117 protein-coding genes and 1 tRNA gene (2 of these 118 cut by a window edge) are annotated in these 111218 nt (G+C 59.2%); 44 read left to right on the top strand and 74 right to left on the bottom strand.

Features of this window, described 5'->3' with window-relative positions; all coding sequences use genetic code 11:
* The 9 genes from phnD to phnG form a co-directional block, all read right to left on the bottom strand.
* Positions 1-698: the 5' portion of a phosphonate ABC transporter substrate-binding protein gene (gene phnD, locus WDZ78_RS13850; protein ID WP_003524413.1), read on the bottom strand. Its footprint begins 208 nt before the window's first position; the window shows 698 of its 906 coding nt (coding positions 1-698); it begins with the start codon at positions 696-698; the stop codon falls past the left edge of the window.
* Positions 699-783: 85 nt separating this feature from the next.
* Complete coding sequence (phnC, locus tag WDZ78_RS13855; protein WP_425673342.1) at positions 784-1644, bottom strand: phosphonate ABC transporter ATP-binding protein; 861 nt, start codon at positions 1642-1644, stop codon at positions 784-786.
* Between the two features lie 237 nt (positions 1645-1881).
* Positions 1882-2499: a DapH/DapD/GlmU-related protein gene (locus WDZ78_RS13860; protein ID WP_060727109.1), complete on the bottom strand. Its 618-nt coding sequence runs from the start codon at positions 2497-2499 to the stop codon at positions 1882-1884.
* Positions 2496-3203 carry a phosphonate C-P lyase system protein PhnL gene (phnL, locus tag WDZ78_RS13865; RefSeq protein ID WP_425673343.1) on the bottom strand — a complete coding sequence of 236 codons (708 nt, stop codon included), beginning with the start codon at positions 3201-3203 and terminating at the stop codon, positions 2496-2498. The genes WDZ78_RS13860 and phnL overlap by 4 nt, the downstream gene beginning before the upstream one ends.
* Positions 3204-3207: 4 nt before the next feature.
* A complete protein-coding gene (gene phnK / locus WDZ78_RS13870) occupies positions 3208-3984 on the bottom strand; it encodes a phosphonate C-P lyase system protein PhnK (RefSeq protein ID WP_003524419.1) in 777 nt (258 codons plus the stop codon).
* Positions 3981-4883 carry an alpha-D-ribose 1-methylphosphonate 5-phosphate C-P-lyase PhnJ gene (locus WDZ78_RS13875; RefSeq protein WP_425673344.1) on the bottom strand — a complete coding sequence of 301 codons (903 nt, stop codon included), beginning with the start codon at positions 4881-4883 and terminating at the stop codon, positions 3981-3983. Before WDZ78_RS13875 ends, phnK begins: the two co-directional genes overlap by 4 nt.
* 133 nt (positions 4884-5016) lie before the next feature.
* A complete protein-coding gene (locus tag WDZ78_RS13880) occupies positions 5017-6126 on the bottom strand; it encodes a carbon-phosphorus lyase complex subunit PhnI (protein WP_425673345.1) in 1110 nt (369 codons plus the stop codon).
* A gap of 1 nt (position 6127) precedes the next feature.
* On the bottom strand, positions 6128-6736 hold the full coding sequence (phnH, locus tag WDZ78_RS13885) for a phosphonate C-P lyase system protein PhnH (protein WP_425673346.1): 609 nt from the start codon (positions 6734-6736) through the stop codon (positions 6128-6130).
* Positions 6736-7197: a phosphonate C-P lyase system protein PhnG gene (phnG, locus tag WDZ78_RS13890; protein WP_425673347.1), complete on the bottom strand. Its 462-nt coding sequence runs from the start codon at positions 7195-7197 to the stop codon at positions 6736-6738. The genes phnH and phnG overlap by 1 nt, the downstream gene beginning before the upstream one ends.
* An 82-nt stretch (positions 7198-7279) precedes the next feature.
* Here phnG and phnF point away from each other — a divergent pair, with 82 nt between their 5' ends.
* Positions 7280-8017, top strand: a complete 738-nt coding sequence (gene phnF / locus WDZ78_RS13895) for a phosphonate metabolism transcriptional regulator PhnF (protein ID WP_026363830.1) — start codon at positions 7280-7282, stop codon at positions 8015-8017.
* 21 nt (positions 8018-8038) lie between these two features.
* Here phnF and dapB read toward each other — a convergent pair whose 3' ends face one another.
* The 4 genes from dapB to mepA form a co-directional block, all read right to left on the bottom strand.
* The gene (gene dapB / locus WDZ78_RS13900) at positions 8039-8866 is read right to left on the bottom strand and encodes a 4-hydroxy-tetrahydrodipicolinate reductase (protein WP_425673478.1); all 828 of its coding nucleotides are present in this window, start codon (positions 8864-8866) and stop codon (positions 8039-8041) included.
* A gap of 107 nt (positions 8867-8973) precedes the next feature.
* A complete protein-coding gene (locus WDZ78_RS13905) occupies positions 8974-9996 on the bottom strand; it encodes a glucokinase (protein WP_425673348.1) in 1023 nt (340 codons plus the stop codon).
* A gap of 22 nt (positions 9997-10018) precedes the next feature.
* Entirely contained in the window at positions 10019-10402 is a 384-nt protein-coding gene (locus tag WDZ78_RS13910) for a methylglyoxal synthase (protein ID WP_020011197.1), read from the bottom strand.
* A gap of 99 nt (positions 10403-10501) precedes the next feature.
* A complete protein-coding gene (mepA, locus tag WDZ78_RS13915) occupies positions 10502-11551 on the bottom strand; it encodes a penicillin-insensitive murein endopeptidase (RefSeq protein ID WP_026363828.1) in 1050 nt (349 codons plus the stop codon).
* A gap of 205 nt (positions 11552-11756) precedes the next feature.
* Here mepA and WDZ78_RS13920 point away from each other — a divergent pair, with 205 nt between their 5' ends.
* The 7 genes from WDZ78_RS13920 (at position 11757) to WDZ78_RS13950 (ending at position 21813) form a co-directional block, all read left to right on the top strand.
* Positions 11757-13601: an extracellular solute-binding protein gene (locus WDZ78_RS13920; protein ID WP_425673349.1), complete on the top strand. Its 1845-nt coding sequence runs from the start codon at positions 11757-11759 to the stop codon at positions 13599-13601.
* A gap of 141 nt (positions 13602-13742) precedes the next feature.
* On the top strand, positions 13743-14837 hold the full coding sequence (locus WDZ78_RS13925; protein ID WP_020011194.1) for a microcin C ABC transporter permease YejB: 1095 nt from the start codon (positions 13743-13745) through the stop codon (positions 14835-14837).
* On the top strand, positions 14837-15982 hold the full coding sequence (locus WDZ78_RS13930; RefSeq protein WP_425673350.1) for an ABC transporter permease: 1146 nt from the start codon (positions 14837-14839) through the stop codon (positions 15980-15982). The genes WDZ78_RS13925 and WDZ78_RS13930 overlap by 1 nt, the downstream gene beginning before the upstream one ends.
* Before the next feature lie 5 nt (positions 15983-15987).
* Entirely contained in the window at positions 15988-17628 is a 1641-nt protein-coding gene (locus WDZ78_RS13935) for an ABC transporter ATP-binding protein (protein WP_026363827.1), read from the top strand.
* 101 nt (positions 17629-17729) lie between these two features.
* The gene (locus WDZ78_RS13940) at positions 17730-18977 is read left to right on the top strand and encodes an NAD(P)/FAD-dependent oxidoreductase (RefSeq protein WP_425673351.1); all 1248 of its coding nucleotides are present in this window, start codon (positions 17730-17732) and stop codon (positions 18975-18977) included.
* Between the two features lie 171 nt (positions 18978-19148).
* Positions 19149-20510: a glutamine synthetase family protein gene (locus WDZ78_RS13945; protein WP_026363826.1), complete on the top strand. Its 1362-nt coding sequence runs from the start codon at positions 19149-19151 to the stop codon at positions 20508-20510.
* 1 nt (position 20511) lies between these two features.
* A complete protein-coding gene (locus WDZ78_RS13950) occupies positions 20512-21813 on the top strand; it encodes an NAD(P)/FAD-dependent oxidoreductase (protein ID WP_425673352.1) in 1302 nt (433 codons plus the stop codon).
* On the opposite strand, the gene WDZ78_RS13955 is transcribed toward WDZ78_RS13950, so the two are convergent.
* The 7 genes from WDZ78_RS13955 to rirA form a co-directional block, all read right to left on the bottom strand.
* On the bottom strand, positions 21810-22298 hold the full coding sequence (locus WDZ78_RS13955; RefSeq protein ID WP_003507357.1) for a gluconokinase: 489 nt from the start codon (positions 22296-22298) through the stop codon (positions 21810-21812). The genes WDZ78_RS13950 and WDZ78_RS13955 overlap by 4 nt on opposite strands.
* Before the next feature lie 108 nt (positions 22299-22406).
* Positions 22407-23147 (bottom strand): ABC transporter permease, encoded by a 741-nt coding sequence (locus tag WDZ78_RS13960; RefSeq protein ID WP_087743196.1) that lies wholly within the window; start codon positions 23145-23147, stop codon positions 22407-22409.
* A complete protein-coding gene (locus WDZ78_RS13965; protein ID WP_060727101.1) occupies positions 23144-24082 on the bottom strand; it encodes an ABC transporter ATP-binding protein in 939 nt (312 codons plus the stop codon). The genes WDZ78_RS13960 and WDZ78_RS13965 overlap by 4 nt, the downstream gene beginning before the upstream one ends.
* Entirely contained in the window at positions 24079-25245 is a 1167-nt protein-coding gene (locus WDZ78_RS13970) for an ABC transporter permease (protein WP_425673353.1), read from the bottom strand. Before WDZ78_RS13970 ends, WDZ78_RS13965 begins: the two co-directional genes overlap by 4 nt.
* Positions 25246-25323: 78 nt before the next feature.
* Positions 25324-26235, bottom strand: coding sequence for a glycine betaine ABC transporter substrate-binding protein OsmF (osmF, locus tag WDZ78_RS13975; protein WP_425673354.1), 912 nt, complete (start codon positions 26233-26235; stop codon positions 25324-25326).
* Between the two features lie 149 nt (positions 26236-26384).
* On the bottom strand, positions 26385-27431 hold the full coding sequence (locus WDZ78_RS13980) for an AbrB family transcriptional regulator (RefSeq protein WP_425673355.1): 1047 nt from the start codon (positions 27429-27431) through the stop codon (positions 26385-26387).
* Positions 27432-27601: 170 nt separating this feature from the next.
* Positions 27602-28072 (bottom strand): iron-responsive transcriptional regulator RirA, encoded by a 471-nt coding sequence (gene rirA / locus WDZ78_RS13985; RefSeq protein ID WP_003507367.1) that lies wholly within the window; start codon positions 28070-28072, stop codon positions 27602-27604.
* A gap of 173 nt (positions 28073-28245) precedes the next feature.
* Here rirA and WDZ78_RS13990 point away from each other — a divergent pair, with 173 nt between their 5' ends.
* Positions 28246-29295: a Fe(3+) ABC transporter substrate-binding protein gene (locus WDZ78_RS13990; protein WP_425673356.1), complete on the top strand. Its 1050-nt coding sequence runs from the start codon at positions 28246-28248 to the stop codon at positions 29293-29295.
* 24 nt (positions 29296-29319) lie between these two features.
* Here WDZ78_RS13990 and WDZ78_RS13995 read toward each other — a convergent pair whose 3' ends face one another.
* The 3 genes from WDZ78_RS13995 to WDZ78_RS14005 all read right to left on the bottom strand — a co-directional run bounded on the left by WDZ78_RS13995 (position 29320) and on the right by WDZ78_RS14005 (position 33170).
* Positions 29320-30390 carry a M48 family metallopeptidase gene (locus WDZ78_RS13995; RefSeq protein ID WP_020011181.1) on the bottom strand — a complete coding sequence of 357 codons (1071 nt, stop codon included), beginning with the start codon at positions 30388-30390 and terminating at the stop codon, positions 29320-29322.
* Entirely contained in the window at positions 30380-31450 is a 1071-nt protein-coding gene (locus WDZ78_RS14000) for a YjgN family protein (protein ID WP_425673357.1), read from the bottom strand. Before WDZ78_RS14000 ends, WDZ78_RS13995 begins: the two co-directional genes overlap by 11 nt.
* A 223-nt stretch (positions 31451-31673) precedes the next feature.
* The gene (locus tag WDZ78_RS14005) at positions 31674-33170 is read right to left on the bottom strand and encodes a CoA-acylating methylmalonate-semialdehyde dehydrogenase (RefSeq protein ID WP_425673358.1); all 1497 of its coding nucleotides are present in this window, start codon (positions 33168-33170) and stop codon (positions 31674-31676) included.
* A 106-nt stretch (positions 33171-33276) separates the two neighbouring features.
* Between WDZ78_RS14005 and WDZ78_RS14010 the strand changes: the two genes are divergently transcribed.
* From WDZ78_RS14010 to pncB, 7 genes are all read left to right on the top strand, one after another.
* A complete protein-coding gene (locus WDZ78_RS14010; protein WP_026363820.1) occupies positions 33277-34158 on the top strand; it encodes a LysR family transcriptional regulator in 882 nt (293 codons plus the stop codon).
* 113 nt (positions 34159-34271) lie between these two features.
* Positions 34272-35198 carry a DMT family transporter gene (locus WDZ78_RS14015; RefSeq protein WP_425673359.1) on the top strand — a complete coding sequence of 309 codons (927 nt, stop codon included), beginning with the start codon at positions 34272-34274 and terminating at the stop codon, positions 35196-35198.
* 280 nt (positions 35199-35478) lie between these two features.
* Positions 35479-36585, top strand: coding sequence for a DUF475 domain-containing protein (locus WDZ78_RS14020; RefSeq protein ID WP_020011176.1), 1107 nt, complete (start codon positions 35479-35481; stop codon positions 36583-36585).
* 363 nt (positions 36586-36948) lie between these two features.
* Entirely contained in the window at positions 36949-37293 is a 345-nt protein-coding gene (locus tag WDZ78_RS14025) for a MarR family transcriptional regulator (protein WP_425673360.1), read from the top strand.
* Between the two features lie 17 nt (positions 37294-37310).
* Positions 37311-38162, top strand: coding sequence for a C40 family peptidase (locus tag WDZ78_RS14030; RefSeq protein ID WP_425673361.1), 852 nt, complete (start codon positions 37311-37313; stop codon positions 38160-38162).
* 95 nt (positions 38163-38257) lie between these two features.
* Positions 38258-38614, top strand: coding sequence for a hypothetical protein (locus WDZ78_RS14035; RefSeq protein ID WP_425673362.1), 357 nt, complete (start codon positions 38258-38260; stop codon positions 38612-38614).
* A gap of 201 nt (positions 38615-38815) precedes the next feature.
* Positions 38816-40120 (top strand): nicotinate phosphoribosyltransferase, encoded by a 1305-nt coding sequence (pncB, locus tag WDZ78_RS14040; RefSeq protein WP_003507389.1) that lies wholly within the window; start codon positions 38816-38818, stop codon positions 40118-40120.
* 96 nt (positions 40121-40216) lie between these two features.
* Here pncB and WDZ78_RS14045 read toward each other — a convergent pair whose 3' ends face one another.
* A complete protein-coding gene (locus WDZ78_RS14045) occupies positions 40217-41611 on the bottom strand; it encodes a leucyl aminopeptidase family protein (protein ID WP_425673363.1) in 1395 nt (464 codons plus the stop codon).
* A gap of 142 nt (positions 41612-41753) precedes the next feature.
* Between WDZ78_RS14045 and WDZ78_RS14050 the strand changes: the two genes are divergently transcribed.
* Positions 41754-42578: a tetratricopeptide repeat protein gene (locus WDZ78_RS14050; RefSeq protein ID WP_425673364.1), complete on the top strand. Its 825-nt coding sequence runs from the start codon at positions 41754-41756 to the stop codon at positions 42576-42578.
* 81 nt (positions 42579-42659) lie between these two features.
* Here WDZ78_RS14050 and WDZ78_RS14055 read toward each other — a convergent pair whose 3' ends face one another.
* From WDZ78_RS14055 to WDZ78_RS14095, 9 genes are all read right to left on the bottom strand, one after another.
* Positions 42660-43646, bottom strand: a complete 987-nt coding sequence (locus tag WDZ78_RS14055) for a type II secretion system F family protein (RefSeq protein ID WP_020011170.1) — start codon at positions 43644-43646, stop codon at positions 42660-42662.
* Positions 43647-43655: 9 nt separating this feature from the next.
* On the bottom strand, positions 43656-44660 hold the full coding sequence (locus tag WDZ78_RS14060; protein WP_020011169.1) for a type II secretion system F family protein: 1005 nt from the start codon (positions 44658-44660) through the stop codon (positions 43656-43658).
* 15 nt (positions 44661-44675) lie between these two features.
* Positions 44676-46148, bottom strand: coding sequence for a CpaF family protein (locus WDZ78_RS14065; RefSeq protein ID WP_020011168.1), 1473 nt, complete (start codon positions 46146-46148; stop codon positions 44676-44678).
* Between the two features lie 33 nt (positions 46149-46181).
* Positions 46182-47465, bottom strand: coding sequence for an AAA family ATPase (locus WDZ78_RS14070; RefSeq protein WP_020011167.1), 1284 nt, complete (start codon positions 47463-47465; stop codon positions 46182-46184).
* A gap of 34 nt (positions 47466-47499) precedes the next feature.
* Positions 47500-48192: a CpaD family pilus assembly protein gene (locus tag WDZ78_RS14075; protein WP_020011166.1), complete on the bottom strand. Its 693-nt coding sequence runs from the start codon at positions 48190-48192 to the stop codon at positions 47500-47502.
* A 56-nt stretch (positions 48193-48248) separates the two neighbouring features.
* A complete protein-coding gene (locus tag WDZ78_RS14080; RefSeq protein ID WP_425673365.1) occupies positions 48249-49835 on the bottom strand; it encodes a type II and III secretion system protein family protein in 1587 nt (528 codons plus the stop codon).
* A complete protein-coding gene (cpaB, locus tag WDZ78_RS14085; protein WP_425673366.1) occupies positions 49832-50638 on the bottom strand; it encodes a Flp pilus assembly protein CpaB in 807 nt (268 codons plus the stop codon). The genes WDZ78_RS14080 and cpaB overlap by 4 nt, the downstream gene beginning before the upstream one ends.
* A 117-nt stretch (positions 50639-50755) precedes the next feature.
* On the bottom strand, positions 50756-51268 hold the full coding sequence (locus WDZ78_RS14090) for an A24 family peptidase (protein WP_425673367.1): 513 nt from the start codon (positions 51266-51268) through the stop codon (positions 50756-50758).
* 74 nt (positions 51269-51342) lie between these two features.
* Positions 51343-51525, bottom strand: a complete 183-nt coding sequence (locus tag WDZ78_RS14095; RefSeq protein WP_425673368.1) for a Flp family type IVb pilin — start codon at positions 51523-51525, stop codon at positions 51343-51345.
* 413 nt (positions 51526-51938) lie between these two features.
* Between WDZ78_RS14095 and WDZ78_RS14100 the strand changes: the two genes are divergently transcribed.
* The gene (locus tag WDZ78_RS14100; RefSeq protein WP_020812471.1) at positions 51939-52349 is read left to right on the top strand and encodes a pilus assembly protein N-terminal domain-containing protein; all 411 of its coding nucleotides are present in this window, start codon (positions 51939-51941) and stop codon (positions 52347-52349) included.
* Positions 52350-52538: 189 nt separating this feature from the next.
* Here the strand turns inward: WDZ78_RS14100 and WDZ78_RS14105 are convergent.
* Positions 52539-52625: transfer RNA gene (locus tag WDZ78_RS14105), tRNA-Leu, on the bottom strand.
* Between the two features lie 119 nt (positions 52626-52744).
* Positions 52745-53050 carry a SelT/SelW/SelH family protein gene (locus tag WDZ78_RS14110; protein WP_425673369.1) on the bottom strand — a complete coding sequence of 102 codons (306 nt, stop codon included), beginning with the start codon at positions 53048-53050 and terminating at the stop codon, positions 52745-52747.
* A 145-nt stretch (positions 53051-53195) separates the two neighbouring features.
* Here WDZ78_RS14110 and WDZ78_RS14115 point away from each other — a divergent pair, with 145 nt between their 5' ends.
* From WDZ78_RS14115 to WDZ78_RS14130, 4 genes are all read left to right on the top strand, one after another.
* Positions 53196-53645, top strand: a complete 450-nt coding sequence (locus tag WDZ78_RS14115; RefSeq protein ID WP_003524478.1) for a DoxX family protein — start codon at positions 53196-53198, stop codon at positions 53643-53645.
* 137 nt (positions 53646-53782) lie between these two features.
* On the top strand, positions 53783-54508 hold the full coding sequence (locus WDZ78_RS14120) for a type 1 glutamine amidotransferase (protein WP_020011159.1): 726 nt from the start codon (positions 53783-53785) through the stop codon (positions 54506-54508).
* A 58-nt stretch (positions 54509-54566) separates the two neighbouring features.
* A complete protein-coding gene (locus tag WDZ78_RS14125; RefSeq protein ID WP_003507411.1) occupies positions 54567-54755 on the top strand; it encodes a YegP family protein in 189 nt (62 codons plus the stop codon).
* 178 nt (positions 54756-54933) lie between these two features.
* Positions 54934-56046 carry a glycoside hydrolase family 25 protein gene (locus tag WDZ78_RS14130; protein ID WP_113076053.1) on the top strand — a complete coding sequence of 371 codons (1113 nt, stop codon included), beginning with the start codon at positions 54934-54936 and terminating at the stop codon, positions 56044-56046.
* A 3-nt stretch (positions 56047-56049) separates the two neighbouring features.
* Here the strand turns inward: WDZ78_RS14130 and WDZ78_RS14135 are convergent, their stop codons facing one another.
* On the bottom strand, positions 56050-56925 hold the full coding sequence (locus tag WDZ78_RS14135; RefSeq protein ID WP_020011157.1) for a DMT family transporter: 876 nt from the start codon (positions 56923-56925) through the stop codon (positions 56050-56052).
* Positions 56926-57041: 116 nt separating this feature from the next.
* Between WDZ78_RS14135 and WDZ78_RS14140 the strand changes: the two genes are divergently transcribed.
* Positions 57042-58454 carry a PLP-dependent aminotransferase family protein gene (locus WDZ78_RS14140; protein ID WP_425673370.1) on the top strand — a complete coding sequence of 471 codons (1413 nt, stop codon included), beginning with the start codon at positions 57042-57044 and terminating at the stop codon, positions 58452-58454.
* Between the two features lie 72 nt (positions 58455-58526).
* The gene (locus WDZ78_RS14145) at positions 58527-58844 is read left to right on the top strand and encodes a hypothetical protein (RefSeq protein ID WP_003507415.1); all 318 of its coding nucleotides are present in this window, start codon (positions 58527-58529) and stop codon (positions 58842-58844) included.
* A 75-nt stretch (positions 58845-58919) separates the two neighbouring features.
* Here the strand turns inward: WDZ78_RS14145 and WDZ78_RS14150 are convergent, their stop codons facing one another.
* Entirely contained in the window at positions 58920-59378 is a 459-nt protein-coding gene (locus tag WDZ78_RS14150) for an Rrf2 family transcriptional regulator (protein WP_425673371.1), read from the bottom strand.
* A 154-nt stretch (positions 59379-59532) separates the two neighbouring features.
* On the opposite strand from WDZ78_RS14150, the gene WDZ78_RS14155 reads away from it, so the two are divergent.
* On the top strand, positions 59533-60426 hold the full coding sequence (locus WDZ78_RS14155; protein WP_425673372.1) for an NAD(P)/FAD-dependent oxidoreductase: 894 nt from the start codon (positions 59533-59535) through the stop codon (positions 60424-60426).
* Here WDZ78_RS14155 and WDZ78_RS14160 read toward each other — a convergent pair.
* Complete coding sequence (locus tag WDZ78_RS14160) at positions 60423-61199, bottom strand: AraC family transcriptional regulator (protein ID WP_425673373.1); 777 nt, start codon at positions 61197-61199, stop codon at positions 60423-60425. The two genes, WDZ78_RS14155 and WDZ78_RS14160, sit on opposite strands and share 4 nt — an antisense overlap.
* A 94-nt stretch (positions 61200-61293) precedes the next feature.
* Here WDZ78_RS14160 and WDZ78_RS14165 point away from each other — a divergent pair, with 94 nt between their 5' ends.
* Positions 61294-61701 carry a DUF2000 family protein gene (locus WDZ78_RS14165; protein WP_425673374.1) on the top strand — a complete coding sequence of 136 codons (408 nt, stop codon included), beginning with the start codon at positions 61294-61296 and terminating at the stop codon, positions 61699-61701.
* A 68-nt stretch (positions 61702-61769) separates the two neighbouring features.
* On the opposite strand, the gene lepA is transcribed toward WDZ78_RS14165, so the two are convergent.
* The 3 genes from lepA to WDZ78_RS14180 all read right to left on the bottom strand — a co-directional run bounded on the left by lepA (position 61770) and on the right by WDZ78_RS14180 (position 65144).
* Positions 61770-63608 (bottom strand): translation elongation factor 4, encoded by a 1839-nt coding sequence (lepA, locus tag WDZ78_RS14170; protein WP_026363815.1) that lies wholly within the window; start codon positions 63606-63608, stop codon positions 61770-61772.
* A 61-nt stretch (positions 63609-63669) separates the two neighbouring features.
* Positions 63670-64539, bottom strand: a complete 870-nt coding sequence (locus WDZ78_RS14175; protein ID WP_425673375.1) for a carbon-nitrogen hydrolase family protein — start codon at positions 64537-64539, stop codon at positions 63670-63672.
* Positions 64536-65144, bottom strand: coding sequence for a GNAT family N-acetyltransferase (locus WDZ78_RS14180; RefSeq protein ID WP_425673376.1), 609 nt, complete (start codon positions 65142-65144; stop codon positions 64536-64538). The genes WDZ78_RS14175 and WDZ78_RS14180 overlap by 4 nt, the downstream gene beginning before the upstream one ends.
* Before the next feature lie 72 nt (positions 65145-65216).
* Between WDZ78_RS14180 and WDZ78_RS14185 the strand changes: the two genes are divergently transcribed.
* The 3 genes from WDZ78_RS14185 (at position 65217) to WDZ78_RS14195 (ending at position 66814) form a co-directional block, all read left to right on the top strand.
* A complete protein-coding gene (locus WDZ78_RS14185) occupies positions 65217-65618 on the top strand; it encodes a ketosteroid isomerase-related protein (protein WP_425673377.1) in 402 nt (133 codons plus the stop codon).
* Between the two features lie 76 nt (positions 65619-65694).
* A complete protein-coding gene (locus WDZ78_RS14190; protein ID WP_425673378.1) occupies positions 65695-66276 on the top strand; it encodes a helix-turn-helix domain-containing protein in 582 nt (193 codons plus the stop codon).
* A gap of 19 nt (positions 66277-66295) precedes the next feature.
* A complete protein-coding gene (locus tag WDZ78_RS14195) occupies positions 66296-66814 on the top strand; it encodes a GNAT family N-acetyltransferase (RefSeq protein WP_020011146.1) in 519 nt (172 codons plus the stop codon).
* An 18-nt stretch (positions 66815-66832) separates the two neighbouring features.
* Here WDZ78_RS14195 and WDZ78_RS14200 read toward each other — a convergent pair whose 3' ends face one another.
* On the bottom strand, positions 66833-67906 hold the full coding sequence (locus tag WDZ78_RS14200) for an alpha/beta hydrolase family protein (RefSeq protein ID WP_425673379.1): 1074 nt from the start codon (positions 67904-67906) through the stop codon (positions 66833-66835).
* A 149-nt stretch (positions 67907-68055) separates the two neighbouring features.
* Between WDZ78_RS14200 and WDZ78_RS14205 the strand changes: the two genes are divergently transcribed.
* Positions 68056-69150: a helix-turn-helix domain-containing protein gene (locus tag WDZ78_RS14205; protein WP_425673380.1), complete on the top strand. Its 1095-nt coding sequence runs from the start codon at positions 68056-68058 to the stop codon at positions 69148-69150.
* A gap of 6 nt (positions 69151-69156) precedes the next feature.
* Here WDZ78_RS14205 and WDZ78_RS14210 read toward each other — a convergent pair whose 3' ends face one another.
* A complete protein-coding gene (locus WDZ78_RS14210; RefSeq protein WP_400816105.1) occupies positions 69157-70260 on the bottom strand; it encodes a TRAP transporter substrate-binding protein in 1104 nt (367 codons plus the stop codon).
* Positions 70261-70438: 178 nt separating this feature from the next.
* Positions 70439-70912 carry a group III truncated hemoglobin gene (locus WDZ78_RS14215; protein WP_020011142.1) on the bottom strand — a complete coding sequence of 158 codons (474 nt, stop codon included), beginning with the start codon at positions 70910-70912 and terminating at the stop codon, positions 70439-70441.
* A gap of 139 nt (positions 70913-71051) precedes the next feature.
* On the opposite strand from WDZ78_RS14215, the gene mbfA reads away from it, so the two are divergent.
* On the top strand, positions 71052-72035 hold the full coding sequence (gene mbfA, locus WDZ78_RS14220) for an iron exporter MbfA (RefSeq protein ID WP_020011141.1): 984 nt from the start codon (positions 71052-71054) through the stop codon (positions 72033-72035).
* A 56-nt stretch (positions 72036-72091) separates the two neighbouring features.
* Here the strand turns inward: mbfA and WDZ78_RS14225 are convergent, their stop codons facing one another.
* The gene (locus tag WDZ78_RS14225) at positions 72092-72706 is read right to left on the bottom strand and encodes a transglutaminase-like cysteine peptidase (RefSeq protein ID WP_020011140.1); all 615 of its coding nucleotides are present in this window, start codon (positions 72704-72706) and stop codon (positions 72092-72094) included.
* A gap of 118 nt (positions 72707-72824) precedes the next feature.
* Positions 72825-73613, bottom strand: a complete 789-nt coding sequence (locus WDZ78_RS14230; RefSeq protein ID WP_425673381.1) for an alpha/beta hydrolase — start codon at positions 73611-73613, stop codon at positions 72825-72827.
* Between the two features lie 187 nt (positions 73614-73800).
* On the opposite strand from WDZ78_RS14230, the gene infC reads away from it, so the two are divergent.
* The 6 genes from infC (at position 73801) to pheT (ending at position 79755) form a co-directional block, all read left to right on the top strand.
* The gene (gene infC / locus WDZ78_RS14235; protein WP_078051391.1) at positions 73801-74337 is read left to right on the top strand and encodes a translation initiation factor IF-3; all 537 of its coding nucleotides are present in this window, start codon (positions 73801-73803) and stop codon (positions 74335-74337) included.
* Positions 74338-74527: 190 nt separating this feature from the next.
* Positions 74528-74731 carry a 50S ribosomal protein L35 gene (gene rpmI / locus WDZ78_RS14240; protein ID WP_003493355.1) on the top strand — a complete coding sequence of 68 codons (204 nt, stop codon included), beginning with the start codon at positions 74528-74530 and terminating at the stop codon, positions 74729-74731.
* 40 nt (positions 74732-74771) lie between these two features.
* Positions 74772-75176, top strand: a complete 405-nt coding sequence (gene rplT, locus WDZ78_RS14245; protein WP_003493358.1) for a 50S ribosomal protein L20 — start codon at positions 74772-74774, stop codon at positions 75174-75176.
* 177 nt (positions 75177-75353) lie between these two features.
* Positions 75354-76232 carry a lipopolysaccharide kinase InaA family protein gene (locus WDZ78_RS14250; protein ID WP_425673382.1) on the top strand — a complete coding sequence of 293 codons (879 nt, stop codon included), beginning with the start codon at positions 75354-75356 and terminating at the stop codon, positions 76230-76232.
* A complete protein-coding gene (pheS, locus tag WDZ78_RS14255) occupies positions 76225-77307 on the top strand; it encodes a phenylalanine--tRNA ligase subunit alpha (RefSeq protein ID WP_026363813.1) in 1083 nt (360 codons plus the stop codon). The genes WDZ78_RS14250 and pheS overlap by 8 nt, the downstream gene beginning before the upstream one ends.
* 24 nt (positions 77308-77331) lie before the next feature.
* The gene (gene pheT, locus WDZ78_RS14260; protein ID WP_425673383.1) at positions 77332-79755 is read left to right on the top strand and encodes a phenylalanine--tRNA ligase subunit beta; all 2424 of its coding nucleotides are present in this window, start codon (positions 77332-77334) and stop codon (positions 79753-79755) included.
* A gap of 52 nt (positions 79756-79807) precedes the next feature.
* Here the strand turns inward: pheT and WDZ78_RS14265 are convergent, their stop codons facing one another.
* Entirely contained in the window at positions 79808-80809 is a 1002-nt protein-coding gene (locus WDZ78_RS14265; protein WP_425673384.1) for an aldo/keto reductase, read from the bottom strand.
* A gap of 172 nt (positions 80810-80981) precedes the next feature.
* Between WDZ78_RS14265 and WDZ78_RS14270 the strand changes: the two genes are divergently transcribed.
* Complete coding sequence (locus WDZ78_RS14270) at positions 80982-81890, top strand: LysR family transcriptional regulator (protein ID WP_425673385.1); 909 nt, start codon at positions 80982-80984, stop codon at positions 81888-81890.
* Here WDZ78_RS14270 and WDZ78_RS14275 read toward each other — a convergent pair.
* The 4 genes from WDZ78_RS14275 to WDZ78_RS14290 form a co-directional block, all read right to left on the bottom strand.
* Complete coding sequence (locus WDZ78_RS14275) at positions 81872-82315, bottom strand: GNAT family N-acetyltransferase (RefSeq protein ID WP_425673386.1); 444 nt, start codon at positions 82313-82315, stop codon at positions 81872-81874. The two genes, WDZ78_RS14270 and WDZ78_RS14275, sit on opposite strands and share 19 nt — an antisense overlap.
* Before the next feature lies 1 nt (position 82316).
* Positions 82317-83267: an aldo/keto reductase gene (locus tag WDZ78_RS14280; protein WP_425673387.1), complete on the bottom strand. Its 951-nt coding sequence runs from the start codon at positions 83265-83267 to the stop codon at positions 82317-82319.
* 109 nt (positions 83268-83376) lie between these two features.
* Complete coding sequence (locus WDZ78_RS14285; protein ID WP_425673479.1) at positions 83377-84360, bottom strand: GlxA family transcriptional regulator; 984 nt, start codon at positions 84358-84360, stop codon at positions 83377-83379.
* Positions 84360-84920 carry a cysteine hydrolase family protein gene (locus tag WDZ78_RS14290; RefSeq protein WP_425673388.1) on the bottom strand — a complete coding sequence of 187 codons (561 nt, stop codon included), beginning with the start codon at positions 84918-84920 and terminating at the stop codon, positions 84360-84362. Before WDZ78_RS14290 ends, WDZ78_RS14285 begins: the two co-directional genes overlap by 1 nt.
* Positions 84921-85099: 179 nt before the next feature.
* Between WDZ78_RS14290 and WDZ78_RS14295 the strand changes: the two genes are divergently transcribed.
* Positions 85100-86083: a Gfo/Idh/MocA family protein gene (locus WDZ78_RS14295; protein WP_425673389.1), complete on the top strand. Its 984-nt coding sequence runs from the start codon at positions 85100-85102 to the stop codon at positions 86081-86083.
* On the opposite strand, the gene WDZ78_RS14300 is transcribed toward WDZ78_RS14295, so the two are convergent.
* Complete coding sequence (locus WDZ78_RS14300) at positions 86080-86451, bottom strand: hypothetical protein (RefSeq protein WP_425673390.1); 372 nt, start codon at positions 86449-86451, stop codon at positions 86080-86082. The genes WDZ78_RS14295 and WDZ78_RS14300 overlap by 4 nt on opposite strands.
* Positions 86452-86463: 12 nt before the next feature.
* Entirely contained in the window at positions 86464-86706 is a 243-nt protein-coding gene (locus WDZ78_RS14305; protein WP_003507480.1) for a hypothetical protein, read from the bottom strand.
* A gap of 188 nt (positions 86707-86894) precedes the next feature.
* Between WDZ78_RS14305 and xseA the strand changes: the two genes are divergently transcribed.
* Entirely contained in the window at positions 86895-88493 is a 1599-nt protein-coding gene (gene xseA, locus WDZ78_RS14310; RefSeq protein WP_020011126.1) for an exodeoxyribonuclease VII large subunit, read from the top strand.
* On the opposite strand, the gene WDZ78_RS14315 is transcribed toward xseA, so the two are convergent.
* The 3 genes from WDZ78_RS14315 to WDZ78_RS14325 form a co-directional block, all read right to left on the bottom strand.
* Positions 88494-89696, bottom strand: a complete 1203-nt coding sequence (locus tag WDZ78_RS14315) for a mandelate racemase/muconate lactonizing enzyme family protein (protein ID WP_020011125.1) — start codon at positions 89694-89696, stop codon at positions 88494-88496.
* 54 nt (positions 89697-89750) lie between these two features.
* Complete coding sequence (locus tag WDZ78_RS14320; protein WP_020011124.1) at positions 89751-90458, bottom strand: FadR/GntR family transcriptional regulator; 708 nt, start codon at positions 90456-90458, stop codon at positions 89751-89753.
* Positions 90459-90565: 107 nt separating this feature from the next.
* The gene (locus WDZ78_RS14325) at positions 90566-91066 is read right to left on the bottom strand and encodes a MarR family winged helix-turn-helix transcriptional regulator (protein ID WP_020011123.1); all 501 of its coding nucleotides are present in this window, start codon (positions 91064-91066) and stop codon (positions 90566-90568) included.
* An 81-nt stretch (positions 91067-91147) separates the two neighbouring features.
* Here WDZ78_RS14325 and WDZ78_RS14330 point away from each other — a divergent pair, with 81 nt between their 5' ends.
* Positions 91148-92011, top strand: coding sequence for an EamA family transporter (locus WDZ78_RS14330; RefSeq protein WP_020011122.1), 864 nt, complete (start codon positions 91148-91150; stop codon positions 92009-92011).
* Between the two features lie 6 nt (positions 92012-92017).
* Here the strand turns inward: WDZ78_RS14330 and WDZ78_RS14335 are convergent, their stop codons facing one another.
* The 3 genes from WDZ78_RS14335 to WDZ78_RS14345 all read right to left on the bottom strand — a co-directional run bounded on the left by WDZ78_RS14335 (position 92018) and on the right by WDZ78_RS14345 (position 94182).
* Positions 92018-93256: an aminopeptidase gene (locus WDZ78_RS14335; RefSeq protein WP_020011121.1), complete on the bottom strand. Its 1239-nt coding sequence runs from the start codon at positions 93254-93256 to the stop codon at positions 92018-92020.
* An 89-nt stretch (positions 93257-93345) separates the two neighbouring features.
* Entirely contained in the window at positions 93346-93822 is a 477-nt protein-coding gene (ybaK, locus tag WDZ78_RS14340) for a Cys-tRNA(Pro) deacylase (RefSeq protein WP_020011120.1), read from the bottom strand.
* 12 nt (positions 93823-93834) lie between these two features.
* A complete protein-coding gene (locus WDZ78_RS14345) occupies positions 93835-94182 on the bottom strand; it encodes an ArsC family reductase (RefSeq protein ID WP_425673391.1) in 348 nt (115 codons plus the stop codon).
* A gap of 233 nt (positions 94183-94415) precedes the next feature.
* Here WDZ78_RS14345 and WDZ78_RS14350 point away from each other — a divergent pair, with 233 nt between their 5' ends.
* Entirely contained in the window at positions 94416-94583 is a 168-nt protein-coding gene (locus tag WDZ78_RS14350; protein ID WP_003503889.1) for a hypothetical protein, read from the top strand.
* A gap of 202 nt (positions 94584-94785) precedes the next feature.
* Here WDZ78_RS14350 and WDZ78_RS14355 read toward each other — a convergent pair whose 3' ends face one another.
* Positions 94786-95502, bottom strand: a complete 717-nt coding sequence (locus tag WDZ78_RS14355; RefSeq protein WP_425673392.1) for a 2'-5' RNA ligase family protein — start codon at positions 95500-95502, stop codon at positions 94786-94788.
* A 91-nt stretch (positions 95503-95593) separates the two neighbouring features.
* Complete coding sequence (locus tag WDZ78_RS14360) at positions 95594-96295, bottom strand: methyltransferase family protein (protein WP_425673393.1); 702 nt, start codon at positions 96293-96295, stop codon at positions 95594-95596.
* 359 nt (positions 96296-96654) lie between these two features.
* Here WDZ78_RS14360 and WDZ78_RS14365 point away from each other — a divergent pair, with 359 nt between their 5' ends.
* Together WDZ78_RS14365 and WDZ78_RS14370 are read left to right on the top strand one after the other, a co-directional pair.
* Entirely contained in the window at positions 96655-97233 is a 579-nt protein-coding gene (locus WDZ78_RS14365) for a TetR/AcrR family transcriptional regulator (RefSeq protein WP_425673394.1), read from the top strand.
* Between the two features lie 143 nt (positions 97234-97376).
* Positions 97377-97865: a hypothetical protein gene (locus WDZ78_RS14370; protein ID WP_425673395.1), complete on the top strand. Its 489-nt coding sequence runs from the start codon at positions 97377-97379 to the stop codon at positions 97863-97865.
* Between the two features lie 71 nt (positions 97866-97936).
* Here the strand turns inward: WDZ78_RS14370 and guaA are convergent, their stop codons facing one another.
* The 13 genes from guaA to WDZ78_RS14435 form a co-directional block, all read right to left on the bottom strand.
* On the bottom strand, positions 97937-99514 hold the full coding sequence (gene guaA / locus WDZ78_RS14375) for a glutamine-hydrolyzing GMP synthase (RefSeq protein ID WP_020011113.1): 1578 nt from the start codon (positions 99512-99514) through the stop codon (positions 97937-97939).
* A gap of 83 nt (positions 99515-99597) precedes the next feature.
* A complete protein-coding gene (locus tag WDZ78_RS14380) occupies positions 99598-100236 on the bottom strand; it encodes a 5'-methylthioadenosine/S-adenosylhomocysteine nucleosidase (protein WP_425673396.1) in 639 nt (212 codons plus the stop codon).
* A complete protein-coding gene (locus WDZ78_RS14385; protein WP_003493408.1) occupies positions 100233-100682 on the bottom strand; it encodes a PaaI family thioesterase in 450 nt (149 codons plus the stop codon). Before WDZ78_RS14385 ends, WDZ78_RS14380 begins: the two co-directional genes overlap by 4 nt.
* Positions 100683-100765: 83 nt before the next feature.
* The gene (locus WDZ78_RS14390) at positions 100766-101218 is read right to left on the bottom strand and encodes a TspO/MBR family protein (RefSeq protein WP_425673397.1); all 453 of its coding nucleotides are present in this window, start codon (positions 101216-101218) and stop codon (positions 100766-100768) included.
* A 51-nt stretch (positions 101219-101269) separates the two neighbouring features.
* Positions 101270-102364 carry a DUF1513 domain-containing protein gene (locus WDZ78_RS14395; RefSeq protein ID WP_425673398.1) on the bottom strand — a complete coding sequence of 365 codons (1095 nt, stop codon included), beginning with the start codon at positions 102362-102364 and terminating at the stop codon, positions 101270-101272.
* Positions 102365-102367: 3 nt separating this feature from the next.
* Positions 102368-103489: an imelysin family protein gene (locus tag WDZ78_RS14400; protein WP_020011108.1), complete on the bottom strand. Its 1122-nt coding sequence runs from the start codon at positions 103487-103489 to the stop codon at positions 102368-102370.
* Entirely contained in the window at positions 103489-105012 is a 1524-nt protein-coding gene (locus tag WDZ78_RS14405; protein WP_425673399.1) for a di-heme oxidoredictase family protein, read from the bottom strand. Before WDZ78_RS14405 ends, WDZ78_RS14400 begins: the two co-directional genes overlap by 1 nt.
* A gap of 41 nt (positions 105013-105053) precedes the next feature.
* Positions 105054-106331: an imelysin family protein gene (locus tag WDZ78_RS14410; RefSeq protein WP_425673400.1), complete on the bottom strand. Its 1278-nt coding sequence runs from the start codon at positions 106329-106331 to the stop codon at positions 105054-105056.
* Between the two features lie 155 nt (positions 106332-106486).
* Positions 106487-107776, bottom strand: coding sequence for an RsmB/NOP family class I SAM-dependent RNA methyltransferase (locus WDZ78_RS14415; protein ID WP_425673401.1), 1290 nt, complete (start codon positions 107774-107776; stop codon positions 106487-106489).
* A 60-nt stretch (positions 107777-107836) separates the two neighbouring features.
* Entirely contained in the window at positions 107837-108205 is a 369-nt protein-coding gene (locus WDZ78_RS14420) for a septal ring lytic transglycosylase RlpA family protein (RefSeq protein WP_003503862.1), read from the bottom strand.
* 427 nt (positions 108206-108632) lie between these two features.
* Entirely contained in the window at positions 108633-109505 is an 873-nt protein-coding gene (locus WDZ78_RS14425; protein WP_425673402.1) for an SDR family oxidoreductase, read from the bottom strand.
* Between the two features lie 3 nt (positions 109506-109508).
* Positions 109509-110660, bottom strand: a complete 1152-nt coding sequence (gene queG / locus WDZ78_RS14430) for a tRNA epoxyqueuosine(34) reductase QueG (RefSeq protein WP_425673480.1) — start codon at positions 110658-110660, stop codon at positions 109509-109511.
* Between the two features lie 131 nt (positions 110661-110791).
* Positions 110792-111218: the 3' portion of a glutathione S-transferase family protein gene (locus tag WDZ78_RS14435; RefSeq protein ID WP_010970800.1), read on the bottom strand. The gene runs 266 nt beyond the window's last position; only the last 427 of its 693 coding nucleotides appear in the window; its start codon lies beyond the right edge, outside the window; the stop codon is at positions 110792-110794.

Here is a 111218-nt window from a genome sequence, read left to right on the forward strand (position 1 = left end):
GGCGACTTCCAGACTTCGACGATATCGTCCATGTCGAGGTTGCCCTTCTTCACCATCTGGTGAAGGTTGCCGCCGGAATAGCCCTCTTCCCACTTGCCAACGCCCGAACCGAAGGTGGTGCCAACGTCGAACTTCTTGTCGAGAACGGCGAGAACGAGGTTCTCATGGCCGCCGCCGAAGCCGGTTTCAGCGAAAAATTCCTTGATCGGCGTGCCGGTTTCCTTCGGGATGGCGACGTTCGGAACGAGGAAGCCGGAAGTGGAGTCAGGGTCGGCAAAGCCGATCTTCTTGCCCTTGGCGTCTGCCAGCTTCTTGATGCCGCTGTCCTTGCGGGCAACCATGATGGTGTAATAACCGCTGGAACCGTCAGAACCCGTATAGGTCAGGATCGGATCGACGGCCTTGGGGTCTGCGAGCGCGATCTTGGCGTAGGAGGACGCGCCCATGGAGGCGATGTCGATGGTGCCGCCGAGCAGGCCCTGGATGACGCCGTTATAGTCCGGCGACGGGAAAACCTGAACTTCGGAAACGCCGGTCGCGGCCTTCAGGCCATCGGCAACGCATTTCGTGCTGCGGATCATGTCGGCTTCGTTTTCGGAACCGTCGAGACCGATGCGCAGAACCTTGACGTCCTGAGCCATGGCGGAACCGGCCAGAACGCCAAGGGCGACTGCCGAAAGAAGGACTTTCTTCAACATGGACTTTCTCCTGTTTCCCGGCGAGCCGGAGTTTGTTGTGAAGTATCGGCCCTTGACGCGGGCGCAAACGATGCTGAGCGGTTCCTCAGAGCCCGGCGAGAGCGAGCGGTTCGGGGCCGGCAGATTGCTGCACCGGACGCGCGGCAAGCTGCGCGCCGGGAATGTTGATGCTGGTTGAGGTCATGGTCTCGTCGATGCCGGAGCCTTGAGAATCGGTTCCGTAAATCTCCGTGACGGCCGCAGCCGTCAGTTCGGCGGGCGTTCCGTCGAAGACGACGCGGCCCTGAGACATGCCGATGATGCGTTCGCAATAATTGCGCGCCGTATCCAGCGTATGCAGATTGGTGATGACGGTGATGCCATCGCGCTCATTGATGTCGCGCAGCGCGTCCATGACGATCTTGGCGTTCAGAGGGTCAAGTGAGGCAATCGGCTCATCGGCCAGAACCATCTTCGGAGACTGCATCAGTGCACGCGCAATGGCGACGCGCTGCTGCTGGCCGCCGGAAAGCGTGCCCGCCGCCTGCATGGCCACATGCTCGATACCGAGCCGCTCCAGCGCGGCGATAGCCATCAGCCGCTCTTCATGGGTGAAGATGTTGAACAGGCTGAGCGCCGTCGAACGGTGATTGAGGCGGCCCAACATGACATTGGTCAGCACGTCAAGACGCGGCACCAGATTGAACTGCTGGAAGATCATGGCGCAGTCGCGCTGCCAGTTGCGGAGCGCCGCGCCCCTCAACGCCGAAACTTCCGTGTCGTTGAAATGAATGGAACCCGAGGAGGGATCAACGAGGCGGTTGATCATGCGCAGCAGCGTCGATTTTCCCGCACCCGAGCGTCCGATCACGCCGACCATCTGACCTTGCGGTATCTCGACATCAACGGAATCGACCGCAGTGTGCTTGCCGAAACGGCGCGTGACTTGCTTCAGGTGAAAGCTCATTTCCCCGTCCAATCTTCTTTTGACGGGGTTCGACGTAGCAGCGGTGCGTGAAGTGGGGATGTCAGTTTGATGAATAAAATATTACAGATTTCCCCGGGCTTGGCGTCCACCTGTTCGCCGACGAAGCTCTCGGGAGGCATGTCAGGGCGTTGCAATTCGCCGGCATTTTAGAGTGTATCGACAAAAATCCCGGGGTTTCGTCCCGGGATTTGCACTTGCCTTGCCAGAGGTGAGATTTCACCCGCCATATTTTGCAACGAAATCCTCGGCATCCAGGTTGCGAAAATCGTCGAGAGCGACGCGCAATGTTGCGTGATCCCAATCCCACCACTTCAGATCATCCATTTGCCGGCCCAGCTCCGTCGGGAAGCGTTCCCGGATCAGCCGTGCGGGCACTCCGCCGACAATGGTATAGGGCGCAACGTCTTTCGAGACGACCGCACCCGCCCCGATCACCGCGCCGTTCCCAACTGTGACGCCGGGCAGGATCGTTGCACCATGGCCGATCCAGACATCGTGGCCGATCACCACGCGCTTGGCGCGGCGGGCGGCAAAGAAGTCCGTTTCATCCTCGGCGTCGTCCCAATAGCTGTGAGCGCGATAGGTGAAATGATGCAGCGTCGCTCGCTGCATCGGGTGATTGGTGGCGTTGATGCGGACGGAGGCGGCTATATTGACGAATTTGCCGATGGTTGCGCACCAGATCGCACCATCCTGCATGACATAGGAGTAATCGCCCATCTCGACTTCCTCGATGCGGCAGCGTTCCGAGATTTCGGTGTAGCGGCCGATAGAGGAATTGGTGACACGTGCGCTTTCGTGGATGACGGGTTCGAGACCGACTTTCACGCTCATGCGGCTGCCTTCCGGGGAGAGAACTGCGAGACGTCGAGAATTCGGTCCGCCACGGCTTCGCGCACTTCCTCATCATGGAAGATGCCGAGCAGCGCCGTGCCTTTTTCTTTTTTCTCCCGGATCATGTCCACCACAACGCGCCGGTTGGTGGCGTCGAGCGAAGCCGTCGGCTCATCGAGAAGCAGGATCGCATGATCGGTGATGAAACCGCGTGCGATGTTGACGCGCTGCTGCTCACCACCCGAAAATGTCGCCGGCGGCAGCGACCATAGTTCCCGCGGCAGGTTGAGCTTCGAAAGCAATGCCGCCGCCTGCTCACGCGCCTCCTCATTGGCGACCTTGCGCGCCAGAAGCGGCTCGGCAACCACGTCGATGGCGGCGACACGCGGCACGGTGCGCAGGAACTGGCTGACATAACCGATGGTGCGGTGGCGGATATCGAGGATCTTGCGCGGCGAGGCATTGCCGATATCGATGACCTCACCCTCATGGCGGATGAGAATCTGCCCGCTATCTATAGCGTAATTGCCATAGAGCATTTTCAGGATCGAGCTTTTGCCGATGCCCGAGGGGCCGCCGAGCACGACACATTCGCCGCTACAGACTGAGAAATTGACGTCGCGGACGACAGGCAGTTCTATGCCGTCGCGAAGATGCATGGTGAAGCTTTTGAAGACTTCCGAAACGATGAGAGGCGTCGTCATGGCGTCAAACCTGCAGAATAGAGGAAACAAGCAATTGCGTGTAGGGTTCGCGCGGGTCGTCCAGCACCCGGTCGGTCAGGCCGTGTTCGATGACATCGCCGCCCTTCATCACCATCATGCGGTGAGACAGCAGCCGCGCGACCGCCAGATCATGGGTGACGACGACAACGGCGAGACCGAGATCATTGACGAGGCCGCGGACCAGGTCGAGCAGACGCGCCTGCACGGAGACATCGAGGCCACCGGTCGGCTCATCCATGAAGACGAGGCGCGGCGAGGTGACGAGGTTGCGGGCGATCTGCAGGCGCTGGCGCATGCCGCCTGAGAAGGCGCGGGGCTGGTCGTCGATACGGTCGGTGCCGATTTCCACCCGCTCCAGCCACTCGCTGGCCGATTGCCTTATATTGCCATAATGCCTGTTGCCGACAGCCATCAGCCGCTCGCCGACATTGGCGCCGGCGGAAACGGCCATGCGCAGCCCATCTGCGGGGTTCTGGTGCACGAAACCCCAGTCCGTCCGCATCAGGAAACGCCGTTCGGCCTCACCCATATGATAGAGGTCACGCACCGAGCCGTCGCGCATGCGATATTCCACACTGCCCGCCGTTGGCATGAGACGGGTGGAAATGCAGTTGAGAAGCGTGGTTTTGCCGGAACCGGATTCGCCGACGATTGCCAGAACTTCGCCGGGATAAAGCTCAAAGGAGACGTTGCGGCAACCGGCGCGGTCGCCATAATATTTGGAAACGTCCCTGACTTTCAAAAGCGGTGCGTCGCTCATTCTGCAGCCTCCTTCACATCCGCCAGCAGATGGCCCTTGTGGCCATGGGCGCGGCGGTCCTCGCAATGGTCGGTATCGGAGCAGACGAACATTCGCCCGCCCTTGTCGTCCAGCACCACCTCGTCCAGATAGACATTCTCGCCGCCGCACAGCGCGCAGGGCTTGTCAAAGCGCTGGATCTCGAACGGATGGTCCTCGAAATCGAGGCTGACGACGTCGGTATAGGGCGGCACGGCATAGATGCGTTTTTCGCGTCCGGCGCCGAACAGCTGCAATGCGTCCGAGAGATGCATTTTCGGATTATCGAATTTCGGGGTCGGGGATGGATCCATCACATAACGCCCGGCAACCTTCACCGGGTAGGCATAGGTGGTGGAGATGCGGCCATTGCGGGCGATGTCCTCGTAAAGCTTGACGTGCATCAGGCCATATTCTTCCAGCGCGTGCATGACACGGGTTTCGGTTTCGCGCGGTTCGAGGAAGCGTAAGGGCTCAGGGATCGGAACCTGATAGACCAGGACCTGGCCCGAATGCAGCTCCTCTTCCGGAATACGGTGCCGCGTCTGGATGATGGTCGCGTCCCTGGTGCGGGTGGTGACGGCAACATTCGCCACCTTCTGGAAAAAGGCGCGGATGGAAACCGCGTTGGTGGTGTCGTCGGCGCCCTGGTCGATGACCTTCAGCACATCGTCGGGACCGAGGATGGATGCCGTCACCTGCACGCCTCCTGTGCCCCAGCCATAGGGCATGGGCATTTCGCGGGAAGCGAAGGGAACCTGATAACCGGGAATGGCGATGGCTTTCAGGATCGCCCGGCGAATCATCCGCTTGGTCTGTTCGTCCAGATAGGCGAAGTTGTAGGCAGCCAGCCCGTCGTCAAATGAAACTTCTTTAAGCATTGCGCGTTAGCCTTGTGAAAAAAGGAGTACAAGCTCATGGAGATTGGAATTCTTGCGGCCGTGTTCTTTGCTGTTTTTGCAGCATCGACCGTCTTTTGCGCCTTTTGGTTTGGTGAGCAGGGCAGCCGCTGAGCTATTCGGCCGCATCGCCCATCCATTCCGCGCCGTCGGCGTTGATCGCCTCGAAATCGGCGCGCATTTTCCTAACCAGACCGAGTTCGGCCTGAAAATCAACGTAATGCGGCAGTTTCAGATGTTCGACGAAACCGGTAGCCTGCACGTTGTCGGCGTGTGAGATGACGAATTCTTCATCCTGCGCGGGGGCAACGACATCTTCGCCGAATTCGCCCGCACGTAGCGCCCGGTCGACCAGCGACATCGCCATCGCCTTGCGTTCGCTCTGACCGAACACCAGACCGTAACCGCGGGTGAATTGCGGCGGCGCCTTGGCCGACCCCTTGAACTGATTGACCATCTGGCATTCGGTGACCTGTATATCGCCGAGCGAGACAGCAAAGCCGAGTTCCGGCACGTCGAGTTCGATCTCCACCTCACCGATGCGTATTTCGCCGACGAAGGGATGCGTGCGGCCATAACCGCGCTGCGTCGAATAGGCGAGTGCGAGAAGGAAGCCCTCATCACCGCGCGCCAGCGATTGCAGACGCAGGTCACGCGCCATCGGAAATTCCATCGGCTCCCGCGTCAGGTCGCCGGCAATATGATCATCAGGCATATCGCCGTCGCTTTCGATCAACCCTTCCTGGGCCAGAATATCGGAAACGCGCATGACATAATCAGGCTCGCCTTCGCGCTGGGTGGCGGTCTCGACTGTCTCGTCTTCCAAAAGAGCGGGGTCAAGCAGGCGATGGGTATAGTCGAAGGTCGGCCCCAGCAATTGTCCGCCTGGCAAATCCTTGTAGGTCGCGGAAACGCGCCGCTGCACGGTCATGCCGGCAGTGTCCACCGGAACCGAATAACCGAAACGCGGCAGCGTGGTGCGGTAGGCGCGCAACAGGAAGATGGCTTCGATCATGTCGCCGCGGGCCTGCTTGACGGCAAGCGCTGCAAGCGACTGATCATAAAGGGACGCTTCCGCCATCACGCGGTCGACGGCGAGCGAAAGCTGCGAAACGATCTGCGCAACGGTCATTGCGGGCAGGTCGCGGTCTCCGCGCCGCTTGTCGGCCAGAAGCCGGTGGGCGTTGGCGATGGCGGTCTCTCCGCCTTTGACAGCAACATACATTTTATGCCTCCACGGGTTTGATGCGCGTCGTGCGCGGCAGGCAGACAAATCGGTCGGCGGATGTCAGGATGATGTCGACGCCGCGCGGGAAAGCGGCATTGTTTTCCGCCCACAGCCTCGGGAATATGTCCGGCAGGCCGGTGGGGCTGATGATGTTGACGTGACGAATGCCGGGACCGGAGAGCAGCAGTTCCCGTCCACCGTCCAGATCAGGCAACTCGATGACAAGCGTTGTGGAGCGGTCGGGATATTCCTGGCTGCCCTGAGCGAAGAGACCGAAGGAGGCAATGGCGCTTCCCGCCTCGATGACGGCGAAATGTGCCGCGCTTTTTTCTTCCGTCGCCACAGCCCCGGTGTGAAATCCGATCCAGCCCGGCACTGCGGTCTTGCGCAGCGGGCCGCTCAGCCAGACCGGCGTATCATGGTCGCAAAGCGCCAGCAGAACCGCGCCTGTTGCAACGCCAAGCGGTAGCGGCGGGGCGACCGCCGTTTCGATGGTCTGCGGTGTGCCCGGACGGGCCATGCCGTCCATCAGCTTTTTGAAAATCCGTTGGGAATCGAAGACGGCGTCAGAAAAACCGCCGGTCAGTGCTTCGGCCTTGACGCTCATCAATCCTCTCCTCGAACCATGGTGAAGAAATCGACCCGGGTGGCGGCAGTTTCTTTGGTCTTGCGCTGTTTTTCGGCGGTCAGCCTTTTTTCGACCGGGGAAAGAAGCTCGGTCTCGATGAAGTTCCGCGTCGGGCTTTCCTGCCAGAGGGCGTCGAAAACGGCGGCATACCAGGCCTTTTTGCGGCCGGTGCCAAGAACATGGGCGTGGCCGACGGTGCCGGATGCGAGCTTGATCGTTGCCCGGGTAACGGTGGTTTCACCCAGATTGAAAGGTGCGCCGCCGCCGCCGATACGACCCTTGACCATGACGAGGCCGGTTTCCGGCCCGCGCACATTTTCCGCCTGCGGGCTGGCATCCTGCCGGTTCCAGACGGTTTCGAGTTCCTGAACGGTGGCGCGGGCAAGAAGGGCCGCCACTCGCTTCCTCTCCGCATGTATATTCGCAGCTTCGTTATTCATCGCTTGACCTCTAATGTCTATTGATATAGACAACTATACAATATAAGCTACAATTAACGTCGATGAATGACAAGCGTGTGACATGAGCCCTGCGGCAGCAATGAAAAGAAAGAACGGCGTGGCGCTCTGGCGGCAGATCGCCGACCGGATCAGAGGCGAGATCGCGGCTGGCGATCACGACGAAACCGGCATGTTGCCGCCGGAAATGATCCTGGCCGAAAAATTCGGCGTCAACCGCCATACGGTGCGAAGCGCCATTGCCGCCCTTGCCAGCGAAGGCATTCTCGAGCCGATGCAGGGGCGCGGCACGATGATCGCCCGCAAGGAGCGCCTTAGTTTTCCGATTTCACGGCGCACGCGATTTACGGAGGGCATCGGCGATCAGGTGAAGGAAATGGAGGCGCTGCTTCTGTCCCACACCACCGAGCCGGCCAATGCCGATCTGGCGGCGCGGTTGCAAGTGCCACCAGGCGCGCCGCTCGTGCGCCTCGAAACGCTGCGCAAGGCGGATAACCGCCCCGTTTCCCGCTCGACCACATGGTTCCCGGCCGACCGTTTTGCCGGAATAGGCGAGGCCTATCAGAAAAGCGGCTCGATCACGGCGGCTTTCCAGATGCTCGGCGTGGCGGATTACGTGCGCATTTCCACCGTCATCTCCGCCAGCCATGCGGATACGCAGGATCTGGCCGATCTCGAATTGTCGCCGGGCGCGATCCTGCTCGTCACCCAGGCGCTGAATGCCGATATGGATGGCGTGCCGGTGCAATATGCCATCAGCCGTTTTTCGGCTGATACGGTGGAATTCACGGTGGAAAATTGAGGTGAAAGCCGCAGCGGAAGCTTATTCCGTCTGCGATAGGCCCAGCACATCCAACATCGAATAGAAGCCCGGCTTTTTATCCAAGGCCCAGAGTGCCGCCACAATTGCCCCGCGTGCGAAGATGGAGCGGTCGCCGGCATAATGGGAAAGCTCCACGCGCTCTCCCTCTCCGGCGAAGATCACCGAATGTTCGCCGATTACGGAACCGCCGCGCAACGTAGCGAAACCGATGGTGCCGGTCTCACGCGCACCCGTATGGCCGTCGCGCACGCGAACGGAAGAGGCCGCGAGATCGACCTTGCGACCGGCCGCCGCTGCTTCGCCGAGCAGCAATGCAGTACCCGAAGGCGCATCCACCTTGTGCTTGTGGTGCATTTCAAGGATTTCGATATCCCAGTTCTGCGCATCCAGCGCCTGCGCCGCCTGCTGCGTCAAAACGCTGAGAAGGTTGACACCGAGGCTCATATTGCCCGACTTGACGATGCGGGCATGGCGTGACGCCGCCTTGAATTTTTCCTCGTCTTCCGGTGAGCAGCCCGTGGTGCCGATGACGTGCACGATGCGCGCCTGCGCGGCGAGCCCGGCAAAGGTGACGCTGGTCGCCGGCGCGGTGAAGTCGATCACCCCTTCCGCATGAAGAAACGCCTGTAACGGATCGCTGGTGATTTCGACGCCGATCGGGCCGAGACCGGCAATCTCACCGGCATCGCGGCCGACAAAAGCGGAGCCTTCGCGCGCGACGGCGGCATGGAGCTGAACGCCAGGGGTCTGGTGAATGAGGCGGATGAGCGCCTGTCCCATGCGGCCCGCCGCGCCGACCACCACCAGTTTCATGCCGCTGCTGCCCATGCTGTCACTCACTTTTCATGTCGGGCGGATCAGAACCCGCCGGTATCGGATGTTTGATGTTGCTGTAGCGACGTTAAAGACCGTCCGCCCGCTTCGCAAGCATCACATCAGGCTCTCCAGCGTCGCCCGTCCAGTGACAGGCCGAAATCGGATGGCGTTCTCGAATAGGTGGCGAGACCGGAAAGGGCCGCCTGCGGATGGGTGACGACGAAAGTGGGAATAGTGCGCATCAGGGCGCTGTGCGGCGCCTTGTCCTCGAAGGCGGCCCGGAACTCCGGGCTCTTCAGCGCCGGAATGATCTTCTGCGAAATGCCGCCGGCCAGGTAGACACCGCCCTTGGCCATGAAGATCAGCGCGAGATCGCCGGCCACGCGGCCGAGATAGGTGCTGAAAAGCGAAAGTGTTTCTTTAGCCTGTGGATTTTCACCCGAAAGCCCGTGTGCGGTAATGTCGGCCGGATCGGAAAAAACGGGTTCGATGCCATCGGCGATGCAGACGGCGCGGTAAAGATTGACCAGTCCGCGCCCGCACAGAATCTGCTCACCGGCGACGCGGCCTTCGATGGTTTCGATATGCGGGAAAACCGCATAGTCGCGTGCGCTTCTCGGGCCGATATCGATATGCCCGCCTTCGCCAGGCACCGGAAACCACATATGGCGGGCATAAACCAGCCCGGCAACACCAAGCCCTGTACCCGGTCCAAGAACGACGCGCGACGCCAGCACATCTTTTTTGCCGGAGCCGATGGCGTCGCGGTTGTCGTCGTCAAGGGCGGCAATCGCCAGAGCCTGCGCCTCGAAGTCGTTGATGACGATGACGTCCTTCAGGCCGAGATTGGCCAGCATGTCCTTCGGCTTGACGACCCAGTGACAGTTGGTGAGGGGAATCTCGTCACCTTCGATCGGGCCGGCAATCGCAAGAATGGTCGAGGCCGGCTGAAGCGAGGTCTTGTCCAGAACCGCCTGCTGGATGGCGTCGTCGATCGTCGGATATTCCGCCGTCTTCACGGTGGTGAGGTGCGCCGGTTCCGCAAAGGAATCGATCAGAATGGAAAAGCGGGCATTGGTGCCGCCGATGTCGCCAAGAAGGATCGGAAAGGACAGATATTCGGTATCGGACGTCTTCGGCATTGCCTGTTCCATGGTCGGAGTGTCAATTGGCGACGTGGAAGTCGATGAGGTTTTCTGCGGTGGCGCGGTTAAGCGCCATGGGAATGTCATAGACCGTGGCAAGCCGGGTCAACGCCTTCACGTCAACATCATGCGGCATGGCTGTCAGCGGATCGGTGAAGAAGATCAGAATATCGACCTCGCCTGTCGCGATCATTGCGCCGATCTGCTGGTCGCCGCCGAGGGGGCCGCTTTTGAGGCGAGTGACTTCAAGCCCGGGACAGGCTTCCTGCACCCGCCCGCCGGTAGTGCCGGTGGCGACGATCCTGAAACCGGCAAGCGCCTTCTGGTGGTGACGGGCGAAATCCGCCATATCGTCTTTTTTCTCGTCGTGAGCGATGAGCGCGATACAGCGTTGTCCTTCCATGGTCACAGCCTGTCCTCAAAGAATTAAATCGATTTGAAGCCTTCTATAACAGCTTGCCGCCATTTGAAAAGGGAAGCTGTTGAATGCCTCATTTCTGTTTCAGTTCAATGTCGGACGCTGGGTCGGAAGCGGAATATCCGAAGGCGGCTGCAGGGCGGGCGCGGCCTGAATGACCTGTTCCACACTTTGCTGGCGCGCAGCCGGAGCCGGGGAGTAGGCCTGTGCCGCAATGCCTTCGGGGTTGGCGGAAGGAGCGGCAGCCACGGCAGCACAGGCGGAAGGCAGGTCGGAGACCATGACCGGACGCGGTTTCACCGGCTTGGCATTCGGGTCCTTTTTCGGCGGCGCCCATGGTTCCTTGGTGAACCACCAGGCGAGCGACTTGTCGCAGCCGTCACCTTTGCCCACGGCCGCCTGCGGTTTGCAATTGGGCGCGCCGGGCGGGCATTCGAGGCGGATGTGGAAATGCTCGTCATGGCCATAGATGGGTCTGATCTTACCCATGAAAGTGCGGTCACCGGTCCATGTCTGGCAGAGTTTCTGCTTGATGGCCGGGTTGACGAAGACACGCTCCACCTGCGGGTAACTTGCCGCCATCATCACCAGCCGGGCATTGAGCGGCGACCATTTGCGGTCATCGACCGTCAGGAACTTGCTCTTGTCCAGCATGGAAATGAAAGGCACCGTTTCGCGCTGTTCCACGGTCAGCCGGGGGGTGGGCATGGGCCGCCACCACACGTCGACATCAAGGCCGATCTGGTGCGAGGCATGGCCGGTCAGCATCGGGCCGCCACGCGGCTGGGAAATATCGCCGAGCAGCAATCCCGGCCAGCCGATCTTCTGGGCGTCCTGCGAAAATTGCTCGAGGAAAGAAATAAGCTGCGGCTGGCCCCAGCGCCGGTTGCGGGAAAGGCGCATGGCCTGCCAGCCGGGACCATCGGTCGGCATGGCGATGGCGCCGGACTGGCAGCCCTTGGCATAGGAGCCGATCGGCTGCGAGCCCGTGGCGGAAGGCAGCGCCATATGGCCGAACACTTCTTTCGCGGGCCTGTCTTCGGCCGATGCGGTTTCCATCTGCAACTGCAGTGCGGAGACGACCGAAATCGCCAGCATGGCCGTCTTGAAAACTCTCGATGATCCCGCCGTCATATAGTCGTGCCCGTTCGATCAGATGATTCTCTTCCCCTCAGGATAAACTGGAACGGGATTTTGTTGAAACCATGTTTCACCCCGCATCTCGCAAACCGGGAAGATAAAGGCGCCGATAAAGAGCTTGTGAGTCGGCGCATCTGTTTTTTGACAATCTTTCTTTTATGCTCTCTCCAGCAAGTACAAAAACAGGGACGTACCCCCAATGATATTGGCACCACTGAAATCCCGTCTTCTCATCGCTCTTGCGGCATCCGCCTTGCTGACACCGGCGGCGGCCTCCGCACAATCGGCTGATGTATGGCGAAAGGGGATTTCGACGGTCGGGGAACTGAAACATCCAGATGGCTTCGATCATTTCGACTATGTGAACACCAAGGCACCAAAAGGCGGCACGCTTCGCCTGTCGACGACGGGCACCTTCGACACGCTCAATCCGCTGCTCGCCAAGGGCGAGGCGGCAACGGGCCTTTCGCTGGTTTTCGATACATTGATGAAGTCGACGGAAGAGGAGCTGTCTGCCTCCTACGGCTTGCTGGCCGAGGGGGTGAGCTATCCCGACGATATTTCGAAGGCCACCTTCCGGCTGCGCGCGGAGGCCAAATGGGCTGATGGCAAGCCGGTGACGCCAGAGGATGTCGTCTTCAGCTTCGAAAAAGCGAAGGACCTCAGCCCGCAGCTTGCGACCTATTACATCCATGTCACCAAGGCAGAGGTGAGCGGCGAAAGGGACATCACCTTCACTTTCGATGAAAAGAACAATCGCGAATTGCCGCAGATCGTCGGCCAATTGCTGATCGTTCCCAAGCACTGGTGGGAAGCCGCCGGCCCGGACGGTAAGCCGCGCGACATCTCGCGCGGCACGCTGGAGCCGGTCATGGGCTCGGGCCCCTACAAGATTGCGTCAGTTTCTCCCGGCTCCACAATCACCTATGAACGCCGCGACGACTATTGGGGCAAGGACGTCAATGTGAATGTTGGGATGAACAATTTCAAAACCATCGCCTACACCTTCTTTGCCGATCAGGATGTGGACTTCCAGGCTTTCAAGTCCGGCACCGTCGATTTCCGGCAGGAAGCCTCCTCCAGCCGCTGGGTCACCGGTTATGATTTTCCGGCCGTCAAGGAGGGCCGCGTCAAGAAGGAAGAGCTGCCGAACATCTATCGTTCCGTCGGCATCATGCAGGCCTTCGTGCCGAACATGCGCAGGGAGAAGTTCCAGAACCCGAAACTGCGCAAGGCGCTCAATTACGCTTTCGATTTCGAGGAGCTGAACCGGACGCTGGCCTATGGTCAATTCCAGCGCATCAACAGCTTCTTCATGGGCAGTGAACTGGCCTCTTCCGGACTGCCGACCGGTCGCGAGCTCGAAATTCTGCAGGAGTTGAAGGATCAGGTTCCGCCGGAAGTCTTCACGACAGAATATCGCAACCCGGTCGCCGGTGATCCGGCCAAGCAGCGCGACAATCTGCGCGAGGCGGTCAAGCTGATGAAGGAGGCCGGTTACGAGCTGCGCGGCAACCGCATGGTCAATGCGGCGAGCGGACAGCCGCTCGATATGGAATTCCTGATCGATTCCGCCGGCATGGAAAGAACCATCCTTCCCTATGTCCAGAACCTGAAGAAGATCGGCATCAACGCGACGATCCGCACGGTCGACGCCTCGCAATATACCAACCGCACCCGCAGCTTCGATTATGACGTGATCGTCAAGCTCTGGGCGACTTCGGCGAACCCGGGTAACGAGCAGGCGGATTTCTGGGGCTCTGCCGCCGCCGATCGTCAGGGATCCAACAATATTGCCGGAATCAAGAACCCGGCCGTTGATGCGTTGGTCAGGAAGGTCATATTCGCGCCCAACCGCGATGAGCAGGTGGCCGCAGCACGCGCGCTCGACCGGGTGCTGCTGGCCAACAGCTATGTCATACCGCAATTTTACCGTGGCGAGATGTTCATCGCCTACTGGAATACGCTCATTCGTCCGGAAAACCTGCCCGAATATGGTGTCGGTTTTCCCGATGCATGGTGGTCCAGCCAGGCCGGAAACTGACGCCGGCCTTGCTTTCGCAGCCAAGGCTTGATTCACATAGGGCGAGACGAATCGCTCAAAGCGCGCGGGCAGCGCTTTCAGGAAAGGACCGGGTTTGACAGACACGAAAACCGCTGACGTATCGGCCGGGAGCAAGGGCTGATGGGCGCCTATATCCTCAGACGTCTGGCGCTGATGATCCCGACCATTATCGGCATTATGGGCATTTCGTTTCTCGTCATCCAGTTCGCGCCCGGCGGGCCGGTGGAACAGGTCGTCGCGCAGCTGACGGGGCAGGGTGACAGCGCTTCCGACCGTCTCTCCGGCGGCGGCGATCTTCTCGGCCAATCCGGCGGCTTCGATGAAAGCGGCTCGAAATATCGCGGTGCGCAGGGGCTTGATCCCGAGCTGATCGCCAAGCTTGAGAAACAGTTCGGTTTCGACAAGCCGCCGCTTACCCGCTTTCTTGAGATGATGTGGAATTATATCCGCTTCGATTTCGGCGACAGCTTCTTCCGCAACTCCTCTGTCATCGATCTCATCATCGACAAGCTGCCGGTGTCGATGTCGCTCGGCTTCTGGATCCTGATCATTTCCTACATCATCTCCATTCCGCTCGGCATCAAGAAGGCCGTTTCCGACGGCTCGACTTTCGATGTCTGGACATCAGGCATCATCATCATCGGTTATGCGGTGCCGAGCTTCCTCTTCGGCATTCTTCTCATCGTCCTCTTCGCCGGCGGCTCGTTCTTCGACTGGTTCCCGCTGCGTGGTCTGGTGTCGGATAATTTTGCGCAGCTGAACTGGTGGCAGAAGATCATCGACTATTTCTGGCACCTCACCCTGCCGCTGATCGCGCTGTCGCTCTCGGCCTTTGCGACGACGACGCTTCTGACCAAGAATTCCTTCATCGACGAGATCAAGAAGCAATATGTCATAACCGCCCGCGCCAAGGGTCTCACCGAACGCAGGGTTCTTTATGGTCACGTCTTCCGTAACGCGATGCTGATCGTGATCGCCGGTTTTCCGGGCGCCTTCATCTCGGCCTTCTTCACCGGTTCGCTGCTGATCGAGAACATCTTCTCGCTGGATGGCCTCGGTCGCCTCGGTTATCTCTCGGTGGTCAACCGCGATTACCCGATCGTGTTCGGCACGCTCTTCATCTTCTCGCTGATGGGCCTCGTGGTCGGGCTGATTTCCGACCTGATCTATACATGGATCGATCCGCGCATCGATTTCGAGCGGAGGGACGTGTGATGACACTTGCCCATACTGCCGAAACGGAAACGCTGGTGAAACCGAAGCGCCCATTGTTTTCGCCGACCACCAAGCGCCGCTGGCAGAACTTCAAGGCGAACCGGCGCGGCTACTGGTCCTTCTGGCTGTTCCTGATCCTGTTTTTCCTGAGCCTGATCGCGGAATTCATCGCCAATGACAAACCCATTTTCGCTTCCTACAAGGGCGAATTTCTGGTGCCGGTAATGGTCGATTATCCGGAGGAAAAGTTCGGCGGCTTCCTTGCCCAGACGGACTACAAATCCTCCTTCATTCAGGACGAGATCAACGCCAATGGCTGGATGATCTGGCCGCCAATCCGTTATTCCTACCAGACGGTCAATTCCAATATTCCGCATTCCGCTCCCACTGCGCCCTTCTGGCTGATGGATGAAAAGGAACGCTGCTCGGCTTACCCGCAGGGCAATGCCGATCCCGGCTGCACCCTCGGCAATCTGAATTGGCTTGGTACCGACAATCAGGCCCGCGACGTCACGGCGCGGATGATCTACGGTTTCCGCATCTCGGTGCTGTTCGGCCTGACATTGACCATCGCTTCGGCCCTTGTCGGCGTTACGGCCGGCGCCATTCAGGGTTACTTCGGCGGGTGGACGGACCTGCTGTTGCAGCGCTTCATCGAAATCTGGTCGTCCATGCCGGTGCTTTATATCCTGCTCATCATTGCGGCCATCCTGCCGCCGGGCTTCTTCGTGCTGCTCGGCATCATGCTGCTTTTTTCATGGGTCGGCTTCGTCGGCATCGTCCGCGCGGAATTCCTGCGCGCCAGAAACTTTGAATATGTTCGCGCCGCCCGCGCCCTTGGCGTCGGCAACTGGACGATCATGTTCCGGCATCTTCTGCCCAACGCCATGGTGGCAACGCTGACCTTCCTGCCCTTCATCCTCTCCGGTTCGATTACCACATTGACCTCGCTCGACTTTCTCGGCTTCGGCATGCCGCCGGGATCGCCGTCGCTGGGCGAGATGATTGCGCAGGGCAAGAACAATCTTCAGGCGCCCTGGCTCGGGCTCACTGCCTTCTTCACCATGTCCATCATGCTCTCCCTCCTGATCTTCGTCGGCGAGGCGGTTAGAGACGCCTTCGATCCACGCAAGACGTTCCGGTGATCGCCATGACGGAAACAAATATTCAGCCGCTTCTCTCCGTCCGTGATCTCTCCGTCGCCTTTCATCAGGGTGGCTCAATGAGCGTCGCTGTCGATCACGTTTCCTTCGACCTGATGCCGGGCGAAGTCGTCGCCCTCGTCGGCGAATCCGGTTCCGGCAAGTCGGTCACGGCGAATTCCATTCTCAAATTGCTGCCCTATCCGGCGGCGAGCCATCCTTCCGGGAAAATCCTGTTCGACGGCAAGGATATGCTGGCCCTGCCGGAACGCGCGCTTCGCGCCGTGCGCGGCAACGACATCACCATGATCTTTCAGGAGCCGATGACCTCGCTCAATCCGCTCCACACCATCGAGCGGCAGATCGGTGAGATTCTGGAACTGCATCAGGCAATCACCGGGGCAGAGGCGCGGGCGCGCACTTTGGAACTGTTGCTGCAGGTTGGCATTCGCGAACCGGAAAAGCGCCTGAAGGCCTATCCGCATGAATTGTCCGGCGGCCAGCGGCAGCGTGTGATGATCGCCATGGCGCTTGCCAACCGGCCGAAACTGCTGATCGCCGATGAACCCACGACGGCGCTCGACGTAACAGTTCAGGCTCAGATTCTCGAGCTGCTCGGCGATCTGAAAACGCAGCACGGCATGTCCATGCTGTTCATCACCCACGATCTCGGTATCGTCCGCAAATTCGCTGATCGGGTCTGCGTCATGACCAAGGGCAAGATCGTCGAGACCGGCACGGTGGAGCAGGTGTTTACCGATCCGCAGCACGCCTATACGCGCCATCTTCTGGCGGCGGAGCCGAAGGGCGAGCCACCGCATTCCGACGCGACCAAACCGGTGGTCATGCAGGGTGACGATATCAAGGTCTGGTTCCCCATCAAGGCAGGGCTGATGCGCCGGGTGGTCGACCATGTGAAAGCGGTCGACGGCATCGATATCACCCTGCGCGCCGGCCAGACGGTGGGCGTGGTGGGCGAGTCCGGCTCCGGCAAGACCACGCTCGGTCTCGCGCTCTCGCGGCTGATCGCGTCTGAGGGACGTATCAGCTTCATCGGCCAGTCGATCGACCATTATTCCTATGAAATGATGAAGCCGCTCAGAAACCGGCTGCAGGTGGTGTTTCAAGATCCTTACGGTTCGCTCAGCCCGCGCATGTCCGTAGGCGAGATCGTCGCCGAGGGCTTGAAGGTGCATGAGCGATCTCTGTCGGCCGACGAACGCGATACCCGTGTGGCCACTGCGCTGGAAGAGGTCGGGCTCGATCCGGCCACCCGCTGGCGGTATCCGCATGAATTCTCCGGCGGCCAGCGCCAGCGCATAGCCATTGCCCGCGCCATGGTGCTGAAGCCCCGTTTCGTCATGCTGGATGAGCCGACATCCGCGCTCGACATGAGTGTGCAGGCGCAGGTGGTCGATCTCTTGCGCGATCTCCAGGCAAAGCATGAACTCGCTTATCTCTTCATCAGCCACGATCTGAAGGTGGTGAAGGCGCTTGCCAACGACCTGATCGTCATGCGTCACGGCAAGGTGGTGGAGAGTGGACCGGCGGCGGAGATTTTCGCCAACCCGCAGCAGGATTATACCAAGGCGCTGCTGGCGGCGGCCTTCAATATCGAGGCGGTGGAAACGAAAGCGATCAGCCAGTAAGGCGCATCGAATTTTCCATTAAGGCAATGATTTTTCTGTTGCTTCGCGGAAAATGCCGACCCATGTTGCGATGAACGTGACACGGAAACGGATTGATTGCGATGGCAGCGGATGTGATCGTTTTGGGGGCAGGGATCATCGGGGTTTCGGTGGCCCTGCAACTGGCCCGCCGGGGAAAATCGGTGGTGCTGGTGGACCGGCGCGGACCGGGCGAAGAAACCTCTTTCGGCAATGCCGGCCTGATCCAGAGAGAGGGCGTGGTGCCTTACGGTTTCCCGCAGGACCTTACGCTGCTGCTGCGCTATTCTCTGAACAACAGGATCGATGTCCATTATCGTCTCTCCGCCCTGCCAAGGATTGCGCCTTTCCTCGGCCGCTATTGGCATAATTCCGCAGCCGCGCGGCACGCCACGATCGCCCGCGCCTATACGCCGCTGATCGAACATTCGGTTTCCGAGCACAGCATCCTGATCGACGAGGCCAAGGCCGGCGATCTGATCGTGAAAAATGGCTGGATGCAGGCCTATAGGACCGCCGCAAGGCGGGACGCTGATTATGCCTTTGCCGAGCGTCTTTCGCGCGATCACGGCATATCCCACACCAAACTCGATGCCGAAAGGCTTGCCGCGGCCGAACCGCATCTCAGCCGGGATTTCGTCGGCGGGCTGAAATGGGATGACCCCTGGTCGGTGCTTGATCCGCACGCGCTGACGCTTGCCTATGTCAAACTGTTTGAAAGCCTCGGCGGAACTTTTGTCCGGGGCGATGCCTTCACCCTCAGCCAAACGACAAGCGGCTGGACGGTGCGCACCGAGACCGGCGCGGTCGAGGCCGAACATGCGGTCGTGGCGCTTGGCCCCTGGGCCGATACCGTCACGGAACGGCTGGGTTACCGCTTCCCACTCGGCGTGAAGCGCGGTTATCACATGCATTATGCGCCGCAGGAGGGAACGAAGCTCAATAACTGGCTGATCGATGCCGAGCGCGGTTATTTCCTGGCGCCGATGCGTAAGGGTATCCGCCTGACGACGGGTGCGGAATTTGCCGAGCGCGATGCACCGAAATCTCCCGTTCAGATCGAGCGGGCGGAACGGGTGGCGCGCACCGTCTTTCCTCTCGGCGGCAGGCTGGATGCGGAACCGTGGATGGGCGCGCGGCCCTGCACGCCGGACATGATGCCGATCATCGGCAAGGCACCGCGTCATAAAACATTGTGGTTTGCTTTCGGGCATGCCCATCACGGCCTCACACTTGGGCCGATCACCGGCCGTGTGCTGGCGGAAACCATGCTGGGCGAAACGCCTGTTATCGCCATCGACGCCTATCGCCCGGAAAGGTTCAATCCCTGATAGCTAAATCCGCTGGCCTTCCGAGGACAGGCCACGTAACATGGTCAAGTGCAAAGGGAAAAGGGGCAAACGTCATCATGGTGGCGAGGTTTCTCATCTATCAGCAGCAGGACGATTTTCGTTAGCGACGTTCGCTGCGCATGAAACGAGATGGAAACGGCTTGCTGGTGCATGATGGATGATATTGAAAACGCAAAGAAATTTTTCGCCGATAACCCCGATATCGAAATACTTGAAGCCTTCGTCATAGACGCGAACGGTGTGCCGCGCGGCAAGTGGATTCCGCGAGAAAGAGCGATCGACGTTCTTGAAAAGGGAATGGCTATCCCCCGCTCTGTCTATGCGCTGGATATATGGGGGCGGGATGTGCATGCCGCAGGTCTTGCGGAGGGCACGGGCGATCCCGATGGTTTTTGCTTCCCCGTTCCCGGCACGCTGTCGCGGGTTACATGGCTTGGCAGGCCGACAGCACAGGTTCTGCTGGCCATGAAAAATCCGGATGGGACCGGTTTTTATGGCGATCCGCGTCATGTTCTGGCGCAGGTTCTGGGCGCCTATAATAAGGTCGGTCTCACGCCCGTCGTGGCGACCGAACTCGAATTTTACCTGATCGATCCCGTCCGCTCTGCACTTGACCCGGTTCGTCCGCCGCATAGCCGCGAGGGCCGGTGGCATACGGGCCAGACACAGGTTCTGTCGATTTCCGAATTGCAGGATTTCGAGGATGTCTTCCATGACATTGCCACAGCCTGCCGGGCGCAGGGCGTTCTTGCCGATACGACGCTGCGTGAAAACGGCCCCGGGCAATATGAGATCAATCTCAACCATGTACCGGACGCCCTGCAGGCCGCTGATTTTGCCGTCTTCCTGAAGCGCATCGTCAAGGGCGTGGCGCGTCGGCACGAGCTCGACGCGACCTTCATGGCCAAGCCTTACGGTTTACAGGCCGGCAACGGCATGCATGTCCATTTTTCCGTTCTCGATAGGGACGGCAGGAACATCTATGCCGGGGAAAACGGCCCGTCGGATGCGCTGATGCATTCCGTTGGCGGCCTCTTGGAAAACATGGGGGAAAGCATGGCGATCTTCGCGCCCCATGCCAATTCCTATCGCCGCCTGACCCCCAGCGAACATGCGCCAACCTATGCCTCCTGGGGCATCGACAACCGCTCGGCGGCGGTGCGTGTTATCGTTGCCAGCAAGGCGGCGACGCGTATCGAACATCGCGTCGCCGGTGCCGATACCAATCCCTATCTCGTTGTCGCGATGATCCTGAGCGCCGCGCTTGCCGGCATGAAGGAGAAGCGTCAGCCCGGCGGTGCGATTGCCGGCGACAGCCACGCGATCAACCACGAGCCGCTGCCCACAAACTGGGACTATGCCCTGCAGCGCTTCACAAGATCGAGCTTTGCCTATGCGACACTCGGCCAGAAGTACCGGACGCTGTTTTCCGCCTGCAAACAGCAGGAGCTTTCCGAATTTTCCCTGCGTGTAACCGACGTCGAATATGACGCCTATATCAGGACGGTGTGAGATGGCTGAGGTAACGAATATTCCCAATCCTGGCCACACATCCTCCTGGTACGCGGCCTCCGCCAATGTCAAATCCGTGCGGCCCACACTTGAAGGGGCGCTGGAAGCGGATGTCTGCGTCATCGGCGGCGGCTTCACCGGCATTTCCGCAGCGCTGGAACTCAGTGAGCGCGGCTATTCGGTCATCGTTCTTGAAGGGGTGAGGATCGGCTTCGGCGCTTCGGGGCGCAACGGCGGTCAGATCGTCAACGGCTATAGCCGTGATCTCGAGACCATTGCGGGCCGTTATGGGCACGAAAAGGCGGTGAAGCTTGGAGAAATGTCGCTTGAGGGCGGCGCGATCATCCGCAGCCGTATAGCCAAATACGCCATCGACTGCGATCTGGTCGACGGCGGTTTCTTTGCCGCCTTTACGCCGAAACAGATCCGCGAAATGGAAGCTCACAAGGCCCATTGGGAAAAACACGGCCATGGCGGGCTCGAAATGGTCTCCAAGGCGGATGTCGGCCAGTATGTGAAGACGGACCGTTATGCCGGCGGTATGATCGACCGCCTCGGTGGCCACATCCACCCGCTCAATCTGGTGCAGGGGGAAGCGGCGGCGGCTGAAAGCCTCGGTGCTCGGATATTCGAAAATTCGCGGGTCATTGCGGTAGAGCAGGGGGAGAACCCCGTCGTGCGGACCGCGACGGGCAGTGTGAGGACGAAATATGTTCTCGTCTGCGGCAATGCCTATCTCGGCACATTGCTACCGGAAATCGGCGAGCGGATGATGCCCGTCTCAAGCCAGGTCATGGCGACGGAGCCGCTCGATGCCGACCTGATTGAGGAGCTTCTGCCCGCCGATTATTGCGTCGAGGATGCCAATTACATTCTCGATTATTACCGCCGCACCTCGGATAATCGCCTGCTCTATGGCGGCGGCATCGGTTATGGCGGCAGCGACCCTGCCGATCTGACGGGCGTGATCCGGCCGAACATGCTGAAGACCTTCCCGCAACTGGAAAAGACGAAGATCGACTTCGCCTGGAGCGGCAATTTCGCGCTGACCCTGACGCGCATCCCGCATATGGGCAGGCTCTCGGACAATATCTATTTTTCGCATGGCGACAGCGGCCATGGCGTCACGACCACGCATCTGCTTGGCAAGATATTGGGCGAGGCCGTTGCCGGTCACGCTGAACGTTTCGATATCTGGAGTTCGCTGCCGAACTATCCGTTCCCGGGCGGCAAGACGTTCCGCGTGCCGCTGACCGTGCTTGGTGCATGGTGGTACGGCATGCGCGACAGGCTCGGATTTTAGAACGTTACCGCCTTCAAACCGGAAAGTGCGTTTTTCGCAATATCCTCGGGTGTGGTGTCGATGCTGACGGTTACGACGCCCGGTTCGCCGGTCGGCACTTCCAGCGTGGCAAGCTGGGTCTGCAGCAGCGAAAGTGGCATGAAATGGCCTTTGCGTTCACCCATGCGCCGGCTGAGAAGTTCCAGGCTGCCATCCAGATAAACGAAGGCAAGCGGGCCGCCGGTAGCCTTGCGAAGCCGGTCGCGATAGATTTTCTTGAGCGCCGAGCAGGAAACGACGACACCGTTATTTTCGCTGCCCTTGCGCAGTTCCGCGCCGATCAGATCGAGCCAGGGCCAGCGATCTTCGTCAGTCAGGGGAATACCCTCGGACATTTTATCGACATTGGATTTAGGGTGAAGCTTGTCGCCCTCGATGAAGGCAATACCCAGTTTTTCCGCCAGTTCCTCTGCGACCGTGGACTTGCCAGAGCCGCTCACTCCCATCACGACAATTGCCTGTGTCACCCGAACCTCTGATATTTCTGTTTCGACGGTCAGCCCCTAACATGTGCGGCAGATATCGGGAATACAAAAATGCGGGGCTTGCCCATGTCAGTGCCCGGTTTTGCGGGCTGCGGCTTTTTCCAGCGCGGAAAAGCCGGTGTGAATCAGGATCGCCAGCGCCGCAACGATAAGCCCGCCCTGCAGAATGAAGGCGAGGTTGTTGGATTGCAGACCGGCAATGATCACTTCACCGAGCGTATGCGCCGCGACTGTCGAGCCGATGGTAGCGGTGGAAAGGCTGATGACCGCCGAAAGCCTGATGCCCGCCAGAATGGCCGGAAGGGCGAGCGGCAATTCCACTTTGACAAGCCGTTGCCAGCCGGTCATGCCGCTGCCTCTCGCGGCATCCATCACGGTGGCGGGCAGGGTGGTCAGCCCTGTCAGCGTATTTTCGAAAACTGGTAGCAACGCATAGAGAAACAGCGCAATGAGCGTGGGTTTTTCGCCAAAACCGATTATCGGTACGGCAAGCGCCAGCACCGCCACGGGGGGAAAAGTCTGGCCGATATTGACGATGCTGCGCGAGAGCGGCAGGAAATCCGTCCCGAATGGCCGGGTGACGAGAACCGCAAGCGCGCCCGCCGTCAATGTGGCGAGCCCGGTCGCAATCGCGACTGTGGTTAGATGTGACAGCGTCAGGGAAAACAGATTTGCCTGCGTGTAGATCGCCGGCGCATTGGCCTGCACGAGAGGGCGGAACAGTGGTGCGAAGACCTGCGGCACGGCAAGGAAGATTATCAGCGCCAGCGTCAGGAAACCGAGGGTAAACAAGGATAAGGCGTTTTTCATGGGGCTCCGGCGGCACGCTGGAGGAGAACGTCACGCCGCACCCGGCCAGCGGGTTGCCCGTTAGCCCTGATTACCGGCAAGGCATCGCAGCCCGCCCATAACATTGCCGACAGGGCGTCGCGCTGGCTCGTATGTTCGGTGAGCGGTTCGCCCTCGGCGCTGCCCGGCTCCACGATGTCTGCAACGGAGAGAACCGAAAGCAGTTTCAGCGCCCGTTCGTTTTCGCCGATCATGGTGCGGACAAAATCCGTCGCCGGTTTCAGCACGAGCTCGGCTGGCGGGCAGTCCTGCACGATGCGGCCCTTGTCCATCACGGCGATACGATCCGCCAGATGAAAAGCCTCGTCCATATCATGCGTGACGAGAACGACCGTCACACCGAGCTTCTTCTGGATATCGAGAAGATCGTTCTGGGCCTTGGCGCGGATCACCGGGTCCAAGGCGCCGAAGGGCTCGTCCATCAGAAGAATGTTGGGTTCTGCGGCCAGTGCACGCGCCACGCCGACGCGCTGCTGCTGGCCGCCTGAGAGTTCATGTGGGAAACGGTCGGCATAGAGCGCGGGGTCAAGCTGGAAGAGGTGCATCAGCGCATCGATCTTGGCCGCGATGCGCTTGCGGTCCCAGCCGATCAGCTGCGGCACGGTCGCGATATTTTCGGCGACCGTCCGGTGCGGAAACAGGCCATGGCCCTGAATGGCATAGCCTATCTGGCGGCGCAGTTTGAAGCCGGGTATCGCGCTGACATCCTCTCCGTCGATCCGGATCATGCCGGAAGTCGGTTCCACCAGCCGGTTTATCATGCGCAGCAGGGTAGTTTTTCCCGAACCCGAGGTGCCGACAATGACGGTGACGGTGCGCGGGGCTACTGTTAGCGATACCTGATCCACGACGGTCGTATCGCCATAACGTTTTGTGATGGTGTCGATCTCGATCATGCCTTTTGCCTTCCGCCTGCGCTGAAGAGATTGCTGTCGATGAGGGCGTCAAGTGTTATCGCGGCGGCAAAGCCGAGAACAACGGTGGGCACGGTACCAAGCAGCACAAGGTCCATCGCCGTCTGCCCGATGCCCTGAAACACGAAAACGCCAAAACCACCGCCGCCGATCAGGGCCGCGATCGTCGCCAGGCCGATATTCTGCACCAGCACGATGCGGATACCGGTGAGGATGACCGGCATGGCCAGCGGAAACTCCACCCGCAGCAGCCGTTGCACCGGTGTCATGCCAAGGCCGCGCGCCGCTTCCCGCACCGCCTGCGAAACGCCGGAAAGGCCGACCACCGTGTTGGAAACCACTGGCAGCAGCGAATAGAGAAACAGCGCCACGAAGGCGGGCGCCATGCCGATGCCGGCGATGCCGATCCTCGCTGCACCCGGGACCGTGGCCGCGATCCATCCGAGCGGTGCGATCAGCAAACCAAAAAGGGCGATGGAGGGGATGGTCTGGACGATATTGAGGGTGTTCAGCACCCCCGCGCGCAGCCGTTCGACCTTATAACAGAGGATGCCGAGCGGAATACCCGCGATGGTCGCCGCGATCAGCGAGCCGATGGCAAGCTCCACGTGCCGCAGGGCCTCGGTCCAGAATATATCGGCCCGGCCGGTATATTCCTTGATGATGGAGAGATCGTTCCAGAGGCCGCTTGCCAGCACCGCCGCAAGCGCGGCCACGGCCACCAGCAACAGTAAAATCCGAACGGCGGGCTTCGGCTGGAGACGCGCAATACAATCCGTGGCGAGCAGAGCCAGTCCGGCAAATATCAGCCAGAAACCGCTGGCGGGCGAAACGCGGGCAAAGCCATTGCCCTCCGGCGTGAGGAAAGACGCCGCCTGGCCGACAAAAACCGCCAGTGCCGCAAGGCCGGCCAGCGCGACCGCGAGCTTCAGTCGCGTGGGAAAGCGGAAAAATGCGATGAAAGCCACAATGAGAATGATGGCGGTAAGAGCGGCGAAAGCCGCAGCCGGAAGGGCTTCAAAAACCGCTCGTGTCTCACCCTGAACAATCCTGTTCGCACGGAATGTCATGAAGGGTGATGCAAAAAGCGCATAAAGCAGCAGGCACGAAATCAGTATGCCCACCTTGTCAGGCCATTTCGTCAAATCCAGCTCCCCTCCCTTGGGTTAGGGCGGGACCAGAAGACGCTTCCGTTCCCGCAGCCCGCTGCAGCGCTGCGAGTGTTACTTGACGAAACCGTTCCTGGTCAGAAAGTCGAGCGCCACGGTCTTGGCCTGTTCGCCGCCCACCTGCACGCGGGCGTTCAAATCCTGCAGCGTTGCCAGATCGAGCTTTTCGAACACCGGTTTCAGCAGTTCCTCAATATTCGGGTGCTTTTTGAGAACCTCTTCGCGAATGATCGGTGCAGGCTGATAGACCGGCTGCACATGCTTGTCGTCCTCCAGCACCACAAGCCCGGAGGGGGCGATGCCGCCATCCGTGCCATAGACCATGGCTGCATTGGCGTTGTTCGTCTGGTTGGCGGCGGCGGCGATCGTGGCCGCGGTGTCGCCGCCGGAAAGCGTGATCAGCTGGTCAGGCTTCATGGTGAAGCCATAGGTGGTCTGAAATGCAGGCAGCGCAGCGGCGGAATTGACGAATTCGGAAGAAGCGGCAAGGACGACCTCGCCGCCGCCGGCAACATATTTGCCGAAGTCGGAAAGCGTCTTCAGATTGTTTTTGTCGGCGACATCCTTGCGCAGCGCAATTGCCCAGGTGTTGTTGGCCGGAGATGGTGTCAACCAGACGATCTTGTTGGCATCGTAATCGAGCGTTTTGGCCTCTTCATAACCCTTGACGGCATCTTTCCAGAGCGGATCGTCTGCCTTGGAAAAAAAGAAGGCGGCGTTGCCGGTATATTCCGGATAGATGTCGATTTCGCCCGCGGTGATCGCTTTTCGTACAACCGGTGTGGCGCCAAGCTGGATGCGATCTGTCGTTTCGATCTTGTTCTCGTTCAGGACAGCGAGAATGATATTGCCGAGAACGCCGCCCTCCGTGTCGATCTTAGACGACACCACCACCTGCGCCTGAGCAATGGAAACAGAAAGGGCAAGCGCAAGTCCGGCGCCCGTCAACGTCATCAAGCGGTTCATGAATGTTCCTCCGGTGGGTCAGACTGCCTAACAGGCGAAAGATCGCCGCCGCAATTGCGGCGGAGTATCAACGACCGGAAAGAAAAAAGGTTGCACGCCATTCGCATTTTCGCGTCGATGGCTTCTGTCGGCGCCGATGGTCGTTTTCGTCAGGCTTCGTCGTCCCGCTTGCGCGCATCCTTGCCCATGACGAGCGGCATGAGAACGGAGAGGAAGAGAAGCCTGATGACGTGGTGGGAGCCGACATAGGCGGTATCCGCGTGCATCATCACTGCCATCGCCGCCATGGTTTCCAGGCCACCCGGTGAATAGGCGATCATGACGGCATTGAGCGGGACGCCGGTCACGCCAGAAATCATCCAGGCAATGCTGCCGGCGATCAGCATCACGGCGATGGTGACGACGAAACCCGCCAGAAAACCTTTCCGCACGTCCATCAGCGAGACATTCGAAAAGCGTGTGCCGATAAGGCAGCCGATAAGCACGTAAACCGGCAGGCTGAGCCAGGTGGGAACGCCACCCTCGGTAAGGCCGGTAATGTGGGTGCTGATGGAAATGGCGACGCCGCCGAGCAGCAGAGCGGCCGGAAACTTCCAGCGCAGGAAAAGCCAGCCGGTCAGAAGCGAGGCGCCGATGGTCAGCGCCAGCGTGAACAGGCCCATTGGCGCGTTGGCGACAAGCGGTTCCGTGCTGACGAGATCGAAATATTCGACGATCAGCGGCACGGAAAGCGTCAGCGCCAGAACCCGCACACTTTGCACGATGCTGACGGTTGCAAGGTCGCTTTTCGTCTCGGCGCCAAGGCTGATGATATAGCTGAGATGACCGGGAGAGGCGCCCAGCATCGCCGTTGTCCGGTCGTAACCGAAACCGTAATGCAGGATCCAGTAAGCGACATAGAGCATGATGACGACAGCGACGAGCACGACGATGAAGCTCACGGGCCAGGTTTTTGCGGCGTCAATCACGGAGGGCGTCACGCTCGTTCCCATCGAAATGCCGACGACGACGAAACAGGCATTGCGGATGAAAGCGGGAACACCAAGCCTTATGCCGGCCAGCCCCGTGATCGTCACCGCAAGCGCCGGGCCGGACAGAAAAGGGGCCGGAATATCGATGAGGCTGGCGAGCAGCGCACCTATGCTGCCGATGAGCGCGGTAAGCGCAAATGTATGGAATTCAGGCTTGATGATCATTGCGACGCTGATTGTTTGCTTGAAAAAGCTCGCGACCAAATGCGCCGCTTCCGTTCGCGACGTCAACACGCGGGATCAAAAATATTATATTTCACGCGTCTTCTTCAAAAGAAAAGCTCGTGACCTGAAGGACACGGGCTGTGACAATTGCCGAGGAGGAAATGGGATGATCAGGCAGCCGGAAGGGCAGCGACCTTCGGCATTTCAGTGTCCAGGCCAAGCAGGAAGTTGATCTGCGGCCGCGCCTTGACGAGATCGTCGATCGAGTATTCCGCCAGAACGTCAAAAAACGCATTGAGCGCCTTGCGAAGCGCCGAGTTGAGGCCGCAGCTGTCCACAAGCGGACATTCCACAGCGCCATCCTCGAAGCATTCGGCCATGGCGAAGCTGTCTTCAGTCACTCTCACCACGTCGAACAGGCTGATTTTTTCAGCGGGTTTGCCAAGACGCACGCCGCCGTTACGGCCACGCACGGTTTCCACCAGGCCCGCCTTGTTGAGCGGCTGCAGGATTTTGAACAGGAACAGCTCCGAAACGCCATAGGCCCTGGCTATCTCAGGAATGCGGCTCAGATGGCCTTCATTGGCGGCGCAATACATCAACATGCGAACGGCATAGTTGGTCTGTTTGGTCAAGCGCATGCTGGTCTCCTAACTCTCAATGTGGAGTTATATAGTCTCTTTTTCAGTTTAGAACAATTCCAGAAACTGAAAAAACTGGCACCCATCAGATATTTCTTAAACAGCCGTGTTGACCGTTCTGATGATTCATGAACAAACAAGTCAAGAATCGGAATGTAATGGAGGCATTCATAATGGCAAGCTTGAAATCATACTTTTCCGCTGCCGTTTTTTCAGGGCTGACGATCCTTTCCTTCGCGCCCGCCGTCCTGGCAGAGGGGGAGGTTAACGTCTATTCCTATCGCCAGCCTGAATTGATCCAGCCGCTGCTCGATGCCTTCACCAAGGAGACCGGCATAGAGGCGAATGTACTTTTCCTCGACAAGGGACTGGTCGAACGCATCCAGGCCGAGGGTGTCAATTCACCTGCGGATGTGCTGCTGACGGTGGATATTGCCCGCCTCGTCGAGGCGAAGGAAGGCAAGGTTACCCAGCCGGTTCTGGGCGATACCGTCATCGAAAAGGATATCCCCGCCAACCTGCGTGATCCCGAGGGCGAATGGTTTGGTCTCACGACGCGCGGTCGGGTTGTCTACGCTTCGAAGGAGCGGGTGACACAGAAGGACATTACCTATGAGGAGCTTGCTGATTCCAAGTGGAAGGGCAAGATCTGCATTCGCGATGGCCAGCATTCCTACAATATCGCGTTGATCGCCTCGATGATCGCCCATCACGGCGTCGATTATACCCGCACGTGGCTGACGGGTCTGAAAAACAATCTCGCCCGCAAGCCTGACGGAACAGACCGCAGCCAGGCGAAATCGATCTTTTCCGGCGAGTGCGATATCGCGCTTGGCAATACCTATTATGTCGGCCTGATGTTGACCAATGATCGCGAGCCGGAAGAAAAGGAATGGGCGGGATCGGTGCGGGTGATCTTCCCCAATGCGGGCGACCGTGGCACACATGTGAATATCTCCGGCATGGCGCTTACGAAATATGCACCGAACAAGGACAATGCACTGAAGCTCATGGAGTTCCTGGCATCGCGCGAGGCGCAGGAAATCTACGCCAAGCAGGTCTTCGAATATCCGGTGCTGCCCGGTGCCGAGCCTTCCGACGTGGTGAAGGGTTTCGGTCCCATCCATCCGGACAAGCTGCCGCTGACGGACATCGCCGCCCATCGCAAGCAGGCATCCGAACTGGTGGATGAAGTGGGTTTCAACGACGGCCCGACCAACTGAAGCCGTTTTCCGTATACCGGCGGGTCAGTTACCCGCCGGCTTGTTGTCCAGTGAAGCGTTGTAGTCGAGGATAGCCTTGCGCCTTTCCGGCGTTCCGGGATGGGTGGAGACAATGCTGGTGCCGCCCTTGTCGCCCAGTTTTTCTTCCAGCAGCGCGAAGAAGCGTTCGATGGCAGTGGGGTCAAGCCCTGCCTTGCGCATCAGTTCCACGGAGCGCTGATCCGCCTGCCGCTCGGCATCGCGCGAATGCGATAGCGCCAGAAGGCCGCCGCCCTGTGTAAGAATATCTTCCATGGCCGAGCCGACATCGCCGGCAATCAGCATGACAAGACCGGCAACCCCGGCGGCGCGGTATAGCTGCCGCAGGCTGTGCTCATGTTCCACATGGCCGATTTCATGGGCGAGAACCCCGGTGATCATCTGCCTGTCGCCGCCCGCCAGCTCCACCAGCTCGTCCGTCAGCACCAATGTCCCGTCCGGCAGTGCGAAGGCATTGGGGCCGATATAACCACCCTTGCGGAAATTCAGCTTGTAGTCCTCGGGCGAACCTTCCGCATGGGCGGCGATCCGCGCAAACTCTGCGCGGATGGCGTCCTGCTCTTCCTGCGGTAGTTCGCTCGGAGAGAAGACCGTCTGGTCGAAGGCCTGCATGGTACTGGCCGACATGACCTGCGGAACGATCGGCGGGGTCACCGCGACCGCCAGTTCCACGAGCGCGGGAAGCGCCAGCCTGTAGGTGCCGTAAGCCAGAAGAACGGCTGCGGCGGTGATGCCGATCAGCCGCGGACGAAACTGCTCCAGCCAGTGCACGAAGCCGGCGCGTTTGGTAATGTGCTGGCCAAGCAGACGGTCCACACCGTCATTGTCGCGCGTTTCGAACAGCGACCCATCGGGAAAATGCAACTCCCGGGGGATGGCGCCGACCCGGTGGCTGATCTCCACCGTTTTTATCTCGGCCTGGGTTCTGACATGATCGTCCTTCGCATCGAGCACGAGAAGGACCGTGCCGCCAAGCTTCAACCTGGCGGCGCTGGAAAGATTGGAGCGAGCGGCATGCCACTCGCCCGAAACGGTTTCTCCGGTGTCAGAAACCAAATTCGAAACCTTCCATATCCATATATTCGGCGCTGACGGCAGCGCCCGTCGCCTCCATCGAGGAGAGGACCTCGCCCACATCGCCGTTGAAACGGATTGCCGTACGCTCGACGGTGTAACGCGCTTCACGCACCGCCGCCCATGGCCGCATCAGGCCAAACGTGAAAACGGTGACGATCAGGTTGGAGATGACGATCCAGAGATAGCGGCCGCGATGCAGGTCGCTGTGCAGGTCATGCTTTCCGTCCAGCAGCATGGAGGAAATGACGACATTGCGAACGCCGGTGCGATAAATCACGCCGGCGAGGCCATAGACCAGAAATGCGCCGAAAACACCCACATAGAGCGATGCGAGCGCTGTAGCCATGGCGGCAGTCTCGTCCTCGAGCATCGCACTGTTTGCTGCAAGGGCCGCAAGGCCGAAGAAGCCGACCACGATGCCGCCGATCACCACCATGATCGCGGGAATGATCCAGACCCGGTAGAGCTTGCCAATCTTGGGGTCGGCGCTGAAGGGGCGGTCGCCATAGCGCAGGTTGCCGAAAATATAGCGGTTTGCCCAGCGGCTGGACAGCGGCGCCAGAATGCCGAAGGAGAAGAACGCAACGAGGCTGCCGAGCAGGATGGAGACAAAAGCGCCCCATGCCGTGCCGACAAAATCAAAACGCACATTGCGATAGCTTGTCACCCGCGCATTGAAACGAATGCTGCGCGTGATCAGCCATGGAAAGAAGATCATCAGCAGGATTGCCGGCACGAAGACCAGGAACGGATGGATAAGGCCGACGAGCTGCGAGATGACGATGAAGGCAAAGGCGATCAGGCGGCCCTTGAAGATTTGCCCGCCGGTGGCGTGGTAACCGAAAGCGCGGCCGGCCAGCATGGTGTTGCCGTTGAAATAACGCTTGCGGCGCACCTTCGCCCAGGCGGAATAAATGCCGATGGTGATGATCGTCAGGAGAATATTGACGATCCAGATTCCGAAATATTCCTTGGCATTTCCGCTGAACGAGCCGCGTTCGATTGCGCGCTGATCCACGCTGACAGAGATGTCACTCATAATGGTCCCTCATGGCATGCCCCTCTCCGGGCAGATTGAGCTGCAGGCTTCCCCGTTATCATCTGCTTGGCAACGTCCCCACGCCGCAACGGCTGTCTTACGACATAACATCTTTAAGTGGAAATATTTTGAAGGAAAAACTTGATGATTTTGGTTTTCTTTTAATCAAAAAAGCCCCGCTGCAAAAACAGCGGGGCTTTTTTCCGATTGCCGGATTTTCGGCTTATTTCATCGTCGGCATGACGAATTCGGCACCCGACTTGATGCCCGACGGCCAGCGTGAGGTGATCGTCTTGGTCTTCGTCCAGAACTTGATCGAATCCGTGCCGTGCTGGTTGAGATCGCCGAAACTCGAAGCCTTCCAGCCGCCGAAGGAATGGTAGGCGAGCGGAACCGGGATCGGAACGTTGATGCCGATCATGCCGATGTTGATGCGGCTTGCGAAGTCGCGGGCAGCGTCGCCGTCACGGGTGTAGATCGCAACGCCGTTGCCATATTCATGCTTCATCGGCAGTTCGAGCGCATCTTCGTAATTCTTGGCGCGAACGACGGACAGAACCGGTCCGAAGATTTCCGTCTTGTAGATGTCCATGTCAGGGGTGACGTGGTCAAACAGGCAGCCGCCGACGAAATAGCCGTCTTCATAGCCCTGCAGCTTGAAGTCGCGGCCATCAACCAGCAGCTTCGCACCCTGTTCAACGCCGCTGTTGATCAGTCCCTTGACGCGCGTCTGCGCCTCCTTGGTAACGAGCGGGCCCATATCGGCCTTGTCGTCGGTGTAGGGGCCGATCCTCAGGCTTTCGATCTGCGGAATGAGCTTTTCAACGAGACGGTTTGCCGTTTCTTCGCCAACCGGAACCGCAACGGAAACGGCCATGCAGCGTTCGCCGGCCGAGCCGTAACCCGCGCCCATCAGTGCGTTTACTGCCTGATCGAGATCGGCATCCGGCATGATGATCATGTGGTTCTTCGCGCCGCCGAAGCACTGGGCGCGCTTGCCGTTCATGGCGGCGGTGCCGTAGACGTAGCGGGCGATCGGCGTCGAACCGACGAAGGATACCGCGCCGATGTCAGGATCGGTCAGGATGGCGTCGACGGCGCCCTTGTCACCATTGACGACGTTGAGAATGCCGGCCGGAAGACCGGCTTCGATCATCAGTTCGGCAAGGCGGATCGGCAGGGACGGATCGCGTTCGGAAGGCTTGAGGATGAAGGCGTTGCCGCAGGCGATCGCCGGGGCAAACATCCACATCGGGATCATGCCGGGGAAGTTGAAGGGCGTGATGCCTGCGCCGATGCCAACCGGCTGGCGGATCGAATACATGTCGATGGCCGGGCCCGCGCCCTCGGTGAATTCACCCTTCTGCAGATGCGGAATGCCGCAGACGAATTCGCAGACTTCGAGGCCGCGGATGATATCGCCCTTGGAATCTTCGACGGTCTTGCCGTGTTCGCTGGAAAGCAGCACCGCCAGTTCGTTGATGTCGCGGTTCAGAAGTTCGACGAACTTGAAGAAAACGCGGGCGCGGCGCTGCGGGTTGGTAGCGGCCCACTTGGGTTGCGCAGCCTTGGCGCTTTCCACGGCGGCGCGCAGCTCGGCTTCGCTCGCAAGTGCGACAGTCGCCTGCACTTCGCCCGTGGCCGGGTTGTAGACATTGGATGTGCGGCCGCTGGTGCCGGGCACATGCTTGCCGTTAATGAAATGACCGATTTCCTTCATGGGTTTTCCTCCAGAATGTGATGGCGCAGCATTACCTTTCGATTTGCACAAATCAATCGCCTGAAATAAGCATCAATTGTGCAAAAACGCACATAAGGAGGGCGCCGTGAACTGGGATGATGTGCGTTTGTTTCTAAGCGTGGCGCGAAGCGGACAGTTTCTTTCCGCCGCCAGAAAGCTCGGCGTCAACCACGCCACCCTCAGCCGGCGAATTTCAGCACTTGAAGCGGCGATCGGCACGCAACTCTTTCTGCGAAGCACCAATGGCTGCGAGTTGACGGAGGAGGGACAGCGTCTTCTTGCCGGGGCGGAGCGCATGGAAACCGAAATGCTGAATGCACAGGCCAATCTCGGTCGTGTTGATACGGCAGTGGCGGGAACGGTGCGCATCGGCGCGCCTGATGGCCTCGGTGTTTCCTTCCTCGCCCCGCGACTTGGCCGGCTGACGGCGCGTTATCCCGATCTGAAAATCCAGCTCGTGCCGGTGCCGCGCTCTTTCTCCCTGTCACAGCGTGAGGCCGATATCGCCATCACCATCGAAAGACCAGAGCAGGGCAGGCTGATGTTTTCAAAGCTCACCGATTATTCGCTGGGTCTCTACGCCTCGGCGGATTATCTGGCCGAATATGGAACGCCTGCGGATATTGAAGCGCTGAAGCGCCACCGGCGGATCGGTTATGTGGAAGACCTCATCTTCTCGCCTTCGCTGAATTTTACCGGCGAGATCATGCGTGACTGGGATGCCGCCTTTGAAATCTCGAGCGCTACCGGCCAGACCGAGGCGGTACGTTCAGGTGCGGGTATCGGCATCCTGCATAATTATATCGCCGGGCAATATCCCGAGCTTCTGCGGATCATGCCCCATCTTACCATCAGCCGATCCTACTGGACGGCCTATCACGAATCCGCCCGTCAACTGGTCCGGGTCCGAACGGTGGTCGATTTTCTCCAGGAACTCGTGGCCGAAGAGCGACGCATCTTCACCTGATATCTGCGTGCCAATATATTAGTACTATTAATTGCACGGGACCAGCCGTTCGGGGCTTGACAAAGGATGGCTGGTTGGACGACCAATGCAACCATTGGGAGATCGGAACTGACATGTCGACTATGATACGAAAGCTTTCGCCGACGGGCCTCGGCGTGGCCGTCATGCTGCTTGGAATGCTGCTTTTCGCGTTGAACGACGCCATGGGAAAATGGCTCGTCTCTACCTATAGCCAGGGTCAGGTGATCCTCATCCGTAGCGCCGCAGCGCTTGTCATCCTTGTTCCCGTCGTCTGGAGAGCCGGTCTTTCCGGCCTCGTGAAAATCGAGCGGCCTGGCCTTCAGGTGGCGCGTGTCTTCTTCTCCACCGCAGAGCTTTTCTGTTTCTATTTCGCGGTCGCGTCTCTTCCGCTGGCCGACGTCATGACCTATTGGCTCGCGGCTCCGATTTACGTGGCGGCGCTCTCGCCGTTTCTGCTCGGAGAAAAGGTCGGCTGGCGTCGCTGGACGGCAATCGCCATCGGTTTTGTCGGTGTTCTCATCGCGCTCAAACCCAGCTCGGCAAGCCTCACCTCCGCTGCGCTCTTTTCCATCCTCGGCAGCGCCGCCTTCGCCTTCATGATGTTGTCCGGTCGCCAGCTGCGCAATACGCCGGATACGGTGCTCGCCTTCTGGCAGATCATTGGTGCGGCACTTGCGGGCGTTGTCGCGGTGTTCCTCACGCCATCGGGCTGGCTGCCGGTTCAGTCCAGTTTCGATCTGGCCTTCCTCGGCCTGCTCGGCGTCGTCGCCATGGCGGCGCATGTGCTGGTCAACCGGGCGCTTAAACTTGCCGATGCCGCCACCGTCGCGCCCCTGCAATATACTCTGCTGCTCTGGGCGGTGATTTTCGGCTGGCTGTTCTTCGGTGATGTGCCGCAGACGAGTATCGTCGTCGGCGCGGGCCTGATCGTTCTTTCCGGTCTTTACATCTTCTTTCGCGAAAATACGCTCAAGCGCCGCCTTGAAACCGCCGAAAGACTGGCTGCGGAGCAGGTTTGATCTTTGGTCACAATCACGGGACTTGACGAAGGCGTGATCTTCAGGGAGTAAGAAGGGGCCCTGCGATGATTTGTCTCGCAAGGGCAGAGGAAACAAAGGTGCCGGGCCCCTCTGGCGAGAGTTTTACGGCGCTCTCGTGATGTCGGTACCGCCTGCAAAAATTGGCCGGCGGATTAAAAACTATGAAAAACCTGAATGTGCTTCGCGCGCGTGCTCTCCGCGTGCGGGCTGACGCCTCGCGTCCGTCCGCAAACGCCCTCGTTTTGGGAGGTGACCGGACATGAGCGCCACCCAGAAAAAAACGCTTTCCTACTTCAAATGGGCCTTTATCGTCACCGTGGTCGGTTTGATCCTCGGCGGTTATCTCGGTTGGGAAATGACCGGAACGGTGGGCGGCACGGCGACCATCTTCTTCATCTGCGTCGTTCTGGCGGTGCTGGAAATCTCGCTCTCCTTCGACAACGCCATCGTCAACGCCAACAAGCTCAAGGATATGACGCCGGTCTGGCAGCACCGCTTCCTGACCTGGGGTATCCTGATTGCCGTTTTCGGCATGCGCATCGTCTTCCCGCTGCTGATTGTCGTCGTTGCCGCGAATGTCGGTCCGTGGACGGCAATCGTGATGGCGGCCACGCAGCCGGAACGTTACGCGGAAATCATGCGGGACGCCCATCTGCCGATTGCGGCATTCGGCGGCACCTTCCTGATGATGGTCGGTCTCAACTTCTTCTTCGACCACGAAAAGGACGTGCACTGGGTGCGCTGGATCGAAGAAAAGGCGGCGATCTATTCCTCCGTCAAGGGCATCGAGATCGCCTTCGTGCTTGTCGTCATGCTGGTCTTTTCCCGCATCATCGGCGCAAGCGATGATCCCGCGCTCGGTCCGGTCGCGGCCAACACCTTCTTCCATTCGGCGATCTGGGGTCTTTTGACCTTCCTGCTGGTGGAAGTCGTTGGCGGCATTCTCGACCGCAGTCAGGAGATGCTGGAAGGTGCTGCAAAGGGCGGCTTCGGCGCGTTTCTTTATCTCGAAGTGCTGGATGCTAGCTTCTCCTTCGACGGCGTGATCGGCGCTTTCGCGCTGACGCAGAACCTCTTCATCATCGCCATCGGCCTCGGCATCGGCGCCATGTACGTCCGTTCGATGACCATCATGCTGGTGGAGAAGGGGACACTGGCCGAATATCGCTACCTCGAACACGGCGCTTTCTACGCGATCCTCATCCTGTCCGTCATCATGTACGTGCAGACCATGGTGCATATACCCGAGGTCATCACGGGCCTTGGCGGTGCGGGCCTGATCGGTATCTCGCTCTGGTCGTCGATCCGCTATAACCGGCAGCAGAATGCCGATGCGGTCGATGCCGCACGCGGCGCGGAAATCTGATCCGCGATTGTCCTTGCCTTCCGCCGTCGCGGCGGAAGGCAGTTTTTAAGCATTGAATTCTTTTTTTGCCTGTTTTTATTGCTAGTCACTCTTTGTGGAAAATTCAGCCACAAGCAGAATAAACTCCTTAAGTCGCTGTTTTTACTTGTACTTGTGCGCCGCAGCAAAACTGGCACGCTTCCTGCATCTTAATTCGCAAGTCCAGAGGGGACATTATGGCTCGAAAACGGGTCAACAAACGCCGCCGCGCCGCGCGATCTTTCGGATCTGCGCCGTGCGGCGGTTTTGTTTGTGCGGGATGGTTCTTGAGTTTTTCGCTCTGTTGAATGAAAACGGTAGGATAACGACTGGAAGGGTCACGGCTTGCCTGCACAATTGTCGCCCACGGAGGCCTTGGGGCTCTGGCATCGTGTATCCACGGCGCAGGTCGTTGACGATCAGCCGGATTTGACCTTGCGTCAAACCGCCATCCTGCTGCAGATTTATCTCGTGCCGCCCCCCCACACCGTGCGGGGTCTTGCCGCCATGCTGGGTGTCACCAAGCCGGTCATTACCCGCGCGCTCGACAGTCTGGGCGCTCTCGGTCTGGTCGATCGGGTCCGGGATGAGCGGGACAAGCGCAATGTTGTGATAAAACGCACGGTGGCCGGTGCGCTTTATCTGGAAAAATTCGGCGATCTGATTATTGATCAGGCGCGCAAGATCTAACCTCTGGATGTGAACCCATGATGCTCGACCGCCGCCTGAATGTCTTCCGCTCCGACCTTGCCGATGAAAAACTGCAGGGCGCGGTGCAGGCCGAACGTTTCGTCAGCGGCACGGCCGCCCAGATCGTGTTGCCGGTTACTGGCCTGCGGCCGACGCCCGATTTTGCCGCCGGCATCGATACCGAGCTGCTGTTTGGCGAAACTATCCGTGTTTTCGACAGGGCCAACGGCTGGGCATGGGTGCAGGCGGATGCGGATGGGTATGCCGGCTACGTGCCGGAAACGGCGATCGGTGATGTCGCCACCGCCACCCATCGGGTGATTGCACCGCGCACTTTTCTCTACCCAGCCGCTGAATTGCGCAAACCGCCGGTCGCAGCGCTGTCCATGGGTAGCCTGATCCGCATCGTCGGCGAAGCGGAAACGCGTGGCACCCGCTATCTCATGACCGAAAAAGGCGAAGGCATCATCGCCGCCCATTGCCGCGCCGTCGATGCGGCGCTTGAGGAAGATTATGTGGCGGTGGCGTTGCGCTTTATCGAAACGCCCTATCTCTGGGGTGGCCGCTCCGGTTTCGGCATCGATTGTTCCGGCCTCGTGCAGCTTTCCATGGCGATGACGGGCCGCTGGGTTCTGCGCGACACCGATATGCAGGTGAAGTCGCTGGGCGTGGAAATAGAGCGTGACGAATTGCGGCGCGGCGATCTCGTCTTCTGGAAGGGCCATGTCGGCTTCATGGAAAACGAAGAAACGCTGCTGCATGCCAATGGCCATACGATGAATGTCGCACGCGAAAATCTCGATGCGGCCATCGAGCGCATCGGCTGGCTTTATGAAAAACCCACGGCTTACCGCCGGCTGGAGGCCTGAGAGGGCGGCTTTCACGAAATTGTGCCTGCCCCGCCCTTTGTGCGAGAGCCGCCGACGGCCTACATCGGTTGAATGATGGTACGGGACCGGCATCAATGAAAACAAGAACGGCGACACGATTGGCAGCGATCCTAACAGCGGCTTTGCTGAGCGCGTCGGCTGAGGCGCAGACTGTTTTCCAGAATGGTTTTGCCCCCGCGCCGGATGCCTATGCGAACCTGCCCGGCGTCAAGGATCCGCGAACGCTGCAACCCAAAGTGCGTTACACCTGCCATAGCGCACTTGGCGCGACTGGATATTCACGCGGCCCCTACCGCAATGTTTTCGGCAACCGCGGGCTTCCCGTTCAGGGTTACCGGTGCACCGACGAAAACGGCGTTTCCAGCTTCGGCAGAAACCCGGTCTCCAGGGACTGGTATCCCGGCATCAATCCCGTCGACCCGACCTTCTGAAGGGGCGGCTTAAAGCATCGGACCAAAAACTGTCCTGAAAATCGACGTGCAGGCGCGACCGCGAAGGCATTTGCCCAACCGGCGCTCTGGACTTGTTATCGCTTTTTCAGATAAATCTTTCCGCATGACAGGTTGATACCTGCCGGGGTGCGGAGTGACATCGGCTGTTCAGACCTTTGGCCGATATTGGGGAATGCGAGTATGACGAAGACCGATATAGCCACCCGTGTCCACAATCATACCTGGAAACTCGACCCGATCGTCCGCAGCCTGATCGATACGGATTTCTACAAGCTCCTGATGTTGCAGATGATCTGGAAGCTTTATCCGGAAGTCGATGCGACGTTTTCGCTGATCAACCGCACGAAGACCGTGCGGCTGGCGGAAGAGATCGACGAGATGGAGCTGCGCGAGCAGCTCGATCATGCGCGCACGCTGCGTCTCTCCAAAAAGGAGAATATCTGGCTCGCGGGTAATACCTTCTATGGCCGCTCGCAAATCTTCGAGCCGGAATTTCTCTCCTGGCTTTCGAGCTATCAATTGCCGGAATACGAACTTTTCAAGCGTGACGGGCAATATGAGCTGAACTTTCACGGCCGCTGGATGGATACGACGCTCTGGGAAATCCCGGCGCTCGCAATCATCAACGAGCTGCGCTCGCGCAGCGCCATGCGCTCGCTCGGTTATTTCACGCTGGATGTGCTTTACGCCCGCGCAAAAGCCAAGATGTGGGAAAAGGTCGAGCGGTTGCGGGAACTGCCGGGCCTGCGCATTTCCGATTTCGGCACCCGCCGCCGCCACAGCTTCCTCTGGCAGCGCTGGTGTGTCGAGGCGCTGAAGGAGGGCATCGGGCCTGCTTTCACCGGCACGAGCAATGTCCTGCTCGCCATGGATTCCGATCTCGAAGCCGTCGGCACAAACGCGCATGAACTGCCGATGGTGGTCGCGGCGCTGGCGCAGACGAATGAGGAACTGGCCGCGGCACCCTATCAGGTTCTGAAAGACTGGAACCGGCTTTACGGCGGCAACCTGCTGATCGTGCTGCCGGACGCCTTCGGCACGGCGGCGTTTCTGCGCAACGCGCCGGAATGGGTGGCGGACTGGACGGGCTTCCGTCCAGACAGCGCGCCGCCGATCGAAGGCGGGGAAAAGATCATCGAGTGGTGGCAGAAGATGGGCCGCGATCCGCGCAAGAAGATGCTGATCTTTTCCGACGGTCTCGATGTCGATGCCATTATCGACACCTACAGGCATTTCGAGGGCCGCGTGCGCATGAGCTTCGGCTGGGGCACCAATCTGACGAATGATTTCGCCGGCTGCGCCCCGAAGACCATCGCCAGCCTCAAGCCGATCTCCATTGTCTGCAAGGTCAGCGACGCCAATGGCCGTCCGGCGGTGAAGCTCTCGGACAATCCGCAAAAGGCGACCGGCGATCCGGCTGAAGTGGAACGTTACCTGAAGTTCTTCGGCGAGGAAGACCACAAGGAACAGAAGGTTCTGGTTTAAAGCTTTTCCAGGAAAAGTGGAGCCCGGTTTTCCGTCCGGAAATGCTCTAAATTGCGACCGGGCGCTCCGGTTGACGAAGCGCCCGTTGAAGCCTGATTACTTCGCGAACTGGTGTGCGATGTAGTGGAAGAGGGCGCGGATACCCTGCGCCTCTCCGCCGATCGATGAATGATGCCTCTCGCTCAAAGACCAGCCGTAAATATCGAAATGCGCCCAGCGCCTGGTATTGGTGACGAAACGCTTCAGGAACAGGGCGGCGGTGATCGATCCGCCCATGCCGCCCGAAGGCGCGTTGGTGATATCCGCCGCGCGTGAGCGGATATCCTTGTCGTAGCCCATATAAAGCGGCATGCGCCACAGCGGATCGTCCGTATCGATGCTGGCTTCCGCGATATCATGCGCCAGATCCTCGTCATCGGTGTAGAAGGGCGGCAGATCCGGGCCGAGCGCGACGCGGGCAGCACCGGTCAGCGTCGCCATGTCGATCATCAGCTCCGGCGCATCTTCGTCCGCATAGGCTAGTGTATCTGCGAGAACAAGACGGCCTTCGGCGTCGGTATTGTCGATCTGCACGGTGAGCCCTTTACGGCTGCGGTAGATGTCGCCGGGACGGAAGGCATTGGCGGAGATGGAGTTTTCGACAGCGGGCACGAGAACGCGAAGATCGACCGGCAGCTTCGCATCCATGATCATCAGCGCAAGACCGAGGACATTGGCCGCTCCTCCCATATCCTTCTTCATCAGCGCCATGGAAGCGGCGGGTTTGATATCGAGGCCGCCTGTATCGAAGCAGACGCCCTTGCCGACGAGGGTGAGGCGAGGATTGCCCTTCTTGCCCCAGTTCATCTCCAGAAGCCGCGGCGCGCTTTCGCTGGCCCGGCCGACGGCATGGATCAGTGGGAAGTTTTCCTTGAGCAGATCGTCGCCGGTGGTGACCTTCACCTTCGCCTTGTAATGGGCGGCAAGCGCACGGAAGGCGATCTCAAGCTCGTCCGGCCCCATGTCGTTGGCCGGGACATTGATGAGGTCACGCGCGAGGAAAACGCCGGCCAGAACGCGCTTGATCTCGCCGTCTTCCGCATCCTGCGGAATGAGAAGCTTCGCCCCGCTGGTTTTCGTTGTCTTGTATTTGTCGAAGCGATAGCTGCCGAGGCCGAAGCCGAGAGCGAGGCGATTGGCCGTCAGCGGTGCGGTCTCGATGTGCCACTCGCCTTCCGGCAGCTCACGGGCGAGTTTCCCGGTGATGAAGGGAATTTCGGATGGATTGCCGCCGAGGCCGAGAAGCACGCCGCCCAGTGAACCATCGGCGGAAGGAACGAGCAGAATGGCCCCTGCCTCCGCCTTGAACCCCGCCTTCTTCGCCCAGTCCAGAGCGACAGGATCGATAGCGCCCTGTTCGATATGGGCTGGCGTGACGGCGAAAACCGGCAATGTGCTGCCGGCCTTGGAGCTGAAGGGGGTCGGGCGTTCGATGAACTGATAGGGCGCCATTATATGCTTCCGTAAATGTCGAGAATCGGTGCGATTAACGCTCTGTTAGGGTTAACAGATTATTGCTTAAGCGAAAGTTGCGTCATGTGAGTCTGTCGTGTGTCGGGCGCAAGATTAATCATTCTTGGGCGGGGGCGCTGCCATGACTGCATTTTCTTTGGACGAGACAGGCCGGACAGGGTTGCTGCGGGGTGCATGTCTTGCCGCATTGGTTCTTGCGGTTTCAGGATGCGCTAGCACCAACAAGCCGGACCGCATGTCCACCGGCTCCATTCCCGCCGCCACACGCTCCTATGATCACATGAACATGGAGCAGCTTCGCCAGGCGGAACAGAGCGCCGGCAAAGCCTATGAACGCAGCCCCAAGGATAAATCGGTGGGCATGAATTATGCCAGCGTGCTGATGATGACCGGCAAGAACACACAGGCTCTCGCCGTCATGCAGCAGATCGCCATCGCCAATCCAGCCGACCGTGATGTCCTTGCCGCCTATGGTAAGTCGCAGGCGGCCGCCGGCCAGCTGGAGCAGGCGCTTTCGACCATCCAGAGGGCACAGACGCCGGACAGGCCGGATTGGCGGCTATATTCCGCCGAAGGCGCCGTGCTCGATCAGCTTGGACGCTCGAACGAGGCACGTTCCCGCTACAGGCAGGCGCTTGACCTGAAGCCGAACGATCCAAGCGTGTTGTCCAATCTCGGCATGTCCTATGTCCTGTCGAGCGATCCGCGCACTGCCGAAACATATCTGCAATCGGCCATCGCCCAGCCGGGCGCCGATAGCCGCGTCCGTCAGAACCTCGCGCTCGTGGTCGGTCTTCAGGGCCGCTTTGCCGAAGCCGAGCGCATCGCGGTTCAGGAACTCTCCGCGCAGCAGGCGCAGGCGAATCTCACCTATCTGCGTGCAATGCTTTCCCAGCAGAACTCCTGGCAGCAACTGGCGAAAAAAGACGGCAAACCGGCTGGTTGATATGCTTTCGGATGCACTGGCCGGTGTGAACCGCAGGCATCATGACTTCTGTTGCGACAAGCCTGCTGGCGTATGGCCTCGTTAGAACGTATCCATGACGCGAAGGCCGGCTGGCCCGAGAATGACGGCAATGAGTACCGGCAGGAAAAACAGGATCATCGGCACGGTCAGTTTCGGCGGCAGTGCAGCCGCCTTTTTCTCGGCTTCATTCATTCGTTCATCCCGGCCTTCCTGCGCGAGAACACGCAGGGCCTGGGCAAGCGGGGTGCCATACCGCTCCGCCTGAATAAGCGCCTGTACCACGCTTTTGACGCCTTCCAGCTGGGTGCGCATGCCGAAATTCTCAAGCGCCATGCGCCTGTCCTGCAGGAAGGACAGCTCCGCTGTCGTCAGGATCATTTCCTCCGCCAGTTCAGGCGACTGTTCACCCATCTCTTCCGCCACGCGGCGCATGGCTGCTTCCATCGAGACACCGGATTCGATGCAGATCAGCATCAGATCAAGTGCATCCGGCCATGCCCGCTTGATTGAGGCCTGCCGCTTGGTCATGCGGTTCGAAACATAGATATTGGGGGCATAGAAGCCGACATAGCCGAAAAGAAGCACCGCCATCAGCTGAACGACAAAAGCCTGGTCAGCCAGGTTTCCGAGAAGGAAAACCCAGGTGAATGCCACAGCCAGAAAAATGAACGGCAGGACGAACCGCGCAGCAAGAAACGTATTGAGCGCATTCTGGGAACGGAAACCGGCGGCGCGCAGCTTGTTCATCGTGTTCTTGTCAGCAAGCGCTTCGCGGAGATTGAATTTTTCAACGATCCGCCGTGCGGACTTATTATTATTGCCACGAAGGGAAGTCTTGCCCTCCCGCGTTGCGGTCGCCAGACGCTCGCGCTCGCGGCTACGAATGAGTTCCCGTTCCGACGAGACGGCTTTCATCCGCTTGGCAAGATCTTTCCGCTCCAGGAAAGGCACGATCAGCGTATAGAGGGTCGCGAAGACCGCCAGAGTGACGAGAATGGCGATGATCGTTTGCGGATCCGTCAGGCGGGAGAAGAGATTTCCTGTCATGGCCGCCCCTCAAATATCGAAATTGATCATTTGACGCATGATGAAAATCCCGATGAGCATCCACAATCCGGATGCCCCCAGAATCATGTGTCCGCGGACATCCGTAAAAAGAACCGAGAGATAGTCCGGCGATGTGAGGTGTACCAGCAACATTACGATGAAAGGCAACGCGCCGATGATGACCGCAGACGCTTTGGCCTCCATGGACAGGGCGTTTACTTTCGCGCGCATTTTTCTGCGATCACGCAACACCTTGGAAAGGTTGGACAATGCCTCCGAAAGATTGCCACCTGCCTGGGCCTGGATATTGATGACCGTGCTGAAGAAGCTGACTTCGAAAAGCGGCATGGTCAGCATCATGCGCTCGATGCCCTGCGGGATTCCGATACCCACCTGCTGCGCATCGACAACCCGCTGAAACTCCGTTTTCACCGGTTCCTGACCGTCCGAGGCGATCAGTCGTACCGCGTCGTTCAGCGGCAAGCCCGACTTGATCGAGCGGCACATGACATCAAGCGCATTGGGAAACTCCTCGAGGAATTTTTTCTGCCGGCGCTTGAGGAGAAATGCCAATACCCAGCGTGGCAAACCCAGGGCCGCAACGGCGGCTATGAGGAGAGCGATCAGTAACGACAGGCCATAGATAAGGGCAATGAAAGCGGCACAACCCGCCGCGCCAGCGCTGAGAAGGTGGAATTGCCGGACGGAAATTGCCAGCCCGGCCTGTACGAGCTTATCGCGCAGGCTTACATTCTTTGCTTTTTTCGCCTTTTCGTTTTGTTTCTTTTCCATATCCCGCAGGCTGTCCTGCATGGATTTACGGCGCTTGCTGAGTTCCTGGACCCGGTCGCGTGCGGCTTTGATATTGGTGTGATCTGTCTCTGCGGCCTGCACCCGCTTGAAGCGGCTGGTGGTCTTTTTTTCGACCTCTATCTGCTGGAAAAGAAAGGCATAAGCGAGCGCTCCTGCCGAGATGGCGACAAGTACAGCCAGTAACACTATTGTCGGGTCCATGGCAGTCGCTTTCCGTTAGGATGTCTTTTCCATCTCATCGAGCGCGGCCGCCAGACGTTTTTCTTCGCCGTAATAGCGTGCGCGATCCCAGAAATGCGGCTTGCTGATACCGGTCGATACGTGTCTGCCGATCAGCCTGCCCTGGGCATCCTCGCCTTCGATCTCGTACCGCATCAAATCCTGGGTAACGATGACGTCGCCTTCCATGCCGATCACTTCCGTGATCTGCGTGATCCGGCGTGATCCGTCGCGCAGACGCGCGGCCTGAATGACGACATCGATCGAGCCTGAGATGATTTCGCGCACGGTCTTGGCCGGCAGGGTGAAGCCGCCCATGGCGATCATCGATTCGATACGGCTGAGGCATTCGCGCGGCGTATTGGCATGCAGCGTTCCCATTGAGCCGTCATGACCGGTGTTCATGGCCTGGAGCAGGTCAAAAACTTCCGGCCCGCGCACTTCGCCGACGATGATGCGCTCAGGCCGCATGCGAAGGCAGTTCTTGACGAGATCGCGCATGGTGATCTCGCCTTCCCCTTCGATATTCGGCGGACGCGTTTCGAGCCTCACCACATGCGGTTGCTGCAGCTGCAGTTCGGCAGTGTCTTCGCAGGTGATGACGCGTTCATCCTTGTCGATGAAGCTCGTCAGGCAGTTAAGAAGTGTTGTCTTGCCCGAGCCGGTGCCGCCCGAGATGACGACATTGCAGCGGACGCGACCGATGATCTTCAGCAATGTCGCGCCTTCGGGCGTGATCGCTCCGAAACGCACGAGCTGGTCGAGCGTCAGCTTGTCCCGCTTGAATTTTCGGATTGTCAGCGCCGGGCCATCGATGGCAAGCGGTGGTGCGATGACATTGACGCGCGATCCGTCCGGTAGGCGTGCGTCGCATATCGGGCTCGACTCATCCACGCGTCGGCCGACCTGGCTGACGATGCGCTGGCAGATGGAGAGCAACTGCGCATTGTCTCGAAAGCGGATATCGGACTCGATCGTTTTGCCGCCGACTTCAATGAAGGTCTGGCCGGAGCCGTTGACCATAATATCGGCGATGTCGTCGCGCGCGAGAAGCGGTTCCAGCGGCCCGTAGCCCAGAACGTCATTGCAGATGTCTTCGAGCAGTTCTTCCTGCTCGGCAATCGACATGGCGAAGTTCTTGATCGTGATGATATCATTGACGATATCACGAATTTCCTCGCGCGCGCTTTCCGCGTCGAGCTTGGCGAGCTGTGAGAGATCGATCGTATCGATAAGTGCGGAAAATACCTGGCTCTTGGTATTATAGTAGTCTTCCGTGCGGGCGCGTTTTCGCTGCGCGGGCGGTGGGCTCGCGGTGGCCTGACGCGTGACGGGTGACTGGCCGGGCTCAAGAGTGTCAATTGCAAGAGAACGAGGCTCAGACACCGTCGCCGCCTGCATGGACACAGGTGCAACAGGTTCCGGCTTCGTGCTCCTGGCTGGGCCTTCAGGCCCGCGTTTTCCGAACATCGGCGTTTCCGTCTAAGGGCGCAGGCAGAAGACCTACTTGCGCTTGAGAATATTCTTCAGTTTTTCCAGGCCGCCGCGTCTGCTTTTGCGCAGCACGGAGCGGCCTGTGATGGTGTGGGCGATCTGCGAGAAGGTTTCCGCCGTCTGGGATTTTTCATCCATCTCGCTGATCATGCGTCCGCTATTGGCGGCATTTCCGAACAATTGCGCGTCGAATGGAATGATCGCGATCGGCTCGATTTCCAGCGGCTCGAGGAAATCCGCCGGTGCGATTTCCGGACGTTTGGGCATACCGACCTGATTGAGAACGAGATGCGGTAATTTGTCGTTGGGTCTCAGCTTGATCAGCGCGTCGAAGAGATTCTTCGTATTGCGCAGATTTGCGAGATCGGGAACCGCCGTAATGATCACCTCGTCGGCTTCTGCAAGGACTGCCCGGGTCCAGTCGCACCATTGGTGGGGAAGATCGAGAACCGCAACGGGCGCACTGCGCTGCAAAACCTCGAGGATCGGCAGAAATGCCTGACGATCGAGATCATAGGTCCTGTCGAGAAGCGACGGTGCCGCGAGCAGCGACAGATGATCGGAACATTTGGTCAGCAGACGGTCGAGAAACACCTCGTCCAGTCGCTCCGGCGAAAAGACCGCCTCAGCCATGCCCTGGGCGGGATCCTGATCGAAATCGATATTGGCCGTGCCATAGGCAAGATCCATATCCGCCAGAATGGTTTCCGTGGAGAAGAGGCTCGATATGCCGAAGGCGCAATTATGCGCGATGGTCGATGAACCCACGCCGCCCTTGGCGCCAATGAAAGCGATGTTACGGCCCAGCGGCTCCGCTTCGGGGTCGACGAAGATCGCGGCGATAGAAGCCAAGAGATCGGCCATATTGATCGGCGCGACGAGATATTCGGAAATGCCGTTGCGGATGAGATCGCGATAAAGCGTTATGTCGTTGTGTCGACCGACGATGATGACACGCGTGGAGGGATCGCAGACCTCCGCCAGGGGCGCGAGATCGTCCAGCAGCGAGGCGGTTGAGCTTGCCGTTTCAAGAACGATGAGATTGGGCGTGGGCGACGCGGAAAACATCGTGGCAGCCGCATTGATGTCGCCCTTCGTCACGCGCAAGGTAACCTTGCTCATCCGCCGGTCACTGGACAGTGCGTCCATGACGGCCTGCATATTGTCGCTGACGCAGAAAGCGTGAACGGAAATGCGGGGCAGGGGCCGCAGACGATCCATATCCGAGGCGCGCACCGGCGGTTCGGCTTCTGGACCACCGCTTGGCTTGATATCGTATTCTACAGCGCTCATCGTCTTTCCTGCCGTGACAAATGTTGGATCCGCATCAATCTGCCGTCACCGTGGAGGGCTTGCCGCGATAGGTCTCGATGACGACCGCACGGCGTTCGGCATCGATCGGGCTCATGCCGCGCGGGCCAACCAGATCCATGGGATTGGCGATCTGGGCCGCGAGATTGCTCTGTGAAGCGCAGCCGAAATTGTACCAGTTCTTGTTGGCGAAGGTATTGTCCGAAAGATCTTCGGGCCATTGGCCGCACTGGCCGGTCATGGCGGTGACGGCGACATAGCTCAGGCGGATGGGCGCGGCATCGCCGTTCGGCGAAGCGGCATAGCGCGTCTCCATGATCTTGCCTGGCGCCACGCCCGCGCCGGAAAGCGCCGAGCGGATTTGTTTCGCCATTCGTGACGCCGCCGCCGAATTGGCTGATCCGGACGGAATTTGGATATTGATGACACCCGTCGACATGGACGCATAATTCTGGGCGAAGCCGCGGACATTGTCGGCCGCCGCAGTGGTCAACCGGCTGTCGCCGGCCGAGATGGGAATGTCCAGCGAATGCTCCGCTTCCGACAGAGTGATCGGGTGGCGTGTGCGATAATCGTCGGGAATGGCATTGGTGGTCATCGGATCGCGCGCGCAGCCCTGCAGCAGGCCGGCGGCAAGTGCGACCACGGTGACGAGACCGGCCCTCCTTCCGGACAGGAAGATGGAAAAGGAGGAAGAGGTTTCCTGCATGACGTTTCCTGTCTGGATCGGGCTCGCTGCTGCGAGGGGATTTTGTGCGTGTGTCGTCATTTGTAGATGAACCCCACGGATCCCTGATAGGGAGCCGCCTGAACCTGGTCCTTGCGGCCATAGACCTTGTTGACGCGGTTCATGAAATACATGGCGGCATCGTTTTCCGGATTGAAGTTGTCATCCGGCCGGGCGATCTGGTTGCGGGCAACGGGTCTCACCAGATAGGGCGTTGCGATGATGACCAGTTCCGTTTCATTGCGCAGGAAGTCCTTGCTGCGGAAAAGCGTGCCGAAGATCGGAATTTTCGAGATGCCCGGCAGCCCGGACATGGCCTGCCGGACATTGTCCTGAACAAGGCCCGCAATCACGATCGATCCGCCGGAGGGAAGCTCGACCGTTGTGGAGGTTTCGCGCTTGCGCACCGACATGTAGGTCGAGCCTGGAATGCCACGCCCGTAATTGCCGGTGACGACATTGCCTTCATAGGTGGGTTCGGACACGTTGGTCTCGATCTTGAGACTTATTCTGCCTGGTGAAAGCACCACCGGCTTGAAGTTCAACGTAATGCCATAGTCAACCGTCTGTGTCTCGCGTATGACTTTGCTCGGCTGTTTCGTCTCGTTATCAATCTCGATTTCTTGTGTAGCGGCAAGTCGGAAGTCACCGCCCACGTAAAATTTGGCCTGCTCGCCGGAAATGGCTGTCAGGCTCGGCTCTGCCAGGGTGCGCATCACGCCGGCCTGCTCCATGGCGTTGAGGTAGGAAGCGAACCTGAGGGAGCCAGAACCAATCGCACCACTGGCGATCCGGGACGCTCCATCGATCGCGTTGCCGAGATTGGACGGATTTGCGAATTCGAAACCATTGCCGCTCGTTGTACTGCCGATCGACCCGTTGAAGCCGAGTTGCTTCAGAACCTGTCTGCTGACTTCGGCAACGGTGACCTTCAGCGTCACCTGATCTTCACCTTCGATCGTCAGCATGTTGACGATTTGCGATACCTGCCGGCGCTCGGCAAAAATCGCCGCATCGCCGCCATTGTCGCCGCCCGTCAGCGATATGTTGCGGGTGGTGGCCTCACCGCCTTTCAGAAAGGCGTCTGCAAGCTGGACGGCGCGTGCCGAGTCCTGCGGTGTGCGCACCGATCCGGTAAGCACGATGTTGTCCGAGACGATTTCCACCTTGATGTCCGATTCGGGAATAAAACGACGGATATTGGCCTCAAGCCCGGAGATGTCGCGCTCCACCTCCAGATCGATGCTGACGATCTCCCTGCCGCCTTCACCGAAAATGAAAATGTTGGTCTGTCCCACCGTTTTACCGAAGAGATAGATACGTCTGGATGTGCGGGTCACGGCGTCAGCGAGGCTCGGATCGGCAACGAGAATGTCGTGGGCATCTTCGGGCAGGTCGATCACCAGCGCCTTGTTCAAGCCGAGGTTCAGGCGCTTGCGAATACCTGCGCCGCTTTGGGTGATCCGAACGATGCTCGCGCTTTGCGCCTGTGCTTCGCTGACGCGCAGTAACTTGGGGGGATACTGGCCGGGAACACCTGAAAAGGCCAGGCAGAATGCGAGCCCACCCGCCATCGATGAACGCAGGCGTTGTTTGAGAGGTTTCGTCATGAGCTCCCCGGTCATTGTGATGCTCCTTGACCGCTTTGCACGATCGAGCCGGATTTGATCACCTGAATTTCCGGTTGTCCGGAACCTCCATTAAGAAGATGGCCGGCGGAAAGCGTGTCGTTTTCCTGTGCATCGGCGACGGAGCGCAAGGCGAGCGTGAGACGATCCGCCATCTGTTGCGCCACCGTTATGATCTTTGCCTGTTCAGGGGTCAGTTCCAATGTGGCGGTTGCGCCGACCACCGCCGACGTTCCGTCCTCGCCTTCCTTGATCTGCTGATCGATCGCCAGGACACGAACATTGTTCAAAACATTTTCGGTCAGAAAGTTACCGTTATCGCCCTTGCGGACCATGATCACATCGACCCGGTCATTGGGCAGCACGAAACCGCCCGCGCCGGTGGAGACGGAAATCTCGGTCGCGACAGCGCGTTTTCCGGCCGGCAATAGGGAAGACATGATGCGGGTGCTGGAATCGACCACTTTTTCCGGCCGAATCGGTTCACCTTCGAAAAGAGGCAGCCGCACGACCGCGCCTGTGAGTTCGGTGACGGCGTCAGGCCTTTTAGCTTCCGTTATGAAACTGTCGATCACATTGCCCTGTGGCCAGGGTGTCCAGCGCACGGAACTGTCGTTCAGGCGGCTGCCGACGGGCAGATTGACCGAAGAGACCAGAACGTTGACCGTCGGTTCTTTCTGGATGATCGTTTCCGCTTTTTCGATGACCTGCTTGGCGCCGGAAATCTGCATGGCGACAAGACCGGCAAGACCGGCGGCCACCAGGGCAACGGAAAGGATGACAATACGCGACGGTTTCATGCTCGATCCTTGAGGGAATCAGATTCTTCTCCCGTCAGGATGGCGCGCCATTGGTATAATTATGGTTAATATTATGCTTGGATTTGTAGTTAACCGATGCTTAACGCTCAAGATTACTCAAGAAAGGCTCGCAATGGCGGCTTTCACAAGCGGCGTTTCCCCATAGGTTAGAAGACCAGCTATCGCTATGCCGATACCGTAAGGGATTTTTTTTGCCACCAGCAGGGAGTCTGGTACCGGAATTCCAGCCGCCATGATCTCTCTTGAGCGTGTTCGCAAAAGAAGGATGCCGACCGTCAAAGCGCCGCCAATAAAGGTGACCGCAAGTAGAAACTCGATGACGGAGATGTTGAAGCCATACCAGATCGCCGCGGCGGTCAGGAGTTTCGCATCCCCTCCGCCCATGACATTGACGGCGAAGAGCGCAAAACAGGCGGCAAAGACTGCGGCGCCGGCGACGAAACTAAGAGCAAAAGTTTGCCAGTCCATGCCTGAAACTGGCGCGACGATCATAAAGGAAAATAACAGGATGAGCGGTATCCTGTTGGGAATCGTCATGGTGAAGAGGTCGTTCAGCGCGGCGAAGCTGAGGCATAATGGAAGAACAAGGAATATCGCCGCTACTGTCATGATTTTTAGATCTGCCTATGATTACAAATTGTGTTGCGCCGACGGTAGCCAGCGCAACACAATGAAATCCAGTTTCAACCTGGGTTTTTCGCAACGTTCATGTAGCTGCCGAGGTTCGTGAACTGGGTGCTGAGGTTGCTGCCCAGGGTCTTGGCGCCGCCGATGATGGCGACAGAGATGAGGGCAGCGATCAAGCCGTACTCGATAGCGGTCGCGCCGGATTCGTCCTTGAGGAAACGAGCGAAAATCTTGGTCATGGGGTCTCTCCTAACTTGTGTTGGTTCAGCACGCCGACAACTGTTCTCCGTTGTTCGGTTGCGTTCAAACTACAGCCGAGCGATTTCCAAGCGCTTAAAAAAAACGATTAACTCAAAGTAAACGGCAGGATGAGTTTCTTTTGGTAAATAAAACTAAAAAGTATTGATTGCATTTTTATATTTGCTGACAAACAAATATATTCCGCGGCTGACCGTTTCTCTTTTTTGACCAAGTTTCCTTGGGGGTAGGTGCAGGTGTTCAGTTTTGAGGCGGGTCAGAGAGGTATGGAAATATCAATATATTACGCATGGTTACCATCCGCTGCGCAGGTTTATGCCATTTAACGCTTCATTCACTAAAACCGCGCATTCTGCGGAGCAACAAAGTGCGGTAGTAAGCAAGGACCAAACGCGTGTCATCCGGAAAACTGGCGAAAATTGTGGTCGGCTTGTCCGTCTTTTTATCGGGTTCGCTGCAGCCTGCTTTTGCTGAGGATGACATATTGCGTGTTTCGATGAACCACGCCCGTGTCCTTCGTCTCGACCGCGCCGTGAGCAAGGTTATTGTCGGCAACTCCAAGGTCGCTGATGCCACGGTTGCCGATGCCACGACCATTGTTCTGACGGGTCGCAGTTTCGGCACGACCAATCTCGTGCTTCTGGATGCCGACGGCAATCCAATCGTGGATGAACGCATTCTCGTCTCTATCGACGAGGGCAATACGGTTCGCGTTTTCCGCCAGACGGAGCGCACCGTGCTGTCCTGTACGCCGAATTGCGAACAGCATTCGCAAAACAGCGGCGACAAGGACGCTCAGCCGTAACGCTGCAAGGTCAATCATAATTCTGACAGGACGGCAGGGCTTCCGGTAAAACGGAAGCGGCCTAGCGAGCAGTTTTTTTCACAACTGGAAAAAGCGAAAAAAGCAACACGCTTCCCGGCGTTTACCGGTCGGCTATATGTTGCTGTTTTTTCGGCTAAGTTTTTGATCTGGCTAAGATCAAAAATGGAATGGTGCCCAGAAGAGGACTCGAACCTCCACACCCTTGCGAGTACCAGCACCTGAAGCTGGCGCGTCTACCAATTCCGCCATCTGGGCGACGGAGAGCGATGTACGAGGGCAGCCGCCCGGTGTCAACAGACTTTTTGAACTTTTATGACGATCATTGATTTTAAAGGGAAAAAACTTGGTTCTGGCTGTTGAAACATGTTGTCGGGTCAGGTGTCGAGCCCTTCATGCTTCGTTCTGTCCACATGACCGAGGTCGCGCTCTGGGTCGATGATGTCACGGATTCTCTGTTTGAGTTCTTTTGGGCCGGGAAAACCGCCATCGCGTTTGCGTTCCCATATGGTCGTGCCGTCCACGCAGATCTCGAACAGACCGCCGGTCGAGGGAATGAGGCTGACTTCGCCGATATCGGAAGCGAAGGTCTGCAGGATTTCCTGCGCCATCCAGCCGGCCCGAAGCAGCCAGTTGCACTGCGTGCAGTAGCGGATGGTTATGCGGGGTTTGGTCTTGGTCATCCTCACGTCTCCTTCACCGCCTGACGGCAACAATGTTCACGATAATGTTAACTATAATACTCATGTTTTTACCGGGCGCATGCTTGTTCTTATCATGTGGCTTTGCGAACAGAGAAGCTGTCGAAGGCTGAAACGTGGAGATCCTATGGCCCAGTTCGAGAATAATCGTCAGCGTCTTTTCGTTCCGGCAGTCGCACCGCTTTATAATGCGACGCATGATCTGGTAGAGACCATTCTGCGTGTCACGGCCGGGCTTCTTCTTGTCACCCATGGGTTCGGCAAGATCGTCAATCCTTTTGGCGCAGTCGGTATGGTGGAAAGCCTCGGCTTTTACCCCGGCGTCTTCTGGTCACCGCTGCTTGCCGCCACGGAATTTTTCGGCGGAATTCTGGTCGCCATCGGCCTGTTCACGCGGCCGGCATCCTTCGCGGCCATGATCGTCCTTCTGGTAACGGTTTATTTTCACGGCATCGTAAAGGCGGAAGGTCTGGGCGGCGCGGAAAAATCGATTCTTTGGGCCGCGATTTTCCTGTTCTTCGCCGTTCGCGGCGGCAACCGGCATTCGGCAGACGCCAAGCTGGCGCGTGAATTCTAGGGCCTATCAGGTCGGCTTATCCGCTATTGTCACACTGATGATGTAGCGGCTCTTGAAAATCGATTTTTCTCGTGGTGAAGCTGGATTCGATCGGCATTTCTGGCCGATTGGATCCTTTGTCGTCGCCACGAGGTTTTATGCGCGTTGCAATCATAGAAAACATGGCGGGTACACCGCATGGGCAGCTCGGCGTCGCACTGAAAGAAGCGGCGGCGGAAGTCCATATCATCCGTGCCTATGCGGGTGAGCCTCTCCCCAAGGATGCGGCCGACCATGATGCGCTTGTCGTTCTGGGCGGCGAACAGAATGCGCTCGACGATGCGCTTTATCCCTATCTCCCCGATCTTGCCCTTCTCATGAAAGCCTTTGGCGATGCGGACAAGGCAGTCATGGGCGTCTGCCTTGGCAGCCAGTTGCTGGCGCGCGCCTATGGGGGAGAGAATATTCTCTCCGGTCCACCGGAGTTCGGCTGGGAAGAGGTGTCCCTGACGGAAGAAGGCGGGTCCGATCCGCTATTGGCTGGGCTCGAAAAGACATTCCCCATTTTTCAGTGGCATTGCGATACTTTTACGCTTCCGCCGGACGCCACGCGACTGGCGACCAATGGCGCGACGCGAAACCAGGCCTTTCGCATCGGCCGTGCGGTTTACGGCACGCAATTCCATTTCGAAGCCTCCGCTGCCGTGGTTGACGGCTGGTGTCAGACGTTTCCCACTTCCGTCGAAAGAATGTCTCCGGGATGGCTGGAGAATTATCGCGACCATCGCAGCTTGCGCGCAGAAATGGCCGATGCAGCCGGGCTGGAAATTGCCCGAGCCTGGGTACGCCTCATCCAGAGCGGCGATTTTCCGTTGCGAAAGTGATCGAGGCCAAACAAAGTTGCGACAGACGGACTATCGTGCGCAAGGAGGCGCAGAGATCATGTACAAATTCGAAATCTATCAGGACAAGGCCGGCGAATATCGTTTCCGCTTTAAGGCTTCCAACGGCGAAACGATGTTCTCCTCGGAAGGATACCAGGCGAAGGCATCGGCTATTCACGCGATCGAATCGATAAAGAGAAATTCTCCCGGTGCGGACACTGTCGATCTGACCGCCATGACGGCCTGAGCCGCGCCGCCGCGCGAGAACTCGAAGCGTTTCGCCTGCCAGAAATGACGGGCGCATCGGCAGGCGCCGACGTAAAGATAAGATTCAGTCTTTTTTGATAATCTTCCGTTAGCATTTGTATTTCGAGGTCTCCGGGCGGCATCAGAGTGCCCCCGATTTGTTTTGCGTACGGGTTCTCATGCGTTCATCGGCTGTGCCAGCACTTCTCTTCGGTTGCCTCCTGCTTGGAGGCTGCACGTCCAGTTCCGGGCCGGAAAGCCTGATGGCTGGCTTGCCTTCGAAGGAAACGACGAGTTCCGTCACGCCATCCGCACCGGTGCCGCAGGCAGGCGTCGGCACCCAGGCCATCGCCGCCCAGCCGCGGCAGCAAGTTCTGGCATGGGGCGGGCCGGTGCCTGACGAACCCAAGGCCTTTTCCGCCGTCACCCCCAAGGCGTCATTAACGCAGGATGCGCCAGAAATCCGTTTGCCGGTTCCGTCACAGGCGGCCGGAATGGTACGGCCCTCGGAGCGCCCCACGATCAACCAGATGGAGCGTCCGGTACAATTGGCCATGGCGGCGGCCCCGGCGGCAAGCGCCGGTGCTCAGATCCGCTCGCGCATTTTCCGCTCCAGCTTCAGTGATGCCAAGCCCATCAATTTCGGCAGGGTCCAGCCCCGTCATTTCCAGGTCCACGGGGTGGATGTATCCCGCTGGCAGGCCAATATAAACTGGCCGCAGCTGCGCACGCGCGGCGCCAATTTCGCCTTCATCAAGGCGACGGATGGCGGCGATCATCTTGATCCGATGTTCCGCACCAACTGGCAGCGCGCAAAGGAAGCCGGCATTCGCCGTGGCGCCTACCACTTCTTCTACTGGTGCCGCAACGCCAGCGAGCAGGCGGACTGGTTCATTCGCAATGTACCGCGCGATCCGGACGCGCTGCCGCCTGTCATCGACGTGGAATATAACGGCGAATCCAGCTGCAAGATGCGTCATTCCCGCGAACGCGTGCTGGAAAAGATGCGCGTCTTCATGGACAAGCTCGAGCGCCACTACGGCCAGCGGCCGATCATTTATACGGCGCCCGATTTTTACAAGGATAACCTCCAGGGCGAATTCCAGGATTATCCCTTCTGGCTGCGCGCCGTCGCCCAGCATCCGTCGGTGGTTTATCCCGGTCGCAAGTGGCTGTTCTGGCAATATTCGGGTTCCGGCCTGTCGCATGGCGTCGATGGCCGTATCGATCTCAATGTCTTCAATGGCAGCGAAGACGCATGGCATCGCTGGGTTGATCGCCGCTCGAGCTGATGGTCAGCGCGCGAATTTTCGCGCGCCCGCAACACACAGCACCACAACCAGCGTCACGCCGATCATGGCCGGGCTCACCTCCTCATGCAGCAGGGTTGCGGCAAGTGCGAGCCCGAAGAAGGGCTGAAGCAATTGCAGCTGCCCCACGGCGGCGATGCCGCCCAGGGCCAGCCCGCGATACCAGAAGATAAAGCCAATCAGCATGCTGAACAGGGAAACATAGGCAAGGCCAGCCCAGGCCTGCGGGTCTATGCCGGCAAGCGTTTCCGGCCCGGTGAAAATGGCAAGCGGCAGCATCACCGGCAGGGAAAGAACCAGCGCCCAGGAAATGACCTGCCAGCCGCCCAGCTTGCGGGAAAGGGCGGCACCCTCTGCATAACCGAGCCCGCAGACGATGATTGCGCCAAGCATCAGAAGATCGCCGGCAAGTGAGGCCTCGATCCCGGCGGCAAAAGAATTCGAGAGCGAAAAACCCGCAACAAGCGCACTGCCGAGACAGGAAAAGAACCAGAAGACCGGGCGTGGGCGTTCTCCGCCGCGCAGCACCGCAAAGATCGCGGTTGCGAGCGGCAGCAGCCCCACGAAAACGATGGAATGCGCCGAGGTGACGTGCCGCAGAGCAAGAGCGGTCAATAGCGGGAAACCCACCACGACACCAAGCGAGACGATGAAAAGCGATGTCAGGTCATTGCGCGCCGGGCGTTTTTGCCTGAACAGAAACAACAGCGCCAGCGCCAGCAGGCCGGCAATGCTGGCGCGGGCGACGGTGAGGAACACGGGATCGAAACCCGTTACCGCGATGCGCGTTGCGGGCAGCGAACCGCTGAATATCACCACGCCTGTCAGGCCGCTCAGCCAGCCGCTCGTCGTCTTGTCCATCGTCAACTCCTGCGTTTTGCCTTTCTTGATCCCGAATGGCTGGCGGGAACAGCGACAATCATATACAATTTCAACAAACTGTTATGGTTTCATGAGCGGTACAGTTGGAGGGAATCATGGACGGGCAGGTCGCTGTCGGCACGCGCATAGAAAAGGTGATGGCAAGCGTTCGGCAACGCATCGCCTCGCGCAGCCTCGTGCCGGGCGCGCGCCTTCCATCGGTGCGGGCTCTGGCGAAGACCATGCAGGTCTCCACGTCCACCATCGTCGAGGCCTACGACCGACTTGTGGCGGAGGGTACGATAAGCTCGCGTCCCGGCTCCGGTTTTTTTGTTTCGGGTCCGCTTGCGCCCCTTTCGCTCGCCGATATCGAACCGCAGCTCGACAGGGCGGTGGATCCCTTATGGGTTTCGCGGCAGGCGCTGGATGAAAGTTCCCTTCTCGCCAAACCCGGTTGCGGCTGGCTTCCCGTATCGTGGATGCCGCAGGAGGCATTGAGGCGGGCCATGCGCGGGCTTGCCCGCGCCGACGCCGCCCTGCTGACGGATTATGGCAGCCCGATGGGGCTGTTGCCGCTACGCCAGCTTCTGTCGCGCCGGCTGGCCGAACACGGGGTGCAGGCGGGCGCCAGCCAGATCATGCTCACCGACTCCGGCACGCAGGCGATCGATCTTTTGTGCCGTTTCCTGCTGCAGCCGGGGGATACGGTTATTGTTGATGACCCCTGTTACTTCAATTTCCACGCCCTCCTGCGGGCGCATCGGGTGAAGATCATCGGCGTACCCTATACGCCAACCGGACCGGATTTAGCGCTGTTCGAACAGGCGCTGAAAGACCATCAGCCCCGTCTTTATATCACCAATTCCGCAATCCATAATCCGACAGGTGCAAGGCTTTCCGCCGTTTCCGCCCATCGGCTGCTGATGCTTGCCGAACAGGTGGGGCTAACCATCATCGAGGATGATATTTTTGCCGATTTCGAAACCCAGGCTGCGCCCCGGCTGGCGGCCTTCGATGGTCTGAACCGTGTCGTCCAGATAGGCAGTTTTTCAAAAACATTGTCGGCCTCCATACGGTGCGGTTTCATTGCAGCACCTGTCGCGTGGGTGGAAGCCCTGACCGATCTCAAGATCGCCACCGCTTTTGGCGGAACGCATTTTTCGGCGGCGCTGGTCCTCTCGCTTTTGACCGACGGCAGTTACCGCAAGCATGTCGAGGCACTCAGGCAGCGTCTTGCGGCGGTAATGCCGGAGGCGGCGTCACGTCTGAAGTCGATTGGATGTGTGCCGTGGATCGAGCCGCAGGCGGGTATGTTTTTGTGGTGCCGCCTGCCGGATGGGAGCGATGCCGCCGATGTTGCGCGCCGGGCGCTTTCGCGGCAGGTGGTGCTGGCCCCCGGAAATGTGTTCAGCTCGTCGCAGAGCGCCTCCGGTTTCATGCGTTTCAATGTGTCGCAAATGGCAGATCCGCAGGTCATGACAGTGCTGGCGGAGGCGCTTCAGCAAGGGCCCGAACCTCGTCGGTTGTAAGCGTGCTGGACGGAATCGGAACAAAATCCCGTGAACGTCGTTTTCTCCGCAGAATGAAGAGGAGGAAATACCATGACATTCGATCCCAACAACCCGCGTCCGGACCGCGATCTTCGTCCGGAAGTGAATATCAGCAATGAACCGCGTGCCCGTACGTCGTCGTCCTGGGTGCCGTGGTTGGCGATCATCGTTGTCGTTCTGGTAGGCGTTTTCGCCTGGTCGCAGATGAGCGGCCCGACCACCGATCCGGCAACGACATCCTCCACCACGCCGCCAGCGGCAACGGATCAGGCGCCTGCGCCGATGGCTCCGACCACTCCGGCAACACCGCCTGCGAACAATACCGCACCGGCAAGCCCGACTACCGGCGGCACGCAGACCCAGCCGTAATGGGCTTACTGATATGATAAAACCGCCTGCCCTGCGCAGGCGGTTTTTCTTTGTAAGGGCGACCGCCGCCCGTCGTTAAAGCCTTTCCATCGCGGAAGGGTCGTTGGAAAGATTGGACCAGCGGCTGATCGATTCCTGTGCCAGTTGCGAGAGGGCAATGCTTCCAAAACGGGAGAGCAGAATGTTTTCCGCCTCTTTCATGGCGTCAAAAAGTGCCGCATTGACAGCCTGTTCGATGACGCAGTTCGGATTGTCGCCTGCAAGCCCGATCGAGAAGAGTTCCGGTGCACCGAGCGCCCGGTAAATATCGAGCAGCGTGATTTCGCTGAGCGACCGCGCCAGCACCCACCCGCCGCCATGGCCTTTTTCCGACGATACATAACCATGCTCGCGCAAGCCGGCCATCGTTCTGCGCACCACTACGGGATTGGTCTGAAGCATCGCCGCGATGCTCTCGGAGGTTGCGGCGCCCTCATGTTTTTCCATATGGATCAGAATATGCAGCACCCGTGAAAGGCGCGTGTCGTGTCTCATTGCTCAAATCCGTCTGTTTGCATCGACGCTACCACCTTCGAGGTGACGTAACAATATAAGTTGCGTGAGCATTGACTTCGAAAGTCACGTAACAATATAAGTAACGTGAAATGAACGGGCACTTCCGCCTCCCTCCTGAAACGATGGGTGCATCATGAAATTCGACGTCATCATTATCGGCGGCAGCTATGCCGGTCTCTCAGCAGCGCTGCAGCTTGGACGCGCCAGAAAAAACATTCTGGCGGTGGATGCCGGTGAACGGAGAAACCGTTTCGCCAGCCATTCGCATGGTTTTCTCGGCCAGGACGGCAAGGCGCCGGGCGAGATCATCGCAGAGGCGCGCCGCCAGATCGAACGTTATCCGACCATACAATGGGCCGAAGGCAGGGTGACCGATGCCGAAGGCTCCTTTGGTGATTTTGTAATCGAGATCGATGGCAACCGCCGTGAGACTGCGGATCGGCTCATCCTCGCCATTGGTGTCATCGATGAATTGCCTGGTATCGCGGGGCTGAAAGAGCGTTGGGGCTCTTCGGTCTTCCATTGCCCCTATTGCCATGGTTACGAGCTTAATCAGGGGAAGATCGGCGTTATCGCCGCCTCACCGCTGGCCATTCACCACGCATTGATGCTTCCTGACTGGGGCGAGACGACCTTTTTCACCAACGGCATATTCGAGCCGGATGCGGACCAGCAAATGCTGTTGGCAGCGCGCGGCGTCCAGGTGGAAACAACCCGCATCAGGGAAATTGCGGGCCGTGCGGATGTCGTTCTGGCAGATGGACGCAGCATTGCCCTGGCCGGCCTTTTCACCCAGCCGACATTGCGGATCACCGCCGACTGGATCGAAAAACTCGGCTGCGCGGTGGAGGAGGGGGCGATGGGATCAACCATCGTCACAGACCCGATGAAGCAGACCACCACCCGAGGCATCTTCGCCTGCGGCGATGTGGCAAGACCCGCCGGCTCGGTCGCCCTTGCGGTGGGCGACGGCGCGATGGCGGGCGCTGCAGCTCACCGGTCGATCCTCTTTCCGGAAATGCTCTAGGGTGAGACGAGGTTCAGCCAGCGGCCCGGAGGCATGCCGAAGGCGTTTTTGAAATGTCGGGTGAAATGTGCCTGATCCGCAAAACCACAGGCAAAGGCCGTTTCGGCAAGGCCCGTTCCCGCGCGCATCATCTCTTTGCATTTCTGCAGCCGCCGCATGATGAGATAACGGTGCGGGCTCGTGCCGAACAGGCAACGAAAGTGCCGGAAAAGCGTGAAGCGGTCGAGCCCGCTTATCCGTTCCAGTTCTTCAGAACCGACGGTGTCGGCGCTATTCTCCAGCAGATAGTCCCGGCATCGCAGAACGGCGATGCGGTCAATCCGCTTGATGGTTCTGGCGCTTCCGTTTGAATGTTTCCAGAGCAGATCCGCCAGTCTCGATTGCCAGTCGGTGAGAAGCAGATTGTCCGGTTCGCCTTCGAGATTGCCCAGTGCCTCGATGAGGCATTGCCGGAATTCTTCGTCCTCGATGATGGCATTGCGGGCAAAGGGCAGCGCGTTACATCCCGCTTCCATCATTTTTTCCGGCGGAAGGTAAAGCATGCGATAGTGCAGGCCTTCGTCGGTGCCCGCGCCACCATCGTGAACCTCGTCGGGATGCAGGACGATGACATTTCCCGGCATGCTGAAATGCGAAGTGCCGCGATAGGAAAATGTCTGGACGCCGGAAAGCGTGACGCCAATTGCATAGGTATCATGGCGATGCGGCGCATAGGCGTTACCGTGAAAGCGCGCGTCTATGCGTTCTATGCCCTCGCTGGAGGGCGCCTGCACGATCCCCTCCAATTTGCACGAACGTTCAAGATCACCGACGCCCCGAGGCGCTAGGATCGCTTCTCTTTCGTAACCACAGCCAGATTGAGTTCGCATGTTTGATACCAAGATTGCCGTCATCCTTCGCGATGACCTTGCCGTATGGCAAAAACTGAACGTCACCGCATTCCTCATGTCCGGGATCGTGGCCCAGACCAAGGAGATCATTGGAGAACCATACCGCGACGGGGCAGGCAACGTCTATAATCCCCTGTCCATCCAGCCTATTGTCGTCATGGCCACGGATCAGGAGGCGTTGCGTAAAATCCACCAGCGATCCCTCGAGCGCAACGTCACGACATCGCTTTATATCGAGGAAATGTTTGCCACCGGGCACGATGTCGCCAATCGCCAGGTATTCTCGGAGTTTTCTCCTGACAACGCCAAGGTGGTCGGCATGGCGCTGAGGGCCGACAAGAAGATCGTCGACAAGATCACCAAGGGCGCGAAGCTGCACGCGTGATCGGACCCTAAAACGCAAAAGGGAGGCTGTGGGCCTCCCTTCAAGAGCGATGGCAATGTGATTGCCGCTTATTCGTCGTTCATCTTCAGGGCGGCGATGAAGGCTTCCTGCGGAATTTCCACCTTGCCGAACTGGCGCATGCGCTTCTTGCCTTCCTTCTGCTTGTCCAGAAGCTTGCGTTTGCGCGTCGCGTCGCCGCCGTAGCACTTCGCCGTCACGTCCTTGCGCAGCGCGCGCACGGTTTCGCGGGCGATGACCTTTCCGCCGATGGCCGCCTGGATCGGGATCTGGAACATGTGCGGCGGAATGAGTTCCTTCAGCTTTTCGCACATGCCGCGCCCGCGCCGGTCGGCCGCCGAGCGGTGTACCAGCATGGAGAGCGCATCAACAGGATCGCCATTGACGAGGATCGACATCTTGACGAGATCGCCTTCGCGATAGTCGATGATGTTGTAATCGAACGAGGCGTAACCCTTGGAGATGGATTTCAGCCGGTCGTAGAAATCGAACACCACTTCGTTGAGCGGCAGTTCATAGGTGATCATCGCCCGGTTGCCGACATAGGTCAGCTCCGTCTGCAGGCCGCGCCGGTCCTGACAGAGTTTCAGGATGCCGCCGAGATATTCGTCCGGCGTCATGATCGTCGCCTTGATCCAGGGCTCGCGGATTTCCTTGATCTTCACCACGTCAGGCATGTCGGCCGGGTTGTGAAGTTCCTTCTCCGTGCCATCGGTCAGCGTCATTTCATAGACGACCGACGGGGCAGTGGCGACGAGGTCGAGATTGAACTCGCGCTCGAGGCGTTCCTGAATGATTTCGAGATGCAGCAGTCCGAGGAAGCCGCAACGGAAACCGAAACCGAGGGCGGCAGACGATTCCATTTCAAAGGAGAAGGAAGCGTCGTTAAGGCGAAGTTTGCCCACCGCCGCGCGCAGGTCTTCGAAGTCGGCCGCATCGACCGGGAAGAGACCGCAGAACACCACGGGCTGTGCTGGCTTGAAACCGGGCAGCGCCTGCGCCGTCGGGCGCTTGTCGTCGGTGATGGTATCGCCGACGCGCGTATCGGCGACTTCCTTGATCGAGGCGGTGATGAAGCCGATCTCGCCGGGGCCGAGGCTGTCGACATTGACCATCTTCGGGGTCAGCACACCGACGCGCTCGATGCCGTATTTCGCGCCTGAACCCATCATGCGGATCTGCTGACCCTTGCTCAGCACGCCATCGATGACGCGCACGAGAACCATGACGCCGAGATAGGTATCGTACCAGCTATCAACCAGCAGCGCCTTCAGCGGCCCGTTTTCACCGACTTCGCTTTGCGGCGGCGGCAGGCGATTGACGATGGCTTCCAGAACATCGGGAATGCCAAGCCCGGTCTTCGCCGAAATCATCACGGCGTCGGAGGCGTCGATGCCGATCACTTCTTCGATCTGCTCCTTGATGCGGTCGGGTTCGGCCGCCGGCAGGTCGATCTTGTTGAGCACGGTGACCAGCTCGTGATTGTTGTCGATGGCCTGATAGACGTTGGCGAGCGTCTGGGCTTCCACGCCCTGCGATGCGTCGACCACCAGCAGCGAGCCTTCGCAGGCCGAAAGCGAGCGGGACACTTCGTAGGCGAAGTCGACATGGCCGGGCGTGTCGATGAGGTTCAGCACATAGGTCTCACCGTTATTCGCCTTGTAGTGCAGGCGAACGGTCTGGGCCTTGATGGTGATGCCGCGCTCGCGCTCGATATCCATCGAATCGAGAACCTGTTCCGACATGTCGCGTTCGGCAAGACCGCCCGTCGACTGGATCAACCGGTCGGCCAGCGTCGATTTGCCGTGATCGATGTGGGCAACGATCGAGAAGTTGCGGATATGGTCCAGGGGCGTGCGGGTCGAATTTGTGCTCATGTCCCGCGCTATAGCAGGGGCTTCTCATGCCGCAAAGCGGGAATTTGGTTAAAAGCCTTTTAAAATGGGCTTTTTAGATCGCAAATTGCTCTGGCCAGTCGCGGCGGGTGGCAACCTGCCCTTCGGTGCGGAGCCTTGCAACGGCGGCAAGATCGATGTCGGCGATCAGCAGCGAGCTTTTTGTCACCACATCACTCTCACTTTCCGCAATGATGCCGGATGCCGGCATGCCGTAGTCCGAAGGTACATAGAGGGCGGCGCGGCCGCGATTTTCATCAACCGCAGGAGACCACGGGGCCTCGCCCGCGGTGGGGGAGGAGAGGATGGCATATTGGTTTTCCAGCGCCCGCGCCTGCGCGCCAATCCGCACCCGGTAAGCACCCGCCAGCGTGTCGGTGCAGCTGGGGGCGAGAACGAGTTCGACGCCAAGCTCCGCCAGCCTGCGACCCAGCATCGGGAACTCGTTGTCGTAGCAGATGAGAATGCCAAGCCTGCCGATCGGCGTCTCGAAGGCTTTCAGCCCCTCGACGCCCGCATGAATGTGCCATTGCTCCCGCTCGAAGCGGGTCATGATCTGCTTGTCCTGATAGCCGATCAACCCGTCCGGGCCGAACAGCCATGCACGGTTACGGAACTTGCCGTCGGGGTCCTTCACCGGCGCGCTGCCCGGCTGGAAGAGGATTTGATGTTGCCGCGCCAGTTCCTCGCAAAGCTCCACCCAGGAAGGGATCAACGGCTGTATCTCTTCGATGGAACGGTGCAGATCGGAGCGCGCGGCGGGTGGCAATTGCCCAGTCAGCGCCACGGCCGAATATTCAGGAAGCAGCAGCAACTCAGCGCCTTTTTCCTTCGCCTCGCGAACAATGGCGGAGAGATGGGCGGCATAAGCCTCCCATGTCTCGATCAGCTCGATGGCATATTGGCTGGCGGCGAGGCGTGTCATTTGTCTCCATCTCCTGCACCAATGGTTTTCATCCAGAAGGACAGGGGTTTCGGGCTCTCGGCGTTCTCGTCGAGGTCCTGCCATGTGAAGCTGGTACGCAGTTCAGGGTGATGGCGGTAACCGCGCTTTTCCCAGAAGGCGTCGAGCGGCACGTAATCCGCCGGCCGGCGGGGATGGTCGGAGGGCCGATCGACAGCGCAGAAGGTGCAACGGTTAAAGCCGAGCCTCTTTGCATGCGCCTCCCGCTCCTCGAAGAAGCGCACGCCTATCCCGTGACCGCGATAGTCGGGCAGCAGCACGCTTTCACCGAAATAAAATATCCGGTCCGGATCGTAGCCCGCTTCGGCAAACGGTGCTTTCACCTCATCGGTCTCTGCCGCCATCGGCATGCCGGTGGACATGCCGACCACTCTGGCGTCATCGAGCGCCAGCACGAAGACCGCGCCGTCCGTATCGGCATAGGTCGCGAGATATTTGCGTTCGTAATCCAGCGAGCCCTCATAGAGGTAGGGAAAAGCGCGAAACACCTCGATCCGCAGGCGCGCGAGATCATCGAAATAGGGTGTGGCGTCAATGCCGGAAAGAGACTTGATTTCGACGGTCATGGGCATTTCACTTTCGGTTGCACTGGTTATACCGTCATGGAAAACCCGCGCAAGCATTGAACGGAGAAGACGATGACCGCTGCCGACACCATCCGCGCCTATTATGATGCCTTTAACCGTCAGGACATGGATGCCTTTCTGGCGCTTCTTCACGATGAAGTGGTGCACGACATTAATCAGGGCGAGCGCCAGACCGGCAAGGCCGCCTTCGCCTGCTTCATGGACCACATGAACCGCTGCTATAAGGAAAATCTCACCGATATGGTGATCATGGCGAGCGAAGACGGCAAGCGTGCTTCCGCGGAATTCATCGTGAACGGCGAATATCTCGCAACGGATGAAGGTTTGCCCGAAGCCGATGGCCAGAAATACGTCCTGCCAGCCGGTGCCTTCTTTGATCTCAAGGACGGGAAAGTTAGTCGAGTAACGAACTACTATAATCTGAATGACTGGATTGCCCAGGTTGGTGCCTGAGACGCCAGTTTGCCGCAAGCAACCAATTTCCACTATCATGGATATTGACTCCATCATATGAGAGTACAATTCTCATATGATGGAAAACGAAGATCATATTCTTGAACGCTCTATCGGCGAGCGGATCAAAGCACTGCGGGCTGAGAACGGCCTGACGCTGGATGGGCTTGCGTCCGAATCCGGCGTCAGCCGCGCCATGATCTCCCGTATCGAACGTGGCGAGGCGAGCCCCACGGCGTCGCTGCTCGCCCGCATCTGCGCGGCCCTTGGCCTGTCGCTCTCCGGTTTCTTCGCCGAAAACGAAGAGGCTGTTTCTCCGCTCATGAAAAAACGTGACCAGCAACTCTGGAAAGATCCAGAGACCGGTTATGTCCGCCGTGCCGTCTCCCCGCCGCGTGTGGGTTCCGATGTCGATATCGTTGAGGTGGAATTTCCGGCCGGAGCGCGCGTCGGTTTCCCGCCGCATGCGGCAAGCCGGGGAATGACGCAATATGTCTGGCTTTTCGAAGGGGTTCTGGAAATGACGAGCGGCGGAAACATTCACCGGCTGGAGCCCGGCGATTGCCTTTTCATGCCGGTGGGAGAAGGGCACGTCTTCCACAATCCTTCCGAAAAACCTGCCCGTTACGCTGTCGTGCTGGATCAAAGACAGCGCTGATTTCCCCGTAGGAGTTTTTATGGTCACCATCCGCGTGTTGAACCGGCAAGAGACGATCGATGCACTGCCTGAACTCTGCGAAGTCCTCGCCGCCTGCGTGAACGGCGGCGCTTCCGTCGGCTTCATGTTGCCCTTTTCGCCGCAAGACGCCGAACCCTTCTGGCGATCCGTGGCTGAAACAGTGGGCGAGGGTGCGGCCATTCATGTGGCGGCGGAGGTGGATGGCACGGTGGTGGGCACTGTGCAGATCGGCCTTGCGTCAAAGCCCAATCAGCCGCATCGCGGCGATCTGATGAAGCTTCTCGTGCATCCATCTGCGCGGGGCCTCGGACTTGCCCGCATGCTCATGCAAAGGGTGGAGGAAGAGGCAGCGAAACGTGGCCGTACCCTTCTGGTGCTGGATACGGCGACGGGCAGCGATGCCGAGGCGATTTATCCTCGTCTCGGCTGGGAGCGGGTCGGCGTTATACCGGATTACGCCCTGTTTCCGGATGGACGCTTTTGTGGCACCACCCTGTTCTACAAGCGGATCGGCTAGTCTTTTCAGACTTCCGTCTCACTGGCCCGGCTTCAGCGTACGGTTGAAGGCGTTAAGGATCATCGTCTCCAATTGTGCGTGAATATCGGCGCGGCCCCGTGGTCCGGCCGGCTCGCAGATCGGATCGCGCTCGCCGATGGATTTGAGGAACGCATCGGCATCCGGTTTGCACAGCGGCAGGAAGCTGAAATGATTGGCGTCATCCACCTGCTGATAGGTCGCGCCGGGTACGTCGTCCGCGAGTTTATCCGCAAGCACAGCCGGCGGAATTTTGCCCTTGCTGCCGAGATTGATGAAGGTCAGCGGAATATCGATCTCTTTCAGGCTGTCCGGTTTGAAGGCCAGCGCCAGGCCGGGATCGATCAGTACGGCGGAACGGATGCGGGGATCGCGGTTCTGCTGCTCGAAACGGACCTTGTCGAGGGTTCTGAGATCAAGCTTCGGCACGCTGACCGGCTCATTGTTGAGATAACCCCGGCCGCCAGCAAACCATTGGCAATCCATCATCGTGGCATGGTCTTCGCAATAGCGCGCATAGGCATCGAGATCGGCGCGCGCACCTGCAATTTCCATCGCCGCGCTGCCGCCCAGCGAAAAGCCGAGAACGCCAATCCTCTTCGTGTCGATAGCATTCGACCATTTTCCCTCTGCCGTCAGGGCCGTAACGATCGTGGAGAGATCGTCCGTTCGCTCCCAGATTTTCGGCGTATCGGCGGGCGTGGAATCGCCGCTGGTGGTGCCGGGATGATTGGTTCCGGCGACAATGAAACCTTCGCTCGCAAGTTTTGCGGCGATCCATGCCATGCCGGACGCTCTTGAACCCGAGCCGTGGGACAGAAGTACAAGCGGCAGGCGACCTGGTTTCACCGCGCCATCCTTGAACACGGGAGCGCCTTGAAAAATCCGGTCCTCACCGGAAAACGTCTGTGTGCCCTTTCCGTCGGATGGATACCAGACGGTGACGGCAAGGTCCTTGCTGCGTGCTGGCGAATGGATGGCGGTTTCGCTGACGCCGACCGCCTCGCCTGCAAAAACAGGCTGGGTGACGAGAGCGGAAAACAGTATGGTCGTGATGGTGCTGACAGGGCGCATGAAAACCTCGTGCGGCGATTGGGAAGAACGGGATTCAATCTGCGCCGCCACGTATTTTTCGCGTCCTTGATCACGTTAAAGGTCGTCCCGAAACGCGATCTGGTCCATGAACCGGCAATATAAGTCGTTGTGTTCCGGAGATATCATCCTTGCTGTTCATTCCGCTGCCTTTCGTCGTTGCACTTCTGCTGGTTGTCATGTTCATCGTTTTCCTTCGAGGTGGAGACGATGCGCGGACCAACCGGGCATTTCTGGCGCTGATCGTGCTTTGTGCCGTGCAATCCGTCCTTGTCGGCCTGCGCTGGGGGTATGGCGTCATCGAAACGCGCTATGTTCTGCCGATCCTCGCAGCCTGCCTGCCGCCGCTCGTCTACATTGCCTTTCGCGGACTGATGGGAGTGGCGGTGGAAAGCAGGAGAGCAATGCTCGCCAATCTCGTCCTGTCGCCTTTGCTCATTGTCCTCATGGAATTCACCTGGCCGATGGCGATCGATCTTGCGCTGATCGTCATCTTCGTCGGCCACGCCGTCGCCCTGCTTCTTCTGGGAAGAAAGGGACCGGATGGGCTGGATGAGGCGCAATTCGCGAGCGTCGCCTCGGCGCACCGGGCGCTGATTATCGCCGCCATAGCCCTGTGCGTCTCCGCCCTGTTCGATCTTCTGGTGTTTTTCGATTTTGAATGGGCGCATGGGCAAAATGTTGCAGCGCTCGTCAGCAATGCCAATCTTTTCGGATTGTTGTTGATTGGTCTCATGGCCGCATTGGCTGGCGAGAGCAAGGCACCGCAAACGGCCATGGATCCGGCCGCGGAATTGCCGCCGCCGCCGGAGCCGTCCGAGCAGGACCGGGACATCATTGCAAGGGTCGATCGGCTGATGGCGGCGCAGGCGCTTTACCGCGATGAGAACCTGAACCTGTCGCGGCTTGCAAGACGTCTCGGGCTGCCGAGCCGGCAGATATCAGGCGCGATCAATCGCTCGCTCGGCGTCAATGTCTCGCAATATGTCAACCAGCTGCGCATCCGCGAAGCGTGCAGGCTGCTGGAGGAGACGGAGCAATCGGTGACGGCGATCATGTTGTCCTCCGGCTTTCAAACCAAATCCAACTTCAACCGCGAATTTCGCCGCGTCACCGGCATGAGTCCTGTCGACTGGCGGGAGCGTGAAGTGTGGAAACTGGTCTCGCCAAACAAAACGGCCACCCGGCAGATGCCGGATGACCGTTTGAAGATCGTCGGGAAATGATGAGGATCAGAGCGTGCCGTTGCGCTGCTGGATCATCATGTAGGTGTCATAGGTATATTCGGCGATCTGCGCCCAGAGATAGGCGTCCTTCTTGAAGGCCTGCTGGCTCTCGTAGATCTTCTTGAAGTTCTCGTTCTTGGCCGAAATCTCCGCATAGGTGTCCTGCGCCGCCTTATGGCAGACGTCGAGGATTTCCTGGCTGAAGGGTCGCAGGATAGCGCCCTGCGCCACGAGTTCCTTCAGAGCCTTCGGATTGCGCGCATCGTAGCGCTCCAGCATGCTGGCGCTGCCGGCGGCGCAGGCGTCTTTCAGGATGCGCTTGTAGTTTTCAGGCAGCTCGTTGAACTTCTGCAGGTTGACGAAAGCATGCACGGCCGGGCCGCCTTCCCACCATGCCGGGTAGTAGTAATATTTCGCGACCTTGTAGAAACCGAGCTTCTGGTCGTCATAGGGGCCGACAAATTCGGTGGCGTCGATCGTGCCCTTTTCCAGAGCGGCATAGACATCGCCGCCGGCGATCTGCTGCGGTGTCACGCCAACCTTCTGCATGACCTGACCGGTCAGGCCGGCAATACGCATCTTCAGGCCTTTGAGGTCGTCGATGGTGTTGATTTCCTTTCGGAACCAGCCGCCCATCTGGGCACCGGTATTGCCGAGCAGGATCGAGTAGATATTGTGCTGCGCAAGGAATTCATTCAGCAGCTCGTTGCCACCGGCCTGGTTGAACCAGGCATTTGTCTGGCGTGCGTTGAGACCGAAGGGAACAGATGTTCCGAGCGCGAAGGTCGGGTCCTTGCCCACGTAATAATAGGAGCAGGTGTGCGCCATTTCGACGGTTCCTGCCGTCACCGCATCCGCTGCCTGCAGCGCCGGCACGATTTCACCGCCGGCGAAATGCTGAATGACAAAGTTGCCGCCCGACGCTTCCTTGACATGATCCGCAACGATCTGGCCCGCGCCGAAAAGAATGTCGAGGCCCTTGGTGAAGGACGACGTCATGCGCCAGGTGATCTTGGGGTTTTCCTGTGCAATGGCCGGAGCGGCCAGCGCCGTTGCGGTAACACCGGCGCCAACGGCGCCCGCCTTGCGGATAAATGATCTGCGATCCATGTCGATAAGCCCTAATATGTCTGCATATTACAGGCGAACCGCACGGTACGCCTCCCGCCGGCTACTAAACATTTATCCCTGCGGCCATCAAGAGGGAATGTTTGAAACCTGCGTGATCTTACGCATGGCTTGGCAATTGTTGCTTGTACCGTCCTTTCGCTGTTCGGCGCGGCTGCGGCTAGGGCGTGCTGCGCTTTAAGGCCGGGTCATCCAGTGCAGGATTGTAAAACAGCGAAAGCGTCAGGCTTCTGGCGATGCGCTGTGCCGTTTCCATGAACCAGTCGTGGGCCTCTTTGTTTGGCGCAATATCATCAAGCGTGGCGGAAAACAGCGTGAGCCACTGCGGAAAAAGCTCCGCCGACATGCCTTTTACCCCGAGATGGGCCTGTACGGGCTTGCCGCCATAACCGCCATTCTTGAAGGCGACGGCCGTCCAGAACTGTTTCATCCTGGCCATATGCTCCGGCCAGCGCCCGGCGAGCCGCGCATCAAAAACCGGGCCAAGCGTGGGGTGTTCAAGAACGCGGCCGTAGAACGTTTCCACCAGCCGGTCGATGAAACCGGCATCCACGCCGATTTCCGCCATGGCTTTTTCCGCCCTGTCCTGAATTTCCGCGCTGTGGGCGGCTCTCGCCGCAACGTCTTCCTGCATGGTGTTTCCTTTTCCGCGAATTTACCCCGCTGCGATGCGGCCTGCAATGCGACCCTTTGCCTTATTAGAATTATTCTAAGATGGCTTGATCTCGGCAAGGTGCGGATGTATTTAGAATTATTCTAAAAAGGTTTCAGCCATGTTTCGCAGTCTTTTTTCCCTGTCCAAGCGTCCCTTTTCCTCTCTCGGCGAACAGGAAATCCTCGCACTCGCCATTTCGTCCGAAGAAGACGATTCCCGCATCTATCGTTCCTATGCCGATCATCTGCGCGTGCAATATCCGCAATCGGCCAAAGTCTTCGACGATATGGCGGAGGTCGAGCAGCAGCATCGAAATGTTCTGATCGACATGCACCGTCGCCGTTTCGGTGAGACGATCCCGCTGATCCGCCGAGAACATGTACGCGGTTTTTACGAGCGCACCCCGGACTGGCTCGTGAAGAACCTGTCGCTCGAGAAAATCCGTGAGCAGGCCGAATTGATGGAAGCACAGGCGATCCGTTTTTACGATGAGGCCGTCAAGCGCACCAGCGATGCCTCGACGCGCAAGCTGCTCGGCGATCTGGCCGAGGCGGAACGGGGCCACGAAGACATCGCGCAGATGCTGGAAGAAAAACATCTTGATGAAAATGGTCGGACGGAAGAGGAGGAAACCGCAAAGCGGCAGTTTCTTCTGACCTATGTGCAGCCCGGTCTCGCCGGTCTGATGGATGGCTCCGTCTCGACGCTCGCACCTATATTTGCGGCCGCCTTTGCGACACAGGATACGTGGCAGACCTTTCTCATCGGTCTTTCCGCCTCCGTCGGTGCGGGTATCTCCATGGGCTTCACCGAGGCCGCCCATGATGACGGGAAGCTTTCGGGTCGCGGTTCTCCGGTAAAGCGGGGTCTGGCCTCAGGCATCATGACGGCCATCGGCGGTCTCGGCCATGCCTTGCCCTATCTCATTCCGCATTTCTGGACAGCAACGGCGATTGCGGCCGTCGTCGTTTTCGTGGAACTGTGGGCCATAGCCTTCATTCAGAACCGCTTTATGGAAACGCCGTTCCTGCGCGCGGTGTTTCAGGTGGTCCTCGGCGGCTCACTGGTGCTGGCGGCCGGCATTATCATCGGCAACGGATGAAAAAAGAAAGAGCCCGCGATGGCGGGCTCTTGATCTGTCAAACGTTGAGCCAAGTGTCAGCGCAATGCGCCAACCAGAATGTCGCGACCATCTTCGATGGAGACCCAACGGCCCGTATTGAAGGACGCCTGTCGCTTCAGATAGGTGTAGTTGGTGTCGGTCCAGAGCTTCACGTCGTCGGTGAGGTTGTCGAGAATATAGTCGCCATCAGTGGTGCGAAGCGTCAGCACCGCATGGCCTTCGCCGTCAGGCTTGCGCACGACGGTGATCAGCAGATCGGCAACGGAAAAACCGCGCTCGACCAGCTTCTTGCGCTTCAGCAGCACGAAATCTTCGCAGTCACCGGCGGTCGTCGGATATTCCCAGACTTCGTCCTTGCCGTAGATTTCCTGGTCGGTCATCGCCACGATCGTGGTGTTGACGGACGTATTGACCTCGCGAATGACGTCCCAGCCATAATCCGTGACGCGCGGCGGCGGTGTAGCCTTGCTGCGAATGTTGCATTCGTCGGCATATTTCTGACAGAACTCATAATGGCCGATCGGCTGGGAGGTGATCCCGCCCGTCACCATGGAAGGGCTTCCCTTGGTTTCCGCGGTAGCGGAGGCAGCAGTCATTAGCCCGGCGGCAACTGCAAACAGCAGCGCACGCGCCAGCGGTGCGTTCATCATGAAACCCGTCCCTTAATTCTTAACGAAAAGTTAAGAGGGATAGGGGGCTTGAGTCAATCGCTAGCGATCGGTGGCGCGCAAGACTCGTCGAATATGGTTAAGAGCGTTGCGCAAATGCCTATATTGCAAGGGCTTTGACGGCCGCGAGCATCCGCTCGATATCCTGTGGCCGGGAAAGCCGGTGGTCGCCGTCGCGGATCAGCGTCAGCACGACGTCGTCGGACGGAAGATGTTCGAGAAGCTTCAGCGCATGCTGATAGGGGACATCGGGGTCGCGCATGCCCTGCAGGATGTGAACGGGGCAGCCGGTGGTGATGATGCCCTGCAACACACGGTTCTGCTTTCCGTCCTCCATCAGCGCACGGGTGAAGATGTTGGGTTCGGGGCTGTATTCCGAGTGTTCCTCGAAATAACCTTTTTCCGAGAGAGAGGTTTTTTCCGCATCCGTGAGGCTGGGCTCTATCAGCTCCGCGGTGAAATCGGGCGCCGGCGCAATGAGGACCAGGCCGGCAACGGAGGGCGCGCCGCCCGCCTTGCGCAGTTCCTCGACCATGCGCAGAGCAATCCATCCCCCCATGGAGGAGCCGACGAGCACGACGCGCGAAGGCGCCTTTGCACGCACCACGGCAAGCGCCTCTTCCAGCCAGCGGGAAATCGTGCCTTTCCTGAAGTCGCCGCCCGAAGCGCCGTGGCCGGAATAGTCCAGGCGCAGGCAGGCAAGGTCGTTTTCCGCCGCGAAGCGATCGAGTTCAACCGCCTTGGTTCCGGTCATGTCGGAACGATAGCCGCCGAGCCATACCAGCATTGGCGCATTCTCGCCCGAAACCGTCGGGCGATGGAGGAAAGCGATTTCGCGGCTGTCGTTGTCGGGGCCTACGCGCAGGAATTCAGCGGCTTGTTCGGTCATGTATATGCAATTCTCCTGATTTTGGTGCAACAACGGCGGCGTATTTGCAAAAACCGTGACAACAGGTGATCTTTTCGGGCAGATATGCTATTGACTTCGCCACAGCAATAACGACATTTCCGCCGCTTGTACCAAACAAGCTGTTTTTTGCTGACGTGATCCAGAAACAGATCAGGAGAATACGACCATTCGCAGACCTTTCAAAGCCGATGCCCCCGTCAAGGAGGGGCCGCGCTCCAACCGGGAAATTCGGGTTCCCAGAGTTCAGCTTATTGATGAAGAGGGCCAGAACCTCGGTAGCATGCCGACGGATCAGGCTTTGAAACTGGCGGAGGAGGCCGGTCTCGATCTCGTTGAGATTTCGCCGAACGCTGAACCGCCGGTATGCAAGATCCTCGATCTCGGCAAGCTGAAGTACTCGACCCAGAAAAAGGCCGCTGAAGCGCGCAAGAAACAGAAGATCGTCGAAGTTAAAGAAATCAAGATGCGCCCGAACATCGACACGCATGACTATGACGTGAAGATGAAGGCGATGGGCCGTTTCTTTGACGATGGCGACAAGGTGAAGGTAACGCTGAAGTTCCGCGGCCGTGAAATGGCCCACCAGGAACTCGGCATGAAGCTTCTCCTCCAGGTGAAGGAAGACACCCAGGCAATTGCCAAGGTTGAAGCCGAGCCGAAGCTGGAAGGCCGTCAGATGATGATGGTTCTCGCACCGAAATAATCTTTTTACGCGTTCACATCACTGGCGCGTATCCCACCGCAAGGGGAAATTCTCATTCCCCGTTGCGCTTTTAGCCGACTGCGGTTATAAGCGCGCGTCCGAACGGTCCGGCAGGGCATGCCGTGGCCGTTCCTGAATAGCTTGAAATAGGCCTCGTCTGCCTGTTTCGATACAAAAACGGAGTAGCAAAATGCCCAAGATGAAGACGAAGTCCGCTGCAAAGAAGCGGTTCAAGATCACCGCCACCGGCAAGGTTGTTGCAGCCGCCGCCGGTAAGCGCCACGGCATGATCAAGCGTACCAACAAGTTCATTCGCGACGCGCGTGGAACCATGGTTCTCGCCGAAGCTGACGGCAAAAAAGTCGTCAAGAACTACCTGCCGAACGGTCTCTGAGACTTTTCCGCACTTTTGGACACTTTAAGGAGATCATGACATGGCACGCGTAAAACGTGGCGTAACTTCCCGCGCCAAGCACACCAAGACACTCAAGGCAGCCAAGGGCTTCTACGGCCGCCGCAAGAACACCATCCGCGCAGCTAAGGCTGCCGTGGATCGTTCCAAGCAGTACGCTTACCGCGACCGCAAGGTCAACAAGCGCAACTTCCGCGCTCTGTGGATCCAGCGTATCAACGCTGCTGTTCGCGAATTCGGCCTGACCTATGGCCGCTTCATCGACGGCCTGAACAAGGCTGGCATCGAAGTCGATCGTAAGGTTCTGTCCGACATGGCTATCCATGAGCCGGCAGCATTCGGCGCGCTCGTCGAAGCAGCGAAGAAGGCGCTTGAGTACCTCAAGGATGCTGGTACGGCCAACGAGTTTGAAACCGCTGTAAAGTAATTACGGCGCGGACAATCTGTTGTTCATTTGAAACCCGCGCCGGTCCTCCGGCGCGGGTTTTCGTTTTTGGGAATTCACGGCAGTTTCGGCAAAAGCGCGTAACGCTTTTGCGCCGAAGTTGCCAAAAAAGGGTGGGGCATCCGGCTTTTGGCCGACAGGCTCCATTGGGGGCAGAAAATGCTGGTTGCCGCAAGCGAGGCGGAAAAGGCGAAGGGTTTCCACGTCCATCTGGAAGATAGTGATATCGCAGCCTTGATGCGGGCATTGCTTAAAAGCGAACGCCGTGTGCAGAAACTCGAACTCTCCGCAACGACCGTCTGGATCAAGCGCCAGGGCACGGAAACGCCGTCCTGGTGGATAAAGCTGCAGACCTTTCTCGCAAAGCTGCTTCCTTACAGTTTTATGCGCCCGTCGCCGCCGCTCGATGGCGCCGGCCTGATGCGTCGTGAACTCGAATCGCTGCAGGCCTTCAAGGTCCGCGGTTTTCCTGTGCCGCCCATCATCTATTCTTCGCTGACGGCCGTCGTCCTGGGGGATGTCGGCCCCACCATCATGGAACGTATGGACGCGATAAAGACAGCGATGCCGGCGGAGCATGATGCCCTGCTGGTAAAATCCGCCGAGGCGCTCGGCGAACTGCATGCGGCAGGTCTTTGCCATGGCCGCCCGCATGTGCGTGACTTTTTTCTCGCAGACGGCCGTGTCGGTTTCATGGATTTCGAGGAACGCCCGCAGGAGGTCATGCCGCTTGAGACGGCGCAGGCCCGCGATATCTGGCTGCTGTTTTTACAGGTCGCGACCCGAGCCTGCGATGCGCCGAAAACCTCCGACGCGGCCTTCGCCCGCTGGCGCGAAAACGCCCCGCCCCGGGCACTTGAAGAATTGTGCCGTTTGACGGGCATTCTGGGGCGATTTTTACCGCTTGCCCGGTTGATCGGGCGCGTGCGGATGGGTAGTGATCTGCGACGCTTTATCATGGCGACCGACTATCTGATGAATGCTGTGAACCCCGAAGCCGCTCTCAAAAAAACCGGCAAGGCAGGAAAAGATGACTGAACTTGATACCTTGAAATCGCAACTGATGTCGGAGATCGCCACTGCTGCCGATGAGCCGGCCATTGAGGCCGTGCGCGTCTCCGCGCTCGGCAAGAAGGGCTCGGTTTCGGAGCTTTTGAAGACGCTGGGATCGATGACGCCGGAAGAGCGCCAGACCCGGGGCGCTGCCATCAACCAGCTGAAGACCGAAATCACCGACCTCATCGGTGAGCGCAAAAATGCGTTGAAGGATGCCGCCATCGCTGCGCGCCTGAAGGCGGAAACTGTGGATGTCAGCCTGCCGGTTCGCCAGTCTCCGGCAGAGCGCGGCCGCATTCATCCGATCAGCCAGATCGTCGACGAAATCACCGCGATCTTCGCGGACATGGGCTTTTCGATCGCCGAAGGTCCTGATATCGAGACCGATTATTACAACTTCACGGCGCTGAATTTCCCCGAAGGCCATCCGGCCCGCGAAATGCACGACACCTTCTTTTTCCAGCCGGATGAAAATGGCGAGCGTAAAGTGCTGCGCACCCACACCTCGCCGGTGCAGATCCGCACCATGGAAAGCCAGAAGCCGCCGATACGCATCGTCATTCCCGGCAAGACCTACCGTCAGGATTCCGACGCCACCCACTCGCCGATGTTCCATCAGGTCGAAGGCCTTGTCATCGACAAGAAGGCGCATGTCGGCAATTTGCGCTGGATTCTGGAGGAATTCTGCAAGACCTTCTTCGAGGTGGACAGCGTCGTCATGCGCTTCCGCCCGTCCTTCTTCCCCTTCACGGAGCCGAGCTTCGAGGTGGATATCCAGTGCGACCGCTCCGGCCCCATCGTCAAGTTCGGCGAAGGCAAGGACTGGATGGAGATTCTCGGCTGCGGCATGGTGCACCCGAACGTGCTGCGCGCCGGCGGGCTGGATCCGGATGAATATCAGGGCTTTGCCTGGGGCATGGGCCTCGACCGCATCGCCATGCTGAAATACGGCATGCCTGATCTGCGGGATTTCTTCAACGCCGATGTCCGCTGGATGAACCATTACGGCTTCCGCCCGCTCGACATGCCGACGCTGTTCGGCGGTTTGAGCGTTTAATCCGGTTAGCCAAGGAGCAAAGACATGAAATTCACTCTTTCCTGGCTGAAAGAGCATCTCGAAACGGATGCAACGCTGGACGAGATTTGCGGACGGCTGACGGCAATTGGCCTTGAGGTCGAGGACGTGGACGACAAGGCTGCCTATAAGCCTTTCGTCATCGCAAAGGTCGTTTCCGCCGAGAAACATCCCGAGGCCGACCGCCTCAAGGTGCTGATGGTGGACGCCGGCGACGGTAAGCCGGTTCAGATCGTCTGCGGCGCGCCGAATGCGCGCGCCGGCCTCGTCGGTGCGCTCGCTCGTCCCGGCATGTATGTTCCGGGCATCGATGTGACGCTGGCCGTCGGCAAGATTCGCGGTGTCGAAAGCCACGGCATGATGTGCTCTGAAAAGGAGCTGAACATTTCCGACGATCACGACGGCATCATCGATCTGCCGGAGGATGCGCCTGTTGGCACTTCCTTCGCATCCTATGCTGGCCTCGATGATCCGGTCATCGAGATCAATCTTACGCCAAACCGCCCGGACTGCACCTCGATCTACGGCATCGCCCGTGATCTCGCCGCCTCCGGTCTGGGCAAGCTGAAGACGAAGCCTGCGCCGGCCTTCAAGGTCGAAGGCGCAACGCCGGTCACTGTGAAGCTGGAACTGGATGACGCGGCGCTTTGCCCCGGCTTTTCGCTGCGCATCGTTCGCGGCGTGAAGAACGGCCCGAGCCCGAAGTGGATGCAGCAGCGCCTGATGGCGATCGGCCTACGCCCCATCAATGCGCTTGTTGATATCACCAACTACATGACCTTCGATCAGGGCCGGCCGATGCACGTCTTCGATGCGGCCAAGGTCAAGGGCGATCTGACGGTTCGCCGTGCGAAAGAGGGTGAGACGATCCTTGCGCTCGACCAGCGCGAATACAAGCTCGGCCCGAACAATGTCGTCATCGCTGACGAAAAGGGCCTCGAGTCGATCGGCGGCGTCATGGGCGGCGAACATTCCGGCTGCGACGAAAACACCGTTGACGTGCTGATTGAGTCCGCTCTCTGGGATCCGATCAACATCGCCAAGACCGGCCGTTCACTCGGCATCATCACCGATGCGCGTTATCGTTTCGAGCGAGGCGTCGATCCGGAATATATGGTCCCGGGTCTGGAACGCACCACCGAACTGGTTCTGGAACTGTGCGGCGGCGTTGCCGGCGAAGCCAAGGTTGTCGGTTACAAGGGCCATCAGGCCAAGGTCGTGGATTTTCCGCTAGCGGAAGTGAAGCGCCTGACGGGTCTGGAAGTCTCGGCGGAAGAGAGCCTCACCATTCTCAAAGGCCTCGGTTTTGGTGTCGAGGGAACCGACGAACGCGTGTCCGTCACCGTGCCGTCCTGGCGCCCGGATGTTGATGGCAAGGCCGATCTGGTCGAAGAAGTCATGCGCATCCATGGCGTCGACAATATCAAGCCGGAACCGCTGGAAAGCTTCGGCGCGGTCAACGGCCGCATCCTGACGACGCTGCAGATCCGCACCCGCACTGCGCGCCGTGCCTTGGCAAGCCGTGGCATGCTGGAAGCCGTCACCTGGTCCTTCATTCCGGAAGCGCAGGCGAAGCTTTTCGGCGGCGGTTCCCCCGCCCTGAAACTGGCCAACCCCATCGCGGCCGATATGTCGGACATGCGTCCTTCGCTGCTGCCGGGCCTTCTGACTGCCGCACAGCGCAATGCCGACAAGGGCTATGGTGACGTCGCGATCTTCGAGGTCTCCGGCACCTATGAGGGCGATACGCCTGATACGCAGCGCCGCGTTGCCGGCGGTGTGCGTCGTGGTACGGCCTCGCTCGCAGGCAGCGGCCGCATGTGGTCCAATGCTGTGAAGGGCGGCGGCAAGCCCGTGGATGTCTACGACGCCAAGGCCGATGCGCTGGCGGTGCTGGAAGCCTGCGGCCTGCCCATGGCCAATGTGCAGATCGAGGCTGGCGGCCCCGGCTGGTATCATCCCGGCCGTTCCGGCACCATCAAGATGGGTCCGAAGGTCGTGCTCGGCTATTTCGGCGAATTCCACCCGAAGACGCTGTCCGAGCTGGATGTTTCCGGCGCCTATTGCGGTTTTGAGGTCTATCTCGACGCCATGCAGGAGCCGAAGAAGAAGGCGACCCGCACCAAGTCAGCACTTGAGCTTTCGCCTTTCCAGGCGGTCAAGCGCGACTTCGCCTTCGTGGTCGACAAGTCGGTCGAGGCAGGAGCCATCATCAAGGCTGCGACGAGCGCCGATCGCAAGCTGATCACCGGCGTTAATGTCTTCGATATTTTCGAAGGCGCATCGCTCGGCGAAAACCGCAAGTCGGTGGCCATCGAAGTCCAAATCCAGCCAGTCGACAAGACGCTGACCGATGAGGATTTCGAAGCGCTGACGGCCAAGATCGTCGGCAATGTCGAGAAATCGACGGGCGGCGTTCTGCGCGCCTGAAAGCAGCTGATGGAATGAAAAAAGCCGCGGCGGTTGCCGCGGCTTTTTGTTTTTAGCGATTGGCCAATCGCGTCATTCGTTCCGGATAACGTTCCCCCGCAACCTTTGTCGGAGAGAGCAATGCGCCGAGACTGGCAACTTCGTCGGCCGTCAGCGCAACATCCGCTGCCGCCACGTTTTTCTCCAGGTTGGCAATTTTCGTGGTGCCGGGGATCGGCACGATGAAATCGCCCTGCGCCATGACCCAGGCGAGCGCCAGTTGCCCTGCGGTAACGTCTTTCGCGGCCGCCATATCTTCCAGCAGCTGGATGAGGGCCAGATTGGCATCGAAGTTTTCGCTTTGGAAGCGCGGCAGGCTGCGGCGGAAATCGTCGGAGGCAAGCCCGTCGAGCGACTTCAGCGCGCCCGTCAAAGCGCCGCGCCCGAGCGGGCTGAAGGGCACGAAACCGATGCCCAGTTCGCGGCAGGTGTCCAGCACGCCATTTTCTTCGGGATCGCGGGTCCAAAGCGAATATTCGCTCTGAATGGCCGCAATCGGGTGAACGGCATGCGCCTTGCGAAGGGTCGCCGCACTCGCCTCGGAAAGGCCGAGCGCCTTCACCTTGCCTTCCCGCACCAGATCGGCCATTGCGCCGACCGTCTCTTCAATTGCCACGTCCGGATCGACGCGGTGCTGGTAATAGAGGTCGATGACATCGACACCCAGCCTTTTCAGTGAAGCTTCGGCGACGGCACGAACATTTGCCGGCGAACCGTCCACACCCTGGATCATCTCCGCCGAAGGTTTGCTGTCGTCGATGCGGAAGCCGAATTTGGTGGCGATGACCACCTGATCGCGATAGGGCTTCAAAGCCTTGCCAAGGAGGATTTCGTTTTTGAACGGCCCATAAACTTCTGCCGTATCGAACAATGTGACGCCAAGCTCGACGGCGCGATGCAACGTTGCGATAGAACTGCTTTCATCATTTGAAGGTCCATAAGCATGGCTCATGCCCATGCAGCCAAGGCCGAGTGCAGAAACGGAGAGGTCTTTTCCGAGAATTCTGTGTTTCATTTGCCTGTCCTTTGTCAGAGCGCGCCTTGAAAGCTATCCCGCAGTTTCCCACGGAGCATGTGTCCAAGACGTTTAATATACCCTTGGGAGTGGGTACGGGCAAAACATACTGCCCATCGGTGGTAAAAATAATCGCTGCAAATCCGCTTGGGTTGTTCTATCATTTAGAACAATGAACCGTGTGCAACTCTCCCAGCTGGCCGTTCTTGCCGCCGTTGCCGAAGGCCGCAGCTTTCGCAAGGCCGCCGCCGAATTGGCCATCGCGCCTTCCGCTGTCAGCCACGCCGTCTCGTCGCTGGAGGCAAGCCTTGGCCTGCGGCTGCTTCACCGCACCACCCGCAGCGTCTCTCCGACGGAGGAGGGTAAACGGCTGCTCGAAACGTTGGGACCGGCTCTTGCCGATATCGATACGGTCATCCAGACGCTTGCCGAGCACGGCGGAAGGCCGGCGGGTCCTCTGCGTATCACCCTGCCTCGGCTTGCGGCCGAGGACCTTATCGTGCCCCGGCTGGGGGAGTTCCTGCGGTTCTATCCCGACATATCACTCGAAATCTCAACGGATGATCGCTTCGAAGATATCGTCGCGAAAGGCTTCGATGCCGGTCTGCGGCTCGGAGAGCACCTCGATGCGGATATGATTGCGGTGAAAGCGAGTGGTGCATGGCGCGGCGCGATTGTTGGCGCGCCCTCCTATTTCGCAGAAAACCCTCCGCCATCCGATCCGAGGGATCTCATCCGTCACCGCTGCATCCGCCGGCGTTTCGCGAGCGGCCTTATCTATCGCTGGGAACTGGAGAAGAATGGCAAGCCGCTGGTGGTGGATGTACAGGGACCGCTGATCCTGTCGGACCAGAGCCTCATTCGCCGGGCGGCAATAGATGGGGCGGGCCTTGCCTTTGTTTTCGAACAGCGCGTCGAGGACGATATCAGGGAGGGCAGGCTCATCCGCGTGCTGGAGGATTGGTGCGCGCCCTTTGACGGTTTTTATATCTATTATCCCTCGCGCCGGCAGATGCGCCCGGCGCTGAGGGCTTTCGTAGATTTCTTCCGCTTCAGGGGTGATCAGAACTTGATGCGATAGCGGATATGGCCATCGCTTTTCACGTAGCTGTTATAGAGATTCTGGGCCCGGTGATTGTGCTCGTCCGTGTTCCAGTAAAGCCGTGACCAGCCTCTTTCGGCGCAGATGGCGATGAGATCGTCTATCAGCGCCCGACCTGTTCCCTTTCCGCGGATCGAGCCGTCGACGAACAGGTCTTCCAGATAGCAATCGGGTGTTTTGACCCAGGTGGAATCATGGAAGTGATGGATGGCGAAACCGGCCATCGTGTCGCCGAGCAAGGCCACACGCATGGAAACACGCGAGGCGGGGTCGAGAATACGCGCCCAGGTATGCTCGGTCACGTCGTCGGCAAGGTGGACATCGTAGAAAGCGAGATAGTCGTTCCACAGGCGCAGCCATTCCGCCCGGTCACTCGGCTGTGCGTCGCGAATTGTAAGATCCATGTCACGCACCTGCTTTGTCGAGAAGAGCCATCATCTCGTCTGTCAGCTTCAGATTGACGGCGCGTTTGAAACTATCGAGCTGCGACAGGCTGGTGGCGCTGGCAATTGGAGCCGTTACGGCACTCTTCCGCAGCAGCCAGGCCAGCGCGATATCAGCGAGCTTGGCCCCGGTTTCCACGGCAACCGCATCCATGGCCCCCAGAATGGCAAGGCCGCGTGTGTTGACGTAATCGCCTACCCGGTAGCTGCGGGCAACGCCCTCGGTGTCGGCCTTGGCGCGATATTTGCCGGTGAGGAAACCGGCCGCGAGGCTGTAATAGTTGATGACGCCGATCTCTTGCTTCACACAAAGATCGGCAAGCGGGCCTTCGAAATCCGCGCGATTATAGAGATTATACTCCGGCTGAAGCACGTCGTAGCGTGGCAGATTGTTCTTTGCGGCCGTGTCCAGCGCGTCCTGAAGCTGGCTTGCGGAATAGTTTGAGCAGCCGATGGCACGAATTTTTCCCTGTTCCTTCAGCTTCGCGAAGGCGGCGAGCGTTTCCTCCAGCGGCACATCCGCATCCGGCTTGTGGGCAAGGTAGAGGTCGATATAGTCGGTCTGCAGCCGCTTCAGGGAAGCCTCGACGGCTTCCGCGATCCACTTGGTGCTGAGACCGGTCTTCTGGCCGCGATTGTCAAAACCGACCTTGGTGACGATCACCGCATCCTCACGCCTGACACTGGACTGCTTCAGCCATTTGCCGATGATGGCCTCGGACTCACCGCCCACATGCCCGTCCACCCAGGCGGAATAGACATCTGCCGTGTCGATGGCATTGAACCCCGCATCGAAAAAGGCGTCGAGCAGGGCAAAGGAAGTCTTCTCATCCGCTGTCCAGCCGAACACGTTGCCGCCGAAGACGATCGGGGCGATGGAGAGGCCGGTGCGGCCGAGGCTTCGTTTTTCCACGGGGAATGCTCCTGTTGCTGTCTTTATGGCAAGGTAGCAACTGCCTGCCGGCATAACCATTCAATTCCTTTGATGGCATTCATCAGGCAGCGGCAGGGTCTGCGAACAATCAGGCGTGAAAACCGCGATAGTGGCTGGGCGGATGGCGATTGTGCTGCTGCCAGACGCGCCGCAGATGCCGGGCGGAGGCAAAGCCCGCCCTTTCCGCGATGGTCTCCATATCCAGCCGGCTGTTGGCGAGAATGTCGCGGGCGAGATTGACCCGCATCAGGTTGACATAGTCTATGACGCTGATGCCGGTATGCTCGCGAAACAGGCGCGACAGATGCCTTTCGCTGAGCGCCGCAATATCGGCCAGCCGCTCCAGCGACCAGTCCTGCGCCGGCTCGGCCATCACCCGGTCCTGAACCCGGTGAATGGCGGGGTGGATGTGGTTGCGGCCGGTGAGCCAAGGGGAGATTTGCGGATCGCTGCCGCTGCGTCTTAGATAAACGACCATTGTTTTGGCAATGCGGGCCGCAACGGCCGGGGATGTCAGCCGGGAAACCACATGCAGCATCAGGTCGATGCCGGCGGAAATACCGGCACTTGAGAAGCGGTTGCCATCCTCAACGAAAAGGCGGTTTTCGGCCACCTGCGACAGCGGCGCGATGCGGCGCAGCCCTTCAACGCAATCGGCATGAGTCGTGCAGTTTCGCCCGTCGAAAAGTCCCGCTTCACCCGCCAGCAGCGCGCCGGAACAGATGGAAATGACTGTCGTATCGGCACGCACCGCGCGGCGCAGCCATGCCGCAAGCGCCTGCCGCTCTCGCCGTGTCTGTGGATCATTGTCGAAGCGTGACGTGCTGCCCGAGATCAGCAGGAAAGCACTTTCCGGCAGGGTCGCGGGCAAACTCTCCAGCCCGGAAAGCCCAAGGCCGATGGAAGATTGTTGTTCGCCACTCGCAGCAATGTATCGGCAGTCGAAATGGATGTCCCGTTGTTCCGTGTTGGCATAACGGATTACTTCGAGCGGACCGGCAATGTCCAGCAACAGCGCGTGAGGCGGCACAAGCGTATAAAAGGGAATGATGCGCGTGCCGCCTCTATCCATCATGCGGCCTCTTTGACGGTGGCAAGCACGTCGTTGACGGTTAGGATGCGCGCGAAGCGGCCAGCCAGCACCAGTTCGGTCCGTTTGCGGATATCGTCCGGGCTGAAGACGGTGCCGGAAGCATGTGTCATCGGGAAAGTCAGCGTCGCTTCGGTGACGTAATCGACGCTGTAACCAAGATCGGAAGCGTGCCGTGTGGTGGTTTCGCAGCATTGTTCGGTGCGGATGCCGGAGATGATCAGCCGGTTGATACCTTTCTGCGTCAGCCAGATTTCGAGGCCGGTGCCGGCAAAAGCCGAATGGCGGTTCTTGTGAAAGGTGACATCAGGGGTGATCCCCACACCCTCCAGCGCCCGGATATAACCGCTGTCCTTCGAGAAGGCCCTGTCGCCATCGACATGGAAGATTTGCACGACTGGAATGCCCGCGGCTTTGGCGCCATCGATCAGCGCCTGCTGTTTCTCCAGATAGGCGGCCAATCCGCTTTCCTCGAAATAGGGGGCATGCCGAAAGGACTCTTGAACGTCGATGACCAGCAGGGCCGTATGGGAAGAGGACATTTCATGTATCTCCATTAGGTTTATGCCTAGCATAATTCCTTTTATAAAGTGCGGAGAAAAGCAGATATGCCGACAAAGAGAGGACAAATCCAGCCATCTTTGATCTATCACTCACCTACGGCTTGCCATGACGTGTGACGATGATAAGTTTCCGCTGAATGGCAGAGCGGGAGAATGGAATGCTGCGCTTCGGAATAATCTCAACGGCGAAAATCGCTCAGGATCACGTCATTCCGGCGATACAGGATGCTGATAACTGCGTGGTCAGCGCCATCGCCAGCCGGGATCTCGCCAAGGCCCGCGCAGTGGCGGATCGTTTTTCCGTGCCACACGCTTTCGGCTCCTATGAGGAAATGCTGGCATCCGATGTCATCGACGCGGTTTACATTCCGCTTCCGACGTCGCAGCATGTGGAGTGGACCATCAAGGCAGCTGATGCCGGCAAACACGTTCTGTGCGAAAAACCGATTGCGTTGAAGGCGGGGGAGATCGATGCCCTTATCGCTGCGCGTGACCGCAACCGCGTTATCATCTCGGAGGCCTTCATGGTCACCTATGCGCCGGTCTGGGCAAAGGTGAAGGAGTTGCTGGCCTCGGGCGCGATCGGAACGCTGAAGCATGTGCAGGGCGCTTTCAGCTATTTCAACCGCGATCCCGGCAATATGCGCAATATTCCCGAACTGGGTGGCGGGGCCTTGCCCGATATCGGCGTCTACCCCACCATTGTGACGCGCTTCGCCACCGGCGTGGAACCGAGGCGCGTGCAGGCCACCGTCGAGCGCGACGCGGAATTCGGCACCGATATCTATTCCAGCGTCAGGGCTGATTTCGGCGGTTTCGAACTGAGTTTTTATCTGGCCACACAGCTTGCCGCCCGACAGCTGATGGTTTTCCATGGCACTGACGGATACATCGAGGTCAAATCTCCCTTCAACGCCAATCGTTGGGGTGCGGAAGAGATCGAGCTGACCAATCAGGCCCATAACCAGTCGCAAATCTTCCGGTTTCAGGATAGTCGCCAATATAAGCTGGAGGCGGAGGCCTTTGCGCGTGCGGCAAAGGGTGAGGGCGAAGTGGTCACGCTGGAAAGCTCGAGGAAGAACCAGCTTTTCATTGACGCCATTTACCGGGCGGCGGAAAAGGACGGATGGGAAATGGTTTAGCCCTGATCTTGCCGTTGCCTTTGAAGCCGCCAATAGCCGTAAAGCGCCAGCACAAATGCTGCGAGTGCTGAAAAGGCAAGCGGGACGAGCGGCTGCACCAGCGGGTTGCGCCATTGCAGCAGGGCAAACAGCCCGACGCTGACGATACGCGAGGTAAGCGTGACGGCATTTGTCAGGAAGCTGTTCAGCCGGGCGGATGCCTCACCATTCGAACGGTTCAGCCGCCAGCTTGTTGCAAGCCCCGTTGCCGCGCCCGGCAAACGGGCGGCGAGCGGATCGACGCCGAGATAGAAAATAAGCAGACAGGTAACAACGATATCAGCGGCCAGTCCGCAAATCTCGGTCAGCGCAAAGTGCGAAAGCCTCAAGGCCGCGGACTTTTAGAGGGTCGGCTGGGTGGAACGCGGGCGCTGCAGCACCAGAAGGCTGATAACGACACCCACGACACCGAAATTGTAACCGGCGAGCGCCAGAAGCAGCGACATCAAGGGCACGGCCGTGGATGAAAGTGCGATCGCCACGCCATAGGCGCCAATAATCATCATGCAGATGAAAACGATGCTGAAAACCGAACGCAACGCAACTGCGGTTACGCCGAGCACTGTGGCGGTAAGAAAAATCATGATGCCGCCTCCTCTTTGGTTGCCGGGCCTGGGACAGACGTAACGCCGTCTTCCCTAACGAACCCTTGTTTTCTCCTCCAATCCCCATTTTCCTAACTCGTTAGTTGAGGATATGGTTTCATCGCCGTTAAAATGGGCCGGGCCGGTGCCGGCATTTCCGAATCGACGGGTTTTGGTTACAAACGGGCATGAGCGATATCTTCTCCCACGCAGCATTGAGCAATCTTGCCGAGTTCTCGGTGTCCGAACTGTCGGGTTCCATCAAGCGCACGGTGGAGACGGCTTTCGAGCAGGTGCGGGTGCGTGGCGAGATTTCCGGCTATCGTGGGCCGCATTCTTCAGGGCACGCCTATTTCTCGTTGAAGGACGACCGCGCCCGTATCGATGCGGTGATCTGGAAAGGCACGTTCTCGCGGCTGAAGTTCCGCCCGGAAGAAGGCATGGAGGTCATCGCCACCGGCAAGGTCACCACCTTTCCCGGCTCCTCGAAATACCAGATCGTCATAGAAAGCCTCGAGCCTGCCGGCGCCGGCGCGCTGATGGCGCTCTTGGAAGATCGCCGCCGGCGGCTGGCTGCGGAAGGGCTGTTTGACCCGGCCCGCAAGCGCCGCCTGCCGTTCATGCCGCGTGTCATCGGCGTCGTCACCTCGCCGACGGGTGCGGTCATTCGCGATATTCTTCACCGCATTTCGGATCGCTTTCCGGTCCATGTCGTCGTCTGGCCGGTCAAGGTGCAGGGCGAAGGCTCGGGCGAGGAAGTGGCGAACGCCATTCGCGGCTTCAATGCGCTTCAACCCGGTGGTGAAATAGCGCGACCGGATGTGCTCATCGTCGCGCGTGGCGGCGGCAGCCTGGAGGACCTCTGGAGCTTCAACGATGAAATCGTCGTGCGTGCCGCCGCCGAGAGCGAAATCCCGTTGATTTCCGCCGTGGGGCACGAGACCGATACGACATTGATCGACTATGCCGCCGATGTGCGTGCGCCGACACCGACGGGGGCCGCCGAAATGGCCGTGCCGGTGCGGGCCGAGCTGGAAGCGCAGCTTTCGGGCCTTGCCGCGCGTCTATCAGGCTCGGTATCGCGGCAGATGGACACTCGCCGTCAGGGCGTGCGGGCGCTGGTGCGCGCGCTGCCGTCGCTCGATCAGCTTCTCGCTTTGCCGCGCCGCCGTTTTGATGAGGCTGCAAGCGGTCTTGGGCGTGGGCTTGAAATGACGACGCTAAATAAGCGCCGCGCTTTCGAACGCTCCGCTTCGGGCTTGAGGCCAGAAACTCTGCTGAATGGCCTCAAGCACCACAGGCAGCGGATTACCGAGCGCATGCACCGCGCCGAGACTCTGGTGGAGCGCCGTCTCTTGCAGGGAAAAGGCCGCGTCGATTCGTTCGATTCTTCGCTGCGTTCGCTTCCCGCCCGCCTGCTCGGTCAGCTGGAGCGACAGAAGGAACGGGTCGTCACCGCAGCACGCCGCGCTGATACCGCCGTGCTGCACCGCATGGCGCAGAACCGCTCGGGCCTTGCCGCGCATAGTCGCGTTTTGGAATCGCTGTCCTACAAGAATGTGTTGAAACGCGGCTATGCCGTGATCCGCGACGAGGAAAACCGGCCGTTGACCCGCGCCGCCGCCATTGCTTCCGGCGCTGTCGTATCGATGGAATTTGCCGATGGCCGCGTTTCCGCCATCACAACGGGAGAGGGGATGCCGTCCCCGGATGCCGCCACTGCGCCAAAAAAGAAGCCGGCAAAACCGGCTTCTTCTGGCCCAACGGATCAGGGCAACCTGTTCTGATCAGATCGACGCCGCATCCGAAAAACGGCGGCTGACGGTAAACGTCTTTTCGATATCGGGATGCAGCTCCATGCCAAGGCCGGCGCCCGGCGGCACGGTGATCATGCCGTTCTTCACCTCTGGCAATGCGGTGACGAGATCGCGATACCAGGTCTTGTAGAAGGCGCGCACACTTTCCTGCACCAGCGCATTCGGCGCGTTGAGCGACAGATGGGTGGAGGCGCAGAGCACGACCGGGCCGGTGCAATCATGCGGCGCGACGGGCAGATGCCAGGCTTCCGCCATGGAGGCGATCTTGCGCGCCTCGGAAAGCCCGCCGCACCAGCTGATATCAAGCATCACCACGCCGGCGGCACCCGTTTCCAGCAGATCGCGGAAAGCCCAGCGGGAACCGAGCGTCTCTGATGCGGAGATGGGCGCGGGCGAAACGGCGGCATACCGCGTCAGGCTGGAAAGACTGTCCATCTTGATCGGGTCTTCGTGCCAGAAGGTCTGGTATGGCGTCAGCGCCTTGGCGATCTGCATGGCGGGCAAAAGCTGCCACATGGAGTGAAACTCCACCATGATATCCATCTTGTCGCCCACGGCCTTGCGGATTTTCTCAAATGGCTCGAGCGCGCTTTTCAGGTCCGGCATAGAGATATATTGCCCGCGCGTCTTTTCCGCCGCCGCGTCGAAAGGCCAGATCTTCATGGCCGTGATGCCGTCTTCCAGCAGCGAATGGGCGAGCTCGTCCGCCCTATGCAGGAAGCCGTTCAGATCGTCGTAGTCCTTGCCGCCGGAGAGGCCGTAATTGGCTGTCTGCTGCCCGGTCGCCTTCTTGATGTACTCCGTGCCCGCGCAGGTATTGTAGGTGCGGATTTCCTTACGGCTGAAACCGCCGAGGAGCTGGGCGATCGGCTGGTTGGTTGCCTTGCCGAAAATATCCCAGAGCGCGATATCGAAAGCGGAATTGCCGCGTACCTCCGCTCCCGACGAGCGGAAACCGAGATAACCGACGAGGTCCTGCGCCAGAAGATCAATCTGCAGCGGATCGCGGCCGATCACGCGGGGTGCGATATATTCGTGCACATAGGTTTCCACCGTCTCGGCGCCATAGAAGGTTTCGCCAAGCCCGGTAATGCCCTCATCCGTATGGACCAGAACCCAGAGCAGGTTTGCCCGTTCCGCCACACGGACGGTCTCAAGTTTCGTGATTTTCATGAAGTGTCTCCTCCAGAGGCAAGTCGTGTTCCGTCTGGAACCGTGTTGAAAAAATCAGGCGATGCCGGCGGCCAGAAGCGCGTGCACGCTTTCATCGAAATGCCGCGCCATCAGTGTTGAGGCCGTTTGCGGATCGCCCGCAGCTATGGCCTGTCCAATGGCGATGTGAAGTTCACCTGCGGCATGACGCTGTGCGTCGGACGTGCGGCTCTTCCAGCCGATCGGCCAGGTCTGGCGCGTCACATTCTGAAAGGCGCCGAGAATGAGTTCGAAAACCGGGTTCTTGGATGCTCTGGCGACGGCAAGGTGAAAGGCCAGGTCGTGCTCCATGACCTTGTCGTTGTCGCCGAAATCCCGCTCCATATTGTTGGCATGGTCGAGAATGGTGAGCGCTTCCGCATCGGTTCGCCTCAGCGCCGCGAGCGTCACGGTTCGGACTTCGATCGTGCGGCGTACATCGTAAATCTGCTGGATATTGATCTGTTCGGTGTGAATGCCATGTTCGAACATCAATGACATCGCACCATGGTCCAGCGTCGCCACCGTGGCGCGCTTGCCGGCGCTGACATCGATCAGCCGCATGGCCGAAAGGGACCGGAAGGCCTCGCGGACGACGGTGCGCGAAACGCCGAGCTGCTGTGAGAGCGAAAGCTCGCTGGGGAGTTTCGCCCCGGGCGCAAGTTCGTTTTCCCTGATGTGGCGGGTGATCGCGCCGATCGTGCTGCTGACGAGACCGGATTCATGCGGAATGGCACTTAACATTTTTCCTCCAACCTGTAGTACAGGTTTATGGAAAATTGCTTACAGGATTTTCTGCGGCGAAACAAGCGCCATCATGCTGCCATTGCGTGTTTGCCCGCCCGGAAAGCCTATTCTTCGAAATCCTGCAAAAATCGTTTCAGCAGTTGGTTCAGCGTCGCACGCTCTTCTTCGCTGAGGCCGGCAACCAGACGGTGCTGGTTTTCGACGTGAGCGCCGGCCGCTTCCTCGACAATGGCAAACCCCCGCTCCGTCAACGATATCAGGACGCTGCGCCGGTCATTCGGGTTGTGTATGCGCTCCACCAGCCCCGCTTTTTCAAGCTGGTCGATGCGGTTGGTCATGGTGCCGGAGCTTACCATCGTCATGGCCAGCAAATCGCCGGGGGAGAGCTGATAGGGCGAACCGGAGCGGCGCAATGTCGCCAGAACATCGAAAGCGGAGGAGGAAAGCCCATGTTTCAGCAGCACCGCCTCCACCTCCCGGCCGAGATGGATGGTGAGACGGTTCAAGCGCCCGAGGAGCCCCATGGGGCCGACATCGAGATCGGGCCGCTCCCTGCGCCATTGCGCCAGAATGTGATCGACGTGGTCCAGTGGTTCTTTGCTCATCCCCAAGGCATAACAATTGATATCTTGACGTCAAGATAAAATCGGCTAAGTTCCATTTATCTTGATGTAGAGATTCTTGAAATGAAGAAAAATACGACCTATGCCGCCGATGTGCTGGTGACCGCCCTTGCCCCGGCCATTTGGGGAACCACCTATTTCGTCACGACGGAATTTTTGCCACAGGGATATCCCCTGCATGTCGCCATGCTGCGCGCATTGCCGGCCGGCGTGCTCCTGCTGCTTTTCGTGAGAAAGCTGCCGCAGGGCGTCTGGTGGCCGCGCAGCTTCATTCTCGGGGCGCTGAATTTCTCGTTCTTCTGGGCAATGCTTTTTGTTTCAGCCTATCGGCTGCCGGGCGGCGTGGCGGCAACGGTGGGCGCAGTCCAGCCCCTGATCGTGATTGGCCTCTCCCGGCTGTTTCTCTCAGCACCCGTTCGGCCGCTGGCCATCGCAGCCGGTTTTCTGGGTATTGTCGGTGTCGCGCTTCTGGTTCTGGCGCCGGGTGCGGCACTGGATGGTATCGGCGTGGCGGCGGGTCTCGCCGGCGCCGTATCCATGGCTTTTGGAACGGTGCTGACCCGCAAATGGCGGCCGCCGGTGTCGAACCTCACATTCACCGCGTGGCAACTGACGGCCGGCGGCATCCTGCTGCTGCCGGTCGCCTATTTCCTGGAGCCGGCCCTGCCGACACCGACAGCGGCCAATATTCTCGGCATGACCTATCTGGGTATTATCGGCGCCGCCTTGACCTATTTCCTGTGGTTCCGCGGGCTGACCCGTATCGAACCTTCCGCCGCCGCATCGCTCGGCTTTCTAAGCCCGGTCGTTGCAACCCTGCTCGGCTGGCTGGCGCTTGGCCAAAGCCTCGCGCCAGCACAGGTCGCAGGTTTCGTCGCGGTGCTTTTCAGCATCTGGCTCAGTCAGCGCAGCCAGTTGCCGAGATAGGTCCCGTCAGGCCCATTCGCCCTTGCGCATCACCGGAACCGTGGAGCCATCCGGCTTCACGCCATCAATGTCCACCTTGTCGGAGCCGATCATCCAGTCGATGTGGATCAGGCTGGAATTGCCGCCCTGCGCCGTGATCTGCTCCTGCGACAGCGAGGCGCCGTCAAGGAAGCATTTCGAATAGCACTGGCCGAGCGCGATGTGGCACGAGGCGTTTTCATCGAACAGCGTGTTGTAGAACAGGATGCCGCTTGCCGAAATCGGCGAGGAATGCGGCACCAGAGCCACTTCGCCCAGACGCCGCGCACCCTCATCGGTGTCGAGCACCTTGTTCAATACAGCTTCGCCCTTGGACGCCTTGGCTTCGACGATGCGGCCTGCCTCGAACTTCACCTGGATATCGTCGATCAGCGTTCCCTGATGCGACAGCGGCTTGGTGCTGGAAACGTAACCATCCACGCACAGCGCATGTGGTGTGGTGAACACTTCTTCAGTCGGAATATTCGGGTTGCAGGTCACACCATTCTTGGCGGTAGAGGCGCCGCCATGCCATTCGTGGCCGTCCGCGAGGCCGATCTTCACATCCGTGCCGGGGCCGGTGAAATGCAGCGAAGCGAAGCGTTCGCCGTTCAGCCATGCCGAGCGCTTGGCGAGATTGGCATTATGCTGCGCCCATGCGGCGACCGGATCGGCCAGATCCACCCGCGAGGCGGCGAAGATGGCATCCGCGAGCTTACGGACCGCTTCGTCTTCCGTCACATCGGGAAAGACCTGCTTTGCCCAGGAGGGGTTGGGATAGGAGATGATGTTCCAGTTGATGTCGAAATTGGAAATCTTCTCCAGCGCCGGCTTGTAGGCGGTGGAGTTGGCCTTGTTGGCGCGCGCCACCTTGGCCGGGTCCTGTTCGGCCAGCAGCATGGGGTTATCGCCGGCGATTGCAAGCCGCGCCGCGCCATTGGCATAGGCCTTTGCCATGCCCTCATAAAGCCAGCCGGAAGCACGGTCGAAATTGGAGTCGCTGGCATGGCGATAGCGCGAAAGCGTGGTTTCTTCATCGGAATAAAAGGTGGTGACCAGTCCGCCACCCGCCAGATAGGCGTGTTTGGTCAAAAATCGCACCAGCGGCAACGCTGCCAGCGGCGCGGTGATCACCAGATCCTGGTCCTTCTGCAATTGCAGGCCGACCTTGACGGCGACTTCAGCCAGTTTTTCGAGTTTCACGGGATCGATGGGAGAAACGGTCATGATCTGCCTTCGTCTATTTCAATCGGAGGCGCCGACCATAGCCCATTCCTCCCGAAAGCCAAACGCTTTCAGGCATGCTTCCCAGCGCGTCAATCAGCGACCAGCGGTGCGGCAATGGCCTTCAGCGCCATTTGGGCATCGCGGGGCGAAAGCCTCACTTGCAAGCCACGCTGCCCGCCATTCATGTAGACATAATCATGCGTGATCGCCCCGGCCTCGATGGCCGTCGGCACCTGTTTCTTCTGCCCGAAAGGGCTGATGCCGCCGACATGGTAACCGGTGGCGCGCTCGGCATCGGCGGGCTTCATCATGCTGGCGGATTTGCCTCCGAAGGCGGCGGCCAGCTTCTTCATGCTGACTTCACGATCCGAAGGGACGACAACGCAGACCGGCTTGCCGTCCAGCTCCGCCATCAACGTTTTCAGCACCAGATGCGGCGGCTCACCGATCGCCTCGGCCGCCTGCAGGCCGATGCGGTCGGCACTCGGGTCGTAATCATAGGTCACAGTGGTGAAGGCAACGCCTGCCTTGGCCAGCATCTGGGTGGCGCGGGTTGTTTTGGACATGGCGGGTTGCAGTCACGCAAAAAGGGTCTGGTAGGTTTCAGGCTTGAAACCGACAGTTATCTTGCCCTTCGCCTCCAGCACCGGGCGCTTGATCATGGAAGGCTGCTGCAGCATCAGCGCGATAGCCTTCTCACGGGTCAGGTCGGTTTTCTGGCCGTCGTCGAGTTTTTTGAAGGTGGTGCCGGCGCGGTTGAGAACCGTTTCCCAGCCGGCGGCGTCACACCATGTTTCCAGATGGGCGCGGTCGATGCCCGACGCCTTGTAGTCATGGAAAGAATAGTCGACGCCATGGGTCTCCAGCCAGCTTCTGGCCTTCTTCATCGTGTCGCAGTTCTTGATGCCGTAAATGGTGATCGTCATGCTGCCAGCCTCTTTGTCTTCAAGCTCTTCGGCATAACAAAATATCCGCCTTATTCAACCCGCCCGCTGAAATGCCCTGCGTCGTTGGGAAGAGTGGCGGCTGAGCCATGCGAAATCGCAATAGCTGATATCCGAACGAGCGCGAGCAAAGCTGCATGGCTTCCCTGCTGCATCATGAGTTGTAGAACGGGGCCGAAATGCCCATTATCTGGGCATCAAAGATGGAGAGAAAAATGCGTCAGGTTGCAAAGACATCGCGTAACTTCTTCGGTGAAACTTTCGCCGTTCTCGGTGCAGCGCTCTCGGTTTCGGCCGCTGTTCGCGCACATCGCAAGCCCGCCCGTGCCGATCTCGAAGCTCTCGGTATCGACGGTAAGGCTTTCGACAAGGTACAGCTCTAAGCTGGTGATTGTCCGTTGCGAGGCGATACCGCCTCGCTTGCGCTCAGCATCGACAACCGGATCGGTTTTCGACTGGCGCGGTGGATAAGCTGATGGCGCGAAAAGCGCCCCGGCTTTGCAAGAAAAGGTTCCGTATAGCTTTCAACAGCGGATGCGGAAACGACTATCGGCGTGGGAAGTGCTATGTCGCTTCGGGTGTATCTTATCGCATCGCCGCCCTTTGCATCGGCCGTTTCGAAGGCCCGATCACTTTTCCCGGCAAATGTAACTGGCTTTCAGGCCGCTCATAACGGTCTGCTTTTGGCGAAAGTGCGAAGCGCTCGAGCAATTCATGCCGCGTTTCGCCATTGTGACTGAACACAAGTTCGAAGTTCCCCGCCAGCCAGCTATAGGGTTTCTCAACCTGCATCAGCTCGATTTTCCCGCAGCCGTAGATCATGGTGAGATGCGGTGTAAAAGACGATGCGGCGACATAGGGCAGGTTTGCTCGCCAAAGGGAGCGCTGCACCATCTTCGCCAGAGCCTTAAGCTCCTGCATCTCGCTGCCACTGCGTAGCACCAGACTGTTGCGATTGCCGAAGAGCGACGATCCATCGAATGTGATCGGAACGGGCCGCGCCTTGATTCCCCCGAGCGCCGACTTCAGCCGATGTACCAGCCCGTGAGGCACGGTCTCAAAACATCCGACACAGAGCAGGGTTATATGCAGAAGCTCCGGCGGATAGGCCTCACGCTTCGTCCGCCCTTCGGCATGGCGCGACGCATCGGCAAAAATTCGTTCCGCCAAGGTTGCCGGCGGTTTCACCATGATCAGCAGCTTGCTGCTTGATCGCGGATTGAAACGCCGTATTTTCTCCGGCTCCCACCCTTCGAAGCAAAGCTGCCTGGAGCCTCCTTCCTCTGCCAACTCGAAACTCATGATGATGCTCCATGGCCTTTGCCAAGGCCGCGATATTATCATCACCGGTTAAAATTGAAAGAACAAAAAGAGAACAAGAGCTTTGCGACGTTCACCAGATAGCGGGAAACAGCCGATAGCGCCTTTGACGGGCATATTCAGAATAACCGGGCAATTCGGCCTGCAGCAGGCGGTCTTCCCAGCCGGTACGGATGATTAGCAGCACGATGGCCAAAGCCGCGGGGAGCAGGGCTATCCAGGAACTCAATGCGAGCGGTATGCCAGTGAACATGCCGATTGCGGCCGTGTAACCGGGGTGGCGCACGATACGGTATGGACCCGACGTGACCACCCGCTGCCCACGCTCGCTTTGGATGTGGACCCCGGGCTCGAAGAACGGATTGACGGCTTGTGCCCAGGCCGTAACCGCGATGCCGCCGACAAGCAGGATGTAACCGAGCAGGACGGCCGAGAGCGGCACGACAGACCACGCCATCCGGCCGGCATCGAATGCAGCAACCGGGATTTCAGCGAAAAAAGCCAAAAGTATCATGGTGACCAGGATCAGGTCCCATTTCTTGGTGCCCGGCTGGAACCGGCTGCGCGCGCGGAAAATGACCGGGTTCACACGCGCTAATACCAGCGCGGAAAGGCCAAAAGAAACGGCGACGACGACGACGAAAATCCAGCCCGGGCGCCAGTCGATCCTGCCCGCAGGCAGAAAGATCAGGGCGATCAGGCCGAGTGGTGAGATGATGGCGTAAAGGATCGCGGCGGTGCGTGACATAGGCTTCGGATCGGCATCGGATGTCATCGATGGGCTTCCTTCTGCTGTCCTTGGCAGGACCAACGCAGCTTTTCCTGGTGGACTGATTACCCCATTAAAGCGGTGCCGGGTCGGTGATACTCTGCGAAAGACGGTCGAATACTGGCAAAAAAGCACAGAAAGTCAAACGCATAAGCGGTGTCGGGGCTAACCGACCGCGCGACAGCTGCTTGCGGACCGGAGTGGGCGATCCCTGTTTGGTGGTTCATTTTTTAGTCGCTTTCGGCAGTCGGTACGTCCCGCAATATCGGCCCCGCGCGCATCTGGTTGCCGGCGAGATTCCGTCAGCAGCTATAAGTTAAACGGCTTCGGTTGACATTCTACCTACTAATTGGTAGGCAATCGATATGAAAAATCCACAAACCAAAGCTGATGAAATTCTTCGTTGCGCACGCGCCCTGATCATGAAGGGTGGCTATAACAGTTTCAGCTATGCCGATATTTCCGCTGTGGTCGGTATTCGCAATGCGAGCATTCACCACCATTTTCCCAGCAAGACCGATCTGGTCCAAAAACTGGTTGCGCAATACAGGCAGGAGGCGGAAGCCGGTATCGCCGAACTTGAGCGGAACGTTTCCGATCCGCTCGAACAGCTTCGCGCCTATATCGGTTATTGGGAGGGCTGTATCGCTGAGGCCACTCATCCCTTCTGCGTCTGCGCTCTGCTCGCCAGTGAAATTCCGGTTCTGCCTGAAGCAGTCGTTCTTGAAGTGCGCGCGCATTTTCGAAGTCTCTCGGACTGGCTCACTGCCGTTCTGGAACGCGGCGTTGCTCAGGGGCGCATCGCGCTGAGCGGGACTGCCAGAGCCAATGCTGAAATCTTCATGGCCACCGTGCATGGCGCGATGCTTTCCGCCCGTGCTCACGGTGACGCCACGACTTTTGGTGCAATAACCCGCCCCCTGCTGGAGCGCATGACCGCTTAAAATCGAAGCCTCATGGGGAACGTGAAGGCGTGGCCCGAGCGGCATGCCACCGAAAAAAATAGACAGCATTAAGCTGGCGGATGTGTCGATGACGGTCTGCTTCCCGGCCCACCCCGTCCTTTGGACAAGAAAGGCAATCTCTCATGTTCGGAATTTCTCCGCTTGGCTGGATCCATACACTTGGAAGCCTGCCGGCCATTCCCGCCGCCATTTATATGTTTGCCCGCCACGGCCGAATCGTTCCGCGATCAGCGCCGGGCACCCTCTATCTTGTCTCCATGCTGATTGGTGCTGCGACTGTCTTCCTCGTGGCGCATCAGCCGATCAGTTACGGCGTTGGCGTCCTGACCATCCTGTTCCTGCTTGCAGGTTACGGCATTGAACGTGTTTTGAGTTCAACGCGCCCGGCCAGATATATTGAAACCATCTGTCTCAGCATCACTGCGTTCCTTTTGATGGTCCCGACGGCCAGCGAAATCCTGCGCCGTGTTCCGGACGGTCACCCTCTGGTTACGGACCTGAAATCACCGCTGCTTCTGGGTGTTCAGGCAGGGTTGCTGGTGATCCTCGTGGTCGGTCTGGTGGCTCAGATGATCTATCTCACCCGGCAAAACATAAACGCCGCGAACTAGTCGCGGCGTCATCTTAACTGCGTTCGATGCGGTGGCGTTGCGGCAGCAACGTCGCCGTGTCGATGATGGTCCTATTCCCACTCGATCGTGCCGGGCGGCTTGCTCGTCACGTCATAGACGACGCGATTGATGCCGCGCACTTCGTTGATGATGCGGGTTGCCGCGCGGCCGAGGAAATTCATGTCGTAGGGATAGAAATCCGCCGTCATGCCATCCACCGAGGTCACAGCGCGCAGCGCGCAGACGAAGTCATAGGTGCGGTAATCGCCCATGACACCGACGGTCTGCACCGGCAGCAGCACGGCAAAAGCCTGCCAGATGGTATCGTAGAGACCAGCCTTGCGGATTTCATCGAGATAGATCGCATCCGCCTTGCGCAGAATGTCGAGCTTCTCGCGGGTGATCGCACCGGGGCAGCGGATTGCCAGACCCGGACCGGGGAAGGGGTGGCGGCCGATGAAGCTGTCCGGCAGGCCGAGTTCACGGCCAAGCGCACGCACTTCATCCTTGAAGAGCTCACGCAGGGGCTCGACGAGCTGCATGTTCATGCGCTCGGGAAGACCGCCGACATTGTGGTGGCTCTTGATGGTGACGGATGGGCCGCCGGAGAAGGAGACGCTCTCGATGACGTCAGGGTAAAGCGTGCCCTGTGCGAGGAAATTCGGAGCACCCTTGCCATCTGCGGCTATCTTGGCCGCTTCTGCCTCGAAGACCTCGATGAACAGGCGGCCGATGGTCTTGCGTTTCACTTCCGGGTCGGAAACACCCGAAAGTTCGCCGAGGAACAGATCGGCGGCATCCACATGCACCAGCGGAATATTGTAGTGGTCTCGGAACATGCCGACGACCTGTTCGCTTTCGCCCATCCGCATCAGGCCGTGGTCCACGTAAACGCAGGTCAGCTGGTCGCCGATCGCCTCGTGGATGAGGATTGCCGCAACAGAGGAATCGACGCCGCCGGAGAGTGCGCAGAGCACGCGGCCGGTGCCGACCTGCTCGCGGATCTTGCGGATCATTTCGGCGCGATAGGCCGCCATCGTCCAGTCGGATTTGAGGCCAACGATCTTGTGCACGAAGTTGGAGAGCAGCTTGCCGCCGTCAGGCGTGTGCACCACTTCCGGGTGGAACATAGTGGTGTAATAGTGGCGCGTCTCGTCGGCAGCGATGGCGAAGGGCGCGTTCTCGGAGGTTGCGATGACCTCGAAACCTTCCGGCAGCTTCGTCACGCGGTCGCCATGGCTCATCCAGACGGGATAGCTCTTGCCCTGTTCCCAGAAACCTTCAAAAAGCGGGCTTGCCTTCTTGATGTCGATATCGGCCCGGCCGAATTCCGCCGCATGGCCACCCTCGACAACGCCGCCGAGCTGGGTGCAGAGCGTCTGCTGGCCGTAGCAGATGCCAAGGATCGGAACCTTGCTGTCGAACACCGCCTGCGGCGCGCGCGGGCTTCCTTCCGCCGTCACGGATGCGGGGCCGCCGGAGAAGATCACGCCCTTGGGCTGAAGCTTCTCAAACGCCTCTGCGGCATTCTGGAACGGATGGATTTCGCAATAGACCCCGGCTTCGCGGATGCGGCGCGCAATCAGCTGCGTCACTTGGCTGCCGAAATCGATGATGAGAATGCTGTCGGGATGGGCTATCTGGGTCATGGCGAGCCTTTAAAGAAAATGGCGGCTTTAGGCAACCCGGAAGCGGGTGTCAAACAGCGGAAATTTGCGAAAATCGCAAGGTTTCAAAGGGCGATCGCACCGTCTTCGATGGCGCGGCAAAGCCGGTCGACGGCGTCTGCGAGCTTTTCATCGATGATGTGCAGGTATTCTGTCCAGTCGTCCACGTGGTTCACATCGGCCTTGCCATCGGAAATACCGCGCAGGCTGACGAGCGGCACGCCGAAGCGCTGGCACGCGCGGAGCACGGCATAGGTTTCCATTTCCACCATGTCGGCGTCGATCGCCCCATAGGCTGCGCCGGAGACGACATTGGCGCCCGTGGAAAGCCGCGCCTCGGCAATATCGGGTATGCGCAGGGGCAAGGCCACCTCGGCCGGCAGATCGAGAAACGGGGTGCGGCCCTTTTCGAAACCGAAGGCCGAGGCATCCATGTCGCGATAGGAAACCGAAGTCGCCTGATAGATGCCCGTCTGGTCCAATGTTCGCGAGCCGGCGGAGCCGAGCGAAACGACAAGGTCAGGCAGATGGTCCGCTGCATCGAGCCCGGCAAGAATTGCCGTGACCGAAATCGCCGCCTCGACCGGGCCGACGCCGGTCATCAACGGTGCGATGCGCGCCTGCAGGTGGGGGCCGTATTCAGCGGAGGCCGCCATGACGAAAAGAATGGATTTGTCCGCAACATGCGAAAGCCGGTAGCTCATCCGGTAATATCCTCACGACCTTTCACCACCATCATCGTCCCCGTCATGGAGGCGATCAGCTTTGCCGGGCCGTCCGAAAGCGCATAGGCGCGGCCATCGGCCACGATCAGGTTGTTTCCGGGCTTGATGATTTCGCCACGAAACAGGAACCGCTCGCCGCGTCCGGGCGACATGAGGTTGACCTTGAACTCGATGGTCAGCAGCGAAGCTTCCGGCTCGATGATCGTATAGGCGGCATAGGTGCAGGCCGTGTCCAGACCGGCGGCGATGACACCGGCATGCAATATGCCGTGCTGCTGCGTCAGCTTTTCATGAAAAGGCAGTTCGATTTCCACCAGCCGGTGTTCGATGCGGCTTATCTGCGCATCGATTGCCTGCACGACACCCTGTCGCGCAAAGCTTCTTTCTATCCGCTGACGAAAATCGCCGGGATCCGTGATCTCCATGGCCTACCTGCCTGCTTTTAGTCCCCATCGCAAACTGACATGGCGCGTGGCAGCGGGCAAGGCAAGGGTTGCGCAGGCAAAATTTAGTTCAGCCAGTCGATACTCGCGTTCAGCATCGTGGCAAAGGCGACCCAAAGCGCATAGGGCACGAACAGCCACATCGATATCCCGTCACGACTATAGGTGAGCGTGATGAAAGCGATGATGCAGATCAGCATCGGAATGATGACGACAAGCGCGCCTGTCGGGCTTTGCATGCCGAAAAACATCGGCGACCACAGGAAATTCAGCACCATCTGCGTGAACCAGAGACGCATGCGCGTCCCCATGGGTTTGCGGATCCACGTCCGCGCGCCGGCGATGCCGATCATCACGTAAAGCGTCGTCCAGACCGGGCCGAAGATCCAGTTGGGCGGATTGAAGAATGGTTTCTGCAGCGATTGATACCATTCGCCCGGCACATTGTTGACGCCGATCAGCGCCCCAATGGCAACAACTGCAACCACGAAAACAATGTACACGGTAAGGTTTTTCATGACGCATCCAATGCGCCGGCCGGACTTTTGTTCCCGTGGCTTTTCAGTATTTTAGCCGGAAATTCGCACGATGTGCTGGTCCCATGCCACGTCGCTGCGAATGGCTTCGAAAAATCCGTCATAGGAAGAAACCGCAATGCCGCTCGCGGCAGGCGCGACGCCCGCTGCCTCCCGCACCGTCGTCTCGGATACGACACGGCCGGTTTTTGCATCCAGGGTCACGGCGGCGTTGCCGTTGGGCGAGGTGAGGCCCACCAGACCCTCACGTCGGCTGACGGCGATGGCCCCGACATAATTGGCAAGGCGCACCGTCGTTTCCTCGGGCAGATCGATGAAGACAAGGTCCTCGCCCTTTGAGAAATGGCCGACAAGCGGCGGGAGATCGTTGCGCGGTCCCTCATATTGGCAGGCAAACCAGACGCGTCCGTCATCGCCAAGATCGACATGGCGGGTGGAGAGCTGCCGCAACCGATCCGGCATCGCGTGTTTCTGGATCAGCTGGCCGCTTGCGGCGTCCAGAAGTACGAGGGACGGCTGCATGCTGTCGGTATTGAGTTTGGTGCGGCCGAAATCCGGGTGAGTTTCGATGCCGCCATTGGCGATCACGATCAGCTTTCCGTCATCGCTCACAGTCATGTCATGGGTGCCGATGCCGTGCGCGTCGTATTCGCCGATGCGGGCAAATCCGTTGCGGGCATCGTAGAGGCCGATAACGCCGCGATTGCCATCGAAGTCGTTTTCGCTGGCGTAGAGGATTGCGCCATCGGGCGAGAATTGCCCGTGGCCGTAGAAGTGGCGGTTTTCCGGCGTGTGCATCACGACAGGTTCACGACGCCGCACGGGGTCGAAGGCCATGAAGAAGGTGCCGGGCCGGCGCGCAAAGGCCACCGTCATGCCGGTCGCATGGCTCGTCGCCATTCCATGGGCGCGGGCGGGAAGCGCAACGCGGTCGATGATCTCGCCGCGCTCGCTCACAGTCGCAATGCCGTAGGAACCGTCACGGGCGCGAAAGGCTGAAGCGAAGACGGCATCGGTGCGTTCCAGTGCATGCAGCGAGCCGGGGGCAAGCGCTGCAAGAAAGGGAATGCCCGCCGCCTTGATGAAGCTGCGCCGGTCCATCAGCATCCGTTTTTCGCCTGTTATCATCTGTTAGTCTCCGTCGGCGAAGGAAAAGCCGGAGCTGAGACCGATGGCGCCGCCATATTGGTCGTTGAGGCGATAGATAAGGTCCTTGCCGTTGAGCAGCAGATAATCCACCTTGGCGCGCTGCTGATCGTCGTCCAGCGCTTTTTCCACATCGGTATCGATCGTTCCCGCGATGCGGATCATCGATTTGGCGATGAAGTCGATGGAATTGACGATGGAACGCTGGTCCGGCGGCACGAGCTCGACCATATCCGCCGTGTGCAGAAGGGTCTGAACGGCCCTGATGTTTTCAGCGATGCTTTTCCAGGTCAGGCCGGACCGCCAGTAAATGGCCGTGCGGGGAAATTTCACCTTGTCCGGCCCCTTGTAGAAGGTCTCGATGCGCTGGTCGCGGATCGCTTCGGAGCCGTGGACGAGAATGCCGAGCAGTGCAACCAGCGCCTCGCGCTCGTCGCGAAAGACGGGATTGTCCGCGCCCGGCTGCGTCCAGTTTTTCTGCGCGCCATCAGGTGCGTTCCAGCTGTCGGAAAGCTCCGCTGCCAGATTGGCGACGTTGCCGGCAATCGCTGCGCCGTAGCGGCAACGGAAATCACCCTTCTTGTCGAGAAGTTCATCGGCACCGGTGCCGTAAAGTACGAATTCCAGTGCGCCGAGGCCCTGTGCCGCGACACTCTTGCCTTTCAGGCTGTCGGCGCTGGTGACGCTCTCATCTTTCTCCGCAAGGTAACGCTGCACCTGTTTCAGGCCGAGACCCTTCTTGTCGGGGTAATAGAGCACGCGTTCGAAACGGTTATGTTCGATCACCGGGCCGACGCGCACGATCTCGATGATGGACCAGCTGGAGACCGTATCGGCGAAGGCCGCCTTGGCCGCCTCATCCGCTGTTTTGGAAGGGGCGGCGCAGAGGGCCTTCATGCTGCCTTCCAGCTTCTCTGCCGATTGGCGAAAGCGGTCATAGCCGGGGCGGATGAAGCCGTTCACTGCTTTTTCCATCACGCCCCGCACCTGCGCCGGATCAAGCGGCGGCGGCGGCATCAGTTCCACATCCTGCGCGCCCGCAGGCTGCATGGTCAAAAGCAGCAGCACGGAGAAGAGGCCGGAAATTTTTCGCATGGCATTTTTCATCAAAGGGACTCCAGAAAAGCCAGCAAAGCCTGCCGGTCGGATTTTTGCAAGGCGGCGAAGGCGTCGCGCGCTTTTTGCGCTTCGCCGCCATGCCATAATATCGCTTCCGTCAGGCTGCGCGCCCGGCCGTCATGCAGGTAAAAATTGTTGCCGTTCACCCGTTGCGTCAGGCCGATAGCCCAGAGCGGCTGGGTTCGCCATTCCTGCCCATCTGCTTCGCCGACCTGCTGGCCGTCGGCAAGTTCTTCTCCCATGTCATGCAGCAGAAAATCCGAATAGGGCCAGATCAGCTGGGAAGCATGCATAGGGTCGCTCGCATCACGGCGTGTGACGAATTTCGGGGTGTGACAGGATGCGCAGCCGGATGTGTAGAAAAGCTGCTTTCCCTGCAAAACGGTGGGATCACCCACATTACGGCGCTGCGGCACAGCGAGGTTCTCGGTGTAGAAGGTCACGAGATCAAGGACAGGGTCCGGGGCCTCCACTGGCCCGAGCCTTGGCTGTACGCCCGTCGGCATGGCAAGACAGTCCTTCTGGACGTCGGTGCAATCGCCATAGGCGTTCGGAGCATCCCGTGTGGAAATGCCGATATCGTGGGAGAAGGCGCTGGCGCTCTGGTCTCGGACGCTCGCATTCTGGGCTTTCCAGCCAAACCGCCCGAGCTTCACCTCGCCGGTCCGGTGGTCCCGCACAAAGGCCGGGCGGCCGGAAATGCCATCGCCATTTTTGTCGTCCGGATCGGCGTTAGCCAGAATATCGGCCTCGGCAATAGCCTCGATCAACCCAAGCCCGAGGGTGGGCATGGCAATTCGCGCCGAAAGCGTCGTGTCAGGACCGAGAGGGCCATATTGTAGATTGGCGACGGCATAAGCGGGCTTGCGCAGTATCACCACCTCGCCATCGGCCCGCCGCACGGGCTTTTCGACATAGGTGACGACCGGCTTGCCTTCTGCGGCGAGGCCGGGAATGGCCAGGTTCTGAAGCTGCCGGCCATAGGTCTCGTCGGGAAAATTCAGCACCTCGTGACGCGCAATCGCCGTCCGTTCCGCCTCGTTGCGGGCCGGCCGGGCCAGCCGCAGAAACATGGAGACGGAGTCTTCCCCGGCAAGCGGTGGGCGGCCTCTGCCGTCCTTCACATGGCACGTCTGGCAGGACCGGGCATTATAAAGTGGTCCGAGCCCGTCCGAGGCCTGTGTGGATGAGGGGGAGGAGACCCAGAGCTTCTGGAACAGCGCATTGCCGAGCTTGAAATCCAGTTTCCGCTCGAACGGCATGGTGGCGGAGGGATGTGAAAACGCGCCGCTATCGGCCTTGCTGGTGCTGGTCGCCGCCCCGCCGGACATGGCCTCGAGGGGCTCCTGCGCGGTAAAATCCGTCGTCGGCGCGGTCATGGTCTGGCGGCCGCTCCGGTCTTCCTCCGTCATCTCGTCACGCGCCGGTTCGGCAAGCGTCATCGATGCCACAAGGCAGGCTGCCCCGGTGAGGAAGAACGGCTTACGGATCGGCGGCAGTAGAAATCGCATGGGCGTAACGGGCCGCAGCAGTCTGCGGCCCGCCTTGGCACTTACTTGGAAACGGCGGTCGGATTGTCGAGGCTGTCGGATCCTTCAAGCTCGATCTTGCCGAGATCGAGTGCGGCGATGACGCGTTCGACGGTCTTCGTCTGGTCGATGAGACCATCGATGGCCGCCTGAACCACGGCGTTGCCTTCCTTGTTGCCTTCGCCGATCATCTGGTCGTAGGCCTCGACCGTTTGGGCACGCTTTTCCATGGCATGCATGGCGTCGAGCGTCTTGTTCAGCTTCGCCGTCATCTCGTCGTTCAGCGCCTTGTCCTTGGCGCCCACCAGTTCCGCAAGCGATGCACCGGTCATCTTCGTGCCGTCCACGCGGGTATAGTTGCCGGTATAGGCAGACGCGATGCCGATGGCGTCGTTGAGATGCGAATTATAGGTGTTGTCCGAGAAGCAATCATGCTCCTCTTCCGGATCGTGCAGCAGAAGACCGAGCTTCATGCGTTCGCCGGCCAGCTCGCCATAGGAGAGCGAGCCCATGCCGGTGAGAATGGCGGTCAGGCCCGCTTTCGGATCGGCTTCCACTGTCTTCGTGGCTTCGCCTTCCGGCGCCCAGGCATCCACCATCTCCTGAAGGTCCTTGATCAGCAGGGTGGAGGCGGATTTCAGGTAATCGGCGCGGCGGTCGCAATTGCCGTTCGTGCATTTCGCCTTGTCATAATCGGTATAGGGGCGGTTGCCCGCGCCCGGTCCGGTGCCGTTCAGATCCTGACCCCAGAGCAGGAACTCGATGGCGTGGTAACCGGTGGTCACATTGGCTTCGACATCGCCCGCCTCGTGCAGGCTTTCGATCAGTTCAGGGGTGATCTTGGAGGCATCGACCTCTTCTCCGCTGATCTTGATCTTCGGATTGGCGATGATGTTGGCGACGTAGAGTTCGTTCTCGTCGCTTTCCGTGCCGTAGGAGCTGTCGACATAGTCGATCAGACCTTCATCCAGCGGCCAGGCATTCACCTTGCCTTCCCAATCGTCGACGATCGGGTTGCCGAAACGATAGACTTCCGACTGCTGATAGGGAACACGGGCTTTGATCCATGCTTCCCGCGCGGATTTCAGGGTTTCTTCGCTCGGCGTCGCGATCAGCGCATCGATGGCCTTGTCCAGCGCCTTCGCCGTGGTCAGCGAATCCTCGTATTTCGCGTGCGCGACATCAGCATAATGCTTGACGACGGCGGCCGCGTCAGTGGCGGCCTGTGCGGGGAGCGCGGTGAAAGCCGCAGATGCGGCAAGAAGCGCAAAAGAAGCGCTGAGAATTGTTTTGCGGATCATGATCCCTCTCCTTCGGCAGGCGCGAAATGACTTCGCGCCGCGGCAAGCGAGTTCTGACCCAATCACAAACTTGTGTCAAACATTCTAGTTTAGAATGCTTTGAAACAAGATCGAGGGCTGTTTTTCAAGTAAAATCAGTGCTTGCAAAGAGGGTGTTACGCTTTGCGTTTCATCAAGCAGAAGAAGAAGCCATCCGTATCTGTGGTTGCAGGCGTCAGCGTCACTGTCATCCCGTCGGAAGAGTGCGGTTTATTCGCATTGCCCCCAAAAGTCGTCTGCCAGCGTTCCAGTGCAGAGCCGATGGAAAATTCCGGGTTGTCCGCGCAGAAACGCTTGACCTGCTGCTCGTTTTCTTCGGGGAGAACCGAACAGGTGACATAAAGCAGCTCTCCGCCCGGGCGCACGAAACCCTTGGCCTGCGAAAGCGCCTCGCCCTGCTGCTGCACGCGCTCTTCCAGATTGCGCGCCGTCAGCCGCCATTTGGTATCGGGGCGTCGGCGCCAGGTTCCGGTGCCAGTGCAGGGCGCGTCCACCAGAACGCGGTCAAATTTTCCCTGAAACGGCGTAAGGCCTGATGCGCGGTCATGGACCTGCACATTGCGCGTGCCGGCCCGCTTCAGCCGCTCGATGATCGGCGCAAGGCGCTTGCGGTCGGCGTCAAAGGCGTGGACCTGGCCCTTATTGTTCATGCTGGCAGCCATGGCCAGCGTCTTGCCGCCGCCGCCCGCGCAATAATCGAGGATCTGTTCGCCTTCATGCGCACCGGCAAGATCGGCAACAATCTGCGAGCCCTCGTCCTGCACTTCGAACCAGCCTTTCTGGAAGGACAGTTCGGCGGTGACGTTCGGCAGGCGGGAAGGGCCCTCGCCGGCGGGAATGCGCACGCCCTGCCGGGCGATACGTGTGGCTTCCGCGCCGCTTTCTTCCAAAGCCTTTAGCACCTTGTCGCGCGTCGCTTTCAAGGTATTGGCGCGCAGATCAAGCGTGGGTCGCTCGTTCAGCGCCTGAGCCTCAGTGAGCCAGCGCTCTCCGAATGCCGTTTCGAGGGAAGATTGTACCCATTCGGGTATGTCGCCCTGAATATGGGCCGGTGCGTCGGCGAGGGAGCGGGAGAGAAAGGCCTGCTGTCTTTGTTCGTCCGGTGCGGCGGGGGCGAATTTGTCGCCGTCGAATTCTGCCGAAAGGTCCGAAAAGCTTTTGCCCCATTGGCGCAGCAGAACCGCATAACCGAGAGAGGCGGCGCTGTCGTCATCCATCAGCCAGGCGTGCGACAATTTCATGCGCAGCGCGTCATAAACGATGTTGCCGATTGCCGCCCTGTCGCCGGAACCGGCGAAACGATGGGCAAGGCCCCAATCTTTCAGAGCATCGGCGACGGGACGTCTGCGCCCCTCAATATCCGCCAATACTTCGATCGCTCCGGCCAACCGCCCGCCTAAACGCATTGTCTACCTCATTTTGCTGATAAGCCGGTTGGTAGACGCGAATGGCGGCGAGGGCAAGGCTCAATCGGCTTTGACGATCTCGTAGCAGACCTTGGCGGTGCCGGAGTTGATCATGCCGATGTTCTTGGCGGCCGCCTTGGAAAGATCGAGAACGCGACCCTTGATGAACGGCCCGCGGTCGTTGATGCGCACCACCACGGCCTTGCCGTTGCGGGCGTTGGTCACCTTGACCTTGGTGCCGAACCGCAGCGAGCGGTGGGCGGCGGTCAGGTTGGCGGCGTTCATGCGCTCGCCAGAAGCAGTCTTGGAGGTCAACGCATACCACGATGCGCCTCCACAACCATTTGCCGCATTCGCCTGAAGAGGCGCAATGATGGAACAGGCGGCGATAGTTGCAGCGGTGAAAGTTATACGACGGATATTCAACAAACTGTGCTTCCCTGAAAATCGGCCCCGCGCCGATTGATTGTGCCCTTGCTAAACGGCCATGAACTGGCCTGAACGCCTTTTGATGCGAGATTGTAGGGCGAGGGAAAAATGGCGAAAAAAAGCTGATCTCAAATCACGAACTGTTACAGTCTGTAATATTCGTGATCATTAGCCGGAAAGGCGCCATCTGGCCATCCCTGTCACAATTCGGAAAAAATAATGCAGAATCAACGCTTAATGGAAATGTTGTTGCAAGTCACGGCTTCGTGAATCCACTTCACGAAATGTGAGTGAAATATTTTTCTAATGACTACGATTTTAGCGATTTTTGGATGGTTAATAAAGTCCTAATTAGCTGAAATAAGACGAAAACCATCCGCAAAAGCCGGATTGGAAGGATTTTTCATCGCTTTCGATGGGCTCATTCTCAGCCTCGCCAGAGGCCGTTTTCCCACAATTGTTTCAGGGAGAGCCTGTACTCCGGAAAGCGGAAATCGAAGCCAAGATCGCGTATTCTGGCGTTGGAAACACGCTTGTTCTCGCCATAGAAAGAGCGTGCCATCGGCGTCAGATCGGCGGTTTCGAAAGCCTGTTCGGGCGGCGGTTCCACGCCCATCAGCGTCGCTGCGAAGCTCACCACATCCTGCGGTGGGCAGGGTTCATCATCTGTCACGTTGAAGATACCGTGTTCGTTTTTTTGTGCCAGAAAGGCAAGTGCGGCGCCGATATCCTCGACGCGGATGCGATTGAACACCTGGTCCTTCTTCACAAGCCGCCGCGCAGTTCCCTTCTCGAAATTCATGAAGGCATTACGTCCCGGGCCATAAATTCCGGACAGGCGCAGGATGGAAAGCGGCACATCCGTCTTTTTGGCTGCTTCAGTCCAGGCAGCCTCAGCGGCTACCCGTTCCACGGAGCGCGCGGAAACAGGGCGGCAGGGTGTCGTCTCGTCCACCCAGGCGCCGTGATGGTCACCATAAACGCCGACGGTGGAAAGGTAAGCGACCCATGTCAGATTGGGCAGGAACTTTCTCAGATCGCCGCCCAGAAGCGCGAGCAATGGATCGCCATCCTTGCCCGGCGCGACGGATTGCACGAGATGCGTCACATTTCCCATGGCGGCGGTGAGATCGCCATTAAGGTGGACCCCGTCAAAGAGGAACGGCGTCATGCCCGCGGCGGCGAGGCTTGCGAACTTGTCTTCGCTGCGTGTGGTGCCGGAAAGGCTTTCGGTCTCGGGTTTCAGCACGTTTGCGATGGCCTTGCCCGAATATCCCGCGCCGAAAATCATCACATGCATGAGTCACGCCTCTGCCAGTTGCCATTCCATTTCCGCCTCCGGATCAGGCTCCGGGGCGCGACCGGCAGAGTATGTACGGAATTCGTCCCTGTCCATAAGCCGTGACAGGGACCACGCCGCCATGCCGCGCACCTCGGGTGAAGGGTCGGCCTCCGCAAGCGCCTTGCATTGTTCCACGAATTGCCGGTCTGCGGAGTTTCCCGCCGCGATCAGCACATTGCGGATGAAGCGATTGCGGCCGATGCGCTTGACCGGTGAGCCGCTGAAGAAGCTGCGAAAGGCCGCGTCATCGAGCGTCAGCAGGAAGGCGATGGAAGGTTCCTTCAGATCCTCACGGGCCTGCAGCTTCATCTCGGAAGCGCTGGCCGCGAACTTGTTCCAGGGACAGGCGGCAAGGCAATCGTCGCAGCCATAGATACGGTTACCGATCAATGGCCGGAACTCGTGCGGGATTTGCCCCTTGTGCTCGATGGTGAGATAGGAGATGCACCGGCGCGCGTCCAATTGATAGGGCGCGGGGAAAGCCGCGGTGGGACAGGCATCGAGACAGGCGCGGCAAGAACCGCAATGATCCTTCTCGGCCTCATCGAGACAGAGTTCGGCCGTGGTGAACATGCTGCCCAGAAACAGCCAGGAGCCGTGGGTGCGGCTGACGAGATTAGTGTGTTTGCCCTGCCAGCCGAGGCCGGCTGCGGCGGCGAGCGGCTTTTCCATCACAGGCGCGGTATCGACAAATACCTTCACATCCTCGCCGGCGCGCGCGGCAAAACGGGTTGCGATCTCCTTCAAACGCCCCTTGATGATGTCGTGATAATCGCGGTTGCGGGCGTAAACCGAAATGGCGGCCTTGTCCGGTTTGGAAAGCAGGTCGCGCGGATCTTCTTCCGGGCCGTAGTTCAGTCCGAACATGACGATGGACCGCACGTCGCCCCAGAGCGTTTTCGGTTCCGCCCGGCGGGCTTCCGTTTCCTCCATCCACGCCATCGTGCCGTGATAGCCTTTGTCGAGAAACTGTCTCAGCCGTTCCGGCGCGAGCGGAATGCTGTCCGGGGCGGTGATGCGGCAGAGATCGAAGCCGAGCGAAAGCGCTTCCTGGCGGACGAAGTCCGTCAGTTTATGCGCGCGTATCCGCTGCTTTTCGCTCGCGACGTCGATGGTCGTTTCTCCTGCGGGTTATTCTGCGGCATATATAATGCATGTCGCCCGAAAGTGTGCAGCGGTTTCGGGACAACGACATGCTTTCGATACAGCCGCAGGCCACAGCAAATAACCGGCAGGACTGGAACTTAGAAGTCCAGATCGGCGTAGTGGGAGGAGGGCGCGAGGCGCGGAATGCGCTCGCTGAGGAAAGGCCGGAAGGAGGGCCGGGATTTCACCCGCTGATACCATTCCTTGGCAATCGGCGCTTCGAGCCAGTTGATCTCGCCGAGATAGTCCAGCACCGAAACGCCGGCGGCTGCGGCAAGGTCGGCATAGCTCAACCGGTCGCCGGCGAGCCATGTGCGCGAACCGGCCAGCCATTCGAGATATTTGATATGCTGGCGGATATTGTTGCGGGCGGTGCGCAGCAGCTTGGAATCCGGCGGTCCGCCGCCCTGGGCCGCCGTCATCTGCAATTTATAGACCCGTTCCCGCACCAGCGGCCGGGTCACGTCATTTTCCATCTTCTGCAGAAACCACTCCGTCAGGCGACGGATTTCCGCGCGCTGAAAC

This window comes from Agrobacterium sp. M50-1 (assembly GCF_049843495.1).
In the GTDB taxonomy this organism is placed as follows: domain Bacteria; phylum Pseudomonadota; class Alphaproteobacteria; order Rhizobiales; family Rhizobiaceae; genus Agrobacterium; species Agrobacterium radiobacter.

Coding starts and splice junctions, on each gene's coding strand:
- phnC (WP_425673342.1), bottom strand. CDS start 1,644: ATGAGCTTTCACCTGAAGCAAGTCACGCGCCGTTTCGGCAAGCACACT.
- WDZ78_RS13860 (WP_060727109.1), bottom strand. CDS start 2,499: ATGAGCGTGAAAGTCGGTCTCGAACCCGTCATCCACGAAAGCGCACGT.
- phnL (WP_425673343.1), bottom strand. CDS start 3,203: ATGACGACGCCTCTCATCGTTTCGGAAGTCTTCAAAAGCTTCACCATG.
- phnK (WP_003524419.1), bottom strand. CDS start 3,984: ATGAGCGACGCACCGCTTTTGAAAGTCAGGGACGTTTCCAAATATTAT.
- WDZ78_RS13875 (WP_425673344.1), bottom strand. CDS start 4,883: ATGCTTAAAGAAGTTTCATTTGACGACGGGCTGGCTGCCTACAACTTC.
- WDZ78_RS13880 (WP_425673345.1), bottom strand. CDS start 6,126: ATGTATGTTGCTGTCAAAGGCGGAGAGACCGCCATCGCCAACGCCCAC.
- phnH (WP_425673346.1), bottom strand. CDS start 6,736: ATGAGCGTCAAGGCCGAAGCACTGACCGGCGGTTTTTCTGACGCCGTC.
- phnG (WP_425673347.1), bottom strand. CDS start 7,197: ATGAATAACGAAGCTGCGAATATACATGCGGAGAGGAAGCGAGTGGCG.
- phnF (WP_026363830.1), top strand. CDS start 7,280: ATGAGCCCTGCGGCAGCAATGAAAAGAAAGAACGGCGTGGCGCTCTGG.
- dapB (WP_425673478.1), bottom strand. CDS start 8,866: ATGGGCAGCAGCGGCATGAAACTGGTGGTGGTCGGCGCGGCGGGCCGC.
- WDZ78_RS13905 (WP_425673348.1), bottom strand. CDS start 9,996: ATGCCGAAGACGTCCGATACCGAATATCTGTCCTTTCCGATCCTTCTT.
- WDZ78_RS13910 (WP_020011197.1), bottom strand. CDS start 10,402: ATGGAAGGACAACGCTGTATCGCGCTCATCGCTCACGACGAGAAAAAA.
- mepA (WP_026363828.1), bottom strand. CDS start 11,551: ATGACGGCGGGATCATCGAGAGTTTTCAAGACGGCCATGCTGGCGATT.
- WDZ78_RS13920 (WP_425673349.1), top strand. CDS start 11,757: ATGATATTGGCACCACTGAAATCCCGTCTTCTCATCGCTCTTGCGGCA.
- WDZ78_RS13925 (WP_020011194.1), top strand. CDS start 13,743: ATGGGCGCCTATATCCTCAGACGTCTGGCGCTGATGATCCCGACCATT.
- WDZ78_RS13930 (WP_425673350.1), top strand. CDS start 14,837: ATGACACTTGCCCATACTGCCGAAACGGAAACGCTGGTGAAACCGAAG.
- WDZ78_RS13935 (WP_026363827.1), top strand. CDS start 15,988: ATGACGGAAACAAATATTCAGCCGCTTCTCTCCGTCCGTGATCTCTCC.
- WDZ78_RS13940 (WP_425673351.1), top strand. CDS start 17,730: ATGGCAGCGGATGTGATCGTTTTGGGGGCAGGGATCATCGGGGTTTCG.
- WDZ78_RS13945 (WP_026363826.1), top strand. CDS start 19,149: ATGATGGATGATATTGAAAACGCAAAGAAATTTTTCGCCGATAACCCC.
- WDZ78_RS13950 (WP_425673352.1), top strand. CDS start 20,512: ATGGCTGAGGTAACGAATATTCCCAATCCTGGCCACACATCCTCCTGG.
- WDZ78_RS13955 (WP_003507357.1), bottom strand. CDS start 22,298: ATGGGAGTGAGCGGCTCTGGCAAGTCCACGGTCGCAGAGGAACTGGCG.
- WDZ78_RS13960 (WP_087743196.1), bottom strand. CDS start 23,147: ATGAAAAACGCCTTATCCTTGTTTACCCTCGGTTTCCTGACGCTGGCG.
- WDZ78_RS13965 (WP_060727101.1), bottom strand. CDS start 24,082: ATGATCGAGATCGACACCATCACAAAACGTTATGGCGATACGACCGTC.
- osmF (WP_425673354.1), bottom strand. CDS start 26,235: ATGAACCGCTTGATGACGTTGACGGGCGCCGGACTTGCGCTTGCCCTT.
- WDZ78_RS13980 (WP_425673355.1), bottom strand. CDS start 27,431: ATGATCATCAAGCCTGAATTCCATACATTTGCGCTTACCGCGCTCATC.
- rirA (WP_003507367.1), bottom strand. CDS start 28,072: ATGCGCTTGACCAAACAGACCAACTATGCCGTTCGCATGTTGATGTAT.
- WDZ78_RS13990 (WP_425673356.1), top strand. CDS start 28,246: ATGGCAAGCTTGAAATCATACTTTTCCGCTGCCGTTTTTTCAGGGCTG.
- WDZ78_RS14000 (WP_425673357.1), bottom strand. CDS start 31,450: ATGAGTGACATCTCTGTCAGCGTGGATCAGCGCGCAATCGAACGCGGC.
- WDZ78_RS14005 (WP_425673358.1), bottom strand. CDS start 33,170: ATGAAGGAAATCGGTCATTTCATTAACGGCAAGCATGTGCCCGGCACC.
- WDZ78_RS14015 (WP_425673359.1), top strand. CDS start 34,272: ATGTCGACTATGATACGAAAGCTTTCGCCGACGGGCCTCGGCGTGGCC.
- WDZ78_RS14020 (WP_020011176.1), top strand. CDS start 35,479: ATGAGCGCCACCCAGAAAAAAACGCTTTCCTACTTCAAATGGGCCTTT.
- WDZ78_RS14030 (WP_425673361.1), top strand. CDS start 37,311: ATGATGCTCGACCGCCGCCTGAATGTCTTCCGCTCCGACCTTGCCGAT.
- WDZ78_RS14035 (WP_425673362.1), top strand. CDS start 38,258: ATGAAAACAAGAACGGCGACACGATTGGCAGCGATCCTAACAGCGGCT.
- pncB (WP_003507389.1), top strand. CDS start 38,816: ATGACGAAGACCGATATAGCCACCCGTGTCCACAATCATACCTGGAAA.
- WDZ78_RS14045 (WP_425673363.1), bottom strand. CDS start 41,611: ATGGCGCCCTATCAGTTCATCGAACGCCCGACCCCCTTCAGCTCCAAG.
- WDZ78_RS14050 (WP_425673364.1), top strand. CDS start 41,754: ATGACTGCATTTTCTTTGGACGAGACAGGCCGGACAGGGTTGCTGCGG.
- WDZ78_RS14055 (WP_020011170.1), bottom strand. CDS start 43,646: ATGACAGGAAATCTCTTCTCCCGCCTGACGGATCCGCAAACGATCATC.
- WDZ78_RS14060 (WP_020011169.1), bottom strand. CDS start 44,660: ATGGACCCGACAATAGTGTTACTGGCTGTACTTGTCGCCATCTCGGCA.
- WDZ78_RS14065 (WP_020011168.1), bottom strand. CDS start 46,148: ATGTTCGGAAAACGCGGGCCTGAAGGCCCAGCCAGGAGCACGAAGCCG.
- WDZ78_RS14070 (WP_020011167.1), bottom strand. CDS start 47,465: ATGAGCGCTGTAGAATACGATATCAAGCCAAGCGGTGGTCCAGAAGCC.
- WDZ78_RS14075 (WP_020011166.1), bottom strand. CDS start 48,192: ATGCAGGAAACCTCTTCCTCCTTTTCCATCTTCCTGTCCGGAAGGAGG.
- WDZ78_RS14080 (WP_425673365.1), bottom strand. CDS start 49,835: ATGACCGGGGAGCTCATGACGAAACCTCTCAAACAACGCCTGCGTTCA.
- cpaB (WP_425673366.1), bottom strand. CDS start 50,638: ATGAAACCGTCGCGTATTGTCATCCTTTCCGTTGCCCTGGTGGCCGCC.
- WDZ78_RS14090 (WP_425673367.1), bottom strand. CDS start 51,268: ATGACAGTAGCGGCGATATTCCTTGTTCTTCCATTATGCCTCAGCTTC.
- WDZ78_RS14095 (WP_425673368.1), bottom strand. CDS start 51,525: ATGACCAAGATTTTCGCTCGTTTCCTCAAGGACGAATCCGGCGCGACC.
- WDZ78_RS14110 (WP_425673369.1), bottom strand. CDS start 53,050: ATGACCAAGACCAAACCCCGCATAACCATCCGCTACTGCACGCAGTGC.
- WDZ78_RS14115 (WP_003524478.1), top strand. CDS start 53,196: ATGGCCCAGTTCGAGAATAATCGTCAGCGTCTTTTCGTTCCGGCAGTC.
- WDZ78_RS14120 (WP_020011159.1), top strand. CDS start 53,783: ATGCGCGTTGCAATCATAGAAAACATGGCGGGTACACCGCATGGGCAG.
- WDZ78_RS14125 (WP_003507411.1), top strand. CDS start 54,567: ATGTACAAATTCGAAATCTATCAGGACAAGGCCGGCGAATATCGTTTC.
- WDZ78_RS14130 (WP_113076053.1), top strand. CDS start 54,934: ATGCGTTCATCGGCTGTGCCAGCACTTCTCTTCGGTTGCCTCCTGCTT.
- WDZ78_RS14135 (WP_020011157.1), bottom strand. CDS start 56,925: ATGGACAAGACGACGAGCGGCTGGCTGAGCGGCCTGACAGGCGTGGTG.
- WDZ78_RS14140 (WP_425673370.1), top strand. CDS start 57,042: ATGGACGGGCAGGTCGCTGTCGGCACGCGCATAGAAAAGGTGATGGCA.
- WDZ78_RS14145 (WP_003507415.1), top strand. CDS start 58,527: ATGACATTCGATCCCAACAACCCGCGTCCGGACCGCGATCTTCGTCCG.
- WDZ78_RS14150 (WP_425673371.1), bottom strand. CDS start 59,378: ATGAGACACGACACGCGCCTTTCACGGGTGCTGCATATTCTGATCCAT.
- WDZ78_RS14155 (WP_425673372.1), top strand. CDS start 59,533: ATGAAATTCGACGTCATCATTATCGGCGGCAGCTATGCCGGTCTCTCA.
- WDZ78_RS14165 (WP_425673374.1), top strand. CDS start 61,294: ATGTTTGATACCAAGATTGCCGTCATCCTTCGCGATGACCTTGCCGTA.
- WDZ78_RS14175 (WP_425673375.1), bottom strand. CDS start 64,539: ATGACACGCCTCGCCGCCAGCCAATATGCCATCGAGCTGATCGAGACA.
- WDZ78_RS14180 (WP_425673376.1), bottom strand. CDS start 65,144: ATGACCGTCGAAATCAAGTCTCTTTCCGGCATTGACGCCACACCCTAT.
- WDZ78_RS14185 (WP_425673377.1), top strand. CDS start 65,217: ATGACCGCTGCCGACACCATCCGCGCCTATTATGATGCCTTTAACCGT.
- WDZ78_RS14190 (WP_425673378.1), top strand. CDS start 65,695: ATGATGGAAAACGAAGATCATATTCTTGAACGCTCTATCGGCGAGCGG.
- WDZ78_RS14195 (WP_020011146.1), top strand. CDS start 66,296: ATGGTCACCATCCGCGTGTTGAACCGGCAAGAGACGATCGATGCACTG.
- WDZ78_RS14200 (WP_425673379.1), bottom strand. CDS start 67,906: ATGCGCCCTGTCAGCACCATCACGACCATACTGTTTTCCGCTCTCGTC.
- WDZ78_RS14210 (WP_400816105.1), bottom strand. CDS start 70,260: ATGGATCGCAGATCATTTATCCGCAAGGCGGGCGCCGTTGGCGCCGGT.
- WDZ78_RS14215 (WP_020011142.1), bottom strand. CDS start 70,912: ATGCAGGAAGACGTTGCGGCGAGAGCCGCCCACAGCGCGGAAATTCAG.
- mbfA (WP_020011141.1), top strand. CDS start 71,052: ATGTTTCGCAGTCTTTTTTCCCTGTCCAAGCGTCCCTTTTCCTCTCTC.
- WDZ78_RS14225 (WP_020011140.1), bottom strand. CDS start 72,706: ATGATGAACGCACCGCTGGCGCGTGCGCTGCTGTTTGCAGTTGCCGCC.
- WDZ78_RS14230 (WP_425673381.1), bottom strand. CDS start 73,613: ATGACCGAACAAGCCGCTGAATTCCTGCGCGTAGGCCCCGACAACGAC.
- rpmI (WP_003493355.1), top strand. CDS start 74,528: ATGCCCAAGATGAAGACGAAGTCCGCTGCAAAGAAGCGGTTCAAGATC.
- rplT (WP_003493358.1), top strand. CDS start 74,772: ATGGCACGCGTAAAACGTGGCGTAACTTCCCGCGCCAAGCACACCAAG.
- WDZ78_RS14250 (WP_425673382.1), top strand. CDS start 75,354: ATGCTGGTTGCCGCAAGCGAGGCGGAAAAGGCGAAGGGTTTCCACGTC.
- pheS (WP_026363813.1), top strand. CDS start 76,225: ATGACTGAACTTGATACCTTGAAATCGCAACTGATGTCGGAGATCGCC.
- pheT (WP_425673383.1), top strand. CDS start 77,332: ATGAAATTCACTCTTTCCTGGCTGAAAGAGCATCTCGAAACGGATGCA.
- WDZ78_RS14265 (WP_425673384.1), bottom strand. CDS start 80,809: ATGAAACACAGAATTCTCGGAAAAGACCTCTCCGTTTCTGCACTCGGC.
- WDZ78_RS14270 (WP_425673385.1), top strand. CDS start 80,982: ATGAACCGTGTGCAACTCTCCCAGCTGGCCGTTCTTGCCGCCGTTGCC.
- WDZ78_RS14275 (WP_425673386.1), bottom strand. CDS start 82,315: ATGGATCTTACAATTCGCGACGCACAGCCGAGTGACCGGGCGGAATGG.
- WDZ78_RS14285 (WP_425673479.1), bottom strand. CDS start 84,360: ATGGATAGAGGCGGCACGCGCATCATTCCCTTTTATACGCTTGTGCCG.
- WDZ78_RS14290 (WP_425673388.1), bottom strand. CDS start 84,920: ATGTCCTCTTCCCATACGGCCCTGCTGGTCATCGACGTTCAAGAGTCC.
- WDZ78_RS14295 (WP_425673389.1), top strand. CDS start 85,100: ATGCTGCGCTTCGGAATAATCTCAACGGCGAAAATCGCTCAGGATCAC.
- WDZ78_RS14305 (WP_003507480.1), bottom strand. CDS start 86,706: ATGATTTTTCTTACCGCCACAGTGCTCGGCGTAACCGCAGTTGCGTTG.
- xseA (WP_020011126.1), top strand. CDS start 86,895: ATGAGCGATATCTTCTCCCACGCAGCATTGAGCAATCTTGCCGAGTTC.
- WDZ78_RS14315 (WP_020011125.1), bottom strand. CDS start 89,696: ATGAAAATCACGAAACTTGAGACCGTCCGTGTGGCGGAACGGGCAAAC.
- WDZ78_RS14320 (WP_020011124.1), bottom strand. CDS start 90,458: ATGTTAAGTGCCATTCCGCATGAATCCGGTCTCGTCAGCAGCACGATC.
- WDZ78_RS14325 (WP_020011123.1), bottom strand. CDS start 91,066: ATGAGCAAAGAACCACTGGACCACGTCGATCACATTCTGGCGCAATGG.
- WDZ78_RS14330 (WP_020011122.1), top strand. CDS start 91,148: ATGAAGAAAAATACGACCTATGCCGCCGATGTGCTGGTGACCGCCCTT.
- WDZ78_RS14335 (WP_020011121.1), bottom strand. CDS start 93,256: ATGACCGTTTCTCCCATCGATCCCGTGAAACTCGAAAAACTGGCTGAA.
- ybaK (WP_020011120.1), bottom strand. CDS start 93,822: ATGTCCAAAACAACCCGCGCCACCCAGATGCTGGCCAAGGCAGGCGTT.
- WDZ78_RS14345 (WP_425673391.1), bottom strand. CDS start 94,182: ATGACGATCACCATTTACGGCATCAAGAACTGCGACACGATGAAGAAG.
- WDZ78_RS14350 (WP_003503889.1), top strand. CDS start 94,416: ATGCGTCAGGTTGCAAAGACATCGCGTAACTTCTTCGGTGAAACTTTC.
- WDZ78_RS14355 (WP_425673392.1), bottom strand. CDS start 95,502: ATGAGTTTCGAGTTGGCAGAGGAAGGAGGCTCCAGGCAGCTTTGCTTC.
- WDZ78_RS14360 (WP_425673393.1), bottom strand. CDS start 96,295: ATGACATCCGATGCCGATCCGAAGCCTATGTCACGCACCGCCGCGATC.
- WDZ78_RS14365 (WP_425673394.1), top strand. CDS start 96,655: ATGAAAAATCCACAAACCAAAGCTGATGAAATTCTTCGTTGCGCACGC.
- WDZ78_RS14370 (WP_425673395.1), top strand. CDS start 97,377: ATGTTCGGAATTTCTCCGCTTGGCTGGATCCATACACTTGGAAGCCTG.
- guaA (WP_020011113.1), bottom strand. CDS start 99,514: ATGACCCAGATAGCCCATCCCGACAGCATTCTCATCATCGATTTCGGC.
- WDZ78_RS14380 (WP_425673396.1), bottom strand. CDS start 100,236: ATGAGCTACCGGCTTTCGCATGTTGCGGACAAATCCATTCTTTTCGTC.
- WDZ78_RS14385 (WP_003493408.1), bottom strand. CDS start 100,682: ATGGAGATCACGGATCCCGGCGATTTTCGTCAGCGGATAGAAAGAAGC.
- WDZ78_RS14390 (WP_425673397.1), bottom strand. CDS start 101,218: ATGAAAAACCTTACCGTGTACATTGTTTTCGTGGTTGCAGTTGTTGCC.
- WDZ78_RS14395 (WP_425673398.1), bottom strand. CDS start 102,364: ATGATAACAGGCGAAAAACGGATGCTGATGGACCGGCGCAGCTTCATC.
- WDZ78_RS14400 (WP_020011108.1), bottom strand. CDS start 103,489: ATGAAAAATGCCATGCGAAAAATTTCCGGCCTCTTCTCCGTGCTGCTG.
- WDZ78_RS14405 (WP_425673399.1), bottom strand. CDS start 105,012: ATGCGATTTCTACTGCCGCCGATCCGTAAGCCGTTCTTCCTCACCGGG.
- WDZ78_RS14410 (WP_425673400.1), bottom strand. CDS start 106,331: ATGATCCGCAAAACAATTCTCAGCGCTTCTTTTGCGCTTCTTGCCGCA.
- WDZ78_RS14415 (WP_425673401.1), bottom strand. CDS start 107,776: ATGCGTTTAGGCGGGCGGTTGGCCGGAGCGATCGAAGTATTGGCGGAT.
- WDZ78_RS14425 (WP_425673402.1), bottom strand. CDS start 109,505: ATGCATGTGATGATTTTCGGCGCGGGATATTCGGGCAAGGCCATCGCA.